Source organism: Nocardiopsis sp. CNS-639 (assembly GCF_000381685.1).
In the GTDB taxonomy this organism is placed as follows: domain Bacteria; phylum Actinomycetota; class Actinomycetes; order Streptosporangiales; family Streptosporangiaceae; genus Nocardiopsis; species Nocardiopsis dassonvillei.
The window spans coordinates 1-115343 of sequence record NZ_KB906870.1 but is presented as its reverse complement, the minus strand read 5'-3'; the positions used below and the strand labels follow the sequence as shown (position 1 = coordinate 115343).

The following is a 115343-nucleotide window of genomic DNA, read 5'->3' as shown; positions in this document are numbered from 1 at the left end:
CCCGGGGGCCGTACGAGCCATGGCGTCGGTGCGCGTGCGCGGATACATGGGTGTAAGGAGACCAGCAAAGGCCGGGAGGAGTCAAGCGACGGTGCGGTGGCCCCGCGTGTCGCCCCCCTCACCCCGGCGTTCGCGGGGCGTGTTGCGGGCGGCGCTCCGTGGTGGTGACATGTGGAACCCGAGTACGGTGTGCGGCCACCGCCGGAAAGGGCTCCATCCCCCAGCCGTAGTGACAGGAGCGGCCGTTATGGCATCCGTCCCCGGAAGGCGCAGTTGAGCACCGAGGCGCCGGGACTGTGGGCGCGCGTCCTGGTGCGCGCGCTCGTCGTCGCGGCGGCCTGGGTGATGGCGCTCGGCTTCCTCGGACCGGGGGAGGCCCTGCTCGTCGCCGTCCTGACCGCGCTCACCTTCGTGCTGCTGTGGCTGCGCGCCCGCGCCGGAGGGCCCGCCCCGCCGCCACCGGATTCGACAAAGCGGTGAGCACCGTGCCGCGCGCGGCGTAGATTCTTGGTCTATGACGGACCGGGATCTTCTCCACGCCCTGCGCTCCGGCCGTACTCCGCCGGAGGACGCCTACGCCAGGCTTCTCGACGCGTACGGAGCGGAGCTGTACCGGCGCTGCATCCTGGTCCTGCGCGACCGCGACGCCGCGCACGTGGTGCTCAGGGACACGCTGATCGTCGCCCGCGCGCACATCGGTCGCCTCGCCGACGCCGACCGGCTGGGGGAGTGGCTGCACGCGCTCGCCGAGGTCGAGTGCGCCCGCCACCGGGCCAACGGCCTACAGGCCGGAGCCCCGGCCGAGCTGGGGCTGCCGGAGAACACCGCGCTGGTCCCGACGCGCGTGCTCAACGGCATGGTCGGCCCCGAACTCGACGGCTACCGCACGCACGTGGCCGTGCGCGCCGACCGCTTCGACCGCGAGGGCTTCCCCAAACCGCCGAGCGACCCGCTCCTGACCCGCGGCCTGGCCTCCCTGCTGCCCGTCGCCCTGGCACTGCTGTGCGCCCTGCTGCTGATCGTGCTGGCGGGGTACGTGCTCACCAAGGACTCCGCGCACGAGCCCCTGCCCGGCCCCGGGGCGGTCGCCTCGCACGGTCAGCGCTGAGGCCGCCGCCCGGACACGGCGCGGCCCGGCGGGGAGTCCTCCGCCGGGCCGTCGCGGCGACGCCGTGACACGTGTGTTCGGGAGCCGACTAGCTCTCCTTGACCTCGGAGATGTGCGAGGCGTCGCCGTGCACGCCGGCCTCCTCGGCGCGCTTGACCGAGGCCACGATCTCCTGCTCGGCCTCGTGGCGGCCGACCCAGGTGGCGCCCTCCACGGACTTGCCGGGCTCCAGGTCCTTGTAGACCGTGAAGAAGTGCTCGATCTCCAGGCGCTCGAACTCGTTCACGTGGTGAATGTCACGCAGGTGCTCCTGGCGCGGGTCCGTCGCGGGGACGCAGAGCAGCTTGTCGTCGCCCCCCGCCTCGTCGCGCATGCGGAACATGCCGATGGCGCGGGCCCGGATCAGGCAGCCCGGGAACGTCGGGGCCTTGAGCAGGACGAGGGCGTCCAGGGGGTCGCCGTCCTCGCCGAGGGTCCCCTCGACGAACCCGTAGTCGGCGGGGTAGGTCGTGGAGGTGAACAGCATGCGGTCGAGACGGATACGACCGGTCTCGTGGTCCACCTCGTACTTGTTGCGCTCCCCCTTGGGGATCTCGATCGTAACGTCGAATTCCATGCTGATCTCGGCTCCCAATGCGACTAATGTCGCCGTATAACTACAACGTCAGGCCGCTACACCGAAGGAAGGGCAGGTGCCCCCGAGTGCGACGGGTACGAGGCGAGGCGCTCCTCGCGCTGGCCCTGCTCAACATATTCGTGCTGATTGCCGGGTTTGTCGCCCTCGACGTGATCGGGGCGCGGCCCCTTCCCGCGGCGCCCAACCCGGTCACGGACGCCGAGGGCGTGGCGGCGGCGCAACCCGCGGCCTCGACTCCGGCGGACCCGGAACGGATCGCGGACATCCTCGATGATCCCATGTCGGATTCCGGGATCGAGGAGGGCCTCTCCGGTTTCGTCGTGGACGCCGCCACCGGTGAGACGCTCTTCGAGCTGGACCCGGACGCCCCCGTGACCCCGGCCTCGACCACGAAGATCGCCACGGCCGTCGCCGTACTGGACGCCGTCGGACCCGACCACGTGCTGAGCACCGAGGCCTACCTGGTTCCCGGACAGGACCGCGTGGTGCTGCGCGGAGAGGGCGACGTCACCCTGACCACGACCGCCGACTCCGCAGCTTACCCGCAGGTAGCGACCCTGAAGGAGCTGGCCGAGCGCACGGCGCGGGCCCTTGGCGCGGAGGGCGTCGACACGGTCTCCCTCGGCTACGACGACTCGCTGTTCACCGGTCCGGACACCGGCCCCGGCTGGAAGCCCAACTACGTCACCGAGGGCAGCACCGCCACGGTGCACGCGCTGATGATCGACTCCGGGAGGTCCTCCCCCGAGGCCAGCGGCTACGGATCGCGCGTGCCGGACCCGCCCCTGTTCGCCGCCGAGGCCTTCGCCGGACAACTGGAGGAGGCGGGGATCACGGTCGAGGGCTCGCCCACCGAGGAGCGGGCCTCCGGAGAGCCCGTCGCCAGCGTCGACTCGCCCCCGATGTCGGCGCTGGTCGAGCACATGATGCTGGCCAGCGACAACAACATGGCCGAGGCGCTGGGGCGGGTCACCGCGATCGCCCTGGGCGCGGAGCCCTCCTTCGACGGCGCCGCGGCGGCCACCCACCAGGTGATGGAGGGTCTGGGCGTGCAGGGCGTGCGGTTGTCGGACAACAGCGGCCTGAGCACCGAGAACAGGATCACACCGCGGGCCCTGGTGGAGCTGCTGCGGTTGGCCGCGAGCGACGACCGCCCCGACCTCAACGCCGCGATCACCGGGCTGCCCACGGCCAACTCCACGGGCACCCTGGCCAGCGGGGGCCGCTACTCGGCCTACTCCACGGCGCACGAGGGCGCGGGGCTGGTGCGCGGCAAGACCGGCACCCTGAACGGGGTGAGCACCCTGGCCGGGACCGTCCACGACCAGGAGGGCAACCTGTTCCTGTTCGCCTTCATGGCCAACCACCCCCAGGCAGTGGGCTCCCGCCTGGACCCCCTGGCCTCCGCGCTCAGCCAGTGCGGCTGCTCCTGACCGGCCACCACGCGCACGCCCCCGGCCGTGCGACCCGGCGGCGCGGAACCCCTCGGTGACACCGGAGGAACCGGGGAAATCGGTCGTCCTCAGGGTCATCCCGGGCGGTACCCGGAATTCCCACCCTGATCCCCGTGCCGTCCCGCGCCTCGTGGGTAGGCTGGCGGTGTGACTGTGATCGACTGGGACGTAGCCGTGAACACCGGTGTCCGCCTCGTGCGCCCGGGCCCGCAGGTGGACCTGTCCGACGCGCGGCAGGCCGTCGCGCAGTTGCGGGAGCTCTCCACCGTGGCGGCCGGGCACGTGCGCGAATTCACCGGAATGAACCCCCTCGAACCAGCGGGCCCCGCGGTCATCGTGGACCGCCCCGGCTGGATCCGAGCCAACGTCGACGGGTTCCGAGTGGTCATCGAACCCGTACTCGAACAGATGGGCGCCGACCGGCTCAACAACAGCCCGGCCGGGAGCCTGACCAGCGCGGTCGGCTCCCGGATCACCGGGGTGCAGCTCGGAGCGGTGCTCTCCTACCTGGCGGGGAAGGTCCTCGGCCAGTACGAACTCTTCCTGCCGCCGGACCCCGACGGCACCCTGCCGACCGGCCGTCTGACGCTGGTGGCGCCCAACATCGTCAACGCCGAACGCGAGATGGACGTCGACCCCCGGGACTTCCGCCTGTGGGTGTGCCTGCACGAGGAGACCCACCGCATGCAGTTCACGGCCACGCCGTGGCTGCGCGGCCACGTCCAGGGGCTCATGCAGGAGCTGCTCCTGTCGTCGGAGATGGACGCGGGCGACCTCATCGGCAGGCTGCGCGCCGCGGGCGAGGCCGTCGCCGACGCCGTCCGGGGCGGGGGCGAGAGCAACCTCATCACCGCCATCCAGAGTCCCGAGCAGAGCGAGATCATGGACCGGGTCACCGCGGTCATGAGCCTCGCCGAGGGCCACGGCGACTTCGTCATGGACGCCGTCGGCCCCGAGGTGGTGCCCAGCGTCGCCACCATCCGCGCCCGCTTCCAGAAGCGCCGCGAGTCCGCCAACCCGATCGACCGGATCATGCGCCAGCTGCTGGGCATGGACATGAAGATGCGCCAGTACGAGGAGGGCGCCGCCTTCGTCCGCGCCGTGGTGGCCGAGGTCGGCATGACCGAGTTCAACCGGGTGTGGACCTCGCCCGAGACCCTGCCCACCCTGGCGGAGATCCGCAACCCCACCGCCTGGGTCGACCGGGTCGTGCGCCCGGCCGCCGTCAACGAGTGAGCGGTCCGCACCCCGCCGTCGCCGCCGTGCGCTCGGCGGTCCGGCGGGTGCTGCGCGACCTGCCCGACGACACCACGGCTCTCGTGGCGTGCAGCGGCGGCGCCGACTCCCTGGCGCTGGCGGGCGCGGTGGCCTTCGAGGCCCCCCGCGTCGGCCGGGCCGCGGGGGCGGTCACGGTCGACCACGGGCTCCAGGAGGGTTCGGACCGGCGGGCCGAGGACGTGGCCAAGGTCCTGGCCGGGCTCGGACTCGACCCCGTCCTGGTCCGGACGGTGCGGGTGACCGGACCGGGCGGGCCCGAGGCGTCGGCCCGGCGCGCCCGCTACGAGGCACTGGACGGCGCGGTCGCCGAGCGCGCCCCCGCCGTGGTGCTGCTCGGCCACACGCTCGACGACCAGGCCGAGACGGTCCTGCTCGGCCTGGCCCGCGGCTCCGGGGCCCGCTCGCTGGCGGGGATGGCGCCGCGCGTCGGCCACCGCCTGCGCCCCCTGCTGGACCTGGACCGGGCCACCGTGCGCGAGGCCTGCGCCCGGATGGGTCTGGACGCGTGGGAGGACCCGCACAACCTCGACCCCCGCTTCGCCCGGTCGCGGGTGCGCCACGAGGCGCTGCCCGCCCTGGAGCGCGCACTGGGCCCGGGGATCGCCGCCGCGCTCGCCCGCACCGCGGGCATGCTGCGCGCGGACGCCGACACCCTGGACCTGCTCTCCGACGGACTGTTCGAGGAGGCGTCCGGCCCGGGCGGGGGGGACGGGCGGGACGCGCGCCCGGTCGGGCCCGTGCTGGCGGTGGCGCCGCTGGAGCGGGCCCCCGAGTCCCTGCGCACCCGCGTGCTGCGCCGCGCCGCGCTCGCCGCGGGCTGTCCGGCCAGCGCGCTGACCGCCCGGCACGTGCGCGAACTGGACCGGCTGGTCACCGAGTGGCGTGGTCAGGCCCACATCGACCTGCCCGGGGGCGTCCGGGGCCGCCGTGTCGCGGGCCGTGTCCGTTTCGAGCGCTGAGGCCCGGCCGCGCCCGGCGTGTCCGCCCCCGGGACGCGCCGCCGCGGGGGAGGGCGGGCCGGTCCGGCTCCGCCGTCGCGTTCGGCACGTTTATCCTGGTTGCCGCAAACGGGGAACCCAGCAGCGAGGACATCAGCGTGGACGCCAAAGACATGGGTCGGGACCTGGAGAAGGTCCTGGTCACCGAGGAAGAGATCAAGGCCCGCCTGGAGGAGATCGGCGCGCGCATCGACGCCGACTACGCGGGCAAGGACCTGCTCATCGTCGGTGTGCTCAAGGGCGCGGTGATGGTGATGGCCGACCTCGCCCGGGTACTGCACACCCCGGTCTCCATGGACTGGATGGCGGTCTCCTCCTACGGGGCCGGGACCACCTCCTCCGGTGTGGTCCGCATCCTCAAGGACCTGGAGACCGACATCAAGGACCGCGACGTCCTCATCGTCGAGGACGTCATCGACTCCGGTCTGACCCTGTCGTGGCTGATCGGCAACCTGAAGTCGCGCGGGCCCCGCTCGGTGGAGGTCTGCACGATGATCCGCAAGCCGCTGGCCTTCGACGTGGACCTGCACGTGGAGTACGTCGGCTTCGACCTGCCCAACGAGTTCATCGTCGGCTACGGCCTCGACTACGCCGAGAAGTACCGCAACCTGCCCTTCATCGGCACCCTCGCCCCGCACGTCTACGAGAGCTAGGACGGCGGGCCCGACCCGCCGCGGAAGGCGCCGTCCGGACTCCGTACGGGCTCGCACCGACCCGTACGGAGGCTGTGGGGAGCGCCACGGGAACAACGCGGTGGGGTGTCGTCGTTGCTTTCATGACGGTTCCCGTCCGGTCGTCCGTGCGGGCGTGCCCGTCCTCGGGGGCGAGGTGTACCGTCGAATATCCCGGCGACGTTCCGGGGAACCACGTGTCCGATAGGTCCTGCTTCGGAAACTCCTCTGGGGCGGGGCGGCCTGGTCAGGAGGGACGGACCCGACAGGGTTCCGCTCACATGAATCTGAAGCGTTTTTTCCGCGGTCCGTGGATCTGGATCCTGGCCGTCGGCCTCATGCTCATCATCGGCTTCCGCGTGTTCGACGTCGGTGGCGGTCCCCAACCCACGGAGACCGACATCTCGACCGTCCACCAGCTCATCGAGCGGGACGAGGTGGACAACGCCGAGATCGTCGACCGCGACCAGCGCATCGTGCTGACCACCGTGGACGACGAGATCTACGAGGCGTACTGGGTCGAGGGGCAGGGCCTCCAGCTCGCGGAGATGCTCCAGACCTCCCTGGACAGCGAGGGCTCCAACCTGGAGTCCTACGAGGTCTCGGTCGCCACCACACCGGTGTGGACCACCGCGCTGTTCAGCCTGCTGCCGCTGGTCATCATCATCGTCATCTTCTGGTTCATCTTCAGCCAGATGCAGGGCGGCGGCTCGCGCGTGATGAACTTCGGCAAGTCCAAGGCCAAGCTCATCACCAAGGACACGCCCAAGAACACCTTCGCCGACGTCGCCGGGGCCGACGAGGCCATCGAGGAGCTCCACGAGATCAAGGAGTTCCTCCAGAACCCGGCCAAGTTCCAGGCGATGGGCGCCAAGATCCCCAAGGGCGTGCTCCTGATGGGCCCGCCCGGAACCGGTAAGACCCTCCTGGCCCGCGCCGTCGCCGGCGAGGCCGGGGTCCCGTTCTACTCCATCTCCGGCTCGGACTTCGTCGAGATGTTCGTCGGTGTGGGCGCCTCCCGCGTGCGCGACCTGTTCGAGCAGGCCAAGGCCAACGCCCCCGCGATCATCTTCATCGACGAGATCGACGCCGTCGGCCGCCACCGCGGCGCCGGCATGGGCGGCGGGCACGACGAGCGCGAGCAGACCCTCAACCAGATGCTGGTCGAGATGGACGGCTTCGACGTCAAGGGCGGCGTCATCCTCATCGCCGCCACCAACCGGCCCGACATCCTCGACCCGGCGCTGCTGCGCCCCGGCCGCTTCGACCGGCAGGTCGTCGTGGACCGCCCGGACATGGACGGCCGCCGCGACATCCTCAAGGTCCACGCCAAGGGCAAGCCCATGGCGGACGACGTCGACTTCAACGTCATCGCCCGCCAGACCGCCGGGATGACCGGCGCCGACCTGGCCAACGTCATCAACGAGGGCGCCCTGCTGTCCGCGCGCGCCGACCGGAACGTCATCACCCACGCCGTCCTGGAGGAGGCGATCGAGCGGGTCATGGCCGGTCCCGAGCGCAAGACCCGGGTGATGTCCGACCGGGAGAAGAAGGTCATCGCCTACCACGAGGGCGGCCACGCCCTGGTGGGTCACGCGCTGCCCAACTCCGACCCGGTGCACAAGATCACCATCCTGCCGCGCGGCCGGGCCCTGGGCTACACGATGTCGGTGCCGACGGAGGACAAGTTCCTCACCTCGCGCTCGCAGATGATGGACCAGCTCGCGATGATGCTCGGCGGCCGCGCCGCGGAGGAGCTCGTCTTCCACGAGCCCACCACCGGCGCGGGCAACGACATCGACAAGGCCACCAGCCTGGCCCGCAACATGGTGACCGAGTACGGCATGAGCGAGCGCCTGGGCGCCCGCAAGTTCGGATCCGGCAACACCGAACCCTTCCTGGGCCGGGAGATGTCGCACGCCCGCGAGTACTCCGAGGAGATCGCCTCCATCATCGACGAGGAGGTGCGCCGCCTCATCGAGTCCGCGCACGACGAGGCCTACGAGGTCCTCGTCGAGTACCGGGACGTCCTGGACGACCTGGTCGTGGCGCTGCTGGAGAAGGAGACCCTGTCCAAGGCCCAGGTGCTGGAGATCTTCGCGCCGGTGGTCAAGCGACCCTCCCGCGGCTCCTACACCGGGTACGGCAAGCGCCAGCCCTCGGAGCGGCCCCCGGTGCGCTCCAAGAAGGAGCTGGCCGTGCTCAACGGCGCCGAGGTCCCGGGCGCCGACGCGGTGCAGGGCTCCACGGACGTCCAGGACCCCCAGGCGGTCCGGGGCTCCTCGACCAACGGACAGCTCCCGGGGCCGTCCGACAGAGGTGAGGAGGAGAGCTCGTGAGCCCGACCGAGGACCTGCCGCCCAGGTCCGTGGACCGTCCGCGCATCGAGCGCGCCGTCCGCGAGATCCTGCTCGCCATCGGCGAGGACCCGGACCGCGACGGCCTGGTCAAGACGCCCGAACGGGTGGCCAGGGCCTATGAGGAGCAGTTCGCGGGGCTGGGGCAAAAGCCCGGGGACGTGCTCACCACCGTGTTCGAGGCCGACCACGAGGAGATGGTCCTGGTCAAGGACATCGAGCTCTACTCCACCTGCGAGCACCACCTGGTGCCGTTCTACGGGGTGGCGCACGTGGGCTACATCCCCGGCGCGGACGGCCGCATCACCGGTCTGAGCAAGCTCGCCCGCCTGGTGGACGTGTACGCGCGCCGGCCGCAGGTGCAGGAGCGGCTCACCGGCCAGGTGTCGGACGCGATCATGGAGTTCCTCCAGCCCCGCGGGGTGATCGTCGTGGTCGAGGCCGAGCACCTGTGCATGACCATGCGCGGGGTGCGCAAACCCGGGGCCAAGACCGTCACCTCGGCCGTGCGGGGGATCTTCCGCAGCAGCGACCGGACCCGCTCCGAGGCGATGAGCCTGATCCTGAGCCAGCGCTAGGCAGCGGTTTCCTGGACCTCCGCTCCGCATCGGTCCGTGTTCGGGCGCCCGGACCGACCCGCCACAAGCCGAGACCGGTTCAAAACAGACCCGAGGGGTCTCCACCGCGAAACCCTCCCCCGCGACCGAGTCGCGGGGGAGGGTTTCGCGCCTCCGCGGACGGGCACAAGCCCCGGGCGCGCGCCTCCGGTTTTCCGGCGTACGCGTAGGGTGATCCTTATGGGGCCGAAACACACACTTCCGGGCCTGCCCGACCGCGGGCGGTGCCTGGTCATGGGGGTCGTGAACGTCACCCCCGACTCCTTCTCCGACGGCGGCGCGTGGTTCGATCCCGACAGGGCGATCGAACACGGGATGCGCCTGGTCGAGGAGGGCGCGGACCTGGTCGACGTGGGCGGTGAGTCCACCCGTCCCGGCGCGCAGCGCGTCTCCGCCGCCGAGGAGCTGCGCAGGGTCGAACCGGTCGTGCGGGAGCTCTCCGCGCGGGGCGTCGCCGTCAGCGTCGACACCATGCGCGCCGAGATCGCCGAGAAGGCCGTGGAGGCCGGGGCCGTGCTGGTCAACGACGTCAGCGGCGGGCTCGCCGACCCGGCCATGGCCCGACTCGTGGCTTCTTCCGGCGTTGCCTACGTGTTGATGCACTGGCGTGGGCATAGTCATGACATGCAGAGCCGTGCCGTGTACACGGATGTCGTCCAGGAGGTCCTCGATGAGCTCCGCGACCGTATGGAGGCCATGATCAGTGCAGGTGTCGACCCCGGACAGATCGTTCTGGACCCCGGGTTGGGATTCTCCAAGCGCCCCGAGCAGGCGCACAACTGGGCGCTGCTGCACGAGCTGGAGCGCTTCCACGAGCTGGGGCGCCCCGTGCTGGTGGCCGGATCGCGCAAACGCTTCCTGAGCCGCCTGCTCGGCGACGCCAAGGGCGAGGACCGCCCCTTCACCGAGTGCGACGCCGCCACCGCGGCCGTCACCACCCTGTCCGCGGACCGGGGGGCGTGGGCCGTGCGGGTGCACGACGTCCGTCCCAGCGCCGACGCCGTCCGCGTGGCGGCGGCCTGGTCCGACGGCGGCGCCCGTCTGGACGAGGGACGCGCCGAGCCGGTGGAGGGCCGCCTGTGAAGTCGCGGCAGGAGGTCATGGAGAGCGTGGCCGAGGCCAACGCGCAGTTCTACAGCGCCATCGAGAACGGCGACATCGACCTGATGCGCAGCGTCTGGGCCGAGGAGCACGAGGCGCCCGACCTGGTGTGCGTGAACCCCGGCTGGCCGCTGCTGCGCGGGCGCACCGAGATCATGCGCGCCTGGTCGCTGATCATGGCCAACGTCACCTACATCCAGTACGTGCTCACCGAGACCCACATCGGGGTCGGCGGCGACATCGCCATGGTCACGTGCGAGGAGAACGTGCTGACCGCCGAGGAGGACAGTCCCGGCTTCGTCGCGGGCGGCCAGGTGGTGACCACCAACCTGTTCGTGGACACCGACCAGGGGTGGCGGCTGTGGTCGCACCACGCCTCGCCCGTGCTCATGGAGGACGACGAGGACGAGGGAGAGGTCGAGGCCTGATGCCCGATCGCGTCGCGCTCCGCGGACTGCGGGCCCGCGGCCACCACGGCGTGTTCGAGTTCGAGCGTCGGGAGGGCCAGGACTTCGTGGTCGACGCGGTGCTGTACCTGGACACCGCCCCGGCGGCGGCCTCCGACGACGTGGGCGACACCGTCCACTACGGCCTGCTCGCCGACCGCCTGGTCGCGATCGTGACCGGGGAGCCGGTCAACCTGATCGAGACCCTCGCCGAGCGGCTGGCCCGGGAGTGCCTGGCCGAACCGCTGGTCGAGCGGGCGGAGGTGACGGTGCACAAGCCGTCGGCGCCCATCGAGCACGAGTTCGCCGACGTGGCCGTCACCGTGGTCCGGGAGCGGACGCGGCGCGAACCCGGCGACCTCGGGGACGCCCGGGACCCGGCGGGCGCGCAGGACCCCGCCAGGCGGCGCGCCGTGCTCTCCCTGGGCTCCAACCTCGGGGACCGGATGGCGGCCCTCCAGGGGGCCGTGGACACGCTGCTGGGCGGCGCGGACGCGCCGGTCCCGGTGGCGGTGTCCCCCGTCTACGAGACCGAGCCGGTGGGTGGCCCCGAACAGGGCGCCTTCCTCAACGCGGTCCTGGTCGTGGACACCGACGGTCCGCCCCGCGCCCTGCTGGAGCGCGCCCGCGCGGCCGAGCGGGCCTTCGACCGCGTCCGCGAGGTCCGGTGGGGGCCGCGCACGCTGGACGTGGACGTCATCGCGTTCGGGGACGTGCGCGACGACGACCCGGAGCTGACCCTGCCGCACCCGCGCGCCCACGAACGGGGGTTCGTGCTCCGGCCCTGGCTGGACGCCGACCCCGGGGCGCGCCTGCCCGGGAGGGGGCCGGTCGCCGACCTGCTGGAGGCCTGCGGTGAGCAGGGGCTGCACCGGCGCGACGACCTGCGGCTGCGTCTGCCGGGGCGGGACTGATGCCCCGGGACGAGGAGGGGCGGATGCGCCCCACCGGATGGCGGGTGCCGTCCCTGCTGGCGGTCGTCGGCGCCCTCACGGGGGTGCTGGTCACCAACTCCCTGCCGGGGCTGCCGCTGCTGCCGTGGTCGGCGATCCCGACCCTGGTGCTGCTCGCGGTCGCCGAGGGCTACACGGCGGGGCGGACCCGCAGGCGCATCCGCCGGGAGCCGGGGACCGAGCCGATGCAGCCGCTCAGCGCGGCCCGCCTGGTCGCCCTGGCCAAGGCCAGCGCGCTGTTCGCGTCCCTGGCGCTGGGCTTCTTCGCGGGGATGGCGCTGTCGGTGTCGGACACGCTGGTGCTGCCCGTGCACCGGGAGGTGTTCCTCACCGCGCTGGGCACGGCACTGTCGTCGGGGCTGCTGCTGGCCGCCGCCCTGTACCTGGAACACTCCTGCCGGGTCCCCGAGGACGACGATCCGCAGGACGGCGCCCGGTTCTGACGCCCCGGGGTCTTTCGCCCGGATTCGCCTGCGCGCCGCGTCGGTCTGCCGGTGCTTGCCCCCGGATGGTTGACTGGCTCCGTGGAGACCAGTGACACGACACCGCCGCCCGGGCCCTCCAGGCCGCTCGACGCGGCGTTCGCACCGCCCGGGGAAGCCTCCTGGAGCCGTGTGTCGCCCGCCCTGGCCTGGTACCGCCGGATCGTGGTGGGCACGCTGTGCCTGATCACCGGGGGCGGGGGCGCCGTGCTGCTGCTCGTGCGGGCCTCCTGGCCCTGGGCCGCCGCCTGGGCGGTTCTGGCCGCGGCGGTCCTGGCCGCGGGCTGGGTCCTGGCCGGGCTCTTCCGCCGGTCGTGGGGCTACGCGGAGGCCGACGAGGAGCTCTACCTCACCTACGGGGTGTTCGTGAGGCAGCTGGTGGTCATCCCCTACGGCCGGATGCAGGTCGTGGACGTCACCGCCGACCTCCTCGAACAGGCCCTGGGCATCGCCACCGTGCAGGTGCGCACCGCCGCCAGCACCGCGGACACCCGGGTGGTCGGGCTGCCGCTGGCCGAGGCCGTCCGGATGCGCGACCGGCTCGCGGCGCGCAGTGAGAGCTTCTCGACGGGGTTGTAAGTGCACGGACCAGCTCAGCCGCCGCAGGGTCCCCCGGGCCCGCACGTCCGACCGGGGCCCGCCGGGCCTCAGTGGTACCAGGGCCCTCCGGGCCCGCCCTTCGGGCCGCCCGGACCGTCGCAGCCGCCCGGTCCGCCGTTCGGTCCGCCGCAGCCGCCCGCCATGCTGCCCCCGTTCGGGTGGCGGCCCCAGCCGGCCCGGCCCCCGCGGCCGGAGGACGACGTCACCACGGGCGTGTTCCGCGCGCACTGGATGAGCGTCCCGCTCCAGGTCGTCGCGGTGACCCTGGTGTTCGTGGCGCTGGTCGGCCCCATCCTCAACACCTTCGGCTTCGCCTGGGTCGTGATGATGGCCGTGGCCGTCGTCTTCGGCACGCTCGCCTACGCCCTGCCCGCGTGGTGGTACGCCACCTTCGGCCTGCGCGAGGACCACCTGGTCGTCCACAGCGGCCTGGTCAGGCGCAGCTCGCGCGAGGTGCCGCTCAGCCGCCTCCAGGCGGTGGACGTGGTCCGGCCCCTGTTCCTCCAGGTGTTCGGCATGGCCGAGCTGCGCATCGAGCTGGCGGGCGGCGACGGGAGCGACATCCGGCTGCGCTGCCTGCCCCGCGTCCTGGCCGAGCGCCTGCGCGTGGCGGTCCTCGCACACGCCGCCGGACTCCCCGGGCGCTCGCCCGAGGCGCCGGAGTGGCCGTTCTACCGGCTGCCCTTCCTGCTGCTGCTCGGCGCGCTGACCTTCCGCGTGCCGGTCCTGCTGTCCTTCATCGCGCTGCTCATGCTCGCCACCGCGGGCGCGGTCTTCGCGGAACCGGGCGTGGTGGGCGCGCTCCTCCCGCTCACCCTGGGGCTGCTGCGCTACTTCTGGGGGCCCCTGGCCCGCTATACCGACTACTACGCCTCCCTCTCCTCCGACGGCCTGCGCCTGCGCTACGGCATGTTCCAGCGGCGCATGCAGACGGTCCCGCCGGGGCGCGTGCAGGCCGTGCGCGTGGTCGAGCCCCTGCTCTGGCGGGCCCTGGGCGTGGCCCGGGTCGAGGCCAACGTGGCCGGTTACGCGGGCGCGCGCCAGGCCGACTCGTCCACCCTGCTGCCCGTGGCGCCGCGCCGCACGGCCTTCGCCCTGGTCAACGAGCTGTTCCCGGAGAGCGAGGCGGCCCATGTGCCGCTCGTGCCCAACGACAGGCCGGTGCCGAACCTGATGGGCGTGGACGAGCACCTCTTCGTCAGCACGCGCGGCCTGTTCTGTCTGGTGACCGAGATCGTCCCGGTGGAACGCGTCCAGACGGCGCGCCTGGTGGCCGGGCCGCTGGCCCGCCTGACGGGACGTGTCGCGGTGGACGTGGACACGCCCCCGGGGCCGGTCCGCGCCAGGGCCCACGGGCGCCGGGCCCGGGAGGCGCGCCGCTTCCTGGACGCGCTGACCGAGTACGGGCGCCGGGCCCGGGTGCCCGCGGCGGGCACGGAGCGCTGGGCGACCCGAGCCACCCTCACCCGCCGGACCGGGACCGCGGGGCGGCCCTCCTTCGAGGAGGCCGGGTCCGGAGAACCCGTGTCCGCCGGGGCGTCGGCGCACACCGAGGACACGCGGGACCCGACGCGCGTCGAGGCCCCGGCTGCGGCCGCGCCGCCGCAGGGCGGCCGTCCGCGTTTCCTGGCGCCGGGGGCCGAAGGTCCCGAATACGAGGATCCGGGACCAGGGGTCGCGGAAACCGGGAAAAACGGCACCGCCGACACCTCCGCCGAGGACGGTACGGAGGGGACCCGGGACACCCCCGAACGCTGATGTGTCGTGCATCACATTAGGGGGTCCTCGGGCTCCCTTTTGTGGTTCACATGTCGGACATGGATGCGCACGGATGGTGATAATTCCAGCTCGCGGCCGTGAAATGCTTTCGCGTTGTGGCCACGCGGGGCGAGGGAGTATGGCTAAATGGTGACCGAACACGGGGAGTGTTCATTGTCATACGCATAGTCAATGGTATTGACCGGTTGGCGCCCCCCGCCAACCGGTCCGACGGGAGAAACCACATGCTGAAGAAGGCTTTCGCCGCCAGTGCCATCGCCGCCGCCGCTGCGGGCGTCCTGTTCACCGGCGCTCCGGCCATGGCCGTCGACGACGTCTCGACCTCCGGCAACGGAAGCATCCTGGGGGGCAACCAGCTCGTGGCCGACCTGGACGTGCCGATCAACGTCTGCGGCAACGCCATCGCGGTCCTCGGTGTGGCCGGCGCCAACTGCGTCGACTCCGGCGCCACCGTGAAGAACTAGTAGCAGTTCAGGGCGGCCCGACCCGGCTCCGCCGGGCGGCGGGCTCCCGGCCGAGGCGCCATCCCGTGACGACGGGGTGGCGCCTTCGTCGTGTCCGGGTCCCGCACCCGATCCTCCCGGATCCGACCCGCGAACCCCGTCCGCGACCCGCCCCCTTCCGCTCGGCCGCAACCGCAATTGTCGTCCGACTGGAAACCGTTCGGCCGGTGACGCTGCGCGCACGCGCCTCCCGCCGATGTCTGGGTCTTTGTCCCGAACACACCCGAGAGGCGCGCGCACGCAGTGTGAACATAAGGATTTTTCTCGTTATAAGGCCAGTTCAAAGCGGGGAAGCGAGGTCTTCCCGGGGGTAATTTCTTGAGCGGCTCCCCAGGGGGCCGCCACACAACCAGCCGTCCGGCGGTCCCCCCGACCGGACACAGAAGGAGACGCGCAGTGCTCAAGAAGACGCTCGCCACCAGTGCCGTGATCCTCGCCTCGGCCGGAGTCCTCCTCACCGCGGCACCGGCGGCCGCGAACATCGGCACCTGGACCTCCAACCACGATTCCGAATTCAGCGGCAACCTCTCCTACATCAACGGCCTGACGAACGGGAACGTGGGTTGCGGCAACTCCAACGCCGCCTTCGGCCAGTCCCTGGGCTCGTGCTTCAACACCGGGGTGATCATCCAGGACTGATCCCGTCGGCCCCGCGGAGGGGGTCGGCGCGCCGGGTGGTGGGGGCGGACGCGGTGTCCGCCCCCACACGCGTGCGCGGGGGCGGGTCGGCAGGTCACCGGCCGGGGAGGACTATCGTGTGCTCAGGCGCCCCGGCACGACAGGAACCGGACGCGCCCCACGCGTTCGGACCACGAGGGGGCACACATGGAGACGACGCAGGGACGTCCCGCCCGCCTGCGGATCGGCGTCATCGGATCCGGCCGGGTCGGCTCCGTCCTCGGACAGGCCCTCGGCCGGGCCGGGCACAAGGTCGTCGCCGCCTCCGCGGTCTCCGACGCCTCCCGTGCCCGCGTCGCCGACCGCCTGCCCACCGCGCGCGTGCTCGAACCGGCGCAGGTCGCCGAGGCCAGCGACCTCGTCCTGCTCACCGTCCCCGACGACGCCCTTCCCGAACTCGTCGAGGGGCTCGCCTCCACCGGCACCGACCTGCGCGGCAAGATCCTCGTCCACGCCAGCGGCGCCCACGGCTACGGTGTCCTGGCCCCCGCCACCCTCGTCGGCGCGCTGCCCCTCGCGCTCCACCCCGCCATGACCTTCACCGGGCGCGACGAGGACGTCGACCGCCTCGCCAACTGCGCGTTCGGCGTCACCGCGCCCGAGCAGCTGCGCCCCATCGCCGAGGCCCTCGTCGTCGAGATGGGCGCCGAACCCGTGTGGATCACCGAGGACAAGCGCACCCTCTACCACGCGGCCCTCGCCGGGGGCGCCAACCACCTGGTCACCCTGGTCTCCGACAGCGCCGCCCTGCTCGCCTCCGCCGGGGTCCCCGAACCCGGCCGCATGCTCGCACCCATGCTCAGCGCGGCCCTGGACAACGCCCTGCGGCTGGGCATCCACGGGCTCAGCGGCCCCGTCCTGCGCGGTGACGCCGGAACCGTCGCCGGGCACATCGAGCAGCTGCGGGAGAACGCCCCCGAGAGCGTGGCCAGCTACGTCGAACTCGCCCGGCTCACCGCCGACCGCGCCATCAACGCCGGAATGCTCAAGCCCGAGGACGCCGCGCGCCTGCTGGACGTCCTCCGCCGCTGAGACGCCGCCGGGTCCGGCGCGCGCACGGCCGCCGCGACGCAGAACACCACCACGGGAAACCACCGATGACCGCACCGCACTCCGCCACCCCCGCCCCCCTCGTCGCGCACACGCCCGACGAGCTGCGCCGCGCCCTCACGGGCGCCGGGCGCGTCGCCCTCGTCCCCACCATGGGCGCCTTGCACGAGGGCCACCGCAGCCTCATGCGCCTGGCCCGCGAACGCGCCGACACCGTGGTCGTCAGCGTCTTCGTCAACCCGCTCCAGTTCGGGCCCAACGAGGACTTCGACCGCTATCCGCGCACCCTGGACACCGACACCGCCGTGTGCGCGGAGGAGGGCGTCGACGTGGTCTTCGCCCCCGGAGTCGACACCATGTACCCCGCCGAGCAGACGGTCACCGTCCACGCGGGCGCGATGGGCGACCGGCTGGAGGGCGCCTCCCGCCCCGGGTTCTTCACCGGCGTGCTCACCGTGGTCAGCAAGCTCCTGCACCTGGTCGGCCCGGACCTCGCGGTCTTCGGGAGCAAGGACGCCCAGCAGCTCGCCGTGGTCCGCCGCATGGCCGCCGACCTCAACATGCCCGTGGAGATCGTCGGCGCGCCCACCCTGCGCGACCCCGACGGCCTGGCCACCTCCAGCCGCAACGTCTACCTCTCCGGGGCCGAGCGCACCAGTGCCCTGTCCCTGTCCCGCGCCCTGGAGGCGGGCCGCGCCGCCGTCCCTGCGGGCCCCGACGCCGTCCGCGCCGCGGCCCGGGCCGTCCTGGACGACGCGGCCGGGGCCGAACCCCCCGTCGAACTCGACTACCTGGCGTTGGTGGACCCCACCACCTTCGCCGACGTCCCCGCCGACCACACGGGCGAGGCCGTCCTGGCCGTCGCCGCCCGCGTGGGCGCGACCCGGCTCATCGACAACGTGTCCCTGACCCTCTAGGCAGTGTTTTCTTTGGACCTCCGCTTCGCTTCGTCCCGCCCGTCGCCCGCCACCACCCTCAACGGACGCCTACGGCGTGGTCCTGCTGGTGTTCGGGCGCCCGGAGCACGGGAACCTTCGGTGTCTCCGGCGGGTTCGCTCGTGCCCACCCGTCGCCCGCCACCACCCTCAACCGACGCCTACGGCGCAGTTCCCCCACGGGAACCCGCCTCCGCCGCCTCCAGAACCCCGTGGGCGCCCGAACCCCCCGCACACCAGCGCCGCGTACCGGCGGCACCCCGGAAGAGAGAACACGGATGAGCACACCCCTCCAGACGCGGCTCGACGCCCCCGAGCCGGGGTGGACGATCGAGGCCGACGTGGCGGTCGTCGGCTCGGGCATCGCCGGTCTGAGCACCGCGCTGCGCTACGTCCAGCGCACCGAACGCGGCCGGGTCGTGCTCGTCACCAAGGACCGCCTGTCCACCGGCTCCACCGCCTACGCCCAGGGCGGGATCGCCGCCGCCATGGCGCCCGAGGACGGGCCCGTCGCCCACATGGTCGACACCCACCTGGCGGGGGCGGGCCTGTCCGACCCCCACGCCGTCAACGTCCTGGCCGCCGAGGGCCCCGACGCCCTGCGCTGGCTCATCGGGCTGGGCGCCGAGTTCGACCTCGCCGAGGACGGCGCCCTGGCCCTCACCCGTGAGGGCGGCCACCGCGCCGACCGCGTCGCGCACGCGGGCGGCGACGCCACCGGCGCCGAGATCCAGCGCGCTCTGGTGGCCGCCGTCCTGGCCGAGGAGCGCATCGAGGCCGTCGAGCACGCCGTGGCCCTGGACGCCCTGCGCGACCCCGACACGGGAGCGGTGTGCGGCGCCACCCTGCACGTCATGGGCGAGGGCGCCCGCGACGGCGTCGGCGCTGTCCTGGCCCCCGCCGTGGTGCTGGCCACCGGCGGCATGGGGCAGGTCTTCGCCGCCACCACCAACCCGCCCGTGTCCACCGGCGACGGCCTCGCCCTGGCCGCCCGCGCCGGGGCGCGTCTGCGCGACCTGGAGTTCATCCAGTTCCACCCCACGGTGCTCTGGCTCGGACCCGAGGCGCGCGGGCGCCAGCCCCTGGTCTCCGAGGCCCTGCGCGGCGAGGGCGCCTACCTGGTGGACGCCGAAGGCAGGCGCATCATGGAGGGCGTCCACGAGCTGGCCGACCTCGCCCCCCGCGACGTGGTGGCGCGCACCATCGCCCGCACGATGGCCGAGCAGGGCGTGGACCACGTCTACCTGGAGACCCGCCACTTCGGCCGGGCCACCTGGGAGCGGCGCTTCCCGACCATCCTCGCCTCCTGCCGCGAGCACGGCATCGACCCGCTCGCCCAGCCGGTCCCCGTCGCCCCCGCCGCCCACTACGCCTCCGGCGGCGCCGAGGTCGACATCGACGGCCGCACCTCGGTCCCCGGCCTGTGGGCCGTGGGCGAGGTCGCCCGCACGGGGGTGCACGGCGCCAACCGGCTCGCCTCCAACTCCCTGCTGGAGGGCCTGGTCTACGCCGACCGGATCGCCGCCCGCCTGGCGGTCGACCCCGCCCCCCGGCCCGCGCGGGCCGAGGCCGTCGGCACCGTCACCCCGCTTCCCGACCCCGCCGCCGCGGCCCGCGTGCGCACCCTCATGTCGCGCCACGCCGGGGTGCTGCGCACCGGTGAGGGGCTCGCCGAGCTGACCGCCGAACTCGACGGCCTCGCCCGTCCCGGTTCCCCGGCCACCCCCGACGTGGCCGCCTGGGAGACCGCCAACCTGCTCACCGCGGCTCGGCTCGTGGCCGCCGCCGCGCTGCACAGGACCGAGAGCAGGGGCGCGCACCAGCGCGCCGACCACCCCGAGCCCGTGCCCGGGCTCCGGATCCGCCCCGTCGTCGTCCGACTGGAAGGGAACACCATCGTGACCACGGATGAGGACTGGACGCCCTCCCTGCCGCCCGCGCTCACCGCGGAACTGGACTCCATCGGCCTCCCCCTCGCCGGTTCGGGCGCCGGCGGGATTCTGGAGGCGTCGGACGCCCACCCGGACGCGCGCGCCGAGTTCTCCCTCCCGTACACCGCCCCCTCGCAGTCCCACGTGGACCTGGTCCGCCGCGCCCTGTCCGAGGACCTCACCGCGGGACCGGGCATCGACGTCACCACCGTCGCGACCATCCCCGGCGACCAGGTGCGCACCGCGCACGTGGTGGCCCGTGCCGACGGCACCGTCAGCGGCCTCCCGCTCGCCGAACTCGTCTTCTGGCTGGTCGCCGACGGGGCACTGGAGGCGCACCGGACCGTGGCCGACGGAGACGCGGTCAAGCGCGGCGACGTCCTGATGACGGTCACCGCGCGCACCCGCGACCTGCTCACCGCGGAGCGGACCGCGCTCAACTTCCTCACCCACATGTCCGGAATCGCCACCGCCACCCGCGCCTGGGTGGACGCCGTGGCCGGGACCGGCGCCCGGATCCGGGACAGCCGCAAGACCCGCCCGGGGCTGCGCGCGCTGGAGAAGTACGCCGTGCGCTGCGGCGGCGGGGTCAACCACCGCTACGGCCTCAGCGACGCCGGACTGGTCAAGGACAACCACGTCGTCGCCGCGGGCGGCGTCGGCGAGGCGGTCCGCGCCATCCGCGCGCGCTTCCCCGACCTCCCCCTGGAGGTGGAGGTGGACCGGACCGACCAGATCGAGGACGCCATCGCCGCGGGCGCCGAGGAGATCCTGCTCGACAACTTCACCGTCGAGAGGCTCCGCGAGGCGGTCGCGCTGGTCGCGGGCCGTGCGCGGCTGGAGTCCTCCGGCGGCCTGACCCTGGACGTGGCGGGTGACGTGGCCCGCACCGGGGTGGACTACCTGGCGGTCGGGGCGCTCACCCACTCCAGCCCGGCGCTGGATATCGCGCTTGACCTGTTGTGAGCGGCCCGGTTGGTGGAAGATTCCTTGAGAACACACCACTTCGACCACGGATGAGGCCCCCAGCATGCTGCTCGCGATCGACGTCGGCAACTCCGAGACGGTCTTCGGTCTCTTCGCATCCGACGACCTTCTCGAACACTGGAGGGTGGGAACCGACACCAGGCGCACGGCCGACGAGTGGGCCGTGGTCCTGCGCGGGCTCGTCGACGGCAGCAGCCTGGGCCGCCCCGAGGACATCGACGGCATCGCCCTGTGCTGCTCGGTCCCGTCGGTCCAGCACGAGATGCGGGACATGTTCCGCCGCCACTTCGGTGACGTCCCGGCCGTGATCGTCGAACCCGGCGTCAAGACCGGGGTGCCGATCCGGATGGACAACCCCAAGGAGGTGGGCAGCGACCGGATCATCAACGCGCTGGCCGCCAACCACCTCTACGGCGGCCCCGCGGTGGTGGTGGACTTCGGGACCGCGACCACCTTCGACGCGGTCAGCGCGCGCGGGGAGTACGTGGGCGGGGCCATCGCCCCGGGCATCGACATCTCCGTGGACGCCCTCTCACGGCGCGGCGCCCAGCTGCACATGGTGGAGATCGTCAAGCCGCGCGCGGCCATCGCCAAGAACACCACCGAGGCGCTGCGCTCGGGGATCGTGTTCGGGTTCGCGGGCCAAGTGGACGGGATCGTGGACCGCATGGTCGCCGAGCTCACCGACGCGCCCGACGACGTGACCGTGGTGGCCACCGGGGGGCTCGCCTCCATCGTGGTGGCCGAGTGCGAGACGGTCGACCTGCACGAGCCGTGGCTGACCCTCATCGGCCTGCGCCTGGTCTACGAGCGCAACGTCGGCTGATCCGGGTCCGGGGCGGGGGAGCGGGAGGAGGTCTTCCGCCCCGGCGGGTTCAGCTTTGCTTTGGGGAGAAACCCCGGAGCTTTTCAGCCCCGGCAGGAATCGCCGCGCAGTCCTCACCGATCCGCCAGTGATGGGGATCACAGAGGGCTGCTTTGGCTGCGTTCTGTCACTGGCCGGGTGCACGATGGTGGGCGTGTCGAAGATCGTCGTGTGGGTCAAGCTCACGCCGTCGCCCGAGCAGGCGGCGGTGTTGGCTTCGACCCTGCGAGCGCTCAACGACCACGCCACCTGGGTGGCGAAGGTGGCCCACGAGCAGGGCATGATGCGCAACTACGAGCTGCGCAAGCACACCTACCACCAGTTGCGTGAGGCCGGGGCGGGCTCGCAGGCGGCTCAGCACACCATCAAGAAGGTGTGCGATGCCTATCGCGCCCGCCGGTCCAACCTGAGCAGCGGCAACCACGGGCCGAAGGGGTCGGCCCGCCGGGAGCGGATCGAGTCCACACCCCTCATCTTTCGCCCGGAGTCGGCGCACCCCTACGACGCGCGCAACCTGTCCTTCGCTCTGGACGCGCGCACGATCTCGCTGTGGACCTTCCAGGGCCGGTTGAAGGACGTGCCCTTCGTCGGTGCCTCCGACCAGATCAAGACGCTGGCCGAGCACAAACGCGGTGAGGCCGATCTGCTCTGCCGGGACGGTGTCTGGTTTCTGGCCGTGGCGGTGGAGGTAGTCGACGCTCCTGAGATCGACCCCGATGGGTTTCTTGGGGTGGACCTGGGCATTGTCAACATCGCCACCACCAGCGACGGTCAGGTGATGGCCGGACGCAGGATCAACCGGTACCGCAGGCGCCAGCAGAGGCTGCGCCAGAAGTTGCAGACCAAGGGCACCCGGTCCGCCAAGCGCCTGCTCAGGAAGCGGCGCCGCCGTGAGGCCGGGCACGCCAGAAATATCAACCACCGGATTTCGAAACGCATCGTGGCCGAGGCCGAACGCACCGAACGCGGCATCTCCCTCGAAGATCTCAAGGGAATCCGCGCGCGGGTACGGCAACGCAGGCCCCAACGGGTCACGCTGCACTCCTGGTCCTTCCACCAACTGGGTCAGTTCATCGCCTACAAGGCGCGCCGTGCCGGTGTGCCGGTGGTCTTCGTAGACCCGGCGTACACGTCGCAAACGTGCGCTGAGTGTGGCCATGTGGACCGGAGAAACCGGGTCGATCAGGCCATCTTCACCTGCCGGGGCTGCGGCGTCGTTGCGCACGCGGACCGCAATGCTTCCCGTGTCCTGGCCCGCAGGGGCCAGGAGGCGTGGAACGCGGGGCGGAAGTCACACGTCCCACCCGCTAACCCCTAGGTTGTCGGGTCAGACGCGGTGGGCTCCCTCGCAGCCAGCGAGGTGGTTCAACCGCACGCTCGGCCCCTTCAGGGCCGAGAAGCTGACTCCCGGTCGTGCCGCTGCACGCGCAGCCGGGGGAACACCTCGGCGAGGTGGTCGAAGTCGCGGTCGCAGTGCACGAGGACCGCGTCGGTGCGCAGGGCGACGGCCGCGATGAGGCAGCCGTAGAGCTTGCGGATCGTCTTACCCCTGGAGCGGGCCTCACGGTAGATGCCCGCCGAATGGTGGAAGTCGAGCCTGTTGTCCAGGGACAGCTGGATCAGGCCGTCGGTGAGGCGTTCCAGCTGCTGGAGCTCGGTGGAGCTCTTCGCCCCGCTCAGGATCTCGGCGGCGACGGGTTCGGTCGTGGCCAGGTGGACGCCGCGCTCGATGAGTTCCCTGACGAAGACGTGGGTCTCGGAGCCGGTCTTGCGCAGGTACTCCACCCAGGCGGAGCTGTCCACCAGATAGACGGTGTTCACGAGGCGGGCGCTCCGCCCTCGAAGCCGGAGCGGCGCATCTCGTCCAGGTCCCCCTCCCAGCCGATGCCCTCCAGGCTGAGGAGGAACTCCTTGGTGAGAGGTGTGCCCACGGCCCGGCGAAGGGCGATGTCCACGGCTTCGCGCTTGGTGCTCACCTGGAAGCGTTCCATGGCGGTAGTGACCAGTTCGTCGTCGATGTCAATGTTTGTGCGACTCATGCACCCAGATTACACCTGTTACCGTGTGTAAAGAAACGGTTTCCGGGAGTTCGCGGCCGCGGTGGTGCGGTGACCGGCCCCGGCCGCCGCACCACCCCCGGTTCAGCCCGAGGAGACGGTGCCGGGGGACGCCTCCGGAGAGGCCCCGCCACGGAACAGGTCCGGCTCGATGTAGACCAGCGTGGCGATGGGCACCGCCGTCCGGATGCGCTCCTCGGCCTCGTTGATCGCCCGCGTGATCCGGCCCGCGTCGTCGTGCGCGTCCACGGCCACCTTTGCGGCCACCAGCAGTTCCTCGGGGCCCACGTGCTGGGTGCGCATGTGGATCAGGCGGTCGATGTCCTCGACCGACTCGATGGCCCGGCGGATGGCCCGCACGTTCTCGCTCGTGGCGGACTCGCCGATGAGCAGGCTCTTGACCTCGACGGCCAGCACGACCGCGATGACCACCAGCAGGACGCCGATGGCGGCGGTGCCCAGGCCGTCCCACAGGCCGTCGCCCGTGATCAGGGTCAGACCGACACCGGCCAGGGCGAACACCAGGCCCAGCAGGGCGCCGGCGTCCTCCAGCAGGATCACCGGCAGCTCGGGGGACTTGGAGCGGCGGACGAACTGCACCCAGCCCGCCTTGCCCCGGACCGCGTTGGACTCCTTGACCGCCGTGCGCATGGCGAACGACTCCAGCACGATCGCCACCAGCAGCACGGCCACGGGGACCCACTGCCAGGACGTGATCGGCTCGGGGTGGGAGATCTTGTGCCAGGCCTCGTAGAGCGCGAACAGGCCGCCCAGGCTGAACAGCACGATCGCCACCATGAACGCGTACACGTAGCGCTCGCGGCCGTAGCCGAAGGGGTGCTCCTCCGTGGCGCCCCGGCGCGCCCGCTTGCCGCCGATCAGCAGCAGCGCCTGGTTGCTGGAGTCGGCGACCGAGTGGATGGACTCGGCCATCATCGACGACGATCCGGTCAGGAGGTAGGCCACGAACTTCGTCGCGGCGATTCCCAGGTTCGCGCACAGCGCCGTGACGACGGCTCTCGTGCTTCCCTCGACACTCACCAGTGGGGTCCGTCTCTCGGTAGGTACTGCTCTCGGATGTGAAGGCGCGGGGCAGGGCAGCGCAATACTAGTGATCCGCGTCACTGCCGACCCGCCGTGCCCCTACCCCGGGACGGGACCCCGACCACCGGAGCGCGCCCCGTTCCCGCGGACGCCGACCGGTCGGGCCGGACCGCGGCCGCCGGTAGGATCGTGCGCGTGAATGACGCGCACGACGACACCTACGACGACCTGCCCGAACAGATGCGGGTCCGGCGCCAGAAGCTGGACCGGCTGCGGGAGGAGGGCACCGACCCCTTCCCCGTGACCTTCCCGCGGTCCACGTCGATCGGGGCCGTGCGCGACAAACACCAGGGACTGGAGCCGGACACCCGCACGGGCGCGGAGGTCTCCGTCGCCGGACGCGTCATGCTCTACCGCACCGGCGGCAAGCTGTGCTTCGCCACCCTGCGCGACGAGACCGGCGACATCCAGATCATGCTGTCCCTGGACCAGGTGGGCCGGGAGCGCCTGGACGCCTGGAAGGCCGACGTCGACCTCGGCGACCACGTGGGCGTGGAGGGCGAGGTCATCACCTCCCGCCGCGGCGAGCTGTCGATCCTGGTGACCTCCTGGACGCTGACCGCCAAGTGCCTGCGCCCGCTCCCGGAGAAGCACAAGGGCCTGACCGACCCCGAGGCCCGGGTCCGCCAGCGCTACGTCGACCTCATCGTCAACCCCGAGTCCCAGCAGATGGTGCGCCGCCGCTCGGCCGCCATCCGCGCGATCCGCGAGGGGCTCGCCTCCCGCGACTTCGTCGAGGTCGAGACGCCCATGCTGATGCGGGTGCACGGCGGTGCCACGGCGCGCCCGTTCACCACCCACATCAACGCCTACGACATGGACCTGTACCTGCGCATCGCCCCCGAGCTGTCCCTCAAGCGGCTGGTCGTGGGCGGCCTGGAGAAGGTCTTCGAGGTCAACCGCAACTTCCGCAACGAGGGCGCGGACTCCACGCACAACCCCGAGTTCACGATGCTGGAGTTCTACCAGGCCTACGCCGACTACAACGTCATGGCCGACCTGACCCGCGAACTCATCCAGGAGGCGGCGCGCGCCGTGTTCGGCTCGACGGTGGTCGAGCGGGACGGGCGCACCTACGACCTGGGCGGGGAGTGGCCGCAGGTCACCCTGTACGGGGCGGTGTCCGAGGCGCTGGGGGCCGAGGTCGACCCGCGCACGCCGATCGACGAGGTCCGCCGCCTGGCCGACTCCAGGGGAGTGGAGTACGACCCCTCCTGGGGACAGGGCAAGCTCGTGGAGCACGTCTTCGAGGAGCTGGTGGAGCACACGCTCGTCCAGCCCACCTTCGTGCGCGACTTCCCGGTGGAGACCAGCCCGCTCACCCGGCAGCACCGCGAGGACCCGCTGCTCACCGAGAAGTGGGACCTCATCGGGTTCGGCATGGAGATGGGCACGGGCTACTCGGAGCTGGTCGACCCGGTCGAGCAGCGCGAGCGCCTCACCCGGCAGTCGCTGATGGCCGCGGAGGGCGACCCCGAGGCGATGCAGCTGGACGAGGACTTCCTGCGGGCCCTGGAGTACGGAATGCCGCCGACCGGCGGTGTGGGCGTCGGTATCGACCGCCTCCTCATGGCCTTCACCGGAAAGAACATCCGGGAAACTGTCCTTTTCCCGCTCGTGAAGCCTTCCGGGGATTGAACCGGAGCACCATGGTCCCGGATTTACCGGGGATATAACGGCGTCGGTCGGATGACCGAAAGGCGGAGCGGGGCCGTCGCACACACGGTGCGGCGGCCCCGTCCCCTCAGCCGGGACAGGGCCCGTACCACGGGTTCCGCCGTCCCGGCCGGACAGGCCGTGCGAACCGGGGGCCACGGCCGCGTGGCCCGTCGGACAGTTCCGAAGTTTTTGCCGACCGGGGCCGGGCGAACTCGGCCACTCTCCGCTGAACGTTGTTTACGCAGGTCAATGTAGTCAGCGTATTTTCCCTTCCATTACTTTGTCACGGAAGGGGCTGCCATAACTACACATGGTGATTTATGGGGCCTTGACGGTATCATCTCTGCGGCCTAGCGTGCTGTGAGCGGGTCGAGACCCGTGGAGTTCGCCGAAGTGGATCGAGAACGACGGTGAGCGGGGAGAGGACCGCCGGACGCGGTCCGCGTTCCCGCGCGCATGCGCGCCCTCGGTGGAGTCTGTCCGTCCCAGCCTCCAGCGAACCGGCCCCTGCGACGTCCGTGCGCCCGCCCCCGGTCCCTGTGCCAGAGGGATACGCGGGGGACAGCGGTGCGCCCGGGAGTCTTCCGTCGCGCCGGACCAGGGGGAGACCCGTGTCCGGCGCGCTCGCGTCCGCCAGGTGACGAGTCGATGTTCCGCACTCACATGATGAGGGAGGACGGAGTGGAACAGGCCACACTCGTACGACGTACCGCTGATGACCAGGGCACCCTTCAGACCAGGGAGCACCGGGAGAACGTGGTCCCCCTGCAGGCCCGCCCGCACGAGACGGCTGTGAGCAGCCCCTACGCGCCGGTGGAACTGAACCACGAGGAACTCGAACTGCTCGCCGAGATCGCCACCGGTGTCACCACGGAGGTGGCGGCCCGGCACCTCGAACTCAGCGCGCGCACCCTGCGCCGCCGCATCCGCAACATCTGCGACGTGCTCGGCGTGAACACGCCCATCGAGGCGGTCGTCTGGGCCGCGCGGCGCCAGCTCATCTGAGCCGTCCGCGGACCGGCGCCGCGGTCGCGCGGCGGCGCCGGGCGACCTCCGGAGAAGGTGCTCGCCGGAGCAAGGGCGATCCGGCGGGCGCGGCACCCACCACGGCACCCACCGGCGCACCGGTGGGTGCCGACGCGTTTTCGGACCGCGCGCGTCCGCCGGGCGCGGGGCCCGGGCGTAGTCTGGTCCGGCTATGCCCGTTCGCCATGTTCACGTGCGCCGCGCCAGGACGCGCGACGTCGCCGCCGTCCGACGCCTCGTCGACGCCTACACCGTCGACCGGCGCGTGCTCTCCAAGAGCACCGTCAACCTCTACGAGGACGTCCAGGAGTTCTGGGTGGCCGAGGCCGAGGTGGTCCCCGACGGCTCCGGCCCCGTCTCCCCGCACGCCGCGCCCCCTCCCGGCGCCCCCGCGCCCGGAGCGGAGCGCGCCGACCCCCCCGACGCCGGGGCCGAGTACCGCGTGGTGGGCTGCGGAGCGCTGCACGTGCTCTGGGAGGACCTGGCGGAGGTGCGCACCGTCGCCGTGGACCCCTCCCTGCGCGGGTTCGGCGTCGGACACCGGATCGTGTCCGCGCTGCTGGACACCGCACGGGAGTTGGGCGTGCGCCGTGTGTTCTGCCTGACATTCGAGACCGGTTTCTTCGCCAAACACGGCTTTGCCCGGATCCAGGGCACGCCGGTCTCCCCCCGTGTGTACGAGGAACTCCTGCGTTCCTATGACGAGGGCGTCGCCGAATTTCTCGACTTGGAGCGGGTTAAGCCCAACACCCTCGGGAACACCCGCATGCTTGTGCACCTCGACGCGGCAACGCGAACCACCCGGACCTAAAGGTTTTCGCGCTCACTCGGGACCAAGTTCCCCATACGGGCCGCAGCCGGGCCAACACCGCGTCCGACCCGCGTCCGCGCAGCTTATGCACAACCGGATGGCGGGGTCGGGGAAGGGGGCGGGTAATGTGTACCCCAGGGGTGGAGTCCCGCCCACACGTTGAAGGAAGTTCCGCGAAGCGGTGACGAAGGGTCGGGATTTGACACCGGTGGACACGGTGTTCCCCCGCGGACACACCAGGACGCCGAACGCACGGCCGGACATTGGCCCCCTTCGGGTTTGCCGGAGGTGTCTCGGGTACGTCCGGTGTCAAACCGGGGGCAAACGATGTCTATGATGTCCGGTATGCGTTTGCCCGGGTGCCTGGCGAGCCATCCCCCAGGAGCAGCCCGACACGGAGTCGGGTATTTGCTGCAATAAGTAACAACCAGGAAGGGTGGACGGCTTCGATGGGGAACTTTTTGTCGTCGGTGCTTCCCCCCGGACTGATCGACGTATTGTCGGCGCTCATCCCACCGGTGGTTGTCGGTGCCGTCTTCTGCACCTTCGTCATCCAGCTCCTGCGCAAGGAGATGGCGCCCCGCCGGATGGACGGAAGCCTGGTCAGCAAGGACAAGGCGGCCGAAGGCACGGGTGAGGGCAGGGATGGTTCCGGGGCCGCTGAGCCGGGAGCCGCGAACGAGACGCCGATTGTCCGGAGTGGGGAACGCACCGAATCCGACGGTCGTTGATACGGTACTCGACCGATCACGCGCTCCTCGGGGAGCGACGAACCGGCCACGCGCGTGCGCGGGCCATCTCGCCGATCCCGCGCGCCCGCCGGTGACCCCCGAAACCCGACACGGTGTCCGGGTGATTTCAGGCACGCCGGGAATTGTCTTCCGCGTTCTCGCGAGATAGCTTTACATTCAGGTGTGGAGACACCGCTCTTCTGAAAGGTTTGATTCCATGGCACAGAAGGTCCAGGTTTTCCTGGTCGACGACCTCGACGGCGGCGAGGCCGAGGAGACGGTGACGTTCGGTCTGGACGGCTCCGTGTACGAAATCGACCTCAGCGCGGGTAATGCGGCCAAGCTCCGCGAGGCCCTTACTCCGTTCGTCGACGCCGCCCGCAAGGCTCCGGCCAAGGCGTCCCGCAGCGCGGGCCGCCGCACCGGCAGCCGGAATGCTCCCAGCCGTGAGCGCAGCGCCGAGATTCGCGCCTGGGCGAAGGCCGCGGGCAAGCCCGTCAATGAGCGCGGCCGTATCCCCGCGGCGATCGTCGCCGAATATGAGGCCATCAAGGGCTAGGTTTGCCGCCGACCCCCGGTTCGCCGAAATGTTGTCAGGTCTTGATCGAATTACGGTCGGTACCTGCCGGGGGAAGACACCCGAACCCGACCATCCCGGGCCGCGGCGCGGCCCAGTGACACGGGATACCAGGGGATACGCCGGGCCCGACGGGTCCTTCGGGCGGTACGGGGCGCCGGACAGGGCTCCGCGCCGATGACAGCGCTCCTGCGGCCCCGCGGCTCCAGACCTCCGCCGCCACACCCACGCGCTGGGCCGGACGGCGAGGCGGAGCGGGGCAGTGCGCCGGAGCGCCGCGACGCCGCCTCCGCGCGCGACCGCCCACGAACGATCGGGACCGCACGCGACCTCCCGGTTCCGGGGAAAGGCACTCGCTTCCGGTCCCGCGGCCCCGGTCGCGGGACCCGAGTCCCACACCATCCCCGCTCCGGTCGACGGCGCGCATTTCCCGCTTTCCCCGACCGAACGGTCCGGTCGGAAGAACAACACGCGGCTTGTTCGCTCAGAGCCGATAACGCTTACACGTGCGCGGTCCGGGCACTCCTGTGACACAGGGAGAGCCCGGGCCGTTCGCCTTCGGCGTACAGGGAAATCTGGCGCCGCAATTGGTAGTTGGATGTTGGGTGAACGCCCTATCGTCGGGGAAAGTCTCTGGCACGGACGGCTGCGGCCGACCGTACGGAGACCTACGTCTGGTCGGCAGCCGGTCGACCGTACGGACGGGTGCGACAGCGCTCCCCGGGGCGGTTCATCCCTGTGGGGCCGATATGCGGAAGAGTTGGGTCGGAGTGAACCGTCCCTGCCTGACCGCTCTGTAGAGGAGCGACGAGACATGTTCGAGAGGTTTACCGACCGCGCGCGGCGAGTGGTGGTTCTGGCCCAGGAAGAGGCCAGGATGCTCAACCACAACTACATCGGTACGGAGCACATCCTGCTCGGTCTCATCCACGAGGGTGAGGGCGTCGCCGCCAAGGCTCTGGAGAGCCTTGGTATCAGCCTCGAAGCGGTTCGGCAGCAGGTTGAGGAGATCATCGGCCAGGGGCAGCAGGCCCCGTCGGGGCACATCCCGTTCACCCCGAGAGCCAAGAAGGTCCTGGAGCTGTCGCTGCGCGAGGCGCTTCAGCTGGGCCACAACTACATCGGTACCGAGCACATACTGCTGGGCCTGATCCGCGAGGGCGAGGGCGTCGCCGCCCAGGTCCTGGTCAAGCTGGGCGCGGACCTCAACCGCGTGCGCCAGCAGGTCATCCAGCTGCTGCACGGCTACCAGGGCAAGGAACCGCAGGCCACCGGCGCCTCGTCGGAGTCCACCCCCTCCACCTCGCTGGTGCTGGACCAGTTCGGCCGCAACCTGACCCAGGCCGCCCGGGAGAGCAAGCTCGACCCGGTCATCGGCAGGGACAAGGAGATCGAGCGGGTCATGCAGGTCCTGTCCCGCAGGACCAAGAACAACCCGGTCCTGATCGGTGAGCCCGGCGTCGGCAAGACGGCCGTGGTCGAGGGTCTGGCCCAGAAGATCGTCAAGGGCGAGATCCCCGAGACGCTCAAGGACAAGCAGCTGTACACGCTGGACCTGGGCGCGCTGGTCGCGGGCAGCCGCTACCGCGGTGACTTCGAGGAGCGCCTCAAGAAGGTGCTCAAGGAGATCCGCACCCGCGGCGACATCATCCTGTTCATCGACGAGCTGCACACGCTGGTCGGCGCGGGCGCGGCTGAGGGCGCCATAGACGCCGCCTCCATCCTCAAGCCCATGCTGGCCCGGGGTGAGCTCCAGACCATCGGCGCGACCACGTTGGACGAGTACCGCAAGTACCTGGAGAAGGACGCCGCGCTGGAGCGCCGCTTCCAGCCCATCCAGGTGGACGAGCCGACCATCAAGCACGCCATCGAGATCCTCAAGGGCCTGCGCGACCGCTACGAGGCCCACCACCGGGTCTCCATCACCGACAGCGCTCTGGTGGCCGCCGCGCAGCTGGCCGACCGCTACATCAGCGACCGGTTCCTGCCCGACAAGGCGATCGACCTCATCGACGAGGCTGGCTCGCGGATGCGCATCCGCCGGATGACCGCTCCGCCGGACCTGCGCGAGTTCGACGAGAAGATCGCCGCGGTGCGCCGCGACAAGGAGTCCGCGATCGACGCGCAGGACTTCGAGAAGGCGGCGTCGCTGCGCGACGACGAGAAGCAGCTCCTGGGCAAGAAGGCGCAGCGGGAGAAGGAGTGGAAGGCCGGCGACATGGACGTCGTGGCCGAGGTGGACGAGGAGCTCATCGCCGAGGTCCTGGCCGCCTCCACCGGTATCCCGGTCTTCAAGCTCACCGAGGAGGAGTCCTCCCGGCTGCTGCGCATGGAGGACGAGCTGCACCGGCGCGTCATCGGCCAGGAGGACGCCATCAAGGCGCTCTCCCAGGCGATCCGCCGTACCCGCGCCGGGCTCAAGGACCCCAAGCGCCCGGGTGGTTCGTTCATCTTCGCCGGCCCGTCCGGTGTGGGTAAGACCGAGCTGTCCAAGACGCTGGCCGAGTTCCTGTTCGGGGACGAGGACGCGCTGATCCAGCTGGACATGTCCGAGTTCATGGAGAAGCACACCGTCTCGCGGCTGTTCGGCTCCCCGCCCGGGTACGTGGGCTACGAGGAGGGCGGCCAGCTCACCGAGAAGGTGCGCCGCAAGCCGTTCTCCGTGGTGCTCTTCGACGAGATCGAGAAGGCCCACAACGACATCTTCAACTCGCTGCTCCAGGTGCTGGAGGAGGGACGTCTCACCGACGCCCAGGGTCGCAACGTCGACTTCAAGAACACGGTCATCATCATGACGACCAACCTGGGCACCCGGGACATCTCCAAGGGGCAGGCCATGGGCTTCGCCAAGGAGGACGACGCCCAGACCAACTACGAGCGGATGAAGGCCAAGGTCAGCGAGGAGCTCAAGACCAACTTCCGGCCCGAGTTCCTCAACCGTGTGGACGACATCATCGTCTTCCACCAGCTGACGGAGAAGGAGATCTTCCAGATCGTGGATCTGATGATCACGAGCCTGGACAGCCGTCTCAAGGAGCGGGACATGGGGATCGAGCTGCGGCCCAAGGCCAAGCAGATCCTCTCCGAGCGCGGGTTCGACCCCGTGCTGGGCGCCCGTCCGCTGCGCCGGACGATCCAGCGGGAGATCGAGGACCAGCTGTCCGAGAAGATCCTGTTCGGCGACCTCAAGGCGGGCCAGATCGTGGTGATCGACGCCGAGGGCGAGGGCACGGACGCCAAGTTCACCTTCAAGGGCGTGCCCAAGCCGGCCGCGGTGCCGGACACGCCCGAGGTCGAGGAGTCGGCCGCGGGCAAGCGGGAGTAGCGCCGCCCGACCGCCCGTGACTTCGGGGGCACCCCTTCGGGGGTGCCCCCTTCGTCATGCGGGGCCGACGCCGCGCGTCCGGCCGCGGGGTGTGCGCCCGCCCGGCATGTTCTAGGGTGCGAACGTGACTCATCCAGATCCCCGACAGCACGGTCCGTGGCAGGCGCGGCAGCCGCAGCCCGGACCCGCTCCACACGGTCCCCGGCCGGGTGAGGCGCCCCCAGGACACCACGGCGCGGTTCCGCCCGGCGGTCCGCCTCCCGGAGGCCAGCCCCCGACCGGCGGTCCGCCTTCCCCGGGGCAGGTCCCCCCGGGCGCGACGCCGCCGCCCATGGGGCCGCAGGGCCCCCACGGCGGTCCGCCCGGCCCCCAGGGTCCCTACGGTCCGCCCGGTCCGTACCCGCACCAGCCCCAGCCGGGCAGGAAGGGCGGGACCGGCCTGATCATCGGGGCCGTTGCCCTGGTCGTCGTCCTCATGCTGGGCGGCGGGATCGCCGCGGTGTGGCTGTTCTCCGGCGGTGGCGGCGGAACCTCCGCGGAGGGCGTCGGCGAGGTGCGGTACTACGAGGGCCTGTCCAGCGAACACGTGGACGAGGGCGAGACCGTCGACTACGGGATGTTCCCGCCCGCGGGCGGGCCGCACTACCCGATCTGGCAGAACTGCGGCGTCTACGACCAGCCCCTGCGCTCGGAGTACGTCGTGCACGCCCAGGAGCACGGCGCCGTGTGGATCGCCTACGACCCCGGGCTCTCCCAGGCGCAGGTCCAGACCCTGGCCGGGTACTACTCGCCCGGCGACTACCTGGTGATCAGCCCCGTGGAGGGCCTGCCCGCCCCGGTGGTGGCGTCGGCCTGGGGCTCCCAGATCCTGCTGGAGGACCCCGAGGACCCGCGCCTGGCGGAGTACCTCGTGGAGTTCGTCCAGGGTGAGAACACCCCCGAGCCGGGCGCGCCGTGCAGCGACGGCCACTCCGGCACCGAGGCCGACCCCGCGGGGGAGACCGGGACCGCCGCGGCGCGGCACCCCGGCCCGCGGACCTGAGACTCCCTTCCCGGCCGCGCCGACCGGGGGGCGGCACCGGGTGTCGGGGTGCGCCCGCCTTCCGGCCGCCGCGCGGCGACCGGCCTTCCCGGACCGGGCGCGCTCAGCCCGGCAGGGCGTACCGGCCGTCGTCCAGGGGGTCCACCAGGCCGTCGGACACCAGCGCGTCCAGGGCCCGCTCGCGCTGGACGTGGTCGTCCCAGACCACGTCCAGCGCGCCCTTGGGCACCGGGTGGGCGGAGTCGCGCAGCACCGCCAGCAGCCGTCCGCGTACCTGGCGGTCGGTGCCCGCGTAGGTCTGGCCGCGCCGGGGCGGACCGTCGTAGGCGGGCTTGCCCGCGAGCCGCCAGGCGCACTGATGGGCGATCGGGCAGTCGGCGCACGCGGGCGTGCGCGCGGTGCACACCAGCGCCCCCAGCTCCATGACGGCCACGCCCCAGCGGGCGGCCACCGAGGGCGCGGACGGCAGCAGGGACTCGGCGAGGGCGGTCTCCGCCTTCGTCTGGGTTTTCGGCGGGTACTGGACCCCGGTTTCGGCTCTCGCCAGGACACGTCGAACGTTCGTGTCCAGAATGGCGTGCCGCTGACCGAAGGCGAAGCTCGCCACCGCCGCCGCGGTGTAGGAGCCCACACCCGGCAGGGACAGCAGGGTTGCGTGGTCCTCGGGGACCCGCCCGCCGTGTTCCTCGGTGATCGCCACCGCGCAGGCGTGCAGGCGCAGCGCCCTGCGCGGGTAGCCGAGCCGGTTCCACATGCGCACAGCCTCACCGGAGGGCTCCCGTGCCAGGTCGGCCGGGGTGGGCCAGCGCTCCATCCAGGCGGTCCAGGCGGGCAGGACACGCACCACGGGCGTCTGCTGGAGCATGATCTCGCTGACCAGGATCGACCACGGTGAGGCGTCGGGCCGTCGCCAGGGGAGGTCGCGGGCGTGACTCTCGTACCACGCCAGAACCGGGGTGCTGTAAGGGTTATCGCTCATCTTTAACTGGGAATCGGCGGGTTGAGTAGGTGAGGTACACGCAAAACCGCAATACTACGGCGCATGGCGTCAAGTACCGGACAACCAGGAGCCGTCAGCCGCGAGACCTACTGGAAGCGGCGAGCCTTCGTGCTGGCCGGGGCCCTGTTGTTGCTCGCGCTCATCGCGTACGCCTGCCGCCCCTCCGGGGAGGAGAGCGGCGAGCCGACCCGCTCGGACGCGGGCATCGAGGCCTCCCCCAGTGTCTCACCCACCGAGCCCTCCGCGGACGCGAGCGAGGAACCCGAGGCCGATCCCTCCGAGGGGGCACGGGAGAGCGCCGACCCCTCCGAGGACGCTGAGGACTCCGGCGGCTCCGCGGCCGGCGACGGCGACTCCGCCGAGGGCGGGGAGGGCGGCGAGGGCGGCGAGGTGCCCGCTCCGGAGCGCCCCGAGGACGCCTGCCGCCCGCAGGACATCGTGGTGACCTTCGAGTACGCGGAGGAGGACCAGGAGGTCTACGGGGCCGGCGCCAACCCGGGTTTCAAGATCACCGTGGTCAACACCGCCGAGCAGACCTGCACCGTGGACGTGGGCGGCGAGGCCATGGAGATCCGCATCCACTCGGGCGACGACCGGATCTTCTCCACCGCCGACTGCGCGGAGAACAAGAGCGCGGAGAAGCGCCAGATCAGCAGGGGCGTCCCGCACGAGTACACGTTCACCTGGGAGCGGATGCGCTCCTTCGAGGACTGCCGCGGCACCGAAGCCTCGGCGCAGCCCGGCTGGTACCGGGCCAACCTGCACGGGGACTACGCCGGGGACCAGCCCGAGCTCCCCTTCCAGCTCAAGGCATGAGCCGCCGCACACCGCGGGGCCGGGGGCGACGCACACCCCCGGCCCCGCGGTGACGGTTCCGCGGTGCGGTGAACCCCTTTACGCCATGGGAGTTGGAGGATACTCTTTCCGCAGTTGGGAGCGCTCCCAAGCGGGCGCTCCTCCGGGGGTGCCCGCTCTCGTCTTCCAAGGAGTCCCCAGGTGAAGGACCTCCTCGTACGGACCGCGGCCCCGGCCCCGGTCGCGGCGCCCGTCGCCCCCGCCCGGGCCGACGGTGGCACGGCGGAGGGAGGCGGGACGCGACGATGCGCTACCGCGGACCGGCGGAACTGACGGTCGTCCGCCACGGGCAGAGCGCGTTCAACGCCGCCCTGGCCGCCGCGCGCGACGGCGGGCGCCTGGACGCGGCGGACCTGCCCGCGCGCAACGCCGACGTGGACCTCACCCCGCTGGGCGTGCGCCAGGCCCGCGCCGTGGGCTCGGGCTGGCTGGCGTCCCTGACCGGCGACCGGCGGCCCGGCGTCGTGTTCTCCTCCACCTACCTGCGCGCCCGCCGCACCGCCGGACTGGCGCTGGAGGCGGCCGGGCTGGTCCTGCCCGTGCACCTGGACGAGCGGCTGCGCGACCACGACGGCGGCCCCTTCACGTTCATGACCCCGGCCATGGTCGACGAGTACGACCCCGAGGAGGCGCCCCGGCGCCTGGCCGACCGGATGCACCACCGACCCGAGCGCGGCGAGTCCCTGGCCGACGTCCTGCTGCGGCTGCGCTCGTTCCTGCGGGACCTGTGCGCGGAGTACCCGGGCGAGCGGGTGCTGCTGTTCGCCCACGAGCCCGTCGTGGTCCTGCTCCGGGGGATCCTGGAGGGCCTGGAGGAGGACGAGGTGTGGCGGACGAGCCGACGGGAACCCGCGGCGGCGGCCTCGGTCAGCCGCTGGACGGCCGACGCCGGGGGAGACCTGCGGCCCGACGGCTACGGAGTCGTGGGGCACCTGTCGGGGGTGTCGGCGCGGGAGTGACGGGGATTCCGACATAACCCCGCATTCTCTGCTTTTCGCCCGGCATTCGGGTCGGGCCGCAACCCCGGCGCAGGGAAATTCCGGCGACCTCGCGGAAAAGCGACAGCTTCGCGTAATGGTTCGATTACCATCCGTGCTGTCTGGAATCCGCACGTCCCTGGAGGCTGTCGTGAATCGCATCGTCCCGGCCCTGGCCGCCGCTCCCGTCCTCGCACTGGCACTCGCCGCGCCCGCGCACGCCGTCGAGGCGGCGCAGACCGGTGAGAGCGGCTACATCCTGCGCGTCCACGGCCTCACCACCGGCGAGACGCGTGAGGTCACCCTGGTGTGCTCCCCCGTCGCCGCGGGCACGCACCCCAGAGCCGCCGAGGCCTGCGAGGCCATCGCCGAAGCCGGTTCGCTGGCGGCGGTCGAGGGCCAGGAGCGGCCCTGCACGTTCGTCTACGACCCGGTGGTCGCCGTGGCCTACGGCACCGAGGACTACCGCGAGGAGTTCTCCAACGAGTGCGTGCTCCTGAGCGAGAAGGGCGTGGTCTTCGACTTCTGACGCGCCGGTTCGCAGGGGATCCGCGCTCAGTCCCCGTCCCGGGGGGCGCGGGCCCGCCGCGACCGCCGGGACACCCGGCTCAGGGCCTCGCTCAGCTCCTCCACCTCGTGGACGCGGATGCCCGGCACCGGGTCGCCGAAGTGCTTGGGCACGACCGCCTCGGTGAAGCCGAGCCGCTGCGCCTCCGCCACCCGGCGCCGCACGCCGCTCACGGTGCGCACGTCACCCGCCAGGCCCACCTCGCCGATCGCGATGAAGCCGACGGGCAGCGCGACGTCGTTGTTGGAGCTGGCCGCCGCCATGGCCAGCGCCAGGTCCACGGCGGGCTCGGTCAGCTTCACACCGCCCACGGTGGAGGCGTACACGTCCATGTTGGCCAGCTTCATGCCCGTGCGCTTCTCCAGCACCGCCAGGATCATGTTCACCCGCGAGGTGTCCAGGCCCGAGGTGGCCCGGCGCGGCGCGGGCAGCGGGGTCGGCGCGACCAGGGCCTGGACCTCGGTGATGAGCGGCCGCCGCCCCTCCAGGGTGACGGTGACGCACGTGCCCGGCACCGGGTCGGTGCGCTCGGTGAGGAACAGCCCGCTCGGATCGGGCAGGCCGACGATGCCGGACTCGGTCAGCTCGAAGCAGCCGATCTCGTCGGTGGGCCCGTAGCGGTTCTTGACCGCGCGCAGCAGCCGCAGCTGGGAGTGGCGCTCGCCCTCGAAGTGCAGCACCACGTCCACCAGGTGCTCCAGCATCCGCGGACCGGCGATGGACCCGTCCTTGGTGACGTGTCCGACGAGCACGGTGGCGATCCCCCGCTCCTTGGCGATCTGGATCAGCGCGCCGGTCACCTGGCGGATCTGGGTGACGCCGCCCGGGACGCCGCTGGCGTCGGGGGAGACCATGGTCTGCACCGAGTCCACGATGAGCAGCCGGGGGCCGACCGCGTCCACGTGGCTGGCCAGGGCGGCGATGGAGGTCTCGGCGGCCAGGTAGAGCTTGTCGGAGAGCGCGCCGAGCCGCTCGGCGCGCAGCCGCACCTGTCCGGCCGACTCCTCCCCGGTCACGTACAGCACGGGGCCCTCGGCCGCGCGCATCGCGGCGACCTCCAGCAGGAGGGTGGACTTGCCCACGCCGGGCTCACCGGCGAGCAGCACCACGCCGCCCGGGACCGCGCCGCCGCCCAGGACCCGGTCGAGCTCGTCGACGCCGGTGGGGACGGCCTCGGCGCTCTCCACGCTGATCTCGGTGATGGGCCGGGCCCGGGAGGTGACGGGCGCGGGCGCGACGGCGGAGGGCGCGGGGGCGCCCGCCTCCTCGACCGTGCCCCAGGCCTGGCACTCGCCGCAGCGGCCCACCCACTTGAGGGTGCTCCATCCGCACTCCGCGCACCGGAACGTGGTCTTCGCTGCCTTCGCCATGGTGGCCACGCTAGCGGCTTCCTGGGACAACTCCGCCGAGAGGAGTAAAGGGACCTTTCGGAGACACATGAAAGTTACCTACGAGTTAGGCGCCTTATCCCGTAGGTCGTGTTAAAGAATTCCTAGGGTCCGACAGCTCCAACGCCCCCGCTCCATGGAGAGGAAACCCGCGTGCCCCGTACATCCGCCACCGCCGCGCCCCGATTCCCGCGCCGTGCCCTGGTCCCCGTGGCCGTCGCCGCGCTGAGCGCGTCCCTGGTCGCCGCGCCCGCCGCCGCCGAGACCGCTCAGGCGCCCGCCTTCGACAGTTACGTCTCCCTCGGCGACTCCTTCGTCGCCGGACCGCTCATCCGGGAGGAGAGGGTCAGCAGCAGCATGCCGCTGCTGGGCTGCCTGCGCACGTCCAACAACTACCCCACGATGCTCGCCGAGCGGATGGGCATCACCGACTTCACGGACGCCAGCTGCTCGGGCGCGGTCGTCAACGACCTCTACGAGCCGCAGTTCGACGACACGCCGCCCCAGCTCGACGCCCTGACGCCGGAGACCGACCTGGTCACGGTCGGGATCGCGGGCAACGACTTCGGCTTCTCCGAGGTGCTCCTGGAGTGCGCCAAGCAGAGCCTGAGCAACCCGCTGGGCGACCCGTGCGCCGAGCACTACGGCGACGAGCTCGACCAGCGCATCGAGGACCTGCGGCCGGAGGTCGCGGGGGTCTACGCCGACATCGCAGAGCGCAGCCCCGACGCCACGGTCCTGGCCGTGGGCTACCTCCAGATCCTGCCCGAGCGCAGGGGCTGCTGGCCGAGTACGCCCATCGCGTGGGGCGACGTGCCCTTCCTGGACCGGGCGCAGACCGCGCTGAACGCGATGATCGCCGAGGAGGCCGAGGCCCAGGGCGCGGTCTTCGTGGACGTCTTCGAGCGCGGCCACGACGTCTGCCAGTCCTCCGACACCCGCTGGGTGGAGGGCCTGATCCCCGAGAACGGGGCCCCGGTGCACCCGAACTACCTCGGTATGCAGGCCACGGCCGACTTCGTGGGAGCCGAGTTGGGGGTCTCCGCGCCCGTGGACGACGCCGCGTAACCCGGGGTGACCGGCAGCCGAGAAGGGGAGTCCGTTCGGTGGTGACCTGAGTGCTTTCGTCCCCCGAAGGTCAAGGACTCTTTACCGTCTTTGGCGGTCGACCGTGCTACGGAGAGTGACATATAGCGTGGTCTGTGTGACGAATGGTGAGGGCGTCGCGACGGGGAGATCCGCGTCACAGTGACGTGGGCGCCGCGACGCTCCGAGCGAGAGCGGGAGAACCACCGTCATGCGAATACCGCGACACCACGAGCAAACGCAGGCCTGTCGTCCCACGGATCCGGGGCGGCAGGCCTCGCCCGTTCCTCCGCGCCGCAGCGGCGGGCGCGCGCTCGCCGTCGCCGCGCTCACCGCGGCCGCCCTGACCGCCGGTACGGCGCCCGCGCTCGCCCAGCCGGCCCAGTCGCTGCAGCCGGTGCGACCGGCGCAGCAGGCCGCGCCCACCGCGCAGGACTCCGCCGGACCCCGGCGCGTCCACATGTCGCTGTCCAGGTCGACGGTGGAGGACGCCATCGACGCCGCCGAGTCCAAGAAGGGCACCCCCTACCGCTGGGGAGGCACCGGCCCCAACGGCTTCGACTGCTCGGGACTCGTCCAGTGGGCCTACAAGCAGGCCGGGGTGGACCTGCCCCGCATCGCCCACGACCAGGTCGGCGCCGGGACCCGGGTCTCCTACTCCAACGCCCGCAGGGGCGACATCCTGTACTGGGCCGACAGCGGCGGCTACGCCTACCACGTCGCCATCTACCTCGGTGACGGGCGCATGATCGACGCGCCGAACTCGGGGGACCACGTCCGCGAACGGGACGTCCACAAGCACGGTCTCGCAGGCGCCGTACGGCTCTGAGACGGGCGGGCCTCGCGCAGCGCGCTGACGGCCCCCGCACACGCCGGGGAGTGAACCCGGCCGGGCCCGACCGCCCCGACGACGTGGCGGTCGGCAATCACGAACCAGGGCTCCGCGGGTGCACCCGCGGGCCCTCCCACCACCGCCGCGCGACCGCGCCCCGCACCCCCCGTGGGGGAGGGCGTGGGGAGAACGGCACGCCGCGTTCACACGGGCGGTACGCACACGAGGGGTGTTAGCGCATACTCTGGTTGGCGTGAGCCCTATCCAGGTCCCAGACGCGCCCGTCGTCCTGTCGTCGGCGTCGGTCTACCCGGAGAAGACCCCGGCCGCCTTCGAGATCGCCGCGAAGCTGGGGTACGACGGCGTGGAGGTGCTCGTCTCCTCCGATCCGGCAAGCCAGGACATCGACCTCCTACGGCGCCTCTCGGACTACCACCAGATCCCCGTCACCGCGGTCCACTCACCCTGCCTGGTCCTGACCCAGCGGGTGTGGGGCAGGGAGCCCTGGGGCAAACTCGTCCGCTCCAAGGAGATGGCCGAGGCCCTGGGCGCCAAGACGATCGTGGTGCACCCCGCCTTCCGATGGCAGCGCGACTACGCCCGCGAGTTCGAGACCGGTATCTCCCGCATGCAGGACGAGACCGACGTCGTCTTCGCCGTGGAGAACATGTACCCGGTGCGCGTGCGCGACCGCGAGGTCGTCCCCTACGCGCCGAGCTGGAACCCGCTCGACCGCGACTACCCCGACGTCACGCTCGACCTGTCGCACACCGCCATGTCCGGCTCCGACGCCATGGACATGGCCAAGCGCCTGGGCGACCGCCTCTCCCACATCCACGTGGCCGACGGCATCGGCGGCCAGAACCTCGACGAGCACCTCATCCCCGGGCGCGGACGCCAGCCGGTGGGCGAGCTGCTGGAGTACCTGGCCGGGAACGGCTTCGAGGGCCAGCTGGTCCTGGAGGTCAGCACCCGCAAGGCCCCCGACCGCCAGGCGCGCATGCGCGAGCTGGCCGAGGCCCTGGCCTTCACCCGGCTGCACTTCGCCCGGACCGCGGGCCCCGGCGACCGGCCGCGCGACCGCCGCGAGCGCATCGCGCTGCTGCGCCGCGCCCCCTCGGCGCCGCCCCGCCGCTTCGCGGTCGACGAGGGCGGCACCGTGGACGACAAGGGCACCGTCGACCCCGAGTGAGGGCCGGGTGTCCACGGAGTGGGATCCGGTGTCCACGCGGGGTCACCGGTGCCGTTAGCGTGGGGGCATCCGCAGGAAGGACCTTCATGATCGCCATCATCGGTGCCGGGAAGATGGGCGAGGCTCTGCTCGCCGGAATGCTGGCCACGGGCCACGCGCCGGAGGACGTCCTCGTCACCGAGCCGCGCGAGGAGCACGCCGGGGAGCTGCGCGCCCGCTACGGGATCGAGGTGGTCCCGGCCGCGGACGCCGCCAAGCGCGCCGACACCCTCCTGCTCGCGCTCAAGCCCCAGGACATGGTGGCGCTGCTGGACGACCTGGCGCCGCGCCTGTCCTCCTCCTGCCTCGTGATCTCCGTCGCGGCCGGGATCACCACCGCCGTGCTGGAGGAGCACCTGCCCTCCGGAACCCCCGTCGTCCGGGCGATGCCCAACACGCCCGCCCTGATGGGGCAGGGGATGACCGCGATCGCGGGAGGCGCCCACACCGGTGAGGCCCACCTGGACCGCGCCGAGGCGCTGCTGGGCACGGTCGGCGATGTCATCCGCGTGGGCGAGCACCACATGGACACCGTCACCGCCATCTCCGGCAGCGGCCCCGCCTACTTCTACTTCATCGCCGAGACGATGATCGAGGCCGGTGTGGCGATGGGGATGCCGCGCGCCACCGCGCAGAAGCTGGTCGGCCAGACCATCACGGGCGCCGCCGCGATGCTCAACGGCTCGGGCGAGCACCCGGTCGTGCTGCGCGAGGCCGTCACCTCGCCGGGCGGCACCACCGCCGCCGCGCTGCGCGAGCTGGAGCGGCACGGCGTGCGCACGGCCTTCACCGACGCCATCGAGGCGGCCAGAGACCGCAGCAACGCGCTCTCCGGAAGCTGACGAGGCCCTGGGGCCGGGCGAAGCGCGCCGTTGGGGTCGTTCCGCCCGGAGGCGGGACGGAGCGCGGGCTGGCGCCACGCCTCCCCAGGGGGCGCGGAGCGGACCGCTGACGGCGGCCCGGCACCCGTGGGGCCGGGCCGACGGTGCTGGCCGGTCGGGGGCCGCCGTTTCGCCGGAGGCCCCGGGCCCGCCCCGCCGCGGTGAGATGGCCGGAAGCGGCCCGCTCCGGGGGGGTCCGATGTCGGGGGACCTGGGTAGTGTCTTCGGTGAAGGGTGTACACGGCCCCCTCGGTCCCGTACGCGCGGGATCTCCCCCATCTCCTGATTCCAGGGTCCTCCATGACTTCTTCCCCTCCCCCGCCCGACCCTTCCCAGCCGCCCGGCGGAGGCTTCCCGCCCCCGGGGCCCGAGCCTTCCGGCCCGACCGGCGCCAACCCCGCGGGGAGCGGCCCCACAGGAGGCGACCCCGCGGGGGGCGGCCCCGCCCAGGGCGGTCCGACCGGGGCCAACCCGTCCGGAGGGGCCTTCCACGGCGGTGCGCCGACCGGCGGTAGGCCCGCCGGTGGCGCGCCCACCGGGGGCACACCCGCGGGCGGGATGTACTCGGGCGGTGTGCCCGGCCCGCCCCCGGGCGGTATGCCCCCCATGGGGCCTCCTCCCGGCGGAAGGCCGCCGGGCATGATGCCGCCCCCGGGCGGGACGCCGCAGGGCGGTCGGCCTCCCATGGGACCGCCTCCGGGCGGACCTCCCCCCGGCGGTATGCCCCCCGGCGGTCCGCCGCCGATGGGACCCCCTCCCGGTGGCATGCCCCCCGGCGGGCCTCCTCCGGGTCAGTTCGGCCCGCCGCCGCCCCCGAAGCCGCCCAGGCTCGGCCTGTTCTCCTCCCCGTCCGCGCTGCGCACCTCGCTGCTCAACGCCTCGGGCATGGGAGCCGGGTACGTCTACCTGCGCCAGTGGCCGTTCTTCGCCGCCGCGCTCATCATCACCCTCGGCCTGCTGGTCACCGCCGCCGTCCTCGGCGCCGCCGACAACCTCCTCCTGTGGGCGTCGATCCTCGTGGCCTGGTTCGCCGCCGCGGCCGTGCACGGCCTGTTCGCGGGGCGTGCCCGCGACGAGCGCCTGCTCGGCGGGGGAGAACAGCCCTCCAAGCGGGCGCTGCCCCTCCTCACCGCCGCCGGACTGGCGCTCGCCCTGCTGGTGACCCTCACCGGTGTGTGGCAGGCGGGGGAGTGGCGGCTGCGCGTCGCCGACGCGGCCCACGCCCGCGGCGAGTGCGCGACCTCCGAGGCGGTCGCCGCCTACGGGAGCGTGGAGGACCTCTTCCAGCTCTCCTTCTCCCCGTCGCTCATGTCGCGCGCCCGCGCCGGCGCCGAGGCCTGCGCACTCCTGGACCTGGCCCAGTCCGACGTGGCCAACGAGGCGTACGCGCAGGCCCTGGACTCCTACGCCGCCTACTTCGAGCACCCCGCCGCCCGCTGGGAGGACACCGACGGCGAGGTCGCCGACATCCACCTCTCCTACGCCGCCGATCTGGTGGCCTCGGCCGAGGAGGACTTCGACGGCGAGGTCACCGACGGGTACCGCGAGAGCATGCGGCGGGCGCACGAGATCTACACCGTGATCCCGGCGGACTACGAGGGCACCGGGGCCGCGGGCCAGGTCCCCACCGCCCTCACCGAGCTCTACGACACCGGCACCGCCGAGTACGCCGCCGAGAACTGGTGTGCGGGCTTCGACCAGATCGACATGTTCTCCGACCTGGCCTGGGAGACCGTCCCCGAGATCGCCGAGCGCATCACCACCGAGCGCCCCGACGCCGCCTTCAACTGCGGCTGGGACAGCGTGGACGGCGGCTCGCTCGACACCGCCGACGAGATGGTCGCCCTCCTGGAGGCGGAGTACCCCGACCACGAGACCGACGAGGTCGAGCGGATGGTCACCCACATCGGCGCCGGGCGCATCGAGGAGAGGATGGACGCCATGACCTCGCTCGGCGAGGTCGACTTCGCACCCGCCCCCACCGGCAGCTCCGGCAGTGACAAGAGCGTCCTGGAGATCACCAACAACACCCCGTACGAGATGCAGTTCCTCTACGTCGGGCCGGACGCCGTCCACGAGGAGATCATCACCCCCGCGTGCGAGGACTGCGAGGTCTACAGCTCGCCGCCCTCGGGCAACTCCTGCTTCGACGACGGCGACGTCATGCGCGTCGAACTCGAACCGGGCGAGTACCGGGTGCTGCTCACCTCGAAGGACTCGCTCTTCGGGGCGGCACCCCTGCACGGCACCGTCGACCTCTCCGGCGGCGACCTGTACGAGTCCTGCTACTTCGTCACCGAGTAGCCGGGGTCCGGACGCCGCGGTCCGGCACGGGGGCCGACCCCCGTGCCGGACCGGGCAGCCAACCCCGGGGTTCGTCCACGCGTGCGGTTGTGCGTACTGTGTGCTTCGGAGCACGCACACCTGAAACGGGGGTCACCACATGGGAGGGCGCACGTCCTGCTCGCTTCGGGTGGCATGGGACGACGGACTCACGGCCTACGACTTCGGTCCGCAGCACCCGATGGCGCCGATACGCGTCGAGCTGACCATGGCGCTCAGCCGCGAACTCGGCGTGCTGGACGCGCCGGGGGTCGGACTCCTGGACGTCGAACCCGCCTCGGACGAACTCCTGTCCCTCGTGCACGACCCCGCCTACATCGAGGCGGTCAAGCGCGCGGGCCGCACGCTGGAGCCGGACGACGCCCACATGCTGGGCACCTCCGACAACCCCGTCTTCAAGGACATGCACGACGCCGCCGCGCTCATCTCCGGCGCGTCCGTGGCCGCCGCGCGGGCGGTGTGGAGCGGGGAGACCGCGCACGCGGCCAACATCGCGGGCGGCCTGCACCACGCCATGCGCGGCAACGCCTGGGGCTTCTGCGTCTACAACGACCCCGCCCTGGCCATCGCCTGGCTGCTGGAGCAGGGGGCCAAGCGCGTCGCCTACGTGGACGTGGACGTCCACCACGGCGACGGCGTCCAGAACGCCTTCTACAACGACCCGCGCGTGCTCACCATCAGCCTCCACGAGTCCCCGGCGACCCTGTTCCCCGGCACCGGCCAGGCCTCCGAGACCGGCGGCCCGGACGCCGAGGGGTACGCGGTCAACGTCGCCCTGCCCGCGGGCACCGGCGACAACGGCTGGCACCGCGCCTTCGACGCCGTCGTGCCGCCGCTGCTGCACGAGTTCCAGCCCGAGATCCTGGTGACCCAGCAGGGCTGCGACACCCACGCCCTGGACCCGCTCGCCAACCTCACCCTGAGCGTGGACGGCCAGCGCCGCGCCTACGCCGAGCTGCACGAGCTGGCCCGCAAGACGGCGGGCGGCCGCTGGCTGCTGTTCGGCGGCGGCGGGTACGGGCTGGTCCACGTCGTCCCCCGCGCCTGGACCCACCTGCTGGGCGAGGCCGCGGGCCGTCCCATCGACCCCGACACCGAGACCCCGCAGGGCTGGCGCGACTTCGTGCGCCAGCGCACGGGGGAGCTGGCGCCGCTGTACATGACCGACGGGCGCGAGGTCGTCTTCGACCACTTCGTGGACGGCTACGACCCGGGTGACCCGGTGGACCGGGCCATCCACGCGACCCGGACCGCGGTCTTCCCCAGCCACGGGATCGACCCGAGCCTGTAGGGGGCGGCCCTTCCGCGTCGTCGCGGTTCGGGCCGCCGATCCGGTGCCGGCAGGGGTTCACGGGGTTCCGGGCGGCTCACGGGACGGCCCCCATAACACCCCGGTGTCGACCGGCGTGAATTCCGGAGGAGCCGCGCGTGTCGCGTCCGAAGCGGGTAGGACAGAGGTTGAATACCGGGCGAACAGGAGCAGGCGCCGTGGTGGCCGCCCAGCGTGGCGCACGCTCGCTGCGCAGACGAGGAAGGGGAGCGCCAGGTGACGCCGCCGACACGCGCTGAACTGATCACCTATCTGGTGCGCACGGGAATCGCCGGGCACGTCGACACCCCACGCCAGAACAACCTGCGGCACTACCGGCGGCTCGTACAGAAGGACCCCTACCACCAGTTCGGCCTCACCTTCTCCCACGACTGGACCTACTCCGAGGTCCTGGCGCTGATGAGCAAGCGCTGCGGCGTGGTGGCCGACGAGGAGTACGTGTGGGGGATCGACACCATCGACCCCGACCTGACCATCGACGCCCTGGAGGCCTTCGCCGACCGGCTGGCCCTGGCCGCCGAGCGCCGGGAACGGGTCCTGTTCGCCACCGGCCACCCCCGCAACCTCCGCGAGACCTACCGCGCCTGGAAGGACGCCCTCGCCGAACGCGGGTGCCAGGTCCTCACCGCTGGCGGCGGCTATTCCTACGAAGTGACCACGGAGCGTCCCCCGAACCGGCGGATCGTGGTGTGGGAGGACGACATCGCCATCGTCACGGACGGTCGCCTCGCCCGCCACAGCCACCACCCCTTCGCCATGCGTGCCATTCTCGCGGACCTCGCGGACCGCGGTGAGGCATGGCCGCAGTTGGTCATCGCCGACCACGGGTTCGCGGGTGCGGCGGGTGAGGCGGGAGTGCCCGCGATGGGTTTCGCCGACTGCAACGACCCCGCCCTCTTCCTCGCCGAGGCCGAGGGGAAACTACTGGTCACGGTGCCTTTGGACGACGGTTACCTGACCGAGGACTACGCCCCTCTGCGCGAATACGTTCTCGCCCGGGCCGGTCTCCTGTGAGCAGGGGGAGACCATTTATACCCACCGTTAAACCTCATCCGACCCGCCATCAACACATAGCGCCGAAGACAGGCCCAACGGCCTTTCGCTGAGGCGAACTCGGCTCTACTCTGAAAACGGACGTGTCAGTAGTGACAGCGTGACACGCTGGCATGGTTTGGGGCGGGTACACCGGGGTCGCCGCCGCACACCACGCCGGTCCCAAGGGTAGACAATGCTCACGTCCGGGAATGAGGGCGTCGAAAGATGAACGGGAGCAAGCCGCCTCTCGAAGAGGTCAGGTTCCTGACCGTGGCGGAGGTAGCCACGATCATGCGTGTGTCCAAGATGACCGTTTACCGAATGGTGCACTCGGGAGTTCTCCCCGCGATTCGCGTGGGGCGTTCCTACCGGGTCCCCGAGCGGGCCGTGCACGACTACCTCCGCGAGGCTTTCGTCGAGGCTGGTTGATCCAGGGCCCGGCCGACCGGGGCCGTCCCCCGGCCCCCGGTCAGCCGACACACCCGGGGGCGGTGACTGACGGACACCGCCCCCACCGGGGTCTCCACCCCCGTCCCGGCGCGCGCCGTCCGGCGCGCGGCAGGGCCGTCCCCCACCCCCACCGGCCGCGGTTCCCCTTGTGCCGGGGCGGCCGAACGGGTCCCAGGGCATCTACTACACTTTGTCGTTGTTGTAGTCCGCCCTGTTCACACCCCGTTCGCGAGGTCCCCTCGATGCCCAGCACCAGCACCGGTACGCGCCGAAGCCGTGCCGTGCCGCGCCTGGCGGCGGCCGGACTGGCCGCCGTACTCGCCCTGACCGGTTGTGCCGGGGGCAACGAGATCCAGGCCAGCGACGAGGAAAACCGCTTCATCTCCGGAGACGGCAGCGCCACCACCTTCGAGACCGCCGAGCGCACCGAGGCTCCCGAGGTCACCGGCACCACCCTCGACGGCGAGGAGGTCTCCCTCGGCGACTACGAGGGCGGCATCGTCGTCCTCAACGTCTGGGCGAGCTGGTGCGGCCCGTGCCGCGCCGAGCAGCCGGTCCTGGACGAGGTGCACGCCGAGTACGCGGACCTGGGCGTGGACTTCCTCGGCGTGAACATCAAGGACGACGAGACGGCCGCGCGGTCCTACCAAGAGAGCATGGGCGTCCCCTACCCGAGCCTGTACGACCAGCCCGGCGCGGTGCCCCAGGCCTTCCGCGACACCGTGCCCCCGCGCTCCATCCCCAGCACGCTCGTCATCGACCCCGAGGGCCGCATCGCCGCCCGCGTCATCGGCCCGACCACCTACGGCCAGCTGACCGAGCTGCTCAACCCGCTGGTGGTCGAGTTCGACTTCGGCGACCCGGAGGAGCGCCCCCGCGTCGCGGAGCAGGAGGCCGGGGAGACGGCCTCCCCGGAGGAGGCCGACCCCTCGGCCGAGCCCTCGGACGCGCCGTCCGAGGCGGACCAGGGCTCCGGCGGCTCCGGGGACGAGGGCTGATGGACCCCATCGGCACCACCGTCCTCACCGGCTCCCTGCTGGCCGCGATCCCGCTGGCCCTGGCCGCGGGCCTGGTCTCCTTCCTCTCGCCCTGCGTGCTCCCTCTCGTGCCCGGCTACCTCTCCTACGTGACCGGGATGAGCGGCACCCAGGTGCGCGAGCGCACCGCCTCGACCGCGGGGGGCGGCACCGCCACCGCCACCGTCGCCGACGTCGACGCCGAACTGGCCTCCCGCCGCTGGACCATGGTCACGGGCAGCGTCCTGTTCATCGCCGGGTTCACCCTGGTGTTCGTCGCCGTCGGAGGCTTCATCGGCTGGCTCGGTGAGATCCTCATGGACTACACCGACCCCATCACACGGGTGCTCGGCGTCCTCACCGTCGTCCTGGGCCTGGCCTTCATGGGCGTCATCCCGGGCTTCGGGCGCGAGTTCCGCTTCCACCGCCTGCCGCGCGCCGGACTGGCGGGCGCGCCGCTGCTCGGCGTCCTGTTCGGCCTGGGCTGGACACCCTGCATCGGGCCGACCCTGGCCGCCGTGCAGACCCTCGCCTTCGTCGAGGGCGGCGCCGGACGCGGCATGCTGCTGTCCCTGGCCTACTGCGTCGGCCTCGGGCTGCCGTTCGTCCTGGCCTCCCTCCTCTACCGGCGCGCGCTGGGCACCTTCGACTGGCTCAAGCGCCGCACCCGCACGGTCACCGTGATCGGCGGGGCCATGCTCGTCCTGGTCGGCCTGGCGATGGTGACCGGCCTGTGGACACAGCTGACCATCGCCATGCAGGGCTGGGCCGCCGACTTCCAGACGGTGATCTGATGAGTACGACCGCGAACGACCGAGGGACCGGCACCGCCGCCCAGGACGGGGAGAGCGCCCGACCGCGCCCCAAGGGCCTGGGCGCGGTCGGCTGGCTGCGCTGGATCTGGCGCACCCTGACCTCGATGCGCACCGCCCTGATCCTGCTGTTCCTGCTGGCGGTCGGGGCCATTCCGGGCTCGATCCTGCCGCAGAACGTGGTGAGCGTCGACGAGGTCAACGTCTACTTCCAGGAGAACCCCGAACTGGCGCCCTGGCTGGACCGGTTCTACCTCTTCGACGTGTTCTCCTCGCCCTGGTACGCGGCGATCTACCTGCTGCTGTTCGTCTCCCTGGCGGGCTGCGTGCTCCCGCGCGCGCTGACGCACGCCCGCGCGGTGCGGGCCCGCCCGGTGCACACGCCCAAGAACCTGGGCCGGATGCCCTACGCCGCCGCGTTCACCACCGACGCCGACCCCGAGACGGTGCTGGAGCAGTCCCGCAAGGTCCTGCGGCGCTACCGGATCGAGCGCTACGGCGACTCCCTCTCCACCGAGACGGGCTACCTGCGCGAGGCCGGGAACGTCCTGTTCCACTTCGCCCTGCTGGGCCTGCTGCTGGCCCTGGCCGCCGGGGCCTTCCTCGGCTACCGCGGCAACATGCTCCTGGTGGAGGGCGACGGGTTCGCCAACACCCTGACCTCCTACGACGCCATCTACCCCGGGCACTGGACCGACACCGACTCCCTGGAGCCCTTCTCCATCCACCTGGACGACTTCGAGGCCTCCTTCATCGAGGACGGCGGTCTGCGCGGACAGGCCGAGTCCTACGTCGCCGACCTCACCTACAGGGAGGCGCCCGACGCGCCGCAGGAGCGGCACCGGCTGGAGGTCAACCACCCGCTGAGCGTGTCCGGTGTGCAGGTCTACCTGCTCGGCCACGGGTACGCGCCGGAGTTCGAGGTGCGCAACGCCGAGGGCGACGTGGTCTTCGACCAGGCGGTCCCCTTCCTGCACCGGGACACGGCCTCCTACACCTCCGACGGCGTGGTCAAGGTGCCCGACACCGGGGGCGAACAGCTCGGCTTCGTCGGGGTGTTCCTGCCCAGCGCGGTGGAGACGGCGGAGGGGGAGATGGTCTCCAACTTCCCGGGCGCCCGGAACCCGCGGATCACGCTGGAGGGCTACCAGGGCGACCTGGGGCTGGTCGACCCGCAGTCGGTCTACCAGCTGCGCACCGGCGGCATGGAGGAGCTGGGCAGCTCCCCCGTGATGGAGATCGGGGACACCTGGGAGCTGCCCGAGGGCGCCGGGTCGATCACCTTCTCCGGATACAAGGAGTACGTCAGCCTCCAGATGAACCGCGACGGCGCCCGGCTGCCCGCGCTGACCGCGGCCTCCCTGGCCGTCGCCGGGCTGATCGTCACCCTGTTCGTCCGCCCGCGCCGCGTGTGGGTGCGCGCGACCAGGGGCGGGGACGGCCGCACCCACGTGGAGCTGGCTGCCCTGGGCAAGACCGAGGCGGCCGGCAACAACGTGGAGTTCCACGAACTCACCACGGAACTCGCCGGACGGCTCCGGAGCCTGTCCGACGGGGAATCCGGCTCCGGACCGGACAGCCGTCCGACTGCCGGCCCGGACTCCGACCCGGACCCCGCTCCGGGCTCCGACCCCCATCCGCCATCCGACCCGCCAGAGTCGACCACACAAGGGAGTGACCGGTGACGTACACACTCGCCGCACAGGTGGACGAGGTGATGACGTCAGTCAGTGACTCGTTGATCATCGCGATGATCGTCACGTACGCGGCTGCGCTGTTCCTCTTCGCCATCGAGGCCGCCTACGGAAAACGCACCAGGCTCAAGGCCGGTCGGCTCATGCCGGTCAACGCCGGTGCCGAGTCCGGCGCCGACGACGGCATCAAGGTCAACGTCCGCAGTACCGAGGTGGAGGCCAGGGCCTCCCAGAGCGTCCTGGGCAAGATCGCCCTGGGCGTGACGACGTTCGGCTTCGTGATGGGCGTCGCCCAGATCATCGCCCGCGGCCTGGCCGCCGGGCGCTGGCCCTGGGGCAACATGTTCGAGTTCGTCGTGGCCCTGTGCCTGGTCGCGGTGGGCGGTCTGCTCTTCGCCTCCTACCGGTACCAGGCGCGCTTCCTGGGCGCGTTCGTGCTGGTCCCGGTGCTCGTCCTGCTGGGCATCGGCGTCCGCTGGCTGTACGTGGACCCGGGCCCGCTCATCCCCGCCCTGCACTCGTACTGGGTGCCCATCCACGTGACCGCGACGATCATCGCGGGCGGCGCCTTCATGGTCTCCGGCACGGCCGGCGTCACCTACCTCGTGGCGCACCGGGCCGAGGCCAAGCGTGCGCTGGGCGAGCAGGTGGCCGGTATCGCGGGCCGCCTGCCCAGCCCCGAGCTGCTGGACCGGATCTCCCACCGGTTCATCCTCTTCGCCTTCCCGCTGTGGACCTTCGGCATCATCGCCGGTTCCATCTGGGCCGACGAGGCCTGGGGCCGCTTCTGGGGCTGGGACCCCAAGGAGGTCTGGTCGTTCATCTCCTGGGTGATCTACGCGGCCTACCTGCACGCCCGGGCCACCGGCGGCTGGCGCGGACCCAAGGCCACGTGGATCAACGTGGTGGGCTTCGCGACCATCCTGTTCAACTTCTTCGCGGTGAACTACATGTTCAGCGGCCTGCACTCCTACGCCTGACCCCGACCCGTGAACGGGGCCCCGCCACGGCGGGGCCCCGTTCGCTTCGGGACTCCGCGTCCTCCGTGTTCAGGCGGGCGGGGGAGCGGTGGACCCCCGCACGACCAGGCGGGTGTCCAGGGTGACGGTGCCGGGGGAGTCCCCGCTGCTGATGCGGTGCAGCAGCAGGTCGATGGCGGAGCGCCCGGCCGCGGCGGTGGGCATGTCGATGCTGGTCAGGTCGCAGTGCCGGGCGGTGTGGGTGTTGTCGACGCCGACGACGCTGAGGTCGCCGGGCACGGACGCGCCCAGGTCCCGCAGCTCCTGGAGCAGACCGAGGGCGACCAGGTCGTTGTAGGCCAGGACGGCGGTGACGCCGAGGTCCAGCACCTCCCGGGCGGCGGCCGCGCCGCCCTCCTCGGTGGGCTGGTTGGGTCCCACGCCGTGCAGGACCAGGCCGCGGCGCAGGGCGGCCTCCTCCGCGGCGCGCTCCAGGCGCTGGTTGGTCCACGACGCGCGCGGTCCGGTGAGCAGGGCGATCTCGCGGTGGCCGAGGGTGGCGAGGTGGTCCACGGCCTGCCCGGCGCCCGAGGCCACGTCCATGAGGACGGCGGGCAGCCCGGCGGGCTGGCGGTTGACCACGACGAAGGGGACGTCGGCGCTCAGCTCCGCGATCAGGCGGTTGCTCAGGCGCGGCGCGACCAGGAGCGCGCCGTCCACCTGGGTGGCCATGGAGCGGATCAGCTCCTCCTCCACCCGGGCCTGCTCGTCGGTGTCGGCGACGAACACGTGGTGGTCGCTGCGGCGGGCGTGGGCCTGCGCGGCCTTGATCAGGGGCGGGAAGAACGGGTTGGCGATGTCGGCGACGATCAGCCCCAGGTTGCCGGTGCGGCGGGTGGACAGGGCCCGCGCGGCGCGGTTGGGCCGGTAGCCCAGGGCGCTGGCGGCGGCGAGCACGCGGGTCCGGGTGTCGGCGTTGACCAGGTGTGCGGCGGAGAAGGTCCGGGAGACGGTGGAGACGTGCACCCCGCTCGCCAGGGCGACGTCCTTGATGGTCACGGCCACCCGTGGCCTCCTTCGGTGGGGAACGGCTCCGAGGTTACTGGCAAACGGTTGTGGTTGACCAGTGCGTACTTTGAGGCTCGGTGCCTGGTTTTCCGGGGTTTTCCCGGGTGGGAGGGGTTGACGCCGGTCCGATTCCTGGGAGATGTTCATGCAACCGCTTGCAGTCCCCCCCCTGAGGAGAAGAAACATGCGCAGGCTCGCACTCCCTCTGAGCGCGGTGTTGGTGATGACCGCTGTCGCGCCCGTCCAGGCGGCGCCCGACGTGGGCAGGCAGGTCCTGCCCGAGGGCGACGGCTGGGCCTCGGCCGGAGGCGGGACGACGGGAGGCGCGGGCGCCTCCCCGGAGAACGTCTTCCGCGTCTCCACGGCGCAGGAGTTCCGCGAGGCGGTGAGCGGGGACGAGCCCAAGATCGTCTACGTCGAGGGTCTCATCGACGCGAACACGGCGCCGGACGGCACGCCCCTGTCGTGCGGGGACTACGCCGTGGACGGCTACACGCTGGAGGGCTACCTGGCCGCCTACGACCCCGAGGTGTGGGGCTGGCAGGACCCCAGCGGCCCGCTGGAGGAGGCCCGCGAGGCCTCGGCCGACGCCCAGGCGGAGCGGATCCGGGTGGAGGTCGGCTCCAACACGACCGTGGTCGGGGCCGGGGACGGCGCCGAGATCACCGGGATGAGCATCCGGGTGGTCGGCGCGCGCAACGTCATCCTGCGCAACCTCACCCTGTCCGACACGCACGACTGCTTCCCCGGCTGGGACCCCGGCGACGGGGGCGAGGGCAACTGGAACTCCGAGTACGACCACCTGGAGGTCTCCGGCTCCACGAACGTGTGGATCGACCACAACACGTTCGACGACGGCGACAACCCGGGCTCGGAGCTGCCGGAGTACTTCGGACGCCGCTACGAGGTGCACGACGGCCTGCTGGACATCGTGCGCGCCAGCGACCTGGTGACGGTGTCGTACAACCACTTCGACGGCCGGGACAAGGCCATCCTGGTGGGCAACAGCGACGGCCGCACCACCGACCGCGGGTACCTGCGCACCACCTGGCACCACAACCACTTCGACAGCCTGGGCCAGCGCGCGCCCCGCGTGCGCTACGGGCAGGTGCACGTCTACAACAACCACTACACGGTGGCCACGGACCTGTACCAGTACAGCCTGGGCGCGGGCTTCGAGTCGCACCTGTACGCGGAGAACAACCTGTTCGACCTGCACGACGGCATCGCGGCCGGGGAGATCGTCGGCAACTGGGGCGGCACCGACATCGTGGAGCACGGGAACGCGGTGATGGAGGACGGCCGCGGGCGCGTCACCGAGGTGGACCTGGTGCGGGCGCACAACGAGGCCTACCCCGACCAGGCGCTGGGCACCGACCTGACCTGGGTGCCGCAGTTCTCCACGCGGGTGGAGCCGGTGCACGCGGTCCGCGGCGTGCCGCGCGAGGCGGGCGCCGGGGTCCTCTGAGTCCGGCGCTCCCGGAGCGGTCGCGTACCCCGGGAGCCGGGCCCGCCCGGCCCCGTCCGGGCGGGCCTCGCGGTTACAGGGGCTGGTCGTCGACCACGATGTCCCACTGGACGTCGTCGCCGTCGACCGAGGTGGTCGTGATGGTCACTCCGAGGGTCTGGCCGTCGGCGGTGAGCTCACAGCGGATCTCGGCGCCCACCTCCGCGGGGAGGTCCTCAGGGCAGGTGAAGCCGTCGGGGGTCTGACCCACCTCCTCGGCCAGCATCTCGCTCGACTGCTCGGCGACCTGTTCGGCGCTGACCGCGTCGGGGCCGCCGATGCTGAACTCGAACGAACAGCCGGTGGACAGGAGAAGGGAAGCCGCCCCCAGCGCTGTTCCGGTGACGACTCGACGACGTCCGATCTGCCGCACTGCGACCTCCTCAGTGTCCGGTGGTGTGCACGGGTATGGACGCCGAACGCGAAGAGCGGGTTCCGGAGCGGACGGCCCCGATGCGGGGATGTGACATCGGTGTCCGGCCCGTCCGTGCGGTGCTGCGCCGGACCCCGTACCCGGCTCCGCACCGGATGTGCTTGCGTCGGGCGCGGGCGGCGGGAAGGGTGGAACACAGCGGTGGGGGCCGCGTCCTGTCGGGCGGCCCCCACCGTCGTCGTGTACCGGTCCGGGTCGGTCGTGTCCGGGTCAGTCCTCCGGATCGATCCGCCGGTTGAGTCGTCGCAGGAACTCGGGGTCGTCGTCCGGTCCGAGCGGGTGCGGGCTGCCCGAGGGCTTGGTGAAGTCGGACGGGTCGAGGTCGTCGGCCGAGGCCGTGGCCTGTGTCGGGGAGGGCGCGCTCCCGCGGGCTGGGGCCGCCTGGCGCGGGCGGCCGAGGAGGAGCCACAGGATGGCGCCGACGGGCACGAACAGCACGATGACGAACACCCACAGCACCTTCGGCAGAGTGCGCACCTCAGAGGAAGGGGTGGTGAGCGCGTCGAAGAACGCGTACACCCACAGAACGATCGATACGAGCGTGATCAGGCCACCAAGCCACACCATGGTTCCAGCCTAACTCTTGCAGTCGACTCCTCACGGTCGGGACACCGGGCCGGAGGGCAGGGGGAGTCCGCGGGGCGGTTGGCCGGCCGACGGGGCGGTCGGAGGGCCCTGTGGCTCCTGGAGCTCTGGCTCCCGCCGGATGGGCTGTCTCGGGGCACTCGGCCTCAGGGCGTGCTCTCGCTCGGCTCCCCGAGCAGGAGGGCGCGCACCTCCGACTCGCGGAAGCGGCGGTGCCCTCCCGGGGTCCGGATGCTGCTGATCCGCCCGGAGGCGGCCCAGCGCGTTACGGTCTTGGGATCAACCCGGAAGAGTGAGGCCACTTCCCCGGGGGTCAACAGGCGTTCGCTTGCTCGTTCCACCTTCACATTCCCCCAATCGTGCCCGCCTCGGACTGTGGGGGCGGCGGGCGTTTGATCCCCTAGTGTGCACGAGTTGGACCGTTTCCTCCCTAGTTTTCGGAGAAATTGCGGTGTTGGGGGGAGGAGTACCGGATATGTGACCGGAACGTGATGTTCGGACCCTGCTGTCGGGATTGGAAACATCCCATGACTATGCGAATCGTGTTCGCCTATGTCCCGTTCCCCTGTGCCGCAAGCGACACACCGACCCGATGCCCGTCGCAGCGGGCACGCCCTTAACCTGGAGATAAGGACCTGTGGGAGGCCGTCGGCCCGACCCGTGTGGGGTGCGGGAACGTCCGGACACAGGTGTTGACCGGGCGTTCCGCGCCGCCGATGGGCGTAGCGACCAATCTAGTCCAGGTAATCGTCTGTTGTGAGGCTTTTGGATGCGTAGCTTGCTGACCTATACCGCCGCCCGCCTGGGGCTGTTCGCGGCGGCCTTCGGAGTGGTCTACCTTTTCGGCGCCCGTGCGTGGATCGCCCTCATCCTGGCCTGGCTGGTCAGCGGACTGGCCTCCTACGTCCTGTTGTCCGGGATGCGCGACAAGGTCTCCGCGAGCGCGGTGGAGCGGATGGAGCGCCGCAAGGCGGACAGCCTGTCCGCGCGCCTGTCGGCCGCCTCCGCCCGCGAGGACGGCTTCCAGGAGGCGCCGGAGGCCCCGGAGCAGGAGGCGGCCCCGGCCGCGGCCGACGCCCGTGCCGAGGAGGCCGGGGCCGGGGCGAAGCCGGGCGAGGACGCGCCGACCGCCGCCAGGGAGTCCTGACCGGGCGCCGCGCTCCCGCACGCCTCGGCCGTGGCGGTGGCCAGCCCGCCGACGCTCCTCACGTCCCCGTCGCTCCGCTGTTCCCCTTGGCGTCCTCCGCGTTCGGGCCCCGGTCCTCCGAGTCGGGAAAGGCGGCGTGCACCGGTCGGCTGCCGGAGGCTCCGGTCTCGCGCGTGTGGCGGTCGAAGAGCGCGCGGACCTCCTCCCGGTGGGACAGCCCGTGCGGAGCGGGCGTCGAGGGTCGCCGCTTGGGCGAAAGGGGCAGGGATGCGGCCCGGGCCCGGGGAGGGGTCTCACTGTCGCGGGGCGGAGCGGTTCACGCGGTCACGGTTAGGGGCCCAAGGGTTGTTGGCCAAGAAACCTTGGGACGGTTACGGCGACCCGGAACCCAGGAGCTCGTGGCCCGTATGTCTAGTTTCCTGGGCGCTTGAGTAGCAACCGACCTAGCTTTTGACTCATGGTCAACAAGCGGATGAAGGCGCGGGTCCTGCTCGCCCTGGTGCGCCGAATGGCGCGCAAGAACGGCTTGCGTGTCGAAGAACTGCACTGGCGAGGAATGCGATCCCACCAGCACTGCGTCGTCGTCAGCGCCGAGGGGGAGGAACTGGGCTACTTCGGTCTGACGGACCATCCCAAGGAGCTGAGCCGGACTGTGTTGAAAGGTGTCGAGGACAGCCTGAAGCACCTGTTCGGAGAGAAGTGGATGGAGAAGTCATGACTGATTACACCGTGACCGTCATCCGAGACGACGACCTCTGGGCCGTCACCATCGACGGTCTGCCGGAGAACGTCGCGGGAGTGGCCGACTACCTGCACTTCTCCGAGATCAAGGACGAGGTGCCGGAGTTCATCGCCGACCTGACGAGGTCGGCACCGGAGGACTTCGCGATCACCTGGCGCTACGAGTTCGGCGGCGAGGACGTGACCGAGGACGTCGTCCAGTACCTCGTGGCGGAGGAGGAGTTCCGGCGGTCCCAGATCGAGCGCGACCGCGCCCGCGCCCGGGTCCTGGAGACCATGCGGAGGGAGGGAGTCACCCAGCGGGCCATGGCCGACGTCGTGGACCTCTCCCACCAGCGCGTCCACCAGCTGCTCAAGGGGGTGGACACGCCGGTGCCCGGGGGACGCCGGGGGCGCCGCAGGGACGCCCCCGTGTCCTGAGGCCCCGGCTTCAGGAGAGCGGGAACATCCCCAGCCGGGCGTGGTACTCGTCGGCGAGGCGCTCGGTGTCGCTGCCCACGTACAGCCCGTCGGAGGTGGCCAGCATCGCCTCCACGCCGTGGCCGCGTGCCCGGCCGGGGTTCCACGGCAGGGCCTTGCCGGACTCGGGGTCCACGGCCGCGATGCCCTCGCGCGCCACCGAGCCGGGCCCCGGGTTGAGCGCGCCCTCGGGGTTGTCCATCCAGCGCTGGTGCCCGCCCACGTACACCGCCGCCGACGTGATCTCCACCGAGTACAGCGAGTCGCCGCCGGTCTTGTTGCTCCAGGTGGGCTCCGAACCCGGGGTGTCGGTGTTCTCGAAGCGCGCGACGGACTTGCACAGGCCCGGCCTGACGTACGGGCCGCCCGCCGTCACCACCGCGAAGTAGGAGCCGTCCGGGGAGAAGGCCATCCGCCGCATGTAGGTGTGCAGCTCCTCGTAGTCGCAGGCCGCCTCGTAGGCGGACGTGGACCAGGGGGTGACCGAGCCGCTCGCGGTGTCCATCATGGCGATCTGGTGCCGCTCGTGGCCGTCGATCCTGGTGAAGGAGCCGTTGACGACCAGCCGCCGCCCGTCCGGGCTCAGCGCCAGTTCCTGGACCTTCAGCACTCCCTGGCGCGCGTCGGACACGTCGGGCGTGAAGCCGGTGTCCACCTCGCCGGACCCGGAGTCGAGGCGGACCAGCGTGGGCTGTTCCACGCCGTTCACCCCCGAGAAGCTGCCGCCCACGTACAGGTGCTCGCCGTCGCTGGCGATGCGCTGGACGCGGCCCCCGTCGACGGCGGCGCCGAACTCCGGCACCGGGTCGCCGTCGTCCACCGACAACCGGGCCAGCCCGTCGGCGGGCTCGCCGTCCACCGAGCCGAAGTCCCCGCCCGCGATCACCGTCCCGTCGGGCCCGGGGGCCAGCGTGGTGACGGTGCCGTCCACCTCCGGTTCGAACCCGCGGAGGATCCGACCGGTGCCGTGCTCGAACGCGAACAGGTGGGGCAGGTCGTGGGCGCGGCCCCCCTCGGTCTGGCTGACCCGCGTGAAGCTTCCGGCGACGAGGACGGTGTCGCCGACGCGCAGGATGTCCTTGACCGCGCCGTCCAGGACGTGCGGCGTCCACTGCACGGGCTGTTCGCTGACCACGCGCGCGTGGTCGGCCTCTGCGGCGGGGGAGGCGGGCGCCGCGGCCGCGGCCCCGGCGGGGAGTAGGAGCAGCGTGCCCATCGTCAGGGCGAGCAGCGGGCGGCTGGGTTTCACGGAAGGACTCTCCCTCGGTCGTGCGGGTCCATGCGTGCGGGCCGACCGGAGGAGCCGGTCGGAGGGTGTCCGCACCCTCTCAGAGGGTCGCACAAAAACTACGGAGAGTGACACATGCCGAGCGTGGTTCCGGATCGGTGTAACCGGCGGGGCCGGAGGGAGTGTGCGCGGCCGTGCCGGGGGCGGCCCGTGCCCGGGGCGGGGCCGGACGACGAGGGGCCCGGCCGTGGTGCTCGCACAGCCGGGCCCCGCGGTCCCCGGGGACTCAGCGGGCGCGGGCGCCCGAGGTGTCCAGACCCCCGTTGTCCAGCCGCCGCTCGACCGCCTCACGGTAGTCGTCGGTGACCGCCTCCAGCAGGGCGCTCTTCTCCTGGTCCGTCCGCCCCGCCATCGAGCGCTCCGAGCGGTCCATCCTGCGGTTGGCCCGGACGATCTCGTTGGTCGCGGGGAGCCGCACGTCCTCGTAGCGCCGCAGCGCCGCCTCCACGTCGCCGCCGGTCCCCAACTCGGCGGCGAGGGCCGCGGCGTCGAGGACGGCCTGGGACGCGCCGTTGGCCCCGATGGGGTACATCAGGTGGGCCGCGTCCCCGAGCAGGGTCGTGCGGCCCTCGCCCCAGTGCTCCAGGGGGTCCCGGTCCACCATGGGGTACTGGAGGATCCGCTCGCTGCGGGCGAGCACGCCGGGGACGTCGAGCCAGCCGAAGTCCCAGTGCGCGTAGTGCGGGGCGAGTTCCTCGATGCGCCCGTTGTCGTCCCAGTCCGCCTCGACGGACAGACCGGGGGAGGGCACCAGGCACACCCAGTTGAGCAGTGCGCGGCCGCGCGCCGCGTGGCGGGCCGAGATCGGGTACGCGACGAGCCTGGCGGAGTGCTCGTCGTTGGCGACGATCATGGTGCGCCCGTCCAGGAAGCCGTCCAGCTCGGTCAGGCCCCGCCACATGTGGACGCCTCCGCCGGACAGGGCGGTGCGGTCGGGGTGGAGCTGCGCGCGGACGCGCGAGTGCAGCCCGTCCGCGCCGACCAGCGCCGCCCCCGTGACCTCCGCGGCTCCGCCGGACTGGTCGCGGGCCAGGGCGCGCACGCCCGTCGCGGTCTGCTCGAAGGAGTCGAGGCGCAGGCCGGTGCGGACCGCGCCGGGGCCCAGACGCTCGCGGACGGCCTCCAGCAGGAGCAGTTGGAGTTCACCGCGGTGGATCGAGTACTGCGGGTACTCGTTGCCCGCCGCCACGCCGCGGGGTTCGTTCCAGAGGGTGGTGCCCCTGTGGTCGAGGTAGAGGTGTTCCCTGGTGGGGATGCCCGTCGCGGCGAGCGCGTCACCGAGGCCGAGGGCGGTCAGCTCGGCGATCGCCGCGGGCTGGACGTTGATGCCGACCCCGAGCGGACGGATCTCCTCGGCGGTTTCCAGAACGGTGGCGCTGATTCCGTGGGAGTGCAGGGCGAGGGCTGTGGCCAGCCCTCCGATCCCAGCGCCGACGATCACGATGTCGGCACCATCGGCTGAGGTCATGGCGGCCCTCCGTGCTTCCTGCGACCTGGTGGTCGCGTTGTCTGCGGGCACACGCGCGCCCGTCGGGTGGTGCGGTCGATGGGCCCGGGGTCCCGGTGCATCAGAGGAGCTATCACGGCGGGGACCGATCACCCAAGGGAGTCAGCCGGGAGGCTGCACACGAGACGGGCGGAGGCCCGGGCGGACGGTGCGCCGACTTCCCGGTCGCGCACGTCCGGCCCCGGACCCCCGCCCGCTCGTGCAAGGGAGGATGGGGAGGAAGGACCTGTGATCCTTTGTCAGGCGTGGTGGGTCGAGACCACCGAGTACACGCCGGGCGCCGGGGTGGCCAGCGCGGCGGCCTTCTTGCCGTAGGCCTGGGCCTCGGGGTCGGCCATGGTCGCCTGGATGTCCGCCGGGCTGTTCCACTGGGCCAGGTTGATGACCTTGGTCCCGTCCAGGCTGGCCAGGATGTTCACTGACACGAACCCGGGGCGGTTCTTCATGACCTTCTCGGTGCCCTCGTTGAGGACGTCGACGAGCTGCTGCTGCTTCTCCTTCTCCACCTCGAAGACGTTGACGAGGACGGCGAGGCCGTCGTTTGCGCGAATAACGGTTTCACTCATGAAACGGAGGCTAGCAGAACCGGTATGCCGAAACAAAGGTTGTTCGTAGGTTTTCTGAAGAAAGGGGTAATCAATTTTTGATACGCCAAATAAACAGGCGACCCGGTCGGATCGGCAGCGCTCTTCAATGCGCGCTGCCCGGGTGTGCGCCTGTTCTTCGGGTACGGTTCGTCTTCCGTTTTGCGGCGTGGGGCCGGCTGGCCCTGTCGCTTTCTCTGCCACCCGGGGAGAAGTCCGTATGGGTGTCTGCCGGTCATTCACCCCGGGCGGGGCGCGGTTCCGTGGTTCGGTGGCCCTGTTCCGCGGCTCCGCTCCGTGGCCTGGTGCGGCGGTCTAACCTTTCCGGCCGACGTCCTCTCCGCTTCCGGTCCCCCTCTCGCATGGTCCTCGGTGGCGCCCCTCCCCGGGACTCCTACTCCTCTCGGACGGCGCTTCCGCCTGCGAACTTCCTGGTGGCGGCGGCTGGGGCGCCGCCGGGGAGCGGGCGCCGGCCTCCGCGGGCCGGCCCCGGTCCACCCGCCCGGACGCGGCGTCGCCCCCGGCCCGTACGGGTATTCCGACAGGCGGGTCGAAAGGATTCGACGCGCCGGACGGGGCCTTTCGGTGAAATGGCGGACAACGGCCGCAAGGGATCACCCGGGCGCGCGCAGAGTTCTGTTCAAGCGCTCCTGGGTGAGTCCCGGCCGTGCAACTGCGGATAATGCTCGGTTGTCCTTGGGTCTGTCGCTTCCCGCTTCGTTCCCGTCCTTTCTGGCGAGGTGGGGATGCAGGGATTCCGTTTGCCTGGACGGATGATTCCCGAACCCCTGTCAGCGGGTGCTCCTCAAGGTCACCTGCCGCCTTCGATGAGGCCGTAGACGTTGCCGTCCCAACCGGAGACCTGGGCCCACCGGTTCCCCTTTCTCCACGCGGTGTCCTGAGGCTCCGTCAGAATTTCGACTCCCTGTCCGCGCAGGTTCTCGCACACGGCGTCGAGATCGTCGCAGTTGAACCACCCCTGGGCCATGCGGCCGACCCGCGACCGCATCTCCTCCAGAAGTCCGGAGTCGACCTGGGCGAGCGCCACGCTGGTCTGCGACCCCGGAAGGTGAACCTCCACCCAGCGCTGGCCGCCCTGGTGGACGGTGTCGACCTCCAGCCGGAAACCGAGCGCCTCCGTCAGGAAGTCCAGGGTCCTCTGCTGGTCGCTGGTGTAGAGCACGGAGAGCCGGGGGTGGGTGAGCATGGGCTTCCTCTCGGGACCGACGGGACGGCTGCGTCCGCAGCCGGAGGAACCGTAGTGCAGGCGGACGGAGGACTCACGCGACGGCCGCACACCGCCGCGCGCCCCTCCACCGGTCCCGCACCGGCTCCCGCTCCTCCCCGCCCCCGCTGGGGAGTCCGGCCGACGGCCCGGTGCGCGCCCGCGCCCGGCTCCGTGCGGACCCCGCCCCTCCAACCGCGCCCCCGCGACGGTCATGAACCCACTCCTCTCCTCACCCGGTCCGCTGACGCCCTTCACCTCCATGACGGACGGCGGGAGGAGAAGGTGACCGGACGGCGGGAGGGGAAGGTGACCGGACGGCGGGAGGGGAAGGCGCACGGGCGCCCGGCCGCGCGGGGGCCACCGTCCGTCGGCCCCCCGAAAGGGGACGGGGTCCGGAGAAGTACGCCATTTCCGGGGAGTCGCGCCGTGTCACGAACGGTCACGCGGAGCGTTCATCCGGAGAAAAGGCAAGAAGCGGGTCGTGTTTCTGGGATTGTCCGCGCGGCCCGTGCCCGTGCACGCGTTCCTGCCCGTGCTTGACACCGTCGCCCCAGTTCACAAGGGCCCGAACGCATTCCTTCCCGCCGTCGCCGGGGCACGGGAGGCGGCCGGTTTCCCCTGTCCCAGCCGCGGTCCGGATGCTTTCACCTGGGGGTTTCCGGGCCGTCCGCCCCCGCCCCGTGTTTTCCCCGCTGTCCGCTTGCGGACAGCTTCGCGCTGGCGCTGCTGCGGGTCTCAATCTAGTCTGAATCCGGTTGCGATCCCCTCTGGAGAGTCCACCCTGCTCGCATGCCCTTCACGAAGGGAAATTTCACTGTGCCTGCCCAAACCATGCCATCCGCCCCTGGACTGGGGGAGGGTCAGAGAAATGACGGGGACCTGCTCGCCGATGTGGCTGACATACTCAGGGATCTGCCCCAGGGAATTGTTCCGATCGCGGACCTCGCCCCTTCCATTTCCCCGCGCGAGAAGATGGAGGACCCGGCCCACGCCCGTGTGATCGCGGAAATGGGGAGCGCCGTCGAACCCATCCTCGTCCACCGCCGCACCATGCGCGTGATCGACGGGGTGCACAGGATCCGCGCCGCGCGGATGAGGGGGAAGACCGAGATCAGGGCCCGTTTCTTCGACGGCAGCGACGAGGACGCCTTCGTCCTCGCGGTGCAGCTCAACGTGGGGCACGGGCTTCCGCTGACCCTGAGCGAACGCAGGACCTCCGCCCAGCGCATCATCCTGTCCCACCCGCACTGGTCCGACCGGTCCATCGCGAGGAGGGCCGGGCTGAACGCCAAGACGGTGGCCAGGCTGCGCCGGGAGGCGGGCGAGGGGGGCTCCGTCGCGGAGAGCAGGGTGGGCATGGACGGAAGGGCCAGACCGCTCAGCAGCGTCGAGGGCCGGCGCAGCGCCGCGGCCATCCTCGCCGAGAACCCCGAGATCTCGCTGCGTGAGGTGTCCAGGAAGAGCGGGCTGTCGGTGGGCACGGTCCGGGACGTCCGCAAGCGCGTCGACCAGGGCCAGGATCCCATTCCGGAGCGCTTCCGCCGCAACGGCGGGGAGCGCGCCCCCGTGTCGGTCGCGGTCCGGGAGCCGGACGGCAGGCCCCGGGTCACCGAGTCCACGGCGGTGGGCGAGACCGCGGCGGCGGTCCGCAAGCTCGCCCGGGACCCCTCCCTGCGCGCCACCGAAGCCGGTCGGACCCTGCTGCGCATGCTGACGATCACCGAGGTCGGACGCGCGCAGTGGGAGGAGATCATCAGGACGATCCCCGAGCACTGGCTGCCCCTCGTCCGCGCCATCGTCCTCCAGCGCTCCCAGGAGCTGCGGGAACTCGCCTACATGGTGCCCGGCGAGGACTCCGACCCGGACTGAGGACCCGTCCGGCGTCCCCCAGGACTTCCCTTCGGACAGTATTCAACACAGAAAAGGAAAGGCCAGGTTGTTTGCCATGCCCGAAAACTTTGAGTTTCCTGCGGACGGTGACGAGGCCGCGATCCGGAAACACAACCGTGACGTGGTGGAAACATATATGAACACGAGGGGGCAGGATCGGCTGAAGCGCCACCTCCTCTTCACCGAAGAAGGCGTCGGAGGGCTCTGGACCAATGACACCGGAGAGCCTATCGTCATCCGTGGCCGGAATCGTCTCGCCGAACACGCGGTCTGGTCGCTGAAATGCTTCCCCGACTGGGTCTGGACCAATATCCAGATCTTCGAGACGCAGGACCCCAACTTCTTCTGGGTGGAATGCGACGGCGAGGGAGCCATCCGTTTCAAGGGTTACCCCGAGGGTCACTACACGAACCACTTCCTGCACTCCTTCCGTTTCGAGGAGGGGAAGATCGCGCAGCAGAGGGAGTTCATGAACCCCTTCGACCAGCTCCGCGCTCTGGGTATCCCCGTTCCCACGATCAGGCGTGAGGGAATCCCGACCTGACCCCGAGGGCTGGTTCGGATTCCACTCGGGCTGGCGATTCAGGCACGCACACAGAACCGATCAATGGAGACGCGTGGACAACGTGATGCCCGACATCGAGTCCAGAACCGCCCTGCAACAGCCCGACTGGAGCGACACCTCCCAGGTCCGGAGGGTGGCCGACGTGCTGTCCTCCCGGCCCGCCCTCGTCAGGGCCGAGGACGTGCTGGCCCTGCGCTCGCTCCTGGCCGACGTGGCCCTCGGCCGGTCCCTGGTCGTCCAGGCCGGGGACTGCGCCGAGGACCCGGAGGAGTCCAGTGCGAGGCACGTCAGCAGCAAGGCCGCCCTGCTCGACATGCTGGCCGGCGCCCTCAGGATGATCACCCACAAGCCCGTCCTGCGGGCGGGCCGCATCGGCGGGCAGTTCGCCAAACCCCGCTCCAGCCCCACGGAGAAGGTCGGCGAACTGGTGCTGCCGGTGTTCCGCGGCCACCTGGTCAACGGCCCCGATCCGACGCCCGAGAGCAGGAAGGCCGACCCGCTGCGCCTGCTCACCGGTTACATGGCCGCGGGCGACGTGATGGAGCACCTCGGCTGGCGCGGCTCCTTCACCCGACCCGCCAGCGACCCGCCGGTGTGGACGAGCCACGAGGCACTGGTCCTGGACTACGAGGTGCCGATGCTCCGGCAGACCGACAAGACGGACAAGCCGGTGCTCGGCTCCACCCACTGGCCCTGGATCGGTGAGCGCACCCGCCAGATCGAGGGAGCGCACGTCACCCTGCTGGCCGAGGTCGCCAACCCGGTGGCCTGCAAGGTCGGACCGGCCGTGGCCGAGGACGAACTGCTCGCCCTCTGCGAGCGGCTGGACCCCCGGCGCGAGCCGGGCCGCCTGACACTGATCGCCCGGATGGGGGCCGACCGGGTCGCCGACCGGCTGCCGCCGCTCGTGGAGGCCGTGGCCGAGGCGGGCCACCCCGTGATCTGGCTGTGCGACCCGATGCACGGCAACACGGTCCGGACCCCGGAGGGCCACAAGACCCGGGTCGTGGAGGACCTCAGGAAGGAGGTCCGCGGCTTCGTCCGCGCGGTCGAGTCGGCGGGGGGAGTCCCCGGAGGCCTGCACCTGGAGACCACCCCCGACGACGTGACCGAGTGCGTGACCGACCCGAGCGGGTTCCCGCGGGTCGGCGAGCGCTACACGACCTTCTGCGACCCCCGCCTCACCCTCTGGCAGGCGGTCTCGGTGATCTCCGCCTGGAGCGACTGACCCGTAGGAACCGATCGGAAAGGACGAACATGCCCGGTATCCCCGTCATCGAGCCCTACGCGCTCCCGGCCGCTGGTGACCTCCCCGAGAACACCGCCCAGTGGGTGCCCGACCCCTCCCGCGCTGTCCTCCTCGTCCACGACATGCAGCGCTTCTTCCTCAAACCCTTCCCCGAACAGGTGCGCGACGAGCTGGTCGGCAACATCGCCCTCCTGCGCGAGCGCGGCGCCCGGCTCGGCGTCCCCGTGGGCTACACGGCCCAGCCGGGCAGCATGAGCGACGAACAGCGCGGCCTCCTCAAGGACTTCTGGGGCCCCGGCATGCGCAGGTCCCCCGAGGACAGGCTCGTGGTGGACGAACTGGCCCCCTCACCCGACGACTGGATGTTCACCAAGCTCAGGTACAGCGCGTTCCACAAGTCGGACCTGCTGGAGCGGATGCGGGCCGCCGGGCGCGACCAGCTCGTGGTCTGCGGCGTGTACGCGCACGTCGGGGTCCTGATGACGGCGGTCGAGGCCTACACCAACGACATCCAGACCTTCCTGGTCGCCGACGCCGTCGCCGACTTCAACGCCGACTACCACCGCATGGCCGTCCGGTACGCCGCCGAGCGCTGCGCGGTCGTGCTGCCGGCCAAGGAGGTGTTCGCGTGAACGCGCCGGACACGGCGCCCCGGGCCGCGGCGGGCGGGGACGGACTCCTGCGCACCGTCCTGGGGACGGAGCGGCCGCCCCCCTTCGCCCTGCTCGTGCGCTCCGGCGGCGACGGACCCGGCCGCGTGGACGTGCTGACCGGCGAGGTGTCCGCCGTCCCGGAGACCGCCGACATCCCCCTGCCCGACCTGACGGGGAGGGGCGGGGGCGCGGAGCACCACGACGTGCTGGCCCTCATCCCCTACCGGCAGATCACCGAGCGCGGCTTCGGCTGCAACGACGACGAGGCGCCCCTGCTCGTCATGACGGTGGCCGACCAGGAGACGCTGCCGGTCTCCGAGGCCCTGGACCTCATCCCCGACCTGCCCGTCGCCCTGTCCGGCGGCCGCTTCGACGTCGACGACGGGGACTACGCCGAGACCGTCCGCAGGGTGGTCAAGGAGGTGATCGGCGAGGGCGAGGGCGCGAACTTCGTGATCAGGCGCTCCTTCGTCGCCGACATCGGGGAGTACACCCCGCGCAAGGCCCTGGCCGTCTTCCGCCGGCTGCTCCGGGTCGAGGTGGGCGCCTACTGGACCTTCGTCGTCCACACCGGCGACCGGACCTTCGTCGGCGCCACCCCCGAGCGCCACGTCACCCTCCGGCGGGGGCTCGCCACCATGAACCCCATCAGCGGCACCTACCGCTATCCCCCCTCGGGCCCCTCGCTGCCCGAGGTCATGGACTTCCTCGCCAACCAGAAGGAGTCGGACGAGCTCTACATGGTCCTGGACGAGGAGCTCAAGATGATGACGCGCATCTGCGAGCCGGGCGTGCACGTGTCGGGACCCCACCTCAAGCAGATGGCGCGGCTCGCGCACACCGAGTACTTCATCGAGGGGGAGACCCGTCGCGACGTCCGCGACATCCTCCGGGAGACGATGTTCGCCCCGACCGTCACCGGCAGCCCGCTGGAGAACGCCTGCCGCGTCATCCAGAACTACGAGACGGGCGGACGCGGCTACTACAGCGGCGTGCTCGCCCTCGTCGGAAGCGACGCCTCCGGCGAGCGGACCCTGGACTCGTCGATCCTCATCCGCACCGCCGACATCGACGACCGCGGCAGGATGGCCATCGGCGTCGGCTCCACCCTCGTCCGCCACTCCGACCCGGTGTCGGAGGTGGCGGAGACCCACGCCAAGGCCGCCGGGCTCCTCGCGGCGGTGGAGAGCCGCGGGGCCGGGGGCCTGGACACCCATCCCGACATCCGCGACGCGCTGGTCAGGCGCAACGCCAACATCGCCGACTTCTGGCTGCTGGGCGAGGGCCACCGGCGCGGCGCGGAGTTCCCCGGGCTGGCCGGGTGCCGGACGCTGATCGTCGACGCGGAGGACACCTTCACGTCGATGCTCGACCACCAGTGCCGCGACATGGGCATGTCCGTCACGGTCGTGCGCCACGACGACGTCCCCTCCTTCGACGGCTACGACTTCGTCGTGCTCGGCCCCGGTCCGGGCGACCCGCGCGACCCCGCGCACCCGAAGATGGCCAACATGCGGGAGGCGGCGCGGGCGCTGCTCGCCGAACGCAGGCCCTTCCTGGCCGTCTGCCTGAGCCACCAGATCCTCAGCGCCGAGCTCGGGTTCCCGATCCGGCGGCGCCCCTCGCCCAACCAGGGCGTGCAGAAGGAGGTCGACCTCTTCGGCGACCGCCAGCGCGTGGGCTTCTACAACACCTTCGCGGCCTGGTCGGAGGCGGACACGGTCGAGGTGGACGGCGTCGGCGCGGTGGAGGTCTGCCGCGACCCCGCCTCGGGGGAGGTGCACGCCCTGCGGGGCCCGCGCTTCTCCTCCCTCCAGTTCCACGCCGAGTCCGTTCTCACCCAGAACGGCCCGCACATCCTCGGCTCGTTCATAGGAAGGACGTTGAGCGCATGAACGGCAGTCCGGCGCTCCTGGAAAGGGCGCACTCCTACGTCGTCGTCGACGCGTTCACCGACAAGCCCCTGGCGGGCAACCCCGTCGCGGTCTTCTTCGGGGCCGAGGACCTCTCGGCCCCGCGCATGCAGAGCATCGCCCGGGAGATGAACCTGTCGGAGGTGACGTTCGTGCTGCCCCCCAAACAGGGCGGCGACGCGCACATCCGCATCTTCACCCCGGTCAACGAGCTGCCCTTCGCGGGGCACCCCCTCCTCGGCACGGCGGTCGCCCTCGGCGACTCCGCCGAGAAGGACCGGCTCCGGCTGGAGACGGCCATGGGGATCGTGGACTTCGACCTCGAACGCGCCGACGGCAGGGTGGTCGCCGCCGCGATGGAGCAGCCGATCCCGACCTGGGAGCCGTTCGACCGCGTCGAGGAGCTGCTCGCCGCCCTCGGGGTGCCCGAACCGGAGACCCCCGTCGAGATCTACACCAACGGCCCCCGGCACGTCTTCGTCGGCCTGCGGAGCATCCCGGCGCTGTCCGAGGTCAACCCCGACCACCGTGCCCTGGCCGCCTTCCCCGACATGGCGACCAACTGCTTCGCCGGTTACGGGACGCACTGGCGGAGCCGCATGTTCTCCCCCGCCTACGGGGTGGTCGAGGACGCGGCGACCGGGTCCGCCGCGGGACCGCTCGCCATCCACGTCGCCCGCCACGGCCACGCCCAGTACGGCCAGTGGATCGACATCCACCAGGGCGTGGAGATCGGGCGGCACTCCCTGATGCGGGCCCGTGCCAGGGGCAACGGCGATCACGTCACCGAGGTCCGGGTCAAGGGCAGCGGCGTCACCGTCGCCAGCGGGACCATCTACGTCTAGACAGTCGCGGGAGCACGCGTGAGCAGCAGGTTCGAGACCCTGACCGGTGAGATGGAAGAGGGCTTCCCCGAGTACGAGACGCCTCCGGCCGCCCCCATGGGGCTGGTCGGGCGGTGGGTCGACGCGGCCAAGCAGAGGAAGGTGCGGGAGCCGCTGTCCCTGGCGCTGGCCACGGCGGACGCCAAGGGCCGTGCCTCCAACCGGATGGTCGCCGTCATCGACGTGTCGGACCGGGGCCTGGTCTTCACCACCCACAGCAGCAGTCAGAAGGGCAGGGAGATCGCGGCCACCGGCTGGGCCTCCGGGCTGTTGTACTGGCGCGAGACCGCCCAGCAGGTGATCGTCTCCGGGCCGGTGGAGACGCTGCCCGAGGCGGAGTCGGACCGGCTCTGGGCCGCCCGGCCGCCGCAGCTCTACCCGATGACGACGGCGTCCCGGCAGAGCGAGCCCCTCGACGACGTGCCGGGCCTCCTCGAACGGGCCCGGCGACTGGCGGAGGAGGGCGGCCACTCCCTGCCCAGACCCGAGCGGTTCGTCGGCTACCGCCTCGAACCGGACACGGTCGAGTTCTGGGCCGCCGACCGCGAACGGCTGCACCGCAGGCTGCGCTACGACCGCACCCCGCACGGCTGGGAGGTCGTGCGGCTCCAGCCCTGAGCCGTCCCCGACCCGCCCCACGGCGTCCACCGCCGCCCCTCCCCGACGACGCGGGCCCCTGCCCCAGCCCCGGCGTCCCCACCGACGACACGGGCCCCCTGCCCCGGCCCGGCGTCCCCGGGCCCCCGGCCCTACCCCGCCGGGGGCCCGGAACCCACCCCCGCTCGAACACCATCCCTTCCCCTACACAATCGTGAGGAACTGTCCCGTGACCAACGCGAAGAACACCGATCTCGACGCGATCGTCGTCGGTGCCGGGTTCGCCGGCATCTACGCGCTGCACAAGCTCCGCAACGAACTGGGTCTGTCCGTCCGGGCCTTCGACAAGGCGGGCGGGGTCGGGGGCACTTGGTACTGGAACCGCTACCCCGGCGCCATGTCCGACAGCGAGGGCTTCATCTACCAGTACTCCTTCGACCGCGACCTGCTGCGGGAGTGGACCTGGAAGAAGCGCTACCTGTCCCAGGCGGAGATCCTGGGCTACCTGGAGGCGGTCGTGGAGCGGCACGACCTCGCCAGGGACATCCAGCTCAACACCGGCGTCGAGACGCTGGTCTACGACGAGGCCGCCGCCCTGTGGACCGCGACCACCAGTGACGGCCAGACCCTCACCGCCCGCTACGTGGTGACCGCCCTCGGACCGCTGTCCACCTCCCACTTCCCCGACTTCAAGGGCCGCGACAGCTTCCGGGGCCGCCTGGTCCACACCGGCTCCTGGCCCGACGACCTCGACATCGAGGGCAAGAGGGTCGGCGTCATCGGCACCGGCTCCACCGGAACCCAGTTCATCTGCGCGGCCTCGAAGGTGGCCGGGCAGCTCACCGTGTTCCAGCGGACCCCCCAGTACAACGTGCCCTCGGGCAACGCCGAGGTGGACGAGGCCTACTTCACCGACCTGCGCGGCCGCTACGACCAGGTCTGGGAGCAGGCCAAGAAGTCCCGCGTGGCGTGCGGCTTCGAGGAGAGCGAGATCGCCGCGATGAGCGTCTCCGAGGAGGAGCGCCGACGCGTCTTCCAGGAGAACTGGGACCGGGGCAACGGCTTCCGCTTCATGTTCGGCACCTTCTCCGACATCATCTTCGACCCCGAGGCCAACGAGGCGGCGGCCGACTTCATCCGGTCCAAGATCCGGGAGATCGTCAAGGACCCGGAGACCGCCCGCAAGCTCCAGCCGACCGACTACTACGCCAAGCGCCCGGTCTGCAACGAGGACTACTACGAGTCCTACAACCGGGACAACGTCAGCCTGGTGAGCCTCAAGGAGACCCCGATCCGGGAGTTCACGCCCACGGGGATCGTGACCGAGGACGGGGTGGAGCACGAGCTGGACATCGTCGTCTTCGCGACCGGTTTCGAGGCCGTCGAGGGCAGCTACCGGCAGATGGAGATCCGCGGCCGGGGCGGCGTGACCATCGAGGAGCACTGGGGGGACACGCCCGCCAGCTACCTCGGGGTCAACGTCTCGGGCTTCCCCAACATGTTCATGGTCTACGGCCCCAACAGCGTCTTCAGCAACCTGCCCACGGCCATCGAGACCCAGGTCGAGTGGATCACCGACCTGGTCCGGATGATGGAGGAGCGCGACCTGACCTCCATCGAGCCGACCCCGGAGGCGGAGGAGGGCTGGACCGAGCTGTGCACGCAGATCGCCGACCACTCCCTGTTCCCCAAGGTCAACTCCTGGATCTTCGGGGCGAACATCCCGGGCAAGAAGAAGCGGGTCCTGTTCTACTTCGCGGGGCTCGGCAACTACCGCCAGAAGCTCGGTGACGTGGCCGCGGCCGACTACGAGGGCTTCATGCTCAAGGGCAACCCCTCGGTGGTGACCGCCTGACGGCGGCGGCGCCCGGTCGGCTCGGTCCGCCGACCGGGCGCCGCCCCGTGTCAGCGCACCGCGGGCTCGCGCGGCGCCAGCAGCGCGGGCAGGCGGGTCACCCGCTCCTCCGCCTCCGCCAGGGAGCGCGCGGCCATGTCCTGGAACTCCGCCAGCTCGGGGACGTCCGAGGCCCTGGTCATCTCGGCGTGGACGACGTGCACGTTCTCGCCGGCGATGCCCAGGCCCTCCAGGTACATGCGCATGTAGGGCGTCTGGAAGTCGAACGCCTCCTTGGGCGAACCCGGCCCGTAGCCCCCTCCGCGCGCGGCGACCACCACGGCCCGGGCGTCGCGCAGCAGCGACTCACCGGTGCGGGAGTCCTTGAAGGCCCCGGGGAAGGTGATCCTGTCGATCCACGCCTTGAGCGAGGCCGGGACCGTGTAGTTGTACATCGGGAGGCCGATCAGCAGGGTGTCCGCGTCCAGGACCTCCTCGATCAGGGGCAGGGTCCCCGCCCACTCCCGCTCCTCGGACGGCGACTCGGCCATGGCCGTCACCGCCGTCAGCGGCAGGGTGCCCCGCCTCTCCACCCGCTGGGCGAAGGAGCAGTAGGTGGCGGTGACCAGCGGCACCGGTTCGGCGGCCAGGTCCCGGTAGCGGTACCCCCCGTCCCCGTGCAGCCGTCGCCACTCCCTGGCGAACAGGCCGGTGAGGTACCTGCTCACCGAGTGGTCCGAGTGGCTGGAGTCCAGGTGCAGCAAAGACGTCATCGTTCTTCCCCCGTTCGGCGCGTGGCCGTCGTGTCCCGCGCGGCTCCGGGCGCGGGGTCCGTGTGCGGATGCGGTGGGGCACGCGACTCGTCCCCCGTGGATGTCGTCGCTGAGTGCTCCTACCCCTATGACGGAGAGCGACGGGGGAAAGTGACCGGAGGGAGGGGACGGGGATCGTCGGACGGTTCGGGAAAGACGTCGCGAGCAGCGCCGACACCGCCGCGGCCGCCCGTCCGCCGGGCCCGGCGGACGGGCGGCGGACGTCGCGGCTGGTGTGCGCTGGGTCACCGCTACGCCGGGTCGGCCACGGAGATCTCCAGCTCCCGCAGGCGTTCCGGGGCGCCGATGATCTCGATCCCGCTGACGCGGTCGTCGCGGACGGTGATCTCCAGCACGAACAGGAGCCGACCGCCGGGGGCGACGACGGCCCCGGGCATGCCGTTGACGAGCGCGGGACGGGCGAAACGGGTCCTGCGGACGTTGTTGGCGGTCTCCCCGGCGACCTGGCGCGCACCGCGCAGCACCGCGGGCTCGCGCAGCCGGAGGGCCTGCGGGTCCGCCCGCCGCACGACGTCGGGGGCCAGGACCTTCAGCAGGCCGTCCAGGTCTCCCGCGCGCGAGGCGTCGAGGAAGGCGTCCACGACCTCGCGCCGCCGTGTGAGGTCCGGTTCGGGGACGCTCGTGGTGCCCTGCACCCTCTGCCGCGCCCGGCTCGCCATCTTCTTGGCCGCGGTCGGGGTGCGCTCGACGATCTCGGCGATCTCGGCGAAGGGGACGGCGAACAGGTCGTGCAGGACGAAGGCGACGCGCTCGGCGGGGCTGAGCCTGTCCAGCACGACGAGCAGGGCCAGGCCCACGGAGTCGGCCAGCACCGCCTCGCCCTCGGGGTCCGGGCCCCGGTCGTGGGCGAGCAGCGGCTCGATGTCGCTGACGTCCATGAACTCCTCGCGGCGGCTCCTGCGCGAGCGCAGCATGTCGAGGCAGACGCGTCCGACGATCGTGGTCAGCCACCCCGTCATGTTGGAGACCTCGCCGAAGTCCCCCCGGCACGCCCGGATCCACGTCTCCTGGAGGGCGTCGTCCGCCTCGGCGGCCGACCCGAGCATGCGGAAGGCGACTCCGCGCAGATGTCTACGGGAGCGTTCGAAGTGATCCGCCAGCTCGATCTGGCCGTTCATCGTTCACCTTTCCTTCGTCCGTGGCCGCTGCGCAGGCGCGTTTCGAAAGCGCGATAAAAGAGGAATGCGGCTGTAGGCATTGAATTACCGGTATGGGTGGAATTAGTGCTTCGTGGCGGGGCAGGGGCGGTCGTCCTGGCTTCCCTCCTGGTGCCGCCAGCCCGGCCCCGCCCCCGGCTCCGGGCGGTGTGAGCAGCGGATACGCGGTCGGTTCCGGCAGGACTGTCGTACTCGGGGGATCGTGATTCGGGTGCGTGGGACGGTGGGGATTCCGGCCGCTTCGGGCTGATCCTCTTCATCCTAAACGGGTGAAGAGGGGTGCCACATGAGGGATCGCCGCTGGAGTATTCGCGCACTACAGCGTGTTTATGCGGCCGCGGTACGCGCCGGATTCCCGCCTCCGGCGCAGCGGGGTCAGCGGGTGAACACGAAGGGGCGCAGGCCGGGCGGCACCGCGTCCGGGTCCACGGGGAAGGCGGCCCATACGTGGGTGCCGAGGTCGGCCCAGGGCGCGAGGCGGTAGTGGCCCCAGGAGGCGGACAGGTTCTCGACCAGGAGCAGGCCGCGCTGGCCCTCGGCCCAGTCCCACTCGTCAGCCGTGCGCTGGTGCGGGACGGCCGGAACACCGCCCCCGCCGCCGCAGTCGGACAGGCCCACACGCAGGGTGGCCGCATCGGGCATCGACAGCGCGCGCAGGACCTCGCCGCCGGAGCGGCCCGAATCGGTGTACTTGCAGCAGTTGGCGAACAGCTCGCTGGTGACCAGCGTGAGAGTGTCCACCAGGTCGGGATCGAAGCCGGACAGGTCGCGGGCCAGGTCGGCGCGGACCTCGGAGAGCCGGGACAGCGAACCGGGGTAGACGCGGTGCTCCCAGTGGACGTGGGCGCGGCGGACGGCGGAGTCGAGGCCGGAGGCGGTCATGCCGGAACCCCCTGTCGCTACTCGTCCCAGACCCGGATGAGGGAGGCCAGTTCGCCCCACTCGGCGTAGCGGGCGGGTTTGGCGGGTGTGGTGGGATCGGCGGGCCAGACGGGGCGCACGACGCCGAAGCGGGGCGCGGGTTCGCCGAGCAGGTCGCCGCCGGGGTCGTCCCGCCACTGCTGGACAAGCGCGGCGGCGCGTTCCTGGACGAGGGCGAACGCACGCCGGACCTCGTCCGTCTCCGGAGCGGGTTCGGCGCTGCGGGGCGCGGGAACGCGGGGCGCGGCGGAGGCGGTCAGGCGCTCGTGGGCGGCGAAGTAGGGGCGGACCAGGGCCACGTCCTCGGCCGGGATGACCTCGCTGGCGGGAGCCAGCCTCGGCATGGCGGGCTCGGGAGCGGAGACGGGCGGGGCCTCGGGGACGTAGCGGCGGACGCGGGTGGATCGGCGTCGGCGGCGACCGGCCACCGTGGAGTGGCGTCCGCAGGGGACGGAGAGGAAGGCGATCAGCGGGCCGAGGGCACGGCTGAGAAGGGCAGCGCTAAACTGGCGCATGCTAGCAGTTCCTTTGGTTAAAGGTCTTGAAGTTGCTGGCCACGGCCCCGGACGGTGACATCCGTCGCGGGGTCATTTGAGTTGTGTGTTCGAGAGAGAGGATAAGGGGTGGTGGGAGTGGAATGCCAAAATACTGGGGAGTAATGTTGGGGCAAATGAGAAAACGGCCGACCAGAATGCTGGTCGGCCGTTGTTATGTCCCTTTTTTAGGAGTTTGTGGGGGAGGTGCAGACCAGGAACGCGGTCCAGGCCCCGGGGTGTGGACGAGGTGGCCGAGTCCACGGTTCCGGGTGTCGCGGATCAGGACCGTCTGCCCCTCGGCTACCTCGACGCAGCTTCCCGATCCGCCGCTGTAGCTGCTCTTGCGCCAGTGGGGTTCACGCCTCGCCATCGGGTTCTTCCTCGGCCTTCCTGATCAGATCCCGGCTCGCACGGGGCGACATCGCCTCCGGCCGGAGAACGCCGAAGAGCGTCGCGCAGTGCTGCACCTGCATCAGGTCGTCCATGAGGGTTTCGTCCTCCATGCGCTCCGCGGAGGCGGTCGCGCGGTGCGCGTGATCCTCGACCCGCCTGATGCGCCACCCGTGCTCGCCGAGCACGTCAGTACGCGGACGCGGACACGGGACCGCACGCTGATCACCGGTCCCCGAGCCGGTCACTCCATCGCGCGGCCCTCGGCCTCTTCCCGGAGCTTCTCGCGGAGCCAGTCGGTCATGTACTCCTCGTCGCGCGGGAAGTAGACCAGGTCGTTGGTGAAGCCGAAGGCGGTGGGGAAGGTGATGCCGGGGTCCTCGTCGTAGTTGTAGGTGACGTTGAACCTGCCGGGCGGGGTGATGACGTACTCGAAGGAGAACCAGGTGCCCTTGCCCTCCTGGTACATCCCCGCCCTGAGGTCGTCGATCATCATGCCCATGCCGGATGGAGGGGATTTCCGACGGGTCGTCCCGTCCCCGAACTCGACGATGATCAAGCCGGTCGAATGATCGATAACCGCCTTTTCCGTGTAGACGATTCGCGTCCATCCTTCGGGGGCTTCATCGAGGATGCGTCCACCGATCTGCGTGAGGACCTTCTGCTGCGCCTCGGGGTCCATGTGCCCCCTTTTGAAGTGAGGACTCACCATGTGCCTGCCTCCTTATATTACTTCTTGAAGGGTGGAACGTTATTGTACCGCTGGACTCCCATGTCAACGCCATTGAGGTGCCAGGAGGCCTCGATTCTGCTCGGTGGAGGCAGGTGGCGCTTCCCGGACTTGTCATACACCGGTGGAAGGTTGGGGTCGTATATAAGATTTATCTTGACTTCGATCTTGGGGTTATTCGGATTCAGTGCGAGGGCGGCGTCCCAGCTCCCGTCATTGAATTTGGGGTTGGTGAATCCATGCCAGGAGCCCTTGTCGCGCATGATTCCACGCCAGGAGCGCTCGATGTTCCGGTAACTTCCCTCGATGCCGCCCCGTACTTCTTCGGGGATGTCATCCAGAGCGGTCTCGGTCCTGTTCTGGTTCACGTCGAACCGCATCGGGACCATGTTCAGGCGCTCGCCGATACCGAAGAACTCCGCGTACCCGATCAGGTGGCCGCCGTCCCACTGGATGTCCTGGTACTGGGGGACCTCACCCGCTTCCGGCGGACGGCCGTTCGCCGTTTCGAAGTCATCGCGGATCTTCTGGTTCAGCTGTTCGTAGTAGTCCGAGCCCTGGCTGTTGACCTTGGACTGTTCGTTTTCGTTGCGGACGTTCGGTTCCTTGTGCAGCGTTCCCTCGACGGAGACCGTCCGGCCGTACTCGTCGGTCCTGTAGGTGTAGCCGTCCACGTTGAAGATCATGTCCGGCCTGGGGTTGAGGTACTCCGGATGCTCGGAGTTCCAGCCCTTGGACTCGGTCCGGATCTCCCTGATGTTCCCATCGGCGTCGGTGACGTAGTCCGTGTGGAGGTCGCTGCCCGGTTCGTAGAGCCTGTACCTGCTGTTCGGCTCCAGAACGCGGTTGCTGACATTGCCGTTGTCGTCCCTGATCTCGCCGAAGCGCAGGCCGTCCCTGGGGAGGAGTTCCCGGACCCCGGGGTCGGTGCTCTCCGGTCGCAGGTCGGGCTGGTTCCTGATCGGGGTGTTCTCCGGGCCGTCGTTCTGGCCGCCCCGGCCGCCGAGGATGTCGCCTCCGGCACTGCCCGGCCGCGTGTCGCCGGGGCCCCGACCGCTGCCGCCCGTGCTGTGCGTGTTGCCACCGCCGTCGCCGGACCCGTCCAGGACGTCCGTGCCGCGATGCGAGTTCCCACCGGTGTCCAGCGGGTCACTGCCGTTGCCGCCGGTGCTGTTGGTGACCGTGGGCGTGCGGTCCCGCATCTGCGGGCCGTCGTCGCCGAAGTCCGCGTCGCGGTGGTCGTCCGGGAAGCGGTGGGGACCGTCGCCACCGGTGCCGGTGAGGTCCACCCGGTCGTACGACGGCGGGTTGGGGACGTCCTGGCTGCCCTCGAACGTGTCGTTGTTCCCGCCGCCGACGAGGGCGGGAACCCTCCCCGACTCCGGGCCGTCCGGGGACTGCCTGGCCTCCCACGCCGGGTAGTCCGAGGCGTGCGCGTTCATGTCGCTGAACACCGCCTCCAGGGACGGGTCCAGGCCCAGCTCCTCCAGGTCGGACTGCCCGGAACGGTTCGGCCGGGGGGCGTCGCTGTCGCCGCCCTCCCCACCGAGGACCCTGCGCCCGAGGTCGCCCAGCTCGGCGGAGTCCGGACGCGAAGTCAACAGCTCCAGGAGTTCCCGGCTGTCGTCGAGTTCACGCGTGGTCGGGTCCACGGCGGGCCGGGTGTCGGCCGGGCCGCCCTCCTCGTCGCCGTGGTGGTTGGCGACGCGCTGGCTGTTGGAGCCCTCGGAGCCGTTCCCGTTCCCGTCCCCGCCGGAGCCGTTGCCGCCCGGGTTGTCCCCGCCGCCGAAGAAGCCTCCGCCGGTGAACCTGCTCAGCAGGTTCTGCATCTCCGACAGCCGAGAGGTGCTGAAAGCGCCCTCCCGGAGCTGGCCCAGGTCGATCCTGAGATCCGCCAGGGAGACGTTGCCGAACCGGGGCAGGCTCAGGTTGATCCGGCTCATGTCCGGCACGTCCACGTCCGGGACGCTCGGCCCGTCCCCGCCCATCCGGTTGAGCATGGCCGAACCGCGCCAGGCCATCAGCGGCACGCCCACGACCGCGCCCACGCCGGTCGCGGTCAGGGCGGCGCCGCCCACGGTCGCGCCGATGTTGAGCAGGGCGGTCCCGATGACGTAGCCGGGCCGCTCGCTCCACTCCTCCCAGGGCACCACCGCGTGCGCGGCGTCCTTCCAGGCGTTGCCGACGGTGTCCCAGCCCGACCAGCCCCAGCTGTCGCTCTCGGAGTCGTACATGCCCGCCAGTGACGCCAGTGACTGGAGGTTGCCCTCGTGGTACTCCCACATGGCGTCGCCCCAGGACATCTCGAACCAGCCCTCGGAGCTGTACATCCCGGTGATCCCGCCGACGTCCTCCGCGATCCCCACGAAGAAGTCGCCCACCGCCGAACCCGCGTCCACCCACCAGCCGTGGTCGGTCTCCATCGGACCGCCCCAGGCCATGGCGACGTCGCCGAGGTAGCCGTCGTAGCCGTGCTCGAACTCGCCCGGCGCGGACTCCCCGTCGCCGTCGCCCGCGACGAAGTTGGTGCGGTCGGGGATGTCGGCGTTGATCGCGTTGGCGCAGGCCCGCTCGGCCTCCTCGTACTCGCGCCGCAGCGCGTCCGCGCGGTCGAGCAGCGCCTGGTGCTCCTCGACCTTCTCGCTCTCGCGCCCCAGGAGGCTGTCGATGAACCCGTCGGCCTCGCGCCAGTCGTCGTCGCCCTCGATGGAGTTGAGGAAGGCGTAGGAGTCGGTCTTGAGCGTGGCCCACTTGCCCTTGATGTCCCGGACGGCCTCGGCGAAGGTCTCCAGCGCGCTCGCGGCCTTGTCGAAGGAGGTCTCCACCTTGTCGCCGTCGGTGGCGACCGGGTCCACCACCGCGTACAGGGTTTCGGCCTCGGGCGCGGAGTAGCACGAGGACAGTCCCGCCCAGGCGCTCTTGATGTCGCCGCCGATTCCGGCGACGTTGGCCCCCTCGCGGCGCAGGTCCCCCGCCTGCCTCTCCAGCGTGGCGGGACTGGCGGTCGGAATGGGGAAGGCCGCGGGGTTGATCAGGCCGCCCGTGGGCGTGCACATCTCGGTCACGGGGGTGCCTCCGTCTGGGAGCTGAGGGAAGAACGCGTCGGGGGTCCTCGGGGCCGGGGGACCGCGGGAAGGAGGGACGGGGGATCGGGGTCGGGGGAGGGGCCGGGCGGGGGAAGCGCCGCGGCCGGAGCGCGACCCGCTACACGGGTGTGTTGCGCCCGTGTGTCGAGGGAGGCTCGGGCTCGGGGATCACGCCCGCGTTCTCCTGCGCCTCGGCGGCCATGTCCAAGTTGCCGTTGAAGTAGTGCGTGGTGGCCTCGCTGGCCCCGGTCACGGCGCTCACGGTCAGTCCGGCCATGTCGCCCATGAGCCCGAAGTTGTGCTCGGCGAACTCGCCCAGCGCGACGCTGACGGGCGTGCTGTTCGCCTCCTCGTTGATGGCCGTGATCAGGTTCTCGGCGGAGGTCATGGCGCCGACGAGGCCGTCGCTGCCGCCCTCCTCGCCGATGTATCCGGCGACGCTGGTCAGCACGGCGCCCACGTCGGCGGGCTGGATGTTCCACCCGGACATGCGGACACTCTCCTCTCAGGGGCTCTCGGAGCTCTCGGGGGCTTCAGGAGTCGCTGGGGCGCGAGAAGGCGCCCGCGCGGAAGTTGGCGGGCGGCGCCGCGTCCGCGGACGCGGGTTCCTCCCGGCGCTGGACGGTCTGGATCTGCTCGTTGAGCATGCCCAGGGACGCGTGCAGGGCGGCGAGGTCGTCCCGGAGCCGGGAGCGCATCCGCGCGGAGGCCACGACGAGCCTGGGGTGGACGCCGCGGGCGGCGTCCCCACCGGGGGCCTCGGGCGGATCCTCGTCGAGGACGGCCTGTTCGTCGCTCGGCTCCACCAGGTCGAACTTCATGTACTCCCCCTCTCGGCCGGACCGTGTCCGTTCCTTGTGACGTCCGAAGGCCCTCGGTGGTTCGGGAAACCTCGCGCACACCCCATTCTTGCGCGCGGACAGTCCGTCTGCCCAGGGGTTGTCCGCTTCGCGCCAGGGAGTCCGCCCCGTACGGACCCGCGGGGTCGGGGCGCTCGGGCCGCACCCTTAGTCTTGTGCCCATGACCCGCGCCAAACTCGACAAGAAGCCCCAGGACGTCGCGGCGATGTTCGACGGCATCGCCGACAGGTACGACCTCGTCAACGACGTCATCTCGCTGGGCCAGGACCGCATCTGGCGCAAGGCCGCGGTCAACGCGGTCGACGCCTACAGCGGCGAACTCGTCCTGGACCTGGCGGCGGGGACGGGCACCTCCTCGGAGTCCTTCGTCAGGAAGGGCGCCCGCGTGGTGGCCTGCGACTTCTCCCTCGGCATGCTCCGCGCCGGCGTGCGGCGGCGCGGGGGGGCCTCCCGGGGCGGCGTGACCTTCGTGGCGGGCGACGCCCTGCACCTGCCCTTCGCCGACGAGACCTTCGACGCGGTCACGATCTCCTTCGGCCTGCGCAACGTCAACGACGTGGACCAGGCGCTGCGCGAGCTGCGGCGGGTCACCAAGGTCGGCGGGCGGATGGTCATCTGCGAGTTCAGCCACATCCCGGTCGAGTTCGTGGACCGGCTCTACTCCACCTACCTCATGGGCGCGCTGCCCAAGATCGCGGGCATGGTGTCCGGCAGCGGCGAGTCCTACGACTACCTGTCCGAGTCGATCATGGCCTGGCCCAAGCAGCCCGAGCTGGCGCGCCGCCTCCAGGACGCGGGCTGGTCGCGGGTGGCCTGGCGCAACCTGTCGACGGGGATCGTCGCGCTGCACCGCGGCTTCCGCGACAAGTAGCGGCACGGTCCGGAACGTTTCGGGTGTGACGCCAGGGGTGTCGGAAGCGCCAGGGGTATCGCGCTCGAGCTGATCCCGCCCCTGGCTCCATGTTCGCGGCCGAGGTCGTCTCCGGCGGCGGGACCGCGCCGGGAGGGCCGTCCCCCGACCGCGCCACCGAATCCCCCCGGGGCCCGTCCCCGCGAGTCCCGCGGTCCCGCCCGGAGGGCGCCCCGCGGACCCCGCGCGGTTGGGGCACATCAGGCATAAAAATTTCGTAATCCCGAGGAGCACCCCGCTCCTCGGGATTTTCGTGTTGCCCGTGTGGCGCCTGGGACAGTGGTCACCATTCTGAACTGGGGCTCTCGCGGAGCGTGACGTTGTTCGGGGCGTGTGAAGCCTTCTGGGGCCTATATCCCCTTTGATAGCAGGCCGTCTGAATACCCCCCGGGGACTCGCCTCCGACTGCGGGAGGGTCTAGACTGCCGAAAAGGGCTTGTGAAGTGCTTCACAAGTCTAGGAGGTATAGGACACATGCCTCTATGTCGGACATAACGGACTCCCCACAGCACCCATACAACTCCCCCCGTGAGCGGGTCCATCCCGCAGGCAGACCCGCCACGGTGCATCCGCGCGAGCAGTCGAGGACCCACCCGTGAGCGAGACAGCCACCTCCTCTCCCCGAGGCCGGGAGCGGACCGAGTACGACGCCGACGTGATCGTGGTCGGCGCAGGTCCCTCCGGCTCCACCACCGCCTACTACCTTGCCCAGGCAGGACTGGACGTCCTGCTCCTGGAGAAGACCTCCTTCCCCAGGGAGAAGGTCTGCGGAGACGGACTCACCCCCCGCGCGGTGAAGCAGCTCACCGCCATGGGTGTCACCTTCGACGACCCGGGGTGGATGAAGAACCACGGCCTGCGCATCATCGGCGCGGGCGTCCGCCTGGAACTGCCCTGGCCCGACCTGGCCGCCTACCCGGGTTTCGGCCTCGTGCGCACCCGTTACGACTTCGACCAGATCGTGGTCAACCGCGCGGTGGCCGCCGGGGCCAAGCTCCTGGAGCGCACCACCGTCACCGGCCCCCTCATGGACGAGCGCAGCAACCGCATCGTCGGCGTCCGGGCCAAGAACGCCGACCGCGAGCCCGTCACCTTCCGGGCGCCGCTGGTCGTGGCCGCCGACGGCAACTCCTCCCGGCTGTCCGTGGCCATGGGCATCCGCAAGCGCGACGACCGGCCCATGGGCGTGGCCGTGCGCACCTACTTCGAGAGCCCCCGCCACGAGGACGACTACCTGGAGTCCTGGCTGGAGCTGTGGGACCGCAGCGGCGACAAGGACGTCCTCCTGCCCGGCTACGGCTGGGTCTTCGGCGTCGGTGACGGCACCAGCAACGTCGGCCTGGGCATCCTCAACTCCACCTCCTCCTTCCAGGACATGGACTACCGCAAGCTCCTGCGCCGCTGGACCGAGTCCATGCCCGAGGAGTGGGGCTTCACCGAGGACAACCAGAAGGGCGCCATCCGCGGCGCCGCACTGCCCATGGGCTTCAACCGGGTGCCGCACTACTCCCGCGGCCTCATGCTCGTCGGCGACGCGGGCGGCATGGTCAACCCCTTCAACGGCGAGGGCATCGCCTACGCCATGGAGGCCGGGAACATCGCCGCCGACGTGATCGTGCAGGCGCACGGCAGACCCACCCAGCAGACCCGCGAGCGGGCCCTGCTGCGCTACCCGGACGTGCTCGCCGACACCTACGGCGGCTACTACACGCTCGGCCGCTACTTCGTGAAGGTCATCGGCCAGCCCGAGTTCATGAAGTACGCGACCAAGTACGGCCTGCGCCAGCGCACCCTCATGAAGTTCGTGCTGAAGATGCTGGCCAACCTCACCGAGCCCACGCAGGGAGACGCCATGGACAGGGTCATCAACGGCCTGTCCCGCATCGCCCCCGCGGCCTGACGTGCGGGTCCGGGCGCCCGCGCCCGGACCCGCGCGGACGGGGGCGCCGCCCCCTGGGGAGGACCGGAGCCGCACGAGCGCCGACAGCCGGGCGCCGCGGCGCCGAGGTCCCCCGGGACACGGGGCGCCGACCCAGCCGTGACACACAACCCACCGGGCGGTCGAGCCCGGCTCCACAACAGGACACACGGGACGACCGGAGATGAGCCCGCACAAGTGAAAGCAATCACAAGCGCTCCCGGCACGCCGCGCGGGCGTGCCCAGCAGCCAGGAGGAGGGTGAGCGTGGAGCTGTACACACCGATCTTCGTGCTCGGCGGGATCGGCGCCGCGTTCGTCGTGGTGTCGATGGTCGCCGGTGCGGTCCTGGGTCCCAAGCGCTACAACCGCGCCAAGATGCAGGCCTACGAGTGCGGCATCGAGCCCACGCCGCAGCCCGCGGGCGGCGGCCGGTTCACCGTCAAGTACTACATGACGGCCATGATGTTCATCGTCTTCGACATCGAGATCATCTTCCTCATCCCCTGGGCCGTGCACTTCGACGCCCTGGGCTGGTTCGGACTGGTCGCGATCGTCCTCTTCCTGGTGAACGTCTCCATCGCCTACGCCTACGAGTGGCGTCGGGGAGGCCTCGAATGGGACTGACCGCGCCGACCGCAGAGCACACCCAGCAGCCCAGCCCGGAGGAGGAGAACGTCTGATGGGACTCGAGGAGAAACTGCCCAGCGGCATCATGCTCACGACCGTCGAGCAGGTCGTGGGCCTGGCCCGCAAGAGTTCCATGTGGCCCGCCACGTTCGGCCTGGCCTGCTGCGCCATCGAGATGATGTCCGTCGGCGGCCCGCACTACGACCTGGCGCGGTTCGGCATGGAGAAGTTCGGCGCCACCCCGCGCCAGGCCGACCTGATGATCGTGGCCGGGCGGGTGAGCCAGAAGATGGCCCCCGTCCTGCGCCAGATCTACGACCAGATGCCCGAGCCCAAGTGGGTCATCGCGATGGGCGTGTGCGCCTCCAGCGGCGGCATGTTCAACAACTACGCGATCGTCCAGGGCGTGGACCACGTCGTCCCCGTGGACATGTACCTGCCCGGCTGCCCGCCGCGGCCGGAGATGCTCCTGGACGCCGTGCTCAAGCTGCACGACAAGGTGCAGAACACCAAGCTCGGCGCCCACCGGGAGCAGGAGATCACCGAGAACGAGGAGCGGATGCTCCGCCGTTCGCTGCCGCTGGTGAGCAAGGACTGACATGAGTACCGACAACGAACGCGAACGCGACGAGGAAGCGGCCAACCTCCCCGACAAGCTGGGCCGCGAGCGGTTGGCCGCGCCGGTCCGGCGCACCGGGATGTTCGGCGCCACGACCACCGGCGACACCTCCGGCTTCGGCCGCCTCCAGGTGCGGGGGAGCGCTCCCGCGCGCAGCCAGCGCCCCTACACCGACCCCGAGGACGCGCGCACCGCCGACTTCGACCGGGTGGCCGACGACCTGGAGGCCGCCCTGGGAGAGGACGCCGGAGCGGTCGAGCGGGTCGAGGTGGCCCGCGGCGAACTGACCTTCCACACCCGCCGCGAGGCGCTGCCGAGGCTGGCCCGCCTGCTGCGCGACGAGCCCGCCCTGCGCTACGAGCTGTGCCTGGGCGTGACGGGCGTGCACTTCCCCGACGACGCCGGACGGGAGCTGCACGCGGTCTACCACTTCCGGTCGATCACCCACAACAGCGAGATCCGCGTCGCCACCACCTGCCCCGACGCCGACCCGCACGTGCCCTCGATCGTGTCGGTCTACCCGACCAACGACTGGCACGAGCGCGAGGCCTGGGACTTCTTCGGGATCGTCTTCGACGGCCACCCGGCGCTGACCCGCATCCAGATGCCCGACGACTGGCACGGCCACCCCCAGCGCAAGGACTACCCGCTGGGCGGCATCCCGGTCGAGTACAGGGGAGCCACCGTGCCCCCGCCGGACGAGCGGAGGTCCTACAAGTGAGCCCCGCCAACCCCACGCACTCCGTCACAGAGGGAGGCCCGGCATGACCATCACCGAGGACTACATCGACGCCTCCGGCGGGGACTGGGACGACGTCATCGAGAAGGCGCAGGCCACCAGCGCCGAACGCCTCGTCGTCAACATGGGACCCCAGCACCCCTCCACGCACGGCGTCCTGCGGCTCATCCTCACCCTCGACGGTGAGACCTGCACCGAGGCGCGCGTCGGTATCGGCTACCTGCACACCGGTATCGAGAAGAACATGGAGTACCGGACGTGGACGCAGGGCACCACGTTCGTGACCCGCATGGACTACCTGACGCCGCTGTTCAACGAGGCGGCGTACTGCCTGGCGGTCGAGAAGCTGCTCGGCATCGAGGACCGCGTCCCCGAGCGGGCCAACGTCATCCGCGTGATGATGATGGAGCTCAACCGGATGGCCTCGCACTTCGTGGCGATGGCGACCTTCGGCATGGAGCTGGGCGCGACCACGGTCATGACCAACGGCTTCCGTGAGCGCGAGATGATCCTGGACATCTTCGAGCTGGTCACCGGCCTGAGGATGAACCACGCCTACATCCGCCCCGGCGGCGTGGCCCAGGACCTGCCGCCCGGCGCGGCCGGCAAGGTCCGCGAGCTGCTCAAGGAGATGCCCAAGCGCATCACCGTCATGCGCAAGCTCCTGGACGAGAACCCCATCTACCTCGCCCGCACCCAGGACGTGGCCCACCTCAACCTGCCCGGCTGCATGGCGCTCGGCGTCACCGGCCCGCTGCTGCGGGCCTCCGGCCTGGCCTGGGACCTGCGCAAGGCCAAGCCCTACTGCGGCTACGAGGGCTACGAGTTCGACGTCCCCGTCTCCGACGGCGGCGACGTCTACGCCCGCTACCGGGTGCGCATGGCCGAGATGGAGGAGAGCCTGAAGATCGTCGAGCAGTGCCTGGACAAGCTCCAGCCCGGCCCGGTGATGATCCAGGACGCCAAGATCGGCTGGCCCGCCAAGCTGGCGCTGGGGCCCGACGGCCTGGGCAACTCGCCCGACCACATCGCGCACATCATGAGCGGCTCCATGGAGGCGCTCATCCACCACTTCAAGCTGGTCACCGAGGGCTTCCGGGTCCCCGCGGGCCAGGCCTACGCGGCCGTCGAGAGCGCCAAGGGCGAACTCGGCTGCTACGCGGTCAGCGACGGGAGCACCCGCCCCCACCGCGTGCACTTCCGCGACCCCTCGTTCACCCACCTGCAGGCCGTCGCGGCCATGTGCGAGGGGGGAACGGTGGCGGACGTCATCGCCGCCGTGGCCAGTATCGACCCGGTGATGGGAGGCGTGGACCGGTGAGCGAGCACGAGACCACCGAGACCGCGGTGACGGCCGAGCCCCGCGAGGCCTTCACCGCCGAGGTCACCGCTCGGCTGGAGCCCGAGGCCAAGGAGATCATCGGCCGCTACCCGCGGCCGCGCTCGGCGCTGCTGCCGCTGCTGCACCTGGTGCAGGCCGAGGAGGGGCACGTCAGCAAGGCCGGGATGCGCTTCTGCGCCGACCAGCTCGGCATCACCCTCGCCGAGGTCAACGCGGTCGCCACGTTCTACACCATGTACCGCCGCCGCCCCGGCGGCGACTACCAGGTGGGCGTGTGCACCAACACCCTGTGCGCGGTGATGGGCGGCGACGAGATCTTCCAGACCCTCAAGGACCACCTGGGGGTCGGCAACAACGAGACCACCGAGGACGGCAAGGTCACGCTGGAGCACGTCGAGTGCAACGCGGCCTGCGACTTCGCGCCGGTCGTGATGGTCAACTGGGAGTTCTTCGACAACCAGACCCCCGACACGGCCAAGCGGCTCGTGGACGACCTGCGCCTGGGCAGGGACGTCGCGCCCACGCGCGGCCCCGCCAGCCTGTGCACCTGGAAGCAGGCCTCCCGCGTGCTGGCCGGGTTCGAGGACGGGCGCGCGGGCGAGGGCGTCCAGGCCGCCGCGCCCTCCCTGGCCGGACTCAGGCTGGCCAGGGAACGCGGCTGGACCGCTCCGGACCCCGACAACCTTCCGCCCCGCGAACAGGGTGAGGAGGACGCCAAGTGACCACCCTGACCCCGATCCTGTCGCGCGACTGGGACCGCCCCGACTCCTTCACCCTGGAGGGCTACCGGGCCACCGGCGGCTACGGCGCGCTGCGCAAGGCGCTGGCCATGGAGCCCGACGCCATCGTGGACCTGGTCAAGAAGTCCGGCCTGCGCGGCCGCGGCGGCGCCGGGTTCCCCACCGGGATGAAGTGGGGCTTCCTGCCCGCGGACAACCCCAACCCGCGCTACCTCGTCGTCAACGCCGACGAGTCCGAGCCGGGCACCTGCAAGGACATCCCGCTCATGCTCGCCAACCCGCACGTGCTGGTGGAGGGGGTGGCGATCGCCGCGTACGCGATCAAGTCCAGCCAGGCCTTCATCTACGTGCGCGGCGAGGTCCTGCACGTCATCCGGCGCCTGCGCCGGGCCGTCGCCGAGGCCTACGAGGCCGGACTGCTCGGCAGGGACGTCCTGGGCACCGGCTTCGACCTCGACGTCGTCGTCCACGCCGGGGCGGGCGCCTACATCTGCGGCGAGGAGACCGCGCTGCTGGACTCACTGGAGGGCTACCGGGGCCAGCCCCGGCTCAAGCCGCCCTTCCCCGCGGTCGCCGGGCTCTACGCCTCGCCGACCGTGGTCAACAACGTCGAGTCCATCGCCAGCGTGCCGAGCATCGTGGCCAACGGCGCCGACTGGTTCACGTCCATGGGCACCGAGAAGTCCGCCGGGTTCGGCTTCTTCTCCCTGTCCGGGCACGTGGCCAACCCCGGCCAGTACGAGGCCCCGCTGGGCGTGACCCTGCGCGAGCTGCTCGACATGTCGGGCGGGATGCGGCCCGGGCACCGGCTCAAGTTCTGGACGCCCGGCGGCTCCTCCACGCCGATCTTCACCGAGGAGCACCTGGACACCCCGCTCGACTTCGAGTCGGTGGGCGCCGCCGGGTCCATGCTCGGCACCCGCGCCCTCCAGATCTTCGACGAGACGACCTGCGTGGTGAAGGCCGTCGGCCGCTGGATCGCCTTCTACGCCCACGAGTCCTGCGGCAAGTGCACGCCCTGCCGCGAGGGCAACTTCTGGATGGTCCAGGTCCTGGACCGGCTGGAGAACGGGCAGGGCACCGAGGCCGACCTCGACAAGCTCCTGGACATCTGCGACAACCTGCTCGGCCGCTCCTTCTGCGCCCTCGGCGACGGCGCGACCAGCCCGGTGACCTCCTCGATCAAGCACTTCCGCCAGGAGTACATCGACCACGTGGAACGGGGCGGCTGCCCCTTCGACCACTCCCGGGCCACCCTCTGGGGCGACCGGCCGACCACGACGGGAGGACAGCAGTGACCGTCACCTCCAACTCCTCCGGCGGAGCCGCGCCCGCACCGCCGCCCGAGGACCTCGTCACCGTCACCATCGACGGGTTCCAGGTCCAGGTGCCCAAGGGGACCCTCCTGATCCGGGCCGCCGAACTCCTCGGCATCCAGATCCCGAGGTTCTGCGACCACCCGCTGCTGGACCCGGTCGGGGCCTGCCGCCAGTGCCTGGTCGAGATCCCCGACATGGGCAACGGGCGCGGCATGCCCAAGCCGCAGGCCTCCTGCACCATCACCGTCATGGAGGGGATGGTGGTCAACACCCACCTGACCTCCCCGGTGGCGGAGAAGGCCCAGCGCGGGATCATGGAGTTCCTGCTCATCAACCACCCGCTGGACTGCCCGGTCTGCGACAAGGGCGGCGAGTGCCCCCTCCAGAACCAGGCCATGTCCACCGGGCAGGGCGAGACCCGCTTCGTCGACGTCAAGCGGACCTTCCCCAAGCCGATCGCGCTGTCCACCGAGGTGCTGCTGGACCGGGAGCGCTGCGTGCAGTGCGCCCGCTGCACCCGCTTCGCCGCGCAGATCGCGGGCGACCCGCTCATCGAGCTGATGGAGCGCGGCGCCGACGAGCAGGTCGGCATCGCCGAGGGCGAGCCCTTCCAGTCCTACTTCTCCGGCAACACCGTGCAGATCTGCCCGGTCGGCGCGCTCACCGGCTCCGCCTACCGGTTCCGGTCGCGCCCCTTCGACCTGGTGTCCACGCCCAGCGTGTGCGAGCACTGCGCCGACGGGTGCGCCCAGCGCACCGACCACCGGCGCGGCAAGGTCATGCGCCGCCTGGCCGGGGACGACCCGCAGGTCAACGAGGAGTGGAACTGCGACAAGGGCCGGTGGGCGTTCAGCTACACCACCCAGTCCGACCGCCTGTCCCGCCCGCTGGTGCGCGACGGGGAGTCCCGGGCCCTGGAGTTCGCCTCCTGGTCCGAGGCGGTCGGCGTCGCCGCCCAGGGCCTGGCCGCCGCCCGCGGCCGGGTCGGCGTCCTGACCGGGGGCCGCCTCACCTACGAGGACGCCTACGCCTACGCCAAGTTCGCCCGCGTGGCCCTGCGCACCAACGACGTGGACGCCCGCGCCCGCGCGCACTCGCCCGAGGAGGCCGACTTCCTGGCCGCCCACGTGGCCGGGACCCCGGTCGGCGTGGACTTCACCGCCCTGGAGAAGGCGCCCGCGGTCCTGCTGGCCGGGTTCGAGCCCGAGGACGAGTCGCCCCTGGTCTTCCTGCGGCTGCGCAAGGGAGTGCGCAAGCGCGGCCTCAAGGTCTACTCGGTCGGCTCCCACGCCAGCCTGGGCCTGACCAAGACCCACGGGACCCTGGTCCGGGCCGTCCCCGGCGACGAGGCCCGCGTCCTCAACGCCCTGGACACCGACGACCCCGACGTCGTCGCGGCCCTGAACCAGGAGGGCGCGGTCATCATGGCGGGCGAGCGCCTGGCCGCCGTGCCCGGCGCCCTGACCGCCGCCGCGGCCCTGGCCGAGCGGACCGGCGCCCGCCTGGTGTGGGTGCCGCGCCGCGCCGGGGAGCGCGGGGCCGTGGACGCCGGAGCGCTGCCGGGCCTGCTGCCCGGAGGCCGACCGGTCGCCGACCCCTCCGCCCGCGCCGAGGTCGCCCAGGTCTGGAACGTGGGCTCCCTGCCCGAGACCCCCGGCCGCGACACCGCCGCCATCCTCGCGGCGGCCGCCGCCGGGGAGCTGGACGCCCTGGTCGTCGCCGGGGTGGAGCTGGACGACCTGCCCGACCCCGACGCCGCCCGCGCGGCCCTGGCCCGGGTGCCGTTCGTCGTCAGCCTCGAACTGCGCGCCAGCGACGTCACCGACCGCGCCGACGTGGTGCTGCCGGTGGCCGCCGTCGCCGAGAAGTCCGGCACCTTCGTCAACTGGGAGGGCCGCCACCGGCCCTTCGGCGACGCGCTCAGGGTGCCCGGCGCGCTGTCCGACCTGCGGGTGCTCTCCGCGATCGCCGACCAGATGGACGTGCACCTGGGCCTGCCCGACGCCGCGTCCGCCTACGGCGAGCTGATGGAGCTGGGCCTGTGGACCGGCGAGCGCGCGGACGGACCCCGCGTGCGGCCCGTCGAGGTCGTGCGGCCCGAACCCGGCCAGGCACTGCTGTCCACCTGGCGGCAGCTGCTCGGCACCGGCCGCATGGAGGACGGCGAGCCCTACCTCGCCGGGACCGCCCGGCAGGCGCGCGCCTACCTGTCCCCGGCCACGGCCGAGGAGATCGGCGTCCCCGACGGCGGAACCCTGCACGTCACCGGAGCCCGCGGATCGGTGACCGTGCCGGTCATCGTCACCGACATCGCCGACCGCGTCGTCTGGCTCCCGGCCAACGCCGACGGGTGCGACGTTCCCCGCGACCTGGGCGGCGGCGCGGGGCAGACCGTCCTGCTGTCCGCGTCCACCACCACCGGAACCGGTAGCAACGGGTCCGCCAGCACCCACGGGAGGCAGCAGTGACCCCCGCCGCTCTCGGTCCGGGCGTGACCGCCCACCTGGCCTCAGAGGAGACGCTGAGCGCCTTCGGCGGCGACCCCTGGTGGATCACCACCATCAAGGCGCTGGCGATCTTCGTCTTCCTCATGATCTGCGTGCTGATGATGATCATGGCCGACCGCAAGGTCATGGGCCGGATGCAGCAGCGCCACGGACCCAACCGGATGGGCCCCTTCGGCCTGTTCCAGTCGCTCTTCGACGGCATCAAGCTCTCCCTCAAGGAGGACCTGATCCCGCGCGGGGTGGACCGGTTCGTCTACATCGCCGCGCCGATGATCGCGGCCGTGCCCGCCTTCATCGCCTTCTCGGTCATCCCGATCGGGCCCGAGGTGAACCTGTTCGGGGTCATCACCCCGCTCCAGCTCACCGACCTGCCCGTCGCGGCCCTGGTGGTCCTGGCCACCGCCGCGCTGGGGGTCTACGGGTTCGTGCTCGGCGGCTGGGCCTCCCAGTCGCCCTACGCCCTGCTCGGCGGCCTGCGCGCCTCCGCGCAGGTGATCAGCTACGAGATCGCGATGGGCCTGTCCTTCGTCGCGGTCTTCATCATGTCCGGGACCCTGACCACCTCGGGGATCGTCGAGTCCCAGCGCGGACTGTGGTTCGCCGTGCTGCTCCTGCCGTCCTTCCTCATCTACCTGGTGACGATGGTCGGCGAGACCAACCGGCTGCCCTTCGACCTGGCCGAGGGCGAGGGCGAGATCGTCGGCGGCTTCATGACCGAGTACGGGTCCATGAAGTTCACGATGTTCTTCCTCGCGGAGTACGTGAACATGTGCACGGTCGCCGCCGTGTCCGTCACGCTCTTCCTCGGCGGCTGGCTCGCCCCGCCCGGGATCGCGGCGATCCTGCCGGGCGCCAACGAGGGCTGGTGGCCCGCCCTGTGGTGGCTGCTCAAGTTCGTCTGCGTGATGTTCCTGTTCATCTGGGCGCGCGGCAGCCTGCCCCGGGTGCGCTACGACCAGCTCATGAAGCTGGGCTGGAAGGTGCTCATCCCGATCCAGCTGGTGTGGATCACCGCCGTCGCCGTCGTGCGGATGCTCGTCCTGGACGGCGCCTCCCCGCTGGTCGTCGGCGTGGTGATCGCCGCCTTCACCGCCGCGACCGTGGCCGCCTTCGCCGCCTGGCTGCGCCACGTGCGCCGCGAGCGCGCCGAGGAGGCCCGCCAGCGCGCGGAGAACGCCCGCCGGGCGCACCGGGAACCCGCCTTCGGCGGCTTCCCGGTTCCGCCGAGCGCCGCACCGCACTACGGCAGCAGCGTGCTCGCCGAACCGCCGCGGACGGCCCCGGCCGCCGCCGACCGCAACAAGAAGGGTGAGGAGGTTACCGGTGCTTGAGTGGCTCAACCCCGTCAAGGGTTTCGGTGTCACCTTCCACACGATGTTCAAGAAGGTGCCGACCGTCGAGTACCCGGAGGTCAAGCGCCCCACGGCGCCGCGCTTCCACGGACGGCACCAGCTGAACAGGTGGGCCGACGGCCTGGAGAAGTGCATCGGGTGCGAACTGTGCGCCTGGGCCTGCCCGGCCGACGCCATCTACGTGGAGGCCGGTGACAACACCGACGACGACAGGTACTCGCCCGGCGAGCGCTACGGCCGGGTCTACCAGATCAACTACCTGCGGTGCATCCTGTGCGGGCTGTGCGTGGAGGCCTGTCCCACGCGCGCCCTGACGATGACCAACGAGTACGAGCTGGCCGACGACAGCAGGCAGAGCCTGATCTGGACCAAGGAGCAGCTGCTGGCCCCGCTGCGCGAGGGCATGGAGCAGCCGCCCCACCCCATGCGCCTGGGCGAGACCGAGCAGGACTACTACGCCACCGGGCGCGGCCAGCACGGCTCGCAGGACGGGCACGAGGCGCCCGAGACCCCGGAGGCGGTCCGTTGAACCCGCTCACCAGCGTCCACGCCGCCCCGCCGTCCGACCAGCCGCTGCACCTGGCCGCGCCGATCGGCGGCGGCGAGGCGACCGCGTTCTGGATCTTGGGCGCCGTGGTCCTCCTCGGCGCCCTGGGCGTGGTCTTCTCCCGCAAGGCCGTGCACTCGGCGATGTCCATGGCGCTGACCATGGTCGGCCTGGCGATCTTCTACGGCATCAACGCGGCGCCCTTCCTCATGGTCGTGCAGATCGTCGTCTACACCGGCGCCGTCCTCATGCTGTTCCTGTTCGTGCTGATGCTCATCGGCGTCAGCTCGGCCGACTCCCTGGTGGAGACGCTCAGCGGACAGCGCCTCATGACGGCCGTCGTCGCCCTGTGCTTCGTCGGCGCCCTGACCACGGGCATCACCCGCATCGCCGTGGGCGACCCGGTCGGCCTCACCGAGGGCGCCGCGGCGGCCGGAGGCACCATCCCGTGGATCGCGGGCGAGCTGCTGCTGCGCTACGTGGTCGCCTTCGAGGCCACCGGCGCGCTGCTCATCACCGCGGTCCTGGGCGCGATGGTCCTGGCGCACACCGCCCGCACCAAGAAGCGCCGCACCCAGCGGGAGATCGCCGAGGACCGCATCCGCGGCGACCACCCGACCCCGCTGCCGGGACCGGGCACCTATGCCCGGCACAACGCGATCGACATGCCCGCGCTGCTGCCGGACGGCACGGTCTCCCAGCTCTCGCTCAACCCCGTCCTGGCCGCCCGCGCCCCCGAGTACCAGTCCCGGGTGCCCGAGACCGTGCGTGCGGCCCAGGCCCCGCTGCCCGGCGGGGCCTCGGACTCGGCCGACTCCAAGACGGCCGAGCCGGTCGCCGACGACCGGGCCCGGCCCGCCGCGGAGAGGCCCGGGAACCGGGTGGGGAACGGAACGAGGGCCGAGGACGACGCCGACGAGGGCGGCGGCGGGGCCGTGGGCCCCGACGGCCCCGACGACGCGGACGGGCCGCGCAACGGCAACGGCAACGGGCAGGAGGTCGAGTCCTCGTGGACCCGATGAACTACATCGTCCTCGCGGCGCTGCTGTTCACCATCGGCGCCGTCGGCGTCCTGGTCCGGCGCAACGCGATCATCGTCTTCATGTGCGTGGAGCTGATGCTCAACGCCTGCAACCTGGCGTTCGTCGCGTTCGCCCGGATGCACGGGGACATCGAGGGGCAGGTCATCGCCTTCTTCGTGATGGTCGTCGCCGCCGCCGAGGTGGTCGTGGGCCTCGCGATCATCATGCAGATCTTCCGAACCCGCAGGTCGGCGTCGCTGGATGACGCCAACCTGCTCAAGCACTAGAAGGCGACGTGGCTGTGACATCTCACGCGTACCTCGCCGCCGAACCCGCGGTGGCGACCGCGGCCGACAGCGCGGTGCTGTCGGGCGCATGGCTGCTCATCGCCCTGCCGCTCGCGGGCGCGGCGATCCTGCTGCTCGGCGGCAGGCGCACCGACAAGTGGGGGCACTGGCTGGCCACGGCCCTGCCGGTCGCCTCCTTCGCCTGGGCGCTGCTCGTCCTGTTCGACCTGCTCGGCAGGGCGGCCGACGCCCGCAGCGTCTCCGTCCCCGTCTACGAGTGGTTCTCCGTCGGGGAGTTCTCCGCCGGGGTGGACCTGCTCGTCGACCCCCTCTCGATCAGCTTCGTCCTGCTGATCACCTTCGTGGGGTCGCTCATCCACATCTACTCCATCGGCTACATGGCCGAGGACCCGGGCAGGCGGCGCTTCTTCGCCTACCTCAACCTGTTCGTGGCCGCCATGCTCGTGCTGGTGCTCGCGGACAACTTCGTGCTGCTCTTCCTCGGCTGGGAGGGCGTGGGCCTGGCGTCCTACCTGCTCATCGGGTTCTGGCAGTACAAGCCCTCCGCCGCGGTGGCCGCCAAGAAGGCGTTCCTCATCAACCGCGTCGGCGACATGGGCCTGCTCATCGCGATCATGATCATGTTCGCGGTGCTGGGCGCGGTCAGCTTCAGCGACGTGTTCGCAGCCGTCCCGGGCGCGAGCGACGGCGTGCTGCTCGCCATCGGGCTGCTGCTGCTCCTGGGCGCCTGCGGCAAGTCCGCGCAGCTGCCGCTCCAGGCGTGGCTGCTCGACGCCATGGAGGGCCCGACCCCGGTGTCCGCGCTCATCCACGCGGCCACCATGGTCACCGCGGGCGTGTACCTCATCGTGCGCGCCGGACCCATCTTCGAGGGCGCCCCGGTCGCCCAGACCGTGGTCACCGTCGTGGGCGCCGCGACCATGCTGGCGGGCGGGATCATCGCCTCGGCCAAGGACGACATCAAGAAGTCCCTGGCCGGGTCCACGATGAGCCAGATCGGCATGATGGTCCTGGCCGCCGGGCTCGGCCCGGTCGGCTACGTGGCCGCCATCGCCCACCTGGTCACGCACGGCTTCTTCAAGGCCGGGCTGTTCCTGGGCGCCGGATCGGTCATGCACGCCATGAACGACGGCGTGGACATGCGCCGCTACGGCGGCCTGGCCCGGGTCATGCCGGTCACCTTCGTCACCTTCGGCCTCGGCTACCTGGCCATCATCGGCTTCCCGCTGCTGTCGGGCTGGTGGACCAAGGAGAGCATCATCTCCGCGGCCTTCGGCGTGGGCGGCACCCAGGGCATGGTGCTCGGGACCGCCGTCATCGTCGGCGCGGGGCTCACCGCCTTCTACATGTCGCGGATGGTCTTCATGACCTTCCTCGGCAAGAAGCGGTGGGACGAGGGCGTGCACCCGCACGAGTCGCCGGTCAGCATGACCGCCCCCATGGTGGTGCTGGCCGTCGGGTCGGTCGCGCTGGGCGCCTTCCTCACGCTCGGCGACCGGTTCGCGGGCTTCCTGACCCCGGCCACCGGGGCCCACCCGCACCACTTCGACGTCGTGCACGCGTTCACCGCGCCCTACGGACTGGCCGCCCTGGGCGTCATGGTCCTGGGCGTGGCCGCCGCCTGGGCGGTCTACCTGCGCAAGCCCGTGGAGCGCACCGCGCCCGAGGGCAACCTCGTCACCGTCGCCGCCAGCCGCGAGCTGTACGGCAACGAGATCAACGAGGGCCTGCTCATGCGGCCCGGCCAGCAGCTCACCCGGGCCCTGCTCGTCATCGAGGACAAGGTCATCGACGGGGCGGTCAACGGGCTCGGCGCCGGGGTGCGCGACTCCTCCAGCGGGCTGGGCCGGGTCCAGACCGGGTTCGCCCGCACGTACGCGCTCACCATGCTCTTCGGCGCCGTCATCGTCGCCGCGACGCTGGCTGTGAGGTTCTGACATGATCCCCTGGCTCACCATCGCGATCGCGCTCCCCGCGGTCGGCGCGGTCCTGGTCTGGGCGCTGCCGCGCACCGCCAAGGCCGCCACGGAGCGGACGGCCGCGGCCTCGGCCGCCTCGTCCGCCACCGCCTCCTCCGCGGGCGCCACCGCCACGGCGACGGCCGTGCGGCCCGCCTCCGCGGCCAAGGGCGGGGCCCCGGCCGAGACCGCCAAGCGGATCACGCTGGGCTTCTCGCTCGCCACCCTGCTCGTGCTCGGGGCCATGGCCCTGCAATTCGACACCTCCCGGGCGGGGGCCCTCCAGTTCGAGGAGGTCTACCCCTGGATCCCGCGCTTCGGCGTCAGCTACGCCGTGGGCGTGGACGGCATCGCTCTGGCGCTGGTCCTGATGTCGGCCGTGCTGGTGCCGCTGGTGGTCCTGGCCGCCTGGCGCGAGCACGACGACCGGGAGGACGGGGGGCGCGGATACTTCGCGCTCATCCTGGTCCTGGAAGCGATGATGATCGGCGTCTTCGCCGCCACCGACGTCTTCCTGTTCTACGTGTTCTTCGAGGCCATGCTCATCCCGGTCTACTTCATGATCGGGCGCTACGGGCGCGGCGACGACCGGTCCAGGGCCGCGGTCAAGTTCCTGCTCTACAGCCTCGCCGGCGGCCTGGTCATGCTGGTCGCGGTGATCGGCGTGTACGTCGTCGGCGGCACCTTCCTGTGGAGCGACCTGGTCGGCGAGGGCAGCGCCCTGGCCGCCGTGGACCCGGCCACGGCCCGCTGGCTGTTCCTCGGCTTCTTCATCGCCTTCGCGATCAAGGCGCCGATGTGGCCCGTGCACACCTGGCTGCCCTCGGCGGCGGGCGCCTCGCGCCCGGGCACCGCCGTGCTGCTGGTGGGCGTGCTGGACAAGGTCGGCACCTACGGGATGCTGCGCTACTGCCTGGAGCTGTTCCCGGCGGCCGTGTCCTGGTTCGTGTGGCCGGTGGTGGCGCTGAGCCTGGTGAGCATCATCTACGGCGCGATCCTGGCCATCGGGCAGAACGACATGATGCGCCTGGTGGCCTACACGTCGGTCTCCCACTTCGGCTTCATCACCCTGGGCATCTTCGCCCTGACCGCGCAGGGGCAGGCCGGGGCCGCCCTGTACATGGTCAACCACGGGTTCGCGACCGGCGCGCTGTTCCTGGTCGTGGGCTTCCTGATCGCCCGCCGCGGCTCCGCGCTCATCAGCGACTACGGCGGCGTGCAGCGGATCGCGCCCAAGCTGGCCGGGGTGTTCCTGGTGACGGGCCTGGCCGGTCTGGCGCTGCCGGGACTGGCGCCGTTCGTCAGCGAGTTCCTGGTGTTCGTCGGCGTGTACGCGTTCAGCCCGGCCCCCGCGATCGTCGCGGCGGTCGGCGTGGTCCTGGCCGCGCTCTACATCCTGTGGATGTACCAGCGCACCATGAACGGACCCACCCGCGAGGACCTGACCGGCCTGCGCGACCTGTCCGCGCGGGAGACGTGGGCGGTGGCCCCGCTGCTCGCGCTCATCCTCCTGCTCGGGCTCTACCCGCAGCCGGTGCTGGACGTGATCAACCCCGCGGTGGAGCGCACCGTGGAGGTCGGCGCGGGCCCTGACAGCGGGACCGGGGGCGCCGCGGGCGCCCAGGAAGAGGAAGGAGACGCGGAGTGATCCCCCACATGGACCTTCCCGTCATCACCGAGGCGGCGCCGCAGATGGACTGGTGGCTGCTCGCGCCGCTGCTCACGGTGTTCGCCGCCGGTGTTCTGGGCGTGCTCTTCGAGGCGTTCGTCCCCCAGGGGCGGCGCCGCGCCATCCAGATCGGGCTCGCGGCGCTCGCGCTGCTGGCCGCGTTCGTCCTGCTGGTGCTCCAGGTGGGCTCGCTGCCCGAGGACGCGCCGGGGGTGACGGTCGGCGCCGGGGCGCTGGCGGTGGACCGGACGGTGATCTTCTTCCAGGGCACCATCACCGTGCTCGCGCTGGTGAGCCTGCTGCTGATCTCCGAGCGCCGGGACGGGCGCGACGCGTTCGCCGCGCAGGCGGCGACGGTGCCCGGGAGCGAGGAGGAGCGCGCGCACATCCTGGCGGGCTCCCAGCACACCGAGGTGTACCCGCTGGTGATGTTCGCGGTGCTGGGGATGCTGATGTTTCCGGCCTCGAACGACTTCCTGACGATGTTCATCGCGCTGGAGGTCATGAGCCTGCCGCTGTACCTGTTGTGCGGGCTGGCCCGGCGCCGCCGCCTGTTCTCGCAGGAGGCGGCGGTCAAGTACTTCCTGCTGGGCGCGTTCTCCTCGGCGTTCTTCCTGTTCGGCGCCGCCATGGTCTACGGCTACGCGGGCTCGGTGAACTTCGGTGAGATCCGCGCGGCCGTGGAGGCGGGCGGCGCGGACGTCTTCCAGGGCGGAGACGGCGAGCCGCTGCTGCTCATGGGCATCGGCCTGGTGGCGGTCGGCCTGCTGTTCAAGGTCGGCGCGGTGCCCTTCCACAACTGGAAGCCGGACGTGTACCAGGGCGCGCCGACCCCGATCACGGCGCTGATGGCCTCCTGCACGCTGGTCGCCGCGTTCGGCGCCCTGCTGCGGGTGTTCTTCGTGCCCTTCGGCGGCTCGGCCCAGACCTGGGAGCCGATGCTGTGGGCGGTGGCCGTCCTGACGATGGTCGTGGCCGCGGTCATCGCGGTGACCCAGCGCGACGTCAAGCGGCTGCTGGCCTACTCGTCGGTGGTGCACGCCGGGTTCATCCTGACCGCCGTCGTGGCGGGCAGCACGGACGGGCTCGCGGGCGCCATGTTCTACCTGGCGGCCTACGGGTTCACCACGCTGGGCGCGTTCGCGGTGGTGACGCTGGTGCGGACCAAGGACGGCGGCCAGGAGCTGGGCGACCTGGACCGGTGGGCGGGGCTGGGCCGCCGCTCGCCGGTGCTGGCCGGGGCGCTGGCGCTGTTCCTGCTGGCGTTCGCCGGGATCCCGCTCACGAGCGGCTTCATCGGCAAGTTCGCGGTATTCGAGGCGGCGGTGGCCGCCGGTGCCGTCCCGCTGGTCGTGGTCGGTGTGCTGAGCAGCGCGGTGACCGCGTTCTTCTACGTGCGGATCATCGTGGTGATGTTCTTCCGGGACCCGGAGGGCGAGGGCCCCACGGTGGTGCGCGCGGGCGCGGCCACGGGCGGGGTCATCGCGATCGGGGTGGCGGCGACGCTGCTGCTCGGCGTGTACCCGGGGGCGGTGCTCGACAACCTGCTGCCCCCGGCCGACGCCGACCAGGCCCCGACCTCGGTGATGGTCGAACAGGCGTCGACGCAGGCCGGGGGCACGGAGTGACCGGTGGCCGTGAACGCGCGGTGACCGGCGGGTACGGGCCGCGGTTCCCGGACGGACGCGGGCGCTGACCGCGAGTGACCGGCAGAGTGACCAATTACCGGGTCTGACCTGGGATTCGTCACCTGCCGGTTCCGTACCCGGGTGTGGCTTTGGCTGTTCATTCCGGGTCGGATACCGTGGCAAGTCGGATCATGTTCATGTGCTGAGCACGCGGTGGCCCCCTCACCCGGGGTCACCTCCGTGCCGTTCGACAGGTGGAGCTGTACGGTGAGCGGTGCTGTCCCGAGCGGGTTTCTCGCTCTGCCGAGAGTCGACGATGCCCTTGCCCGGGAGGTCCAGGACAACCTGGAGAAGGTCGAGGACCTGCTGCGGGAGTCGGTCGCGTCGAGCGACCCCCTGCTGACCGAGGCGGCGTCCCACCTGCTGGCCGCCGGGGGCAAGCGCTTCCGCGCGACCCTGGTGCTGCTGGCCGCCCACTTCGGCGACCCGTCCGTGCCCGACCTCATCCCGGCCGCGGCCGTGGTGGAGCTCACCCACGTGGCCACGCTCTACCACGACGACGTCATGGACGAGGCCGAGCTGCGGCGCGGCGAGCCCAGCGCCAACCAGCGCTGGGGCAACAGCGTCGCCATCCTGACCGGCGACTACGTGTTCGCCCGCGCCTCGGAGATGCTCGCCGACCTGGGCACCGAGGCGGTCCGGCTCCAGGCGACCACGTTCGGGCGCCTGGTGCAGGGGCAGATCCTGGAGACCTCCGGTCCCCAGGAGGGCACGGACCCGCTGGACCACTACCTGCGGGTGATCAGCGACAAGACGGCCTCCCTGATCGCGTCGTCGGCGGAGTTCGGCGGCATGTTCGGCAAGGTCGACCCCGAGACGATCGGGACGGTCACGCGGGCGTGCGACGCGCTGGGGATGGCCTTCCAGCTGGCCGACGACCTGCTGGACGTGGCGAGCGAGAGCACCGACTCGGGCAAGACCCCGGGGACCGACCTGCGCGAGGGCGTGCTGACCCTGCCGATGTTCTACGCGCTGCGCTCCCAGGACGCGGCGGACGAGCGGCTCAAGTCGCTGCTGGGCCGTCCGCTGGACGACGAGGAGGCCGAGGAGGCGCTGGCGCTGCTGCGGGTGCACCCGGCGATGGCCGAGGCCGAGGCCACGCTGCGCGGCTGGGCCGACAAGGCGCGCGCGGAGCTGGCGACCCTGCCCGAGAGCCCGGCCAGGGGCGCCTTCGAGGCGCTGTGCGACTACGTGGTCGAGCGCTCGGGCTGACGCCCCGGCGGCCGAGGGGCCGAAGGACCGACGACGGCGCCGCCCGGTGGGGCGGCGCCGTCGCCGTGTCTCTCGGTCCCGCCGTGCGGGGAGGTCGCGCCGGTGTCGCGGTGGGATTCCGTTCAGGTGCCCGGCGGACCGCCCCGGGACCGGCGGACGCGGCGGGGGAGAGCCGTCGCGCCCGCCGGCTGTGCGGGGCCGCGGGCTAGCTCACGACGGGCAGGGCCTCGGAACCGGGCAGGTCCATGAAGGTCGGGTGCTGCGTCATGCCCGCGGGGGTCTCCTGCGGGACGGTGCCGCCCTCGACGGACAGCAGGTCACTGGTGTCCACGTCGTTCAGCAGGTCGGTGCCGCGGCTCAGCTCCGCCACCAGGGCCTCGGCGGTCCGGGTGTCCACGCCCTCGGCGATCGTCGGCACCCCGGCGTCGGCGAGCTGCGGCACGACGGAGTCCACCGCGTCGTCGACCACGGGCACACCGGTGCCGGAGAGGCGGGGAACCTCGGTCTCGGCCAGGGGACCCTCCACGTTCAGGGGCTGGAGTTCGGCGGCCCTGAGGTCGCCGCTCTCGGCACCGCTCGCGAGGGCGTCGGCCAGGTCGCCCAGGCCGGGCGCCGCGGGCGCCGACTGGTGGACGGTGGTGAGGGGCTGGTCGAGGTTGCGCTGGCCGATCATGCCGAGCACCTCCTCCTCGCCGAGGCTGATGTTGTTGTCCTCGGTCAGGGGGGTGGCCTCCATGAGGTCCTGGACACTGCCAGGCGTCTCCACGCCGAAGATGTAGGCGATGTCCCACATGTTCGGGACGGGGGGCGCGGCCGCGCTCTGGCGCACGGTGGGGGAGCCGCCCAGACCCAGGGCGTTCTCCAGGGCGGGCGCCTCGGCGCCGTCCAGCGCCAGGCTGTTGCCGCCGGTCACCGAGGACAGGTCGGAGGTGTCGGGCAGCTGGGCGACGTCGCGGAGCCGGGAGGTGTCCGGCAGCTGGGCGACCTGGCCGACCCGGGGCAGGTCCACCTGCTCGCGCAGCCCGTAGACCGACTCCAGGGTGTGCGGCAGCACCGTGACCGCGGTCTCCTCCACGGCCTCGCCCGCACGGTGGCCGCCGTGCTCCAGGGCCCGCCCGGCGTCGTGGCCGATGGTGTCGTGGGGGTCGCCGTCCAGACCGGTGGCGTCCTGGACCCCGGAGACGGTGTCGGCCAGCTCGGAGGTCGGGTTGGGCACCTCGCCCAGCGGGGTCCGGATGTCCTGGCCCTCGGGCAGCGGGGCGGCCAGGTCGGGAGCGGGCTTCTCGGGGTTGTGCGCGGTCTCCTGGAGCTCGCTCAGGGCACTGCCGGCGATCGGCCCGACGCCCTCGGGCGCCACGCTGTTCATGGTGGGGGCGACGCCCTCGACCAGGGCGCGCTCGACGAGGGGTGCGATCTCGTGGACGGGCGAGGAGAGGGACTCGGCGCCGGCGATTCCGGCGCCGAGGGCGACGAAGCCCGCCGTTCCGGCGGCGAGGAGGACGGCCCTGGCTGATATGCGCTTGACCTGCGTCATGGGTTTCCCTTCGGAAGTTGTGCTCTGGATCAGTGGATACGGGGACCGAACGCGTGGGGCGCGTCCGGCCGGAGCCGGGGCGGACCACCGGCTGGCGTGAATTCCGTGAACGGGGCACGGGACTCAGGTCAGCTCCCAGAGGGCGCGCAGAGGGCCTGGCTGGGACGGGTCCGTGCGCGGGAGTGTGCGTCCGCGCGGGAGGGGACGCGTCCTAGTCGGGGGAGACCGTGGGGTCGTCGCTGGGGCCGCCGGGCACCGTGAACAGGGCCCGGGCGGCGAGCAGGACGGCGTCGGCGGAGGGCGCGGTGACGGGCGCCGCGGTGAGGTAGCCCGCGACGGCGGGGACGGGGGCGCCGCCCCCGGCGGGCGCGGTCGAACCGGCCGTGAGCTGGTGGGCGGAGGAACCGGGGGCCGGGGCCGCGGTGTCCGAGCGCTCGCCGCGGTCCGCACCGGCGGAGGCCCCGCCGGTGTCGGCCGGGATGATCGCGCCGTGCCCGTAGACGCTGCCGTGCGCGGACCCGGGAGCGGTGTCCTCGTCCTCGGCCCTCTCGCGCGCCTCGTGCGCGGAGTCGTCCGCGTCCCGCTCCGGGGCGGGGTCGTGGGCCGCGGGGAGCACGGGGGAGAGGAGCCCCGCGTCGGCGTGGCCGTCGCGGTCGAGTCCGCGGACCAGGCTCCGTGCGCCCTCGCCCATCCCGGCGACCGGCCACGCGGCCTCGGGCAGGACGGCGGCGGTCTCGGCGGCGGTGCGCCCGGCCCCGTGTTCGAGGTGCTGCTGCACCGTGCCGAGGGTGGAGGCGACCGGCTCGGCCACCTGGCCGACGCCCTCGGGGACGACCTCGCCGAGGCGTCCGGAGCCCTCCAACCCGAGGGAGGAGGCGTCCAGGGCCGCCCGGCCGGAGGAGACGCGGTCCCGGAGGCCGTGGTGCGGTGCGGTGCGCGCCGAGGAGGCGCGGTCGGGGTTCCCGGAGGCACCGGAGAAGCCGTCCGACAGCCGACCGCCGGTGAGCGGACCCCCGTCGAGCAGGGACCGGGAGCCGCCGGTGTCAGCGCCGGAGTCGGCGGCTGCGGGGGCCGCGCCGAGCAGCCACAGGCCGACCAGCAGAGCCCCGACCACCAGCGGCAGCAGGAGCAGGGAGGGCGCCTCGGGGCACACGGCCGACACGGCGCGCGTGGCGCGTGCCGTTCGGCTGGTGCGAGGCATGGGAGGGCCCTCCGGGACGTGCGGCCTGGTCCGAGCCGGGGACTGCCCCCGACCCGCGACCCGACGTTAGCACAGAGTCACAGAGGGTAGTTTGGGTTTTCCGGAACCGGGGAAGACCGGATCAGTCCGCGGATTCGGGCCGGGCGGGTCCCCCGGGGAGCGCATCCCCGGGCTGTCCGAGTTCGCGCCGCCGCTGTTCGTCGGGTGTCCGGTCCTGTTCCCCGACCTCTTCCCCGGCCTGCTCCGCGACCTGTTCCCCGCCCCGGGAGGAGGCGCGTGACCGGGGCCGGGAACGGGCGTCGCGGACCTGGTCGACGACGAACGCGCACAGCGCCAGCCACACCAGCGCGAAGCCCAGCCAGCGTGCGGGCGGCATCTCCTCGCCCTGCACCAGCCAGCCGACGAAGAACATGATGACCGGGGCGATGTACTGGAGGATGCCGATGACGCTCAGGGGGACCTGGCGCGCGGCCACGCCGAACAGCAGCAGCGGCAGGGCGGTCACGAAACCGCTGCCGACCAGCAGGGCGGTGTGGCCCGGGGACACGGAGAACACGGTTCCCGCGCCGGTGGCCTCCAGGTGGACCACGAAGCCCAGCGCGGGCAGGAACATCACCATGGTCTCGACGGTCAGGCTCCGCACGCCGTCCAGGTCCACGTACTTCTTCACCGCGCCGTAGGCGGCGAAGGTGGCGGCCATGAGCAGCGCCAGCCAGGGGGTCACGCCGTAGGCGACGGTCATCACGGCCACGGCCAGGACGCCCAGGCCGACCGCCGCCCACTGGAGGGCCCGCAGCCGCTCGGAGAACAGCAGCACCCCCAGACACACCGACATCAGCGGGTTGATGAAGTACGCGAGCGAGGCCTGGAGCGTCTGCTCGATGGAGACCGCGTAGATGAACCCCCACCAGTTGACGGAGATCAGCACCGCCGCGGCGGCCACCGGCAGCAGGCGGCGGGGACTGCGCAGCACCGAGGGGAACCAGGACCAGCCCCGGCGGGTGACCAGGATGACGACGCACATCGCGAGCAGGGCCCACACCATGCGGTGGGCGAGGATCTCGCTGGGTTCGGAGGAGGAGAGGAGCGGCCAGTACAGGGCCGCCACGCCCCAGAGGAGGAATGCGGTCGCCCCGAGGACGACGCCACGCTTGGATTCCGGCACGTCAGCAATGGTAGGACGAATTGTCCGGAGTGTCTTCATCGCGGAAGCGGGCGCGCGCCGCCTCCGGGCCGCGGGCCGGACGGCGGGAGGGGCCGCGGAAGACCGGTAAGGGACTGGGGAAGGACCGACAGGGGACGCGACGGACTGGGCAGGGGACGCGGGGACGCGTCCCGTGTCGGCGGGCGCGTCGGCGACGGCCGCCGACCGCGTCCGTCCACAGGTTCGATCGCGCCCGTGCGCCGGGCCGGGCCCGTGGATACCCTGGAAAACATGTTCGGGAGAAAGACGACCATGGTCGATCCAGCACGCGCCCTGCCCGGTCGGGACACCCCGATGGACGTGCCCTTCGGGCACACGGTGCTGGGCACCAGCCTCACCCCGCCCTACCCGGAGGGCAGCCAGATCGCCGACGTGGCGATGGGCTGCTTCTGGGGCGCCGAGCGCGTGTTCTGGCGCCTGGGCCCGGAGCGGGGGATCATCACGACCGCGGTGGGCTACGCGGGCGGCTACACGCCCAACCCGACCTACGAGGAGGTGTGCTCGGGCCTGACCGGTCACACCGAGGCGGTGCGCGTGGTGTTCGACCCCGAGCGCATCTCGTACGCGGAGATCCTCAAGGTGTTCTGGGAGGGCCACGACCCGACCCAGGGCATGCGCCAGGGCAACGACGTGGGCACCCAGTACCGGTCGGCGATCCTGTACCACGACGACGCCCAGCGGATCGCGGCCGAGGCCAGCCGCGACGCGTTCCAGCCGGTGCTCACCCGTGCGGGCTACGGGCCGATCACCACCGAGATCGCTCCGCTGCGGGAGTTCTACTTCGCCGAGGACTACCACCAGCAGTACTTGCAGAAGAATCCTAACGGGTACTGCGGCATCGGCGGAACCGGTGCCAGCTGTCCGATCGGTGTCGTGACCTCGGATGATGCGTCCTCGGGTCACGCGGCCGAGTAGTACGACGGAGTACGTACGAGTACGCCCGCGCACGTTCGAATGATGGCTGAGTGATGGCTCAGCCATCATTCAATGATGGTTGGTGCGCTCGCGGTCTCGGTGCGGGTGGTGGGACCGCTGGAGGTGGGACGTGCGGGGAAGGACCTGTTTTCAGCGACTCGCCGGGGTCGGCTGCACTACCGGAGGTCTGCTGAAAAACGGCCCTACTTTGGCTGAGTCGCGGGCTGTTCGACCTGCGGCTTTACTGTCGGGTCCTCATCGCCCCTGCGAGGGGTAGCAACTAGAGGCGCTGGAACATCTGCGGCGTCCCCGCCTGCGTCCTCATCGCCCCTGCGAGGGGTAGCAACGAACCCCGCACTGGCCCAGGTTGGCGGCCTGACCGTCCTCATCGCCCCTGCGAGGGGTAGCAACGCGGCGTTGCGCAGGGTCTGGGCGAAGCGCTGGGAGTCCTCATCGCCCCTGCGAGGGGTAGCAACCCGGCCACCCGGATCTCGTAGACCCGGCGGCCCTTGTCCTCATCGCCCCTGCGAGGGGTAGCAACCCCTCCGGGCCCCACGTGCGCGCGGTGATGTACTAGTCCTCATCGCCCCTGCGAGGGGTAGCAACCCCCGTCCAAGATCGGCGACTTCGCCGGGGAGGCCGTCCTCATCGCCCCTGCGAGGGGTAGCAACGCTGCTGACCTGCGCGGGTGGGGGTGCCCCCCTAGTCCTCATCGCCCCTGCGAGGGGTAGCAACGAGTAGGCGGGCCAGGTGGCGTTGTGGTGTCCGTAGTCCTCATCGCCCCTGCGAGGGGTAGCAACGCGCGCTGGATCACCAGGGCAAGCTGCCCCTCGACCCGTCCTCATCGCCCCTGCGAGGGGTAGCAACGCGGACTGCTGACGGCCACGGTCAACGACTCTGAAGTCCTCATCGCCCCTGCGAGGGGTAGCAACTTCACCCGGGGTGCACCGCCCTGGACGCCCGTGGCGTCCTCATCGCCCCTGCGAGGGGTAGCAACATGTAGACCGCCGACCCGTCACGCTGGCCGGGTCGTCCTCATCGCCCCTGCGAGGGGTAGCAACGCCTTGACGCCACCAACACCGCTGCCGTCGCCGTCGCGTCCTCATCGCCCCTGCGAGGGGTAGCAACGCGGACATGGCGGCGCGCAGGGCGTTGTGCTGCTGGTCCTCATCGCCCCTGCGAGGGGTAGCAACAGCACCTGCCGCCCCACCTCCAGGAGGTGAACAAGGTCCTCATCGCCCCTGCGAGGGGTAGCAACGCGGCGGTCTGCCCGTGCGGGCACCCGTGCCTGACCGGTCCTCATCGCCCCTGCGAGGGGTAGCAACTGTAAAAAGTTTTACATGAGTGAGCCGAGAGCCGTCGTCCTCATCGCCCCTGCGAGGGGTAGCAACAGGGAGCGGAGCGCGCGGCCACGTGGACCACCGCGTGTCCTCATCGCCCCTGCAAGGGGTAGCAACGCATCATCATCTCCCACTGGGACCAGATCAAGGCGTTCCTCATCGCCCCTGCGAGGGGTAGCAACGGGAGCACGTCGACCACCGGGCGGGAGCTGTCCAGGGGTCCTCATTGCCCCTGCGAGGGGTAGCAAGGCGCGCTGGAGATCGCGTTCCGTCGTGAACCCCGGGTCATCGCCCCTGCGAGGGGTAGCAACAACTCCTCCGCGGCCTCCGCCCACTTGCCTTGGGGTCCTCATCGCCTCTGCGAGGGGTAGCAACACGGGGAGGAGTGCGGAGAGCCCACCGACGGCGGGGTTCTCATTGCCCCTGCGAGGGGTAACAACCCGAGTCCGGGCGCCTGGTACCCGACCCGACCACAGTCCTCAACGTCCCTGCGAGAGGTAGCAACGTCGGGGTTCCTCCCCGGCCAGGCGCGGCGGGTCGTCGTCATTGCTCCTGCGAGGGGTAGCGACATGTACCCGTCGGGATGACCGCGGTGATCGCGGTACCCGTCCTCTTTATTAACTAAAAGTCCTCATAGTTCCTTTTTGCCTACGAGAGCCACAATTTCGAACTTGTTTTCGATGAGTGGATTTCCCTTGCCTAGCAGAGTGGTTCTCTCGGTGTCCTGGAAACAGAATTTTTGGCCGTGGTCGGCCACTTTGGAGATCTCGTCGCTCTTCTGTCGTGACTGCTTCCTAATGTGATCCACCGTCACACCAAGAAGAGCGAGGAGGTGACTTATGCGTCTTCGAGTAGCGGTCCGTACGACTGCCACGTCCCTGGGCTGGGAAAACGTACTTCGCCCGGGCCGCGGTCTGATCTACGAACTGCTCGCCCAAGGAGCCCCTGAGGTCGGCGCTCGGCTGCACGAACACGGTTGGGGGGAGACAGGGATGAGCCCCTTCGGGCACAGTGCTCCCACGTTTCCCTCCGCACGGCGCAAACGCGGTCAGTACGCGACGGGCGGGGCCGGTGCCCTGGAGTTCGGCAGTCCCTTGCCCCAGGTCGTCGAAGGACTGGCCAAAGGGCTCGCCGGACAAGCGGTCGTGGACTGGGGCGGTACGGCACTGCGAGTGGACGCGATCGATGTCGTTCCCCCACCGGATTTCGCCTCCGGCAAGGCCGTGTTCAGAACCTCCACCCCCGTGGTGATGAAGGGTTCCGGGCACGACGAACACGGGCAGCGCACCACCCGGCAGGCCTGGGTGCTGCCGACCGAACCGGAGTTTCCCGCCTACTTCGAGTCCAACTTGCGCCGTAAGGCGTTGACGGTGGGGACTGACCCCGACGTCAGCGTGCAGGCCATCACCTGGGTGGGGCCCAAACGCAGCTTCGCTGTGGGCAAGGGCTACAAGCCCGGGGCCGCAGTGGAAGCCGAGGTTCACGGCGCTCCGGAAACCTTGCGGTGTATCTGGAGTTGGGGCCTGGGCCAGGCCAACTCCGCAGGTTTCGGATGGGTGATCGCGTGAGCACCACGACCACCGGACTCAGCGTGCGGTTGACCGCGCACCCGCTCCAGCGGGTCGGCGCGTTCGCCCTGTCCTCCCTCGTGCACCGGGGCCCGGTACGACTGAAGCAGCTCACCCACCCTGTGGAGCTGACCGAGGAAAACCTGCGCGCCGCGAACGCGAACATGACCCGCGACCTGGGCCGAACCACCTCCATCGCGACGAGCAAGGAACCCGGCGGGTTCTGGCTGGGAACCAGCTACCTGTTCTGGCCCAACTGCCCCATCAACACCACCAACCGCAAGTCCCTTCTGGGCCAGGACCTCAAGGACAAGCTCGCCCAGTGGCGCAACCTGCCCGAGGCCGACACCGTCCTGGACGCCCGATGCGTGCTGTGCGACCACCCGGCCTGCGGGTTCTACGGCAAGGTCGACGTTCCACTGCTGGAGAGCTCCTCCTACCGCAACACCACCATCCCCACCCATGAGGGGATGGCCCTGTGCCGCGGCTGTCTGCTGAGCTTCTACGCCCTGCCCTATGGGTGCGCGATCGGTGGCGGGCGGGCCACCGCACTGCACAGCTGGGACGACAACCTGCTCCGTGCGCTCACCAAGTTCCAGGTCGACCAGACCCGACGCCAAGCCGTAGCCGGTGCTCCTGCGGGCGAACGCCCCTCCTACGCCCGCCAGCTCGCCGCGCTGAGCGGCCTGCGCGGCTACGAGGAGACGGTGACCGACGGTGTGGAGCTGATGGTCTTCACCAACAGCAACAAGGAGCAGGACTTGGCGGTGCACGCCATGGACCAGCCCGCCACCGAGTGGATCCGCGATCTGCCCCGCCTGCCGCTGGGATGGCTGGGCCGCACCCACCGCTGGGAGAAGGTGCCCGGCCGGTCCATGCTCGCCCGCAACCTGTTCGACCTGCCCGAAAGGGTGATTCCCACCGTTGCCCACTTCCTGCGCGAACGCGCCCTGGGCAAGGACGGTATCTGCGCTCAGACGCCGCTGCTATTCGCCACATGCTCCTCCTACGCCACGAAGGTGCTCCAGGTGTCCTCCACCGACTTGGACCAGATCAACCAACTCGCCGCACGCATCGCTCAGGTCCTCAACACCGAGGACGACAAGGAACTGAAGAAGTTCCTCCAGGCACGTAGGAAGCTCGTCACCCTGCGTGCCTGGTTGCAGCGTGCATCCGTCGACCGCACGCTGCGCACCCAGGAAGCTGAGCCCTTCATCACCGAGCGTCAGTGGCGGCTGCTCTTTGACGCCGAGGACCGGGTCTTCCTCCATCGGGACCTGCTGTTCATCGGCGTACTCAACCACCTGCACGAACTCAAGCCCGCATGGCGCGGACACGACCACGACGACGTGTCCACCGACGACCTCATTCCCGACGCTGACCCGGATGCGGAGAACAACCGATGACCTACCTGGTGGGCAAGATCGCCCTGGACATCACCGCCGGCGCCCCCAACAACGGTCGGGGCGAGAACAACGTGGCCACGGTCAAGTACTTGACCGCCGGGCGCGGGGAACGCGTCCCCTACATCTCCGCGCAGGCGCTGCGCCGGTGGTGGCGCGACTCCCTGCCCGCGACCGAGAAGCGCTCACCGGTCACCCGGTCCGGCACCGGCAAGAAGCAGCAGGCCTACACCGCGGGACGTCCGGATCTGCACTTGGACGACGACCTGTTCGGTTACATGGTCGCGACCAAGCAGGGCAACTACCAGCGCGACACCGTTCTGGCCACCGGCACCCTGGTCTCGCTGGCGTCCAAGCGCATCAGCTCCGACTTCGGCACGATGAGCCGCGGCTTCCCGGCCGACGCCGACCCTGTCATCCACGAACACGAGCACTACACCGCGGAGATGGCCGGTGACGTGCTGTTGGACCTGCCGCGCGTGGGCACCTTCGAACAGGACGGGGGAGGGCTGCGTAAGGCCCTGTCCTCGGCCGCCGCTCAGGAAGCCGTCACCGCCGGTGCCGCCGAGTACGTGCTGCGCGGCGTCGGGTCGCTGCGTCTGCCGATCGAGGAGCGCCGACGCCGGGCCGCGGTGCTGCTGCGCACCCTGGCTCAGGTCCAGGGTGGGGCCAGCCGCGCCCTGCACTACGGCGACCGGGCGCCTTCCTTCGTGCTGCTGGCCCCCCTGAAGGGAGGCAACAACCCTTTCACCCGTGTGCTGGCCACCGGGCCGCAGGGCGTGTTCTTCGACGTGGCGGTCTTCTCCGAGGAAATGCAGGCCTGGGCCGATGAGTTGGACGGGCCCGTTCACATCGGCTGGGCGCCCGGGTTCCTCGGCGCCCAGCGCGAACAGGTCCGTGACGACCTGGCCGAGCACATCACGGCCGGTCGGGTGGTCATTGATCACCCGCGCACCGTCCTGGGAGCCCTGGCCAAGGAGATCGAGGCCGGTCAGCGCGACTCCTGGTTCGAGGACCCGGCCGTATGACCACCGCCCTGGAGATCACGGTCACCGCCCCGGTGGTCTCGTTCCGCAACCCTCTGTACTCGGGTGTGCAGGTCACCCTGCCCTGCCCTCCGCCGTCCACCGTCGCGGGCCTGTTGGCCGCGGCGGTGGGCGGCTGGGGCCGCATGCCCGCAGACACCCGCATGGCCATGTCCTTCACCGCTCGGGGCAAGGGAGTGGACCTGGAGACCTTCCACCCCCTCGACGCCGAAGGCAAGAAACGGGACGCCACCCCCAAGGACCACGAGTTCCTCGCTGACACGACGCTCACGGTGTGGGTGCTCAACCACCTGGACCTGTGGGAGCGGGCTCTACGCCGCCCGGTGTGGCCGCTGCGCCTGGGGCGCAGCCAGGACCTGGCCTCGGCCCGCACCCGTCGCGTCACCCTGCACCCGGGGACAGGAACCCAGGGGCACGCACTGCTGCCCGTGGAGACGTCCACTTCGGGGATGCAGGTGCGGATGCCGCACGCGATCAGCCCCGACCGCTCCCGGATCCAGTGGGGCACCTACCGGTACGCGCCCAAGGGCAGTACCGCGCTGGTCGACTCGCCCCTGCGCACCGACAGCGGTCAAGCGGTCGTGCCCCTGCGAGCTGTGCATCCCGAGGCCGCTGCTGAGGAACGGGCCGAGCTGCCGCACATCTGGGCCAAGAGCCCCGACAAGCGCATCCGACCTCCCCAGCCAGGGGAGGCCCTGACCACCCACCTACAGGCCACCGCCCGGGCCCTGGATCTGCTGCGCGCCCGCGTCGGCACCCTGCCCGGGGTCGACGAGAGGTTCTGGGCTTGGGCCCGTCTGGCGTGTTTGTTCCACGATGCCGGGAAAATCCCGAACGGGTTCCAGGCCATGGTGGGAAACCCCGCGCCCGCCCAACCGTGGGGGAGGAGGCACGAGATCTACTCGCTCGCCTTCGTCGACCACGTCCTCGCCCACCTACCGGAAGAGGAACGCATCTGGGTCGGTCTCGGGGTGCTCACCCACCACCGCCCCCTGGCCGGAGGCGAGGGGTCCATCCGCGGTGAACAGCGCACCCTGACCAACCCACAGCAGGTGCAGGACAGCTTCGGACCCGTGGACACCGCCTCCGCCAACGCCCTGGCCACCTGGTTGGCCGCACGCGTCTCGGCGCCCGCACCCGCGCCCCTTACCCAGGCCGACTTGGCTCAGGCCACCCACCGGCTACTGGAGGAGATTCTCAAGGAGTGGGACCGCGGAGAAAGCCCTGACGAGAAGGCCGGGCTGACCGCCGCCCTGCTCCAAGGGGCCGTGACCCTGGCCGACCACGTGGCCTCCGCCCACAGCCCGTTGCTCACCGCCCACCCCCTGGTCGGCACCGACTACCCCAGACGGTTGCGCCTGGAACTGGCCAGCAAGGGCAACAGCACCTACCCGCACCAGAAACGGGCCGAGGCCACCACCACACACATGGTCCTACGCGCCCCCACCGGACAGGGCAAGACCGAAGCCGCCCTGCTGTGGTCCAACACCCACACCCGCGGCCTGGCCGACGACACAGGAGGCACACCCCGCCTGTTCTACTCGCTGCCCTACCTTGCCTCGATCAACGCCATGGCCACACGCCTGCGCGATGACCTGGGCCAAGATCAGGTCGGCGTGGTCCACTCCCGTGCGGCGAGCTTCTACCTGTCCACCGCTTCCTGCGACGATCACGGCGGTGCCCACCAGCAGAGCGGCCCCCAACAGGAACGCCAACGGGCCTCCCGAGCTGTCGCCCAGGCCAACGCCAGTCGCCTGTTCCGGGAACTCGTGCGCATCACCACCCCCTACCAGCTCCTGCGCGGAGCTCTGGGGGGCACAGCGCACTCCTCCACCCTCATCGACAGCGCCAACTCGGTGTTCGTCTTCGACGAACTCCACGCCTACGAACCCCGGCGCCTCGGCATGATCCTGGCCATGATGCGCCAGTGGGCCGACCTCGGCGGACGCATCGGTGTCCTCTCCGCGACCCTGCCCGACCGGCTCCTGGACACCATCCGGGAGACCCTTGGCGAAAACCACCGGGTGGAGTTGGTGGAGCCTGATGCCGACTACGCCTGGCCGCGCCGCCACCGTCTGCACCTGCGCGAGGAACACCTGACCGACCCCACGAGCGTGGAGCAGATCAGCGACGCGTTGCGCGCGGGACAGAGCGTGGCCGTGATTGCCAACAACGTCGCCGACGCCTGGAACCTCTATGGCCAACTCGCACCCCTGGCCGAGGAGCTCCACGGCGAGGGAGCGGCGCTCCTGCTGCACTCCCGTTTCAAGACCGGCGACCGGACCAGGATCGAAAAGGCGATCAGAGAGCGCTTTGGCACCAAGGTCACGCCCCGCCGCCCCGGGCTGCTGGTGGCCACCCAGGTGGTCGAGGTGTCACTGGACGTGGACTTCGACGTCCTGCACACCTCCGCCGCGCCCCTGGAAGCGCTCCTGCAGCGCTTCGGACGTGTCAACCGCGTCGGTGCTCTGGAACGACCGGCGCCGGTCATCGTGCACCAACCCCACTACGCCCCGCGCGGCAGGAGCGGGCCGGAGTTCGCCGACAAGGTCTATCCGGCCGAGCCCACCCGGTTGAGCTGGGACATTCTGGCTCGCGACGACGGCCAGGAGCTGGACGAGCGCCTGTTCACCGCATGGCTCAACGAGATCTACGCAAGCTCCTGGGGTGATGAGTGGCGTACCCAGGTGGATGACTCCATCCAAGTCTTCCAGGACCGTTTCCTGGGCTTTGAGCAGCCTCTGAACGACACATCCCAGCTCTCTGAGGCTTTCGACGAGATGTTCGACGGTGTGGACGGCATCCTCGCTGAGGACCGACAGGACTACGAAGACGCACTCCTCGAAAAGTCTCCAGGCGAGGAGCGGGGGACGGGCAGGTTGCTGGCCTCGCAGTACCTGATCCCGCTCCCGCACTACGCACGCTTCCTCGGCACCTGGGACCACAAGCTCAAGGTGCTCATCATCGACGCCGAGTACGAAGACGACCGTGGACTGACCGCGATTAAGTCAGCGTCCAGCACGGGCTCCTACCAGCCGGGGGTGCTCGTGTGATCAGCGCCGAAGACGTGGGCGGGGTACACGTGAAGTACCTCTACCACTGTCCCCGCCAGCTGTGGCTGTACGCCCGAGGTTTTCGCCCCGAAGCCACCAGCGCCACCGTCCAACTCGGTGAGGCGGTCCACGAGACCTCCTACCGCCGAGCCCATCCCATCGATCTGGGCTCGGCACGCCTGGACGACCTGGACGGCGACTTGTGGGTCCACGAGATCAAGTCCTCCTCACGCGCCACAGCCGCCGACGAGGCCCAAGCCATCCACTACTGCTACCGGCTACGCCAGGTCGGCGTCGATGCCCAAGGCGCGATCCTGCACTACCCCAAGACGCGCCGAACGCAGCGCATGCCCTACGAACCCACCTGGGACGAACGCGCCCGAGCTGACATCGCCTCAGATCGTTGATGGGGGTTTCTCGGAACCCCTGCGCCCATGGCGAAGGGCGTCGAGGATCAGAGTGTGACCAATGACCTTGACGCCCTTCTGACCGCACTCTACGTCCATCTGGACGACCACGTCCTGCCTTCGCGTGAACAACCGGTCAAACGCGGCCCGAACCGGCTGCTCACCGACGCCGAACTCGTCTGTGTCGCGGTGGCCCAGGCCCTGCTGCGCCATGACTGCGAACGCCGCTGGATGCGCGCCGCCCCCGCCCGGATCGGGCACCTGTTCCCCCGCCTGCCCGGCCAGTCGGAGTACAACCGCCACGTGCGCGATCTGGCCCCGGCCCTGC

The 115343-nt window shown here is 71.2% G+C and carries 105 protein-coding genes, 2 pseudogenes and 1 CRISPR repeat array; of the genes and pseudogenes, 80 read left to right on the top strand and 27 right to left on the bottom strand.

The window, feature by feature from the left end:
• Positions 1 to 273: 273 nt before the first annotated feature.
• Both G011_RS0122590 and G011_RS0122585 read left to right on the top strand, forming a co-directional pair.
• Complete coding sequence (locus tag G011_RS0122590; RefSeq protein WP_019610469.1) at positions 274 to 480, top strand: hypothetical protein; 207 nt, start codon at positions 274 to 276, stop codon at positions 478 to 480.
• Between the two features lie 34 nt (positions 481 to 514).
• Positions 515 to 1108 (top strand): RNA polymerase sigma factor, encoded by a 594-nt coding sequence (locus G011_RS0122585; RefSeq protein ID WP_019610468.1) that lies wholly within the window; start codon positions 515 to 517, stop codon positions 1106 to 1108.
• 88 nt (positions 1109 to 1196) lie between these two features.
• Here the strand turns inward: G011_RS0122585 and G011_RS0122580 are convergent, their stop codons facing one another.
• Positions 1197 to 1724 (bottom strand): inorganic diphosphatase, encoded by a 528-nt coding sequence (locus G011_RS0122580; RefSeq protein WP_013155954.1) that lies wholly within the window; start codon positions 1722 to 1724, stop codon positions 1197 to 1199.
• A gap of 86 nt (positions 1725 to 1810) precedes the next feature.
• Here G011_RS0122580 and dacB point away from each other — a divergent pair, with 86 nt between their 5' ends.
• The 20 genes and pseudogenes from dacB (at position 1811) to G011_RS0122485 (ending at position 22748) form a co-directional block, all read left to right on the top strand.
• On the top strand, positions 1811 to 3178 hold the full coding sequence (gene dacB, locus G011_RS0122575) for a D-alanyl-D-alanine carboxypeptidase/D-alanyl-D-alanine-endopeptidase (protein ID WP_026338558.1): 1368 nt from the start codon (positions 1811 to 1813) through the stop codon (positions 3176 to 3178).
• A gap of 174 nt (positions 3179 to 3352) precedes the next feature.
• Positions 3353 to 4435, top strand: a complete 1083-nt coding sequence (locus G011_RS0122570) for a zinc-dependent metalloprotease (RefSeq protein ID WP_019610467.1) — start codon at positions 3353 to 3355, stop codon at positions 4433 to 4435.
• Positions 4432 to 5436, top strand: coding sequence for a tRNA lysidine(34) synthetase TilS (tilS, locus tag G011_RS0122565; RefSeq protein WP_019610466.1), 1005 nt, complete (start codon positions 4432 to 4434; stop codon positions 5434 to 5436). Before G011_RS0122570 ends, tilS begins: the two co-directional genes overlap by 4 nt.
• Before the next feature lie 137 nt (positions 5437 to 5573).
• The gene (hpt, locus tag G011_RS0122560; RefSeq protein ID WP_019610465.1) at positions 5574 to 6128 is read left to right on the top strand and encodes a hypoxanthine phosphoribosyltransferase; all 555 of its coding nucleotides are present in this window, start codon (positions 5574 to 5576) and stop codon (positions 6126 to 6128) included.
• A 299-nt stretch (positions 6129 to 6427) separates the two neighbouring features.
• Positions 6428 to 8485: an ATP-dependent zinc metalloprotease FtsH gene (gene ftsH, locus G011_RS0122555; RefSeq protein ID WP_013155959.1), complete on the top strand. Its 2058-nt coding sequence runs from the start codon at positions 6428 to 6430 to the stop codon at positions 8483 to 8485.
• On the top strand, positions 8482 to 9081 hold the full coding sequence (gene folE, locus G011_RS0122550) for a GTP cyclohydrolase I FolE (protein ID WP_013155960.1): 600 nt from the start codon (positions 8482 to 8484) through the stop codon (positions 9079 to 9081). The genes ftsH and folE overlap by 4 nt, the downstream gene beginning before the upstream one ends.
• 219 nt (positions 9082 to 9300) lie before the next feature.
• A complete protein-coding gene (gene folP, locus G011_RS0122545; RefSeq protein WP_019610464.1) occupies positions 9301 to 10203 on the top strand; it encodes a dihydropteroate synthase in 903 nt (300 codons plus the stop codon).
• Complete coding sequence (locus G011_RS0122540; RefSeq protein WP_013155962.1) at positions 10200 to 10649, top strand: nuclear transport factor 2 family protein; 450 nt, start codon at positions 10200 to 10202, stop codon at positions 10647 to 10649. Before folP ends, G011_RS0122540 begins: the two co-directional genes overlap by 4 nt.
• Positions 10649 to 11005: pseudogene (gene folB, locus G011_RS32630) on the top strand (dihydroneopterin aldolase); the annotation flags it as partial. The gene G011_RS0122540 and the pseudogene folB, both read left to right, overlap by 1 nt.
• Positions 11006 to 11080: 75 nt before the next feature.
• Positions 11081 to 11581: a 2-amino-4-hydroxy-6-hydroxymethyldihydropteridine diphosphokinase gene (folK, locus tag G011_RS32625; RefSeq protein WP_255342154.1), complete on the top strand. Its 501-nt coding sequence runs from the start codon at positions 11081 to 11083 to the stop codon at positions 11579 to 11581.
• A complete protein-coding gene (locus tag G011_RS0122530; RefSeq protein WP_026338557.1) occupies positions 11581 to 12063 on the top strand; it encodes a DUF3180 domain-containing protein in 483 nt (160 codons plus the stop codon). Before folK ends, G011_RS0122530 begins: the two co-directional genes overlap by 1 nt.
• A 171-nt stretch (positions 12064 to 12234) precedes the next feature.
• A complete protein-coding gene (locus G011_RS0122525; protein ID WP_019610461.1) occupies positions 12235 to 12681 on the top strand; it encodes a PH domain-containing protein in 447 nt (148 codons plus the stop codon).
• A gap of 162 nt (positions 12682 to 12843) precedes the next feature.
• On the top strand, positions 12844 to 14460 hold the full coding sequence (locus tag G011_RS0122520; protein ID WP_019610460.1) for a PH domain-containing protein: 1617 nt from the start codon (positions 12844 to 12846) through the stop codon (positions 14458 to 14460).
• Positions 14461 to 14705: 245 nt separating this feature from the next.
• Positions 14706 to 14945, top strand: a complete 240-nt coding sequence (locus G011_RS0122515; protein ID WP_019610459.1) for a chaplin family protein — start codon at positions 14706 to 14708, stop codon at positions 14943 to 14945.
• Between the two features lie 435 nt (positions 14946 to 15380).
• Positions 15381 to 15623 carry a hypothetical protein gene (locus G011_RS0122510; RefSeq protein ID WP_019610458.1) on the top strand — a complete coding sequence of 81 codons (243 nt, stop codon included), beginning with the start codon at positions 15381 to 15383 and terminating at the stop codon, positions 15621 to 15623.
• A gap of 186 nt (positions 15624 to 15809) precedes the next feature.
• Positions 15810 to 16694 carry a Rossmann-like and DUF2520 domain-containing protein gene (locus G011_RS0122505; RefSeq protein WP_013155969.1) on the top strand — a complete coding sequence of 295 codons (885 nt, stop codon included), beginning with the start codon at positions 15810 to 15812 and terminating at the stop codon, positions 16692 to 16694.
• A 65-nt stretch (positions 16695 to 16759) separates the two neighbouring features.
• Entirely contained in the window at positions 16760 to 17629 is an 870-nt protein-coding gene (gene panC, locus G011_RS0122500; RefSeq protein ID WP_019610457.1) for a pantoate--beta-alanine ligase, read from the top strand.
• A 296-nt stretch (positions 17630 to 17925) separates the two neighbouring features.
• Entirely contained in the window at positions 17926 to 20544 is a 2619-nt protein-coding gene (locus tag G011_RS0122495) for an L-aspartate oxidase (RefSeq protein ID WP_019610456.1), read from the top strand.
• A gap of 64 nt (positions 20545 to 20608) precedes the next feature.
• The gene (locus G011_RS0122490; RefSeq protein ID WP_013155972.1) at positions 20609 to 21391 is read left to right on the top strand and encodes a type III pantothenate kinase; all 783 of its coding nucleotides are present in this window, start codon (positions 20609 to 20611) and stop codon (positions 21389 to 21391) included.
• A 184-nt stretch (positions 21392 to 21575) separates the two neighbouring features.
• Positions 21576 to 22748, top strand: a complete 1173-nt coding sequence (locus tag G011_RS0122485; protein ID WP_051104399.1) for an RNA-guided endonuclease TnpB family protein — start codon at positions 21576 to 21578, stop codon at positions 22746 to 22748.
• A 68-nt stretch (positions 22749 to 22816) separates the two neighbouring features.
• On the opposite strand, the gene G011_RS0122480 is transcribed toward G011_RS0122485, so the two are convergent.
• The 3 genes from G011_RS0122480 to G011_RS0122470 form a co-directional block, all read right to left on the bottom strand.
• The gene (locus tag G011_RS0122480; protein WP_019610454.1) at positions 22817 to 23251 is read right to left on the bottom strand and encodes a PIN domain nuclease; all 435 of its coding nucleotides are present in this window, start codon (positions 23249 to 23251) and stop codon (positions 22817 to 22819) included.
• Positions 23248 to 23469 (bottom strand): type II toxin-antitoxin system VapB family antitoxin, encoded by a 222-nt coding sequence (locus tag G011_RS30165; protein ID WP_036552950.1) that lies wholly within the window; start codon positions 23467 to 23469, stop codon positions 23248 to 23250. The genes G011_RS0122480 and G011_RS30165 overlap by 4 nt, the downstream gene beginning before the upstream one ends.
• A 102-nt stretch (positions 23470 to 23571) precedes the next feature.
• Complete coding sequence (locus tag G011_RS0122470; protein WP_019610452.1) at positions 23572 to 24528, bottom strand: cation diffusion facilitator family transporter; 957 nt, start codon at positions 24526 to 24528, stop codon at positions 23572 to 23574.
• Positions 24529 to 24624: 96 nt separating this feature from the next.
• Between G011_RS0122470 and lysX the strand changes: the two genes are divergently transcribed.
• The 7 genes from lysX (at position 24625) to G011_RS30160 (ending at position 33762) form a co-directional block, all read left to right on the top strand.
• Positions 24625 to 26229, top strand: a complete 1605-nt coding sequence (gene lysX / locus G011_RS0122465; RefSeq protein WP_081461785.1) for a bifunctional lysylphosphatidylglycerol synthetase/lysine--tRNA ligase LysX — start codon at positions 24625 to 24627, stop codon at positions 26227 to 26229.
• A gap of 702 nt (positions 26230 to 26931) precedes the next feature.
• The gene (locus tag G011_RS0122460) at positions 26932 to 27255 is read left to right on the top strand and encodes a LuxR C-terminal-related transcriptional regulator (protein ID WP_026338554.1); all 324 of its coding nucleotides are present in this window, start codon (positions 26932 to 26934) and stop codon (positions 27253 to 27255) included.
• A 193-nt stretch (positions 27256 to 27448) separates the two neighbouring features.
• Positions 27449 to 28087: an amino-acid N-acetyltransferase gene (locus tag G011_RS0122455; protein WP_026338553.1), complete on the top strand. Its 639-nt coding sequence runs from the start codon at positions 27449 to 27451 to the stop codon at positions 28085 to 28087.
• A gap of 449 nt (positions 28088 to 28536) precedes the next feature.
• A complete protein-coding gene (locus G011_RS0122450; protein WP_019610449.1) occupies positions 28537 to 28818 on the top strand; it encodes a hypothetical protein in 282 nt (93 codons plus the stop codon).
• Between the two features lie 217 nt (positions 28819 to 29035).
• Entirely contained in the window at positions 29036 to 29377 is a 342-nt protein-coding gene (locus G011_RS0122445) for an Lsr2 family protein (protein WP_013155980.1), read from the top strand.
• Positions 29378 to 30209: 832 nt separating this feature from the next.
• Positions 30210 to 32720 (top strand): ATP-dependent Clp protease ATP-binding subunit, encoded by a 2511-nt coding sequence (locus G011_RS0122440; protein ID WP_081643020.1) that lies wholly within the window; start codon positions 30210 to 30212, stop codon positions 32718 to 32720.
• Between the two features lie 331 nt (positions 32721 to 33051).
• Entirely contained in the window at positions 33052 to 33762 is a 711-nt protein-coding gene (locus tag G011_RS30160; protein WP_026338552.1) for a DUF3105 domain-containing protein, read from the top strand.
• 103 nt (positions 33763 to 33865) lie between these two features.
• On the opposite strand, the gene G011_RS0122430 is transcribed toward G011_RS30160, so the two are convergent.
• The gene (locus tag G011_RS0122430) at positions 33866 to 34741 is read right to left on the bottom strand and encodes an A/G-specific adenine glycosylase (RefSeq protein ID WP_019610447.1); all 876 of its coding nucleotides are present in this window, start codon (positions 34739 to 34741) and stop codon (positions 33866 to 33868) included.
• A gap of 129 nt (positions 34742 to 34870) precedes the next feature.
• Between G011_RS0122430 and G011_RS0122425 the strand changes: the two genes are divergently transcribed.
• The 3 genes from G011_RS0122425 to G011_RS0122415 all read left to right on the top strand — a co-directional run bounded on the left by G011_RS0122425 (position 34871) and on the right by G011_RS0122415 (position 37123).
• Positions 34871 to 35578 carry a hypothetical protein gene (locus G011_RS0122425; protein WP_019610446.1) on the top strand — a complete coding sequence of 236 codons (708 nt, stop codon included), beginning with the start codon at positions 34871 to 34873 and terminating at the stop codon, positions 35576 to 35578.
• Between the two features lie 284 nt (positions 35579 to 35862).
• Positions 35863 to 36576: a histidine phosphatase family protein gene (locus G011_RS0122420; RefSeq protein ID WP_019610445.1), complete on the top strand. Its 714-nt coding sequence runs from the start codon at positions 35863 to 35865 to the stop codon at positions 36574 to 36576.
• A 169-nt stretch (positions 36577 to 36745) separates the two neighbouring features.
• Complete coding sequence (locus tag G011_RS0122415; RefSeq protein ID WP_019610444.1) at positions 36746 to 37123, top strand: SSI family serine proteinase inhibitor; 378 nt, start codon at positions 36746 to 36748, stop codon at positions 37121 to 37123.
• A 26-nt stretch (positions 37124 to 37149) separates the two neighbouring features.
• Here G011_RS0122415 and radA read toward each other — a convergent pair whose 3' ends face one another.
• Positions 37150 to 38532, bottom strand: a complete 1383-nt coding sequence (gene radA, locus G011_RS0122410) for a DNA repair protein RadA (RefSeq protein WP_026338551.1) — start codon at positions 38530 to 38532, stop codon at positions 37150 to 37152.
• Between the two features lie 171 nt (positions 38533 to 38703).
• On the opposite strand from radA, the gene G011_RS0122405 reads away from it, so the two are divergent.
• The 12 genes from G011_RS0122405 to ccsB all read left to right on the top strand — a co-directional run bounded on the left by G011_RS0122405 (position 38704) and on the right by ccsB (position 52240).
• Positions 38704 to 39618 (top strand): SGNH/GDSL hydrolase family protein, encoded by a 915-nt coding sequence (locus G011_RS0122405; RefSeq protein ID WP_019610442.1) that lies wholly within the window; start codon positions 38704 to 38706, stop codon positions 39616 to 39618.
• A gap of 229 nt (positions 39619 to 39847) precedes the next feature.
• Positions 39848 to 40465 carry a C40 family peptidase gene (locus tag G011_RS0122400; RefSeq protein ID WP_019610441.1) on the top strand — a complete coding sequence of 206 codons (618 nt, stop codon included), beginning with the start codon at positions 39848 to 39850 and terminating at the stop codon, positions 40463 to 40465.
• A gap of 256 nt (positions 40466 to 40721) precedes the next feature.
• A complete protein-coding gene (locus G011_RS0122395) occupies positions 40722 to 41660 on the top strand; it encodes a sugar phosphate isomerase/epimerase (protein WP_013155990.1) in 939 nt (312 codons plus the stop codon).
• A gap of 86 nt (positions 41661 to 41746) precedes the next feature.
• The gene (gene proC, locus G011_RS0122390) at positions 41747 to 42541 is read left to right on the top strand and encodes a pyrroline-5-carboxylate reductase (RefSeq protein WP_019610440.1); all 795 of its coding nucleotides are present in this window, start codon (positions 41747 to 41749) and stop codon (positions 42539 to 42541) included.
• Between the two features lie 804 nt (positions 42542 to 43345).
• On the top strand, positions 43346 to 44884 hold the full coding sequence (locus G011_RS0122385; protein ID WP_019610439.1) for a hypothetical protein: 1539 nt from the start codon (positions 43346 to 43348) through the stop codon (positions 44882 to 44884).
• Between the two features lie 169 nt (positions 44885 to 45053).
• A complete protein-coding gene (locus G011_RS0122380; RefSeq protein ID WP_019610438.1) occupies positions 45054 to 46214 on the top strand; it encodes an acetoin utilization protein AcuC in 1161 nt (386 codons plus the stop codon).
• 255 nt (positions 46215 to 46469) lie between these two features.
• On the top strand, positions 46470 to 47267 hold the full coding sequence (locus G011_RS0122375; RefSeq protein ID WP_013155994.1) for a phosphatase: 798 nt from the start codon (positions 46470 to 46472) through the stop codon (positions 47265 to 47267).
• A 246-nt stretch (positions 47268 to 47513) separates the two neighbouring features.
• Complete coding sequence (locus tag G011_RS0122370; RefSeq protein WP_013155995.1) at positions 47514 to 47717, top strand: helix-turn-helix domain-containing protein; 204 nt, start codon at positions 47514 to 47516, stop codon at positions 47715 to 47717.
• 263 nt (positions 47718 to 47980) lie between these two features.
• Positions 47981 to 48736 carry a TlpA disulfide reductase family protein gene (locus G011_RS0122365; RefSeq protein ID WP_231391561.1) on the top strand — a complete coding sequence of 252 codons (756 nt, stop codon included), beginning with the start codon at positions 47981 to 47983 and terminating at the stop codon, positions 48734 to 48736.
• Positions 48736 to 49548, top strand: coding sequence for a cytochrome c biogenesis CcdA family protein (locus tag G011_RS0122360; RefSeq protein WP_019610436.1), 813 nt, complete (start codon positions 48736 to 48738; stop codon positions 49546 to 49548). The genes G011_RS0122365 and G011_RS0122360 overlap by 1 nt, the downstream gene beginning before the upstream one ends.
• On the top strand, positions 49548 to 51251 hold the full coding sequence (locus G011_RS0122355; RefSeq protein ID WP_019610435.1) for a cytochrome c biogenesis protein ResB: 1704 nt from the start codon (positions 49548 to 49550) through the stop codon (positions 51249 to 51251). The genes G011_RS0122360 and G011_RS0122355 overlap by 1 nt, the downstream gene beginning before the upstream one ends.
• Positions 51248 to 52240, top strand: a complete 993-nt coding sequence (ccsB, locus tag G011_RS0122350; protein WP_019610434.1) for a c-type cytochrome biogenesis protein CcsB — start codon at positions 51248 to 51250, stop codon at positions 52238 to 52240. The genes G011_RS0122355 and ccsB overlap by 4 nt, the downstream gene beginning before the upstream one ends.
• Positions 52241 to 52309: 69 nt before the next feature.
• Here the strand turns inward: ccsB and G011_RS0122345 are convergent, their stop codons facing one another.
• Positions 52310 to 53284 (bottom strand): LacI family DNA-binding transcriptional regulator, encoded by a 975-nt coding sequence (locus G011_RS0122345; RefSeq protein ID WP_019610433.1) that lies wholly within the window; start codon positions 53282 to 53284, stop codon positions 52310 to 52312.
• Between the two features lie 187 nt (positions 53285 to 53471).
• Between G011_RS0122345 and G011_RS0122340 the strand changes: the two genes are divergently transcribed.
• The gene (locus G011_RS0122340) at positions 53472 to 54755 is read left to right on the top strand and encodes a polysaccharide lyase family 1 protein (RefSeq protein ID WP_019610432.1); all 1284 of its coding nucleotides are present in this window, start codon (positions 53472 to 53474) and stop codon (positions 54753 to 54755) included.
• Between the two features lie 73 nt (positions 54756 to 54828).
• Here the strand turns inward: G011_RS0122340 and G011_RS0122335 are convergent, their stop codons facing one another.
• From G011_RS0122335 to G011_RS0122325, 3 genes are all read right to left on the bottom strand, one after another.
• Positions 54829 to 55167 (bottom strand): DUF4333 domain-containing protein, encoded by a 339-nt coding sequence (locus G011_RS0122335; RefSeq protein WP_019610431.1) that lies wholly within the window; start codon positions 55165 to 55167, stop codon positions 54829 to 54831.
• A 270-nt stretch (positions 55168 to 55437) separates the two neighbouring features.
• Positions 55438 to 55794 carry a PLD nuclease N-terminal domain-containing protein gene (locus G011_RS0122330; RefSeq protein ID WP_019610430.1) on the bottom strand — a complete coding sequence of 119 codons (357 nt, stop codon included), beginning with the start codon at positions 55792 to 55794 and terminating at the stop codon, positions 55438 to 55440.
• Positions 55795 to 55958: 164 nt separating this feature from the next.
• Positions 55959 to 56159, bottom strand: a complete 201-nt coding sequence (locus G011_RS0122325; RefSeq protein ID WP_017535950.1) for a BldC family transcriptional regulator — start codon at positions 56157 to 56159, stop codon at positions 55959 to 55961.
• Positions 56160 to 56581: 422 nt separating this feature from the next.
• Here G011_RS0122325 and G011_RS0122320 point away from each other — a divergent pair, with 422 nt between their 5' ends.
• The 3 genes from G011_RS0122320 (at position 56582) to G011_RS0122310 (ending at position 58120) form a co-directional block, all read left to right on the top strand.
• Positions 56582 to 56959, top strand: coding sequence for a DUF4229 domain-containing protein (locus G011_RS0122320; RefSeq protein WP_026338550.1), 378 nt, complete (start codon positions 56582 to 56584; stop codon positions 56957 to 56959).
• Between the two features lie 457 nt (positions 56960 to 57416).
• Positions 57417 to 57677, top strand: a complete 261-nt coding sequence (locus G011_RS0122315; RefSeq protein ID WP_019610428.1) for a hypothetical protein — start codon at positions 57417 to 57419, stop codon at positions 57675 to 57677.
• Positions 57674 to 58120: a hypothetical protein gene (locus G011_RS0122310; protein WP_026338549.1), complete on the top strand. Its 447-nt coding sequence runs from the start codon at positions 57674 to 57676 to the stop codon at positions 58118 to 58120. The genes G011_RS0122315 and G011_RS0122310 overlap by 4 nt, the downstream gene beginning before the upstream one ends.
• 10 nt (positions 58121 to 58130) lie before the next feature.
• Here G011_RS0122310 and G011_RS0122305 read toward each other — a convergent pair whose 3' ends face one another.
• The 4 genes from G011_RS0122305 to G011_RS32180 form a co-directional block, all read right to left on the bottom strand.
• A complete protein-coding gene (locus G011_RS0122305; protein ID WP_019610426.1) occupies positions 58131 to 59408 on the bottom strand; it encodes a delta-60 repeat domain-containing protein in 1278 nt (425 codons plus the stop codon).
• A 265-nt stretch (positions 59409 to 59673) separates the two neighbouring features.
• On the bottom strand, positions 59674 to 60915 hold the full coding sequence (locus G011_RS0122300; RefSeq protein WP_019610425.1) for a flavin-dependent oxidoreductase: 1242 nt from the start codon (positions 60913 to 60915) through the stop codon (positions 59674 to 59676).
• A gap of 278 nt (positions 60916 to 61193) precedes the next feature.
• The gene (locus G011_RS0122295; protein ID WP_013156012.1) at positions 61194 to 61520 is read right to left on the bottom strand and encodes an antibiotic biosynthesis monooxygenase; all 327 of its coding nucleotides are present in this window, start codon (positions 61518 to 61520) and stop codon (positions 61194 to 61196) included.
• Positions 61521 to 62349: 829 nt separating this feature from the next.
• Entirely contained in the window at positions 62350 to 62745 is a 396-nt protein-coding gene (locus G011_RS32180) for a VOC family protein (RefSeq protein ID WP_019610423.1), read from the bottom strand.
• Between the two features lie 1029 nt (positions 62746 to 63774).
• Between G011_RS32180 and G011_RS0122285 the strand changes: the two genes are divergently transcribed.
• The 8 genes from G011_RS0122285 to G011_RS0122250 all read left to right on the top strand — a co-directional run bounded on the left by G011_RS0122285 (position 63775) and on the right by G011_RS0122250 (position 72372).
• Complete coding sequence (locus G011_RS0122285; protein WP_231391560.1) at positions 63775 to 64635, top strand: winged helix-turn-helix transcriptional regulator; 861 nt, start codon at positions 63775 to 63777, stop codon at positions 64633 to 64635.
• A 76-nt stretch (positions 64636 to 64711) separates the two neighbouring features.
• The gene (locus tag G011_RS0122280; protein ID WP_026338547.1) at positions 64712 to 65200 is read left to right on the top strand and encodes a PhzA/PhzB family protein; all 489 of its coding nucleotides are present in this window, start codon (positions 64712 to 64714) and stop codon (positions 65198 to 65200) included.
• A 73-nt stretch (positions 65201 to 65273) separates the two neighbouring features.
• Entirely contained in the window at positions 65274 to 66449 is a 1176-nt protein-coding gene (locus G011_RS0122275; protein ID WP_019610420.1) for a 3-deoxy-7-phosphoheptulonate synthase, read from the top strand.
• A 29-nt stretch (positions 66450 to 66478) separates the two neighbouring features.
• Positions 66479 to 67102: an isochorismatase family protein gene (locus G011_RS0122270; RefSeq protein ID WP_013156018.1), complete on the top strand. Its 624-nt coding sequence runs from the start codon at positions 66479 to 66481 to the stop codon at positions 67100 to 67102.
• Complete coding sequence (locus G011_RS0122265; protein ID WP_019610419.1) at positions 67099 to 69018, top strand: phenazine-specific anthranilate synthase component I; 1920 nt, start codon at positions 67099 to 67101, stop codon at positions 69016 to 69018. Before G011_RS0122270 ends, G011_RS0122265 begins: the two co-directional genes overlap by 4 nt.
• Positions 69015 to 69881 (top strand): PhzF family phenazine biosynthesis protein, encoded by an 867-nt coding sequence (locus tag G011_RS0122260; protein WP_019610418.1) that lies wholly within the window; start codon positions 69015 to 69017, stop codon positions 69879 to 69881. The genes G011_RS0122265 and G011_RS0122260 overlap by 4 nt, the downstream gene beginning before the upstream one ends.
• Before the next feature lie 18 nt (positions 69882 to 69899).
• The gene (gene phzG, locus G011_RS0122255; protein WP_019610417.1) at positions 69900 to 70538 is read left to right on the top strand and encodes a phenazine biosynthesis FMN-dependent oxidase PhzG; all 639 of its coding nucleotides are present in this window, start codon (positions 69900 to 69902) and stop codon (positions 70536 to 70538) included.
• A 208-nt stretch (positions 70539 to 70746) separates the two neighbouring features.
• The gene (locus G011_RS0122250) at positions 70747 to 72372 is read left to right on the top strand and encodes an NAD(P)/FAD-dependent oxidoreductase (protein ID WP_019610416.1); all 1626 of its coding nucleotides are present in this window, start codon (positions 70747 to 70749) and stop codon (positions 72370 to 72372) included.
• Between the two features lie 50 nt (positions 72373 to 72422).
• Here G011_RS0122250 and G011_RS0122245 read toward each other — a convergent pair whose 3' ends face one another.
• The 10 genes from G011_RS0122245 to G011_RS0122205 form a co-directional block, all read right to left on the bottom strand.
• The gene (locus tag G011_RS0122245; protein ID WP_013156023.1) at positions 72423 to 73124 is read right to left on the bottom strand and encodes an FMN-dependent NADH-azoreductase; all 702 of its coding nucleotides are present in this window, start codon (positions 73122 to 73124) and stop codon (positions 72423 to 72425) included.
• 290 nt (positions 73125 to 73414) lie between these two features.
• The gene (locus G011_RS0122240; RefSeq protein ID WP_019610414.1) at positions 73415 to 74302 is read right to left on the bottom strand and encodes a sigma-70 family RNA polymerase sigma factor; all 888 of its coding nucleotides are present in this window, start codon (positions 74300 to 74302) and stop codon (positions 73415 to 73417) included.
• A 414-nt stretch (positions 74303 to 74716) separates the two neighbouring features.
• The gene (locus tag G011_RS0122235) at positions 74717 to 75223 is read right to left on the bottom strand and encodes an ATP-binding protein (RefSeq protein ID WP_019610413.1); all 507 of its coding nucleotides are present in this window, start codon (positions 75221 to 75223) and stop codon (positions 74717 to 74719) included.
• 17 nt (positions 75224 to 75240) lie between these two features.
• Positions 75241 to 75777, bottom strand: a complete 537-nt coding sequence (locus G011_RS0122230; protein ID WP_019610412.1) for a hypothetical protein — start codon at positions 75775 to 75777, stop codon at positions 75241 to 75243.
• A gap of 193 nt (positions 75778 to 75970) precedes the next feature.
• Positions 75971 to 76168, bottom strand: a complete 198-nt coding sequence (locus G011_RS31315; RefSeq protein WP_155979821.1) for a DUF397 domain-containing protein — start codon at positions 76166 to 76168, stop codon at positions 75971 to 75973.
• Positions 76155 to 76376: a hypothetical protein gene (locus G011_RS0122225; RefSeq protein ID WP_019610411.1), complete on the bottom strand. Its 222-nt coding sequence runs from the start codon at positions 76374 to 76376 to the stop codon at positions 76155 to 76157. Before G011_RS0122225 ends, G011_RS31315 begins: the two co-directional genes overlap by 14 nt.
• Positions 76377 to 76432: 56 nt before the next feature.
• Positions 76433 to 76900 (bottom strand): hypothetical protein, encoded by a 468-nt coding sequence (locus tag G011_RS0122220; RefSeq protein WP_026338545.1) that lies wholly within the window; start codon positions 76898 to 76900, stop codon positions 76433 to 76435.
• 17 nt (positions 76901 to 76917) lie between these two features.
• The gene (locus tag G011_RS0122215; RefSeq protein ID WP_231391563.1) at positions 76918 to 79974 is read right to left on the bottom strand and encodes a DNA/RNA non-specific endonuclease; all 3057 of its coding nucleotides are present in this window, start codon (positions 79972 to 79974) and stop codon (positions 76918 to 76920) included.
• Between the two features lie 148 nt (positions 79975 to 80122).
• Positions 80123 to 80494 carry a DUF6507 family protein gene (locus tag G011_RS0122210; protein ID WP_019610408.1) on the bottom strand — a complete coding sequence of 124 codons (372 nt, stop codon included), beginning with the start codon at positions 80492 to 80494 and terminating at the stop codon, positions 80123 to 80125.
• Positions 80495 to 80537: 43 nt separating this feature from the next.
• A complete protein-coding gene (locus tag G011_RS0122205) occupies positions 80538 to 80825 on the bottom strand; it encodes a hypothetical protein (protein WP_019610407.1) in 288 nt (95 codons plus the stop codon).
• 200 nt (positions 80826 to 81025) lie between these two features.
• Between G011_RS0122205 and G011_RS0122200 the strand changes: the two genes are divergently transcribed.
• The 17 genes from G011_RS0122200 (at position 81026) to G011_RS0122120 (ending at position 101344) form a co-directional block, all read left to right on the top strand.
• On the top strand, positions 81026 to 81736 hold the full coding sequence (locus G011_RS0122200; protein WP_013156039.1) for a demethylmenaquinone methyltransferase: 711 nt from the start codon (positions 81026 to 81028) through the stop codon (positions 81734 to 81736).
• Between the two features lie 634 nt (positions 81737 to 82370).
• The gene (locus G011_RS0122195; protein ID WP_019610406.1) at positions 82371 to 83675 is read left to right on the top strand and encodes a geranylgeranyl reductase family protein; all 1305 of its coding nucleotides are present in this window, start codon (positions 82371 to 82373) and stop codon (positions 83673 to 83675) included.
• Between the two features lie 284 nt (positions 83676 to 83959).
• Positions 83960 to 84319, top strand: a complete 360-nt coding sequence (locus G011_RS0122190) for an NADH-quinone oxidoreductase subunit A (RefSeq protein WP_026114451.1) — start codon at positions 83960 to 83962, stop codon at positions 84317 to 84319.
• 55 nt (positions 84320 to 84374) lie between these two features.
• Complete coding sequence (locus G011_RS0122185) at positions 84375 to 84920, top strand: NADH-quinone oxidoreductase subunit B family protein (protein ID WP_013156042.1); 546 nt, start codon at positions 84375 to 84377, stop codon at positions 84918 to 84920.
• A gap of 1 nt (position 84921) precedes the next feature.
• The gene (locus tag G011_RS0122180; protein ID WP_019610405.1) at positions 84922 to 85662 is read left to right on the top strand and encodes an NADH-quinone oxidoreductase subunit C; all 741 of its coding nucleotides are present in this window, start codon (positions 84922 to 84924) and stop codon (positions 85660 to 85662) included.
• A 43-nt stretch (positions 85663 to 85705) separates the two neighbouring features.
• Complete coding sequence (locus G011_RS0122175) at positions 85706 to 87001, top strand: NADH-quinone oxidoreductase subunit D (protein ID WP_019610404.1); 1296 nt, start codon at positions 85706 to 85708, stop codon at positions 86999 to 87001.
• On the top strand, positions 86998 to 87744 hold the full coding sequence (gene nuoE / locus G011_RS0122170) for an NADH-quinone oxidoreductase subunit NuoE (protein ID WP_019610403.1): 747 nt from the start codon (positions 86998 to 87000) through the stop codon (positions 87742 to 87744). Before G011_RS0122175 ends, nuoE begins: the two co-directional genes overlap by 4 nt.
• On the top strand, positions 87741 to 89060 hold the full coding sequence (nuoF, locus tag G011_RS0122165) for an NADH-quinone oxidoreductase subunit NuoF (protein ID WP_019610402.1): 1320 nt from the start codon (positions 87741 to 87743) through the stop codon (positions 89058 to 89060). The genes nuoE and nuoF overlap by 4 nt, the downstream gene beginning before the upstream one ends.
• A complete protein-coding gene (locus tag G011_RS0122160) occupies positions 89057 to 91549 on the top strand; it encodes an NADH-quinone oxidoreductase subunit G (protein WP_019610401.1) in 2493 nt (830 codons plus the stop codon). Before nuoF ends, G011_RS0122160 begins: the two co-directional genes overlap by 4 nt.
• Positions 91546 to 92919, top strand: a complete 1374-nt coding sequence (nuoH, locus tag G011_RS0122155; RefSeq protein ID WP_013156048.1) for an NADH-quinone oxidoreductase subunit NuoH — start codon at positions 91546 to 91548, stop codon at positions 92917 to 92919. Before G011_RS0122160 ends, nuoH begins: the two co-directional genes overlap by 4 nt.
• Complete coding sequence (gene nuoI, locus G011_RS0122150; protein WP_013156049.1) at positions 92912 to 93469, top strand: NADH-quinone oxidoreductase subunit NuoI; 558 nt, start codon at positions 92912 to 92914, stop codon at positions 93467 to 93469. The genes nuoH and nuoI overlap by 8 nt, the downstream gene beginning before the upstream one ends.
• The gene (locus G011_RS0122145; protein WP_019610400.1) at positions 93466 to 94509 is read left to right on the top strand and encodes an NADH-quinone oxidoreductase subunit J; all 1044 of its coding nucleotides are present in this window, start codon (positions 93466 to 93468) and stop codon (positions 94507 to 94509) included. The genes nuoI and G011_RS0122145 overlap by 4 nt, the downstream gene beginning before the upstream one ends.
• Complete coding sequence (nuoK, locus tag G011_RS0122140) at positions 94497 to 94796, top strand: NADH-quinone oxidoreductase subunit NuoK (protein WP_013156051.1); 300 nt, start codon at positions 94497 to 94499, stop codon at positions 94794 to 94796. The genes G011_RS0122145 and nuoK overlap by 13 nt, the downstream gene beginning before the upstream one ends.
• A 14-nt stretch (positions 94797 to 94810) precedes the next feature.
• Positions 94811 to 96754, top strand: coding sequence for an NADH-quinone oxidoreductase subunit L (gene nuoL / locus G011_RS0122135; RefSeq protein ID WP_026338544.1), 1944 nt, complete (start codon positions 94811 to 94813; stop codon positions 96752 to 96754).
• Between the two features lies 1 nt (position 96755).
• Positions 96756 to 98423: an NADH-quinone oxidoreductase subunit M gene (locus G011_RS0122130; RefSeq protein ID WP_019610398.1), complete on the top strand. Its 1668-nt coding sequence runs from the start codon at positions 96756 to 96758 to the stop codon at positions 98421 to 98423.
• Positions 98424 to 98431: 8 nt separating this feature from the next.
• Positions 98432 to 100072, top strand: a complete 1641-nt coding sequence (gene nuoN, locus G011_RS0122125) for an NADH-quinone oxidoreductase subunit NuoN (protein WP_036552958.1) — start codon at positions 98432 to 98434, stop codon at positions 100070 to 100072.
• A 267-nt stretch (positions 100073 to 100339) separates the two neighbouring features.
• Entirely contained in the window at positions 100340 to 101344 is a 1005-nt protein-coding gene (locus tag G011_RS0122120; protein WP_019610396.1) for a polyprenyl synthetase family protein, read from the top strand.
• A 205-nt stretch (positions 101345 to 101549) separates the two neighbouring features.
• On the opposite strand, the gene G011_RS0122115 is transcribed toward G011_RS0122120, so the two are convergent.
• From G011_RS0122115 to rarD, 3 genes are all read right to left on the bottom strand, one after another.
• Entirely contained in the window at positions 101550 to 102878 is a 1329-nt protein-coding gene (locus tag G011_RS0122115) for a hypothetical protein (RefSeq protein WP_019610395.1), read from the bottom strand.
• Positions 102879 to 103089: 211 nt separating this feature from the next.
• Positions 103090 to 104079, bottom strand: a complete 990-nt coding sequence (locus G011_RS0122110) for a flagellar associated protein (protein ID WP_051104397.1) — start codon at positions 104077 to 104079, stop codon at positions 103090 to 103092.
• A gap of 121 nt (positions 104080 to 104200) precedes the next feature.
• On the bottom strand, positions 104201 to 105244 hold the full coding sequence (gene rarD, locus G011_RS0122105; protein WP_019610393.1) for an EamA family transporter RarD: 1044 nt from the start codon (positions 105242 to 105244) through the stop codon (positions 104201 to 104203).
• A 270-nt stretch (positions 105245 to 105514) separates the two neighbouring features.
• Here rarD and msrA point away from each other — a divergent pair, with 270 nt between their 5' ends.
• The 7 genes and pseudogenes from msrA to G011_RS30140 form a co-directional block, all read left to right on the top strand.
• The gene (gene msrA / locus G011_RS0122100) at positions 105515 to 106198 is read left to right on the top strand and encodes a peptide-methionine (S)-S-oxide reductase MsrA (RefSeq protein WP_081643018.1); all 684 of its coding nucleotides are present in this window, start codon (positions 105515 to 105517) and stop codon (positions 106196 to 106198) included.
• Between the two features lie 251 nt (positions 106199 to 106449).
• A CRISPR array of direct repeats spans positions 106450 to 108107; the repeat unit is 21 nt; unit sequence GCCCCTGCGAGGGGTAGCAAC.
• A gap of 423 nt (positions 108108 to 108530) precedes the next feature.
• The gene (locus G011_RS0122095) at positions 108531 to 109106 is read left to right on the top strand and encodes a CRISPR-associated endoribonuclease Cas6 (RefSeq protein WP_019610391.1); all 576 of its coding nucleotides are present in this window, start codon (positions 108531 to 108533) and stop codon (positions 109104 to 109106) included.
• Positions 109103 to 110512, top strand: coding sequence for a hypothetical protein (locus G011_RS30155; protein WP_019610390.1), 1410 nt, complete (start codon positions 109103 to 109105; stop codon positions 110510 to 110512). Before G011_RS0122095 ends, G011_RS30155 begins: the two co-directional genes overlap by 4 nt.
• Entirely contained in the window at positions 110509 to 111537 is a 1029-nt protein-coding gene (gene cas7i, locus G011_RS0122085) for a type I-B CRISPR-associated protein Cas7/Cst2/DevR (RefSeq protein ID WP_019610389.1), read from the top strand. Before G011_RS30155 ends, cas7i begins: the two co-directional genes overlap by 4 nt.
• A complete protein-coding gene (locus tag G011_RS30150) occupies positions 111534 to 114608 on the top strand; it encodes a CRISPR-associated helicase/endonuclease Cas3 (RefSeq protein ID WP_019610388.1) in 3075 nt (1024 codons plus the stop codon). Before cas7i ends, G011_RS30150 begins: the two co-directional genes overlap by 4 nt.
• Positions 114605 to 115015, top strand: coding sequence for a CRISPR-associated protein Cas4 (locus G011_RS30145; protein ID WP_019610387.1), 411 nt, complete (start codon positions 114605 to 114607; stop codon positions 115013 to 115015). Before G011_RS30150 ends, G011_RS30145 begins: the two co-directional genes overlap by 4 nt.
• A gap of 54 nt (positions 115016 to 115069) precedes the next feature.
• Positions 115070 to 115343, top strand: a pseudogene (locus tag G011_RS30140) (hypothetical protein); the annotation flags it as partial.

Coding starts and splice junctions, on each gene's coding strand:
- msrA (WP_081643018.1), top strand. CDS start 105,515: ATGTTCGGGAGAAAGACGACCATGGTCGATCCAGCACGCGCCCTGCCC.
- G011_RS0122515 (WP_019610459.1), top strand. CDS start 14,706: ATGCTGAAGAAGGCTTTCGCCGCCAGTGCCATCGCCGCCGCCGCTGCG.
- G011_RS0122360 (WP_019610436.1), top strand. CDS start 48,736: ATGGACCCCATCGGCACCACCGTCCTCACCGGCTCCCTGCTGGCCGCG.
- G011_RS0122295 (WP_013156012.1), bottom strand. CDS start 61,520: ATGAGTGAAACCGTTATTCGCGCAAACGACGGCCTCGCCGTCCTCGTC.
- G011_RS0122215 (WP_231391563.1), bottom strand. CDS start 79,974: ATGTGCACGCCCACGGGCGGCCTGATCAACCCCGCGGCCTTCCCCATT.
- cas7i (WP_019610389.1), top strand. CDS start 110,509: ATGACCTACCTGGTGGGCAAGATCGCCCTGGACATCACCGCCGGCGCC.
- ftsH (WP_013155959.1), top strand. CDS start 6,428: ATGAATCTGAAGCGTTTTTTCCGCGGTCCGTGGATCTGGATCCTGGCC.
- G011_RS0122210 (WP_019610408.1), bottom strand. CDS start 80,494: ATGTCCGGGTGGAACATCCAGCCCGCCGACGTGGGCGCCGTGCTGACC.
- G011_RS0122580 (WP_013155954.1), bottom strand. CDS start 1,724: ATGGAATTCGACGTTACGATCGAGATCCCCAAGGGGGAGCGCAACAAG.
- G011_RS0122205 (WP_019610407.1), bottom strand. CDS start 80,825: ATGAAGTTCGACCTGGTGGAGCCGAGCGACGAACAGGCCGTCCTCGAC.
- G011_RS0122455 (WP_026338553.1), top strand. CDS start 27,449: ATGCCCGTTCGCCATGTTCACGTGCGCCGCGCCAGGACGCGCGACGTC.
- G011_RS31315 (WP_155979821.1), bottom strand. CDS start 76,168: ATGGCGAGGCGTGAACCCCACTGGCGCAAGAGCAGCTACAGCGGCGGA.
- G011_RS0122340 (WP_019610432.1), top strand. CDS start 53,472: ATGCGCAGGCTCGCACTCCCTCTGAGCGCGGTGTTGGTGATGACCGCT.
- G011_RS0122285 (WP_231391560.1), top strand. CDS start 63,775: ATGGGGAGCGCCGTCGAACCCATCCTCGTCCACCGCCGCACCATGCGC.
- G011_RS0122495 (WP_019610456.1), top strand. CDS start 17,926: ATGAGCACACCCCTCCAGACGCGGCTCGACGCCCCCGAGCCGGGGTGG.
- radA (WP_026338551.1), bottom strand. CDS start 38,532: ATGGCGAAGGCAGCGAAGACCACGTTCCGGTGCGCGGAGTGCGGATGG.
- G011_RS0122175 (WP_019610404.1), top strand. CDS start 85,706: ATGACCATCACCGAGGACTACATCGACGCCTCCGGCGGGGACTGGGAC.
- G011_RS0122245 (WP_013156023.1), bottom strand. CDS start 73,124: ATGACGTCTTTGCTGCACCTGGACTCCAGCCACTCGGACCACTCGGTG.
- G011_RS0122115 (WP_019610395.1), bottom strand. CDS start 102,878: ATGACGCAGGTCAAGCGCATATCAGCCAGGGCCGTCCTCCTCGCCGCC.
- G011_RS0122320 (WP_026338550.1), top strand. CDS start 56,582: ATGCGTAGCTTGCTGACCTATACCGCCGCCCGCCTGGGGCTGTTCGCG.
- G011_RS0122445 (WP_013155980.1), top strand. CDS start 29,036: ATGGCACAGAAGGTCCAGGTTTTCCTGGTCGACGACCTCGACGGCGGC.
- G011_RS0122315 (WP_019610428.1), top strand. CDS start 57,417: ATGGTCAACAAGCGGATGAAGGCGCGGGTCCTGCTCGCCCTGGTGCGC.
- G011_RS0122385 (WP_019610439.1), top strand. CDS start 43,346: ATGCCCCCCGGCGGGCCTCCTCCGGGTCAGTTCGGCCCGCCGCCGCCC.
- G011_RS0122230 (WP_019610412.1), bottom strand. CDS start 75,777: ATGCGCCAGTTTAGCGCTGCCCTTCTCAGCCGTGCCCTCGGCCCGCTG.
- G011_RS0122490 (WP_013155972.1), top strand. CDS start 20,609: ATGCTGCTCGCGATCGACGTCGGCAACTCCGAGACGGTCTTCGGTCTC.
- G011_RS0122430 (WP_019610447.1), bottom strand. CDS start 34,741: ATGAGCGATAACCCTTACAGCACCCCGGTTCTGGCGTGGTACGAGAGT.
- G011_RS0122310 (WP_026338549.1), top strand. CDS start 57,674: ATGACTGATTACACCGTGACCGTCATCCGAGACGACGACCTCTGGGCC.
- G011_RS0122260 (WP_019610418.1), top strand. CDS start 69,015: ATGAACGGCAGTCCGGCGCTCCTGGAAAGGGCGCACTCCTACGTCGTC.
- G011_RS0122300 (WP_019610425.1), bottom strand. CDS start 60,915: ATGACCTCAGCCGATGGTGCCGACATCGTGATCGTCGGCGCTGGGATC.
- G011_RS0122240 (WP_019610414.1), bottom strand. CDS start 74,302: ATGAACGGCCAGATCGAGCTGGCGGATCACTTCGAACGCTCCCGTAGA.
- G011_RS0122485 (WP_051104399.1), top strand. CDS start 21,576: ATGGTGGGCGTGTCGAAGATCGTCGTGTGGGTCAAGCTCACGCCGTCG.
- G011_RS0122110 (WP_051104397.1), bottom strand. CDS start 104,079: ATGCCTCGCACCAGCCGAACGGCACGCGCCACGCGCGCCGTGTCGGCC.
- G011_RS0122505 (WP_013155969.1), top strand. CDS start 15,810: ATGGAGACGACGCAGGGACGTCCCGCCCGCCTGCGGATCGGCGTCATC.
- G011_RS30160 (WP_026338552.1), top strand. CDS start 33,052: ATGGGGCCGCAGGGCCCCCACGGCGGTCCGCCCGGCCCCCAGGGTCCC.
- G011_RS0122530 (WP_026338557.1), top strand. CDS start 11,581: ATGCCCCGGGACGAGGAGGGGCGGATGCGCCCCACCGGATGGCGGGTG.
- G011_RS0122180 (WP_019610405.1), top strand. CDS start 84,922: ATGAGTACCGACAACGAACGCGAACGCGACGAGGAAGCGGCCAACCTC.
- G011_RS0122200 (WP_013156039.1), top strand. CDS start 81,026: ATGACCCGCGCCAAACTCGACAAGAAGCCCCAGGACGTCGCGGCGATG.
- G011_RS30150 (WP_019610388.1), top strand. CDS start 111,534: ATGACCACCGCCCTGGAGATCACGGTCACCGCCCCGGTGGTCTCGTTC.
- G011_RS0122365 (WP_231391561.1), top strand. CDS start 47,981: ATGCCCAGCACCAGCACCGGTACGCGCCGAAGCCGTGCCGTGCCGCGC.
- G011_RS0122420 (WP_019610445.1), top strand. CDS start 35,863: ATGCGCTACCGCGGACCGGCGGAACTGACGGTCGTCCGCCACGGGCAG.
- panC (WP_019610457.1), top strand. CDS start 16,760: ATGACCGCACCGCACTCCGCCACCCCCGCCCCCCTCGTCGCGCACACG.
- G011_RS0122280 (WP_026338547.1), top strand. CDS start 64,712: ATGCCCGAAAACTTTGAGTTTCCTGCGGACGGTGACGAGGCCGCGATC.
- G011_RS0122095 (WP_019610391.1), top strand. CDS start 108,531: ATGAGCCCCTTCGGGCACAGTGCTCCCACGTTTCCCTCCGCACGGCGC.
- G011_RS0122185 (WP_013156042.1), top strand. CDS start 84,375: ATGGGACTCGAGGAGAAACTGCCCAGCGGCATCATGCTCACGACCGTC.
- G011_RS0122235 (WP_019610413.1), bottom strand. CDS start 75,223: ATGACCGCCTCCGGCCTCGACTCCGCCGTCCGCCGCGCCCACGTCCAC.
- G011_RS0122355 (WP_019610435.1), top strand. CDS start 49,548: ATGAGTACGACCGCGAACGACCGAGGGACCGGCACCGCCGCCCAGGAC.
- folP (WP_019610464.1), top strand. CDS start 9,301: ATGGGGCCGAAACACACACTTCCGGGCCTGCCCGACCGCGGGCGGTGC.
- G011_RS0122520 (WP_019610460.1), top strand. CDS start 12,844: ATGCTGCCCCCGTTCGGGTGGCGGCCCCAGCCGGCCCGGCCCCCGCGG.
- G011_RS32180 (WP_019610423.1), bottom strand. CDS start 62,745: ATGCTCACCCACCCCCGGCTCTCCGTGCTCTACACCAGCGACCAGCAG.
- G011_RS0122370 (WP_013155995.1), top strand. CDS start 47,514: ATGAACGGGAGCAAGCCGCCTCTCGAAGAGGTCAGGTTCCTGACCGTG.
- G011_RS0122130 (WP_019610398.1), top strand. CDS start 96,756: ATGATCCCCTGGCTCACCATCGCGATCGCGCTCCCCGCGGTCGGCGCG.
- G011_RS0122585 (WP_019610468.1), top strand. CDS start 515: ATGACGGACCGGGATCTTCTCCACGCCCTGCGCTCCGGCCGTACTCCG.
- G011_RS0122400 (WP_019610441.1), top strand. CDS start 39,848: ATGCGAATACCGCGACACCACGAGCAAACGCAGGCCTGTCGTCCCACG.
- proC (WP_019610440.1), top strand. CDS start 41,747: ATGATCGCCATCATCGGTGCCGGGAAGATGGGCGAGGCTCTGCTCGCC.
- G011_RS0122220 (WP_026338545.1), bottom strand. CDS start 76,900: ATGGTGAGTCCTCACTTCAAAAGGGGGCACATGGACCCCGAGGCGCAG.
- G011_RS0122450 (WP_019610449.1), top strand. CDS start 28,537: ATGGGGAACTTTTTGTCGTCGGTGCTTCCCCCCGGACTGATCGACGTA.
- G011_RS0122270 (WP_013156018.1), top strand. CDS start 66,479: ATGCCCGGTATCCCCGTCATCGAGCCCTACGCGCTCCCGGCCGCTGGT.
- G011_RS0122440 (WP_081643020.1), top strand. CDS start 30,210: ATGTTCGAGAGGTTTACCGACCGCGCGCGGCGAGTGGTGGTTCTGGCC.
- G011_RS30165 (WP_036552950.1), bottom strand. CDS start 23,469: ATGAGTCGCACAAACATTGACATCGACGACGAACTGGTCACTACCGCC.
- nuoN (WP_036552958.1), top strand. CDS start 98,432: ATGGACCTTCCCGTCATCACCGAGGCGGCGCCGCAGATGGACTGGTGG.
- G011_RS0122330 (WP_019610430.1), bottom strand. CDS start 55,794: ATGGTGTGGCTTGGTGGCCTGATCACGCTCGTATCGATCGTTCTGTGG.